The sequence below is a fragment of the Bacillus sp. FSL W8-0519 genome (assembly GCF_038005585.1).
GTDB lineage: Bacteria > Bacillota > Bacilli > Bacillales > Bacillaceae_G > Bacillus_A > Bacillus_A paranthracis.
In genome coordinates this window covers 3,617,181-3,732,523 of record NZ_JBBOTL010000001.1, presented here as the reverse complement: position 1 = coordinate 3,732,523, position 115,343 = coordinate 3,617,181, and the positions used below count along the sequence as shown (strand labels likewise).

Annotated in this window: 109 protein-coding genes and 1 riboswitch (2 of these 110 cut by a window edge); of the genes, 103 read left to right on the top strand and 6 right to left on the bottom strand. The window is 37.2% G+C overall.

All coding sequences use genetic code 11. From position 1 onward, the window contains the following. The 14 genes from ileS2 to pyrE form a co-directional block, all read left to right on the top strand. On the top strand, positions 1 to 66 hold the end of the coding sequence (gene ileS2, locus NST14_RS19400) for an isoleucine--tRNA ligase (protein ID WP_000455935.1). The gene continues 2,700 nt to the left of window position 1, outside the view; the window shows 66 of its 2,766 coding nt (coding positions 2,701-2,766); its start codon lies beyond the left edge, outside the window; it ends in the stop codon at positions 64 to 66. Between the two features lie 156 nt (positions 67 to 222). Further along, a complete protein-coding gene (locus NST14_RS19395) occupies positions 223 to 552 on the top strand; it encodes a molecular chaperone DnaK (protein WP_001004664.1) in 330 nt (109 codons plus the stop codon). A 124-nt stretch (positions 553 to 676) separates the two neighbouring features. Further along, entirely contained in the window at positions 677 to 1,135 is a 459-nt protein-coding gene (gene lspA / locus NST14_RS19390; protein WP_000642177.1) for a lipoprotein signal peptidase LspA, read from the top strand. 4 nt (positions 1,136 to 1,139) lie between these two features. Then, entirely contained in the window at positions 1,140 to 2,048 is a 909-nt protein-coding gene (locus tag NST14_RS19385; RefSeq protein ID WP_000005840.1) for an RluA family pseudouridine synthase, read from the top strand. A gap of 202 nt (positions 2,049 to 2,250) precedes the next feature. Beyond that, complete coding sequence (gene pyrR, locus NST14_RS19380; protein WP_001156487.1) at positions 2,251 to 2,793, top strand: bifunctional pyrimidine operon transcriptional regulator/uracil phosphoribosyltransferase; 543 nt, start codon at positions 2,251 to 2,253, stop codon at positions 2,791 to 2,793. A 146-nt stretch (positions 2,794 to 2,939) separates the two neighbouring features. Further along, entirely contained in the window at positions 2,940 to 4,223 is a 1,284-nt protein-coding gene (uraA, locus tag NST14_RS19375) for a uracil permease (RefSeq protein ID WP_000435929.1), read from the top strand. 148 nt (positions 4,224 to 4,371) lie between these two features. Next, positions 4,372 to 5,286 (top strand): aspartate carbamoyltransferase, encoded by a 915-nt coding sequence (gene pyrB / locus NST14_RS19370; protein ID WP_000018849.1) that lies wholly within the window; start codon positions 4,372 to 4,374, stop codon positions 5,284 to 5,286. Further along, entirely contained in the window at positions 5,270 to 6,556 is a 1,287-nt protein-coding gene (pyrC, locus tag NST14_RS19365) for a dihydroorotase (RefSeq protein ID WP_229142894.1), read from the top strand. The genes pyrB and pyrC overlap by 17 nt, the downstream gene beginning before the upstream one ends. Then, the gene (locus NST14_RS19360; protein WP_000828682.1) at positions 6,553 to 7,650 is read left to right on the top strand and encodes a carbamoyl phosphate synthase small subunit; all 1,098 of its coding nucleotides are present in this window, start codon (positions 6,553 to 6,555) and stop codon (positions 7,648 to 7,650) included. Before pyrC ends, NST14_RS19360 begins: the two co-directional genes overlap by 4 nt. Continuing rightward, positions 7,635 to 10,853, top strand: a complete 3,219-nt coding sequence (gene carB, locus NST14_RS19355; protein ID WP_048557651.1) for a carbamoyl-phosphate synthase large subunit — start codon at positions 7,635 to 7,637, stop codon at positions 10,851 to 10,853. The genes NST14_RS19360 and carB overlap by 16 nt, the downstream gene beginning before the upstream one ends. Continuing rightward, positions 10,850 to 11,629 carry a dihydroorotate oxidase B electron transfer subunit gene (gene pyrK / locus NST14_RS19350; RefSeq protein ID WP_000983352.1) on the top strand — a complete coding sequence of 260 codons (780 nt, stop codon included), beginning with the start codon at positions 10,850 to 10,852 and terminating at the stop codon, positions 11,627 to 11,629. Before carB ends, pyrK begins: the two co-directional genes overlap by 4 nt. Further along, positions 11,626 to 12,555 (top strand): dihydroorotate oxidase B catalytic subunit, encoded by a 930-nt coding sequence (pyrD, locus tag NST14_RS19345; protein WP_001081057.1) that lies wholly within the window; start codon positions 11,626 to 11,628, stop codon positions 12,553 to 12,555. Before pyrK ends, pyrD begins: the two co-directional genes overlap by 4 nt. Beyond that, complete coding sequence (gene pyrF, locus NST14_RS19340; protein ID WP_000083496.1) at positions 12,540 to 13,256, top strand: orotidine-5'-phosphate decarboxylase; 717 nt, start codon at positions 12,540 to 12,542, stop codon at positions 13,254 to 13,256. The genes pyrD and pyrF overlap by 16 nt, the downstream gene beginning before the upstream one ends. After that, positions 13,253 to 13,885 carry an orotate phosphoribosyltransferase gene (gene pyrE, locus NST14_RS19335; RefSeq protein ID WP_000711449.1) on the top strand — a complete coding sequence of 211 codons (633 nt, stop codon included), beginning with the start codon at positions 13,253 to 13,255 and terminating at the stop codon, positions 13,883 to 13,885. The genes pyrF and pyrE overlap by 4 nt, the downstream gene beginning before the upstream one ends. A gap of 115 nt (positions 13,886 to 14,000) precedes the next feature. Here pyrE and NST14_RS19330 read toward each other — a convergent pair whose 3' ends face one another. Together NST14_RS19330 and NST14_RS19325 are read right to left on the bottom strand one after the other, a co-directional pair. Then, entirely contained in the window at positions 14,001 to 14,255 is a 255-nt protein-coding gene (locus NST14_RS19330) for a YbeF family protein (protein WP_001003915.1), read from the bottom strand. Positions 14,256 to 14,422: 167 nt separating this feature from the next. Continuing rightward, positions 14,423 to 15,808 carry a membrane protein gene (locus NST14_RS19325; RefSeq protein WP_000537898.1) on the bottom strand — a complete coding sequence of 462 codons (1,386 nt, stop codon included), beginning with the start codon at positions 15,806 to 15,808 and terminating at the stop codon, positions 14,423 to 14,425. Between the two features lie 165 nt (positions 15,809 to 15,973). On the opposite strand from NST14_RS19325, the gene NST14_RS19320 reads away from it, so the two are divergent. Further along, complete coding sequence (locus NST14_RS19320) at positions 15,974 to 16,339, top strand: YoqO family protein (RefSeq protein ID WP_001226107.1); 366 nt, start codon at positions 15,974 to 15,976, stop codon at positions 16,337 to 16,339. A 15-nt stretch (positions 16,340 to 16,354) separates the two neighbouring features. After that, positions 16,355 to 16,723 (top strand): YoqO family protein, encoded by a 369-nt coding sequence (locus NST14_RS19315; protein ID WP_229142892.1) that lies wholly within the window; start codon positions 16,355 to 16,357, stop codon positions 16,721 to 16,723. Positions 16,724 to 16,752: 29 nt separating this feature from the next. On the opposite strand, the gene NST14_RS19310 is transcribed toward NST14_RS19315, so the two are convergent. Beyond that, positions 16,753 to 17,277, bottom strand: a complete 525-nt coding sequence (locus NST14_RS19310; RefSeq protein WP_109630107.1) for a DinB family protein — start codon at positions 17,275 to 17,277, stop codon at positions 16,753 to 16,755. 83 nt (positions 17,278 to 17,360) lie between these two features. Continuing rightward, positions 17,361 to 18,431, bottom strand: coding sequence for a M24 family metallopeptidase (locus tag NST14_RS19305; RefSeq protein WP_229142891.1), 1,071 nt, complete (start codon positions 18,429 to 18,431; stop codon positions 17,361 to 17,363). A 282-nt stretch (positions 18,432 to 18,713) separates the two neighbouring features. On the opposite strand from NST14_RS19305, the gene NST14_RS19300 reads away from it, so the two are divergent. After that, positions 18,714 to 19,895, top strand: a complete 1,182-nt coding sequence (locus tag NST14_RS19300; protein ID WP_000736514.1) for a lysozyme inhibitor LprI family protein — start codon at positions 18,714 to 18,716, stop codon at positions 19,893 to 19,895. A gap of 49 nt (positions 19,896 to 19,944) precedes the next feature. On the opposite strand, the gene NST14_RS19295 is transcribed toward NST14_RS19300, so the two are convergent. After that, a complete protein-coding gene (locus NST14_RS19295) occupies positions 19,945 to 21,654 on the bottom strand; it encodes an Rqc2 family fibronectin-binding protein (protein WP_000863254.1) in 1,710 nt (569 codons plus the stop codon). Between the two features lie 105 nt (positions 21,655 to 21,759). Here NST14_RS19295 and NST14_RS19290 point away from each other — a divergent pair, with 105 nt between their 5' ends. The 17 genes from NST14_RS19290 (at position 21,760) to spoVM (ending at position 39,753) form a co-directional block, all read left to right on the top strand. Further along, complete coding sequence (locus NST14_RS19290) at positions 21,760 to 24,483, top strand: calcium-translocating P-type ATPase, SERCA-type (RefSeq protein ID WP_001104748.1); 2,724 nt, start codon at positions 21,760 to 21,762, stop codon at positions 24,481 to 24,483. A gap of 100 nt (positions 24,484 to 24,583) precedes the next feature. Further along, positions 24,584 to 25,459: a YicC/YloC family endoribonuclease gene (locus tag NST14_RS19285; protein ID WP_000564125.1), complete on the top strand. Its 876-nt coding sequence runs from the start codon at positions 24,584 to 24,586 to the stop codon at positions 25,457 to 25,459. A 67-nt stretch (positions 25,460 to 25,526) separates the two neighbouring features. Further along, positions 25,527 to 25,790 (top strand): extracellular matrix/biofilm regulator RemA, encoded by a 264-nt coding sequence (gene remA, locus NST14_RS19280; RefSeq protein ID WP_001251458.1) that lies wholly within the window; start codon positions 25,527 to 25,529, stop codon positions 25,788 to 25,790. Between the two features lie 13 nt (positions 25,791 to 25,803). After that, on the top strand, positions 25,804 to 26,421 hold the full coding sequence (gmk, locus tag NST14_RS19275) for a guanylate kinase (protein WP_001257738.1): 618 nt from the start codon (positions 25,804 to 25,806) through the stop codon (positions 26,419 to 26,421). A 2-nt stretch (positions 26,422 to 26,423) separates the two neighbouring features. Then, positions 26,424 to 26,636, top strand: a complete 213-nt coding sequence (gene rpoZ, locus NST14_RS19270) for a DNA-directed RNA polymerase subunit omega (protein ID WP_000933970.1) — start codon at positions 26,424 to 26,426, stop codon at positions 26,634 to 26,636. Positions 26,637 to 26,808: 172 nt separating this feature from the next. Further along, positions 26,809 to 28,014, top strand: a complete 1,206-nt coding sequence (gene coaBC / locus NST14_RS19265) for a bifunctional phosphopantothenoylcysteine decarboxylase/phosphopantothenate--cysteine ligase CoaBC (RefSeq protein WP_000911755.1) — start codon at positions 26,809 to 26,811, stop codon at positions 28,012 to 28,014. Continuing rightward, the gene (gene priA, locus NST14_RS19260; RefSeq protein WP_000666727.1) at positions 28,011 to 30,416 is read left to right on the top strand and encodes a primosomal protein N'; all 2,406 of its coding nucleotides are present in this window, start codon (positions 28,011 to 28,013) and stop codon (positions 30,414 to 30,416) included. The genes coaBC and priA overlap by 4 nt, the downstream gene beginning before the upstream one ends. 11 nt (positions 30,417 to 30,427) lie before the next feature. Beyond that, the gene (gene def / locus NST14_RS19255; protein WP_000279468.1) at positions 30,428 to 30,898 is read left to right on the top strand and encodes a peptide deformylase; all 471 of its coding nucleotides are present in this window, start codon (positions 30,428 to 30,430) and stop codon (positions 30,896 to 30,898) included. Between the two features lie 23 nt (positions 30,899 to 30,921). Beyond that, positions 30,922 to 31,866 carry a methionyl-tRNA formyltransferase gene (fmt, locus tag NST14_RS19250; protein ID WP_000598790.1) on the top strand — a complete coding sequence of 315 codons (945 nt, stop codon included), beginning with the start codon at positions 30,922 to 30,924 and terminating at the stop codon, positions 31,864 to 31,866. Continuing rightward, a complete protein-coding gene (rsmB, locus tag NST14_RS19245) occupies positions 31,863 to 33,197 on the top strand; it encodes a 16S rRNA (cytosine(967)-C(5))-methyltransferase RsmB (RefSeq protein ID WP_001249672.1) in 1,335 nt (444 codons plus the stop codon). Before fmt ends, rsmB begins: the two co-directional genes overlap by 4 nt. Positions 33,198 to 33,201: 4 nt before the next feature. Then, positions 33,202 to 34,290, top strand: coding sequence for a 23S rRNA (adenine(2503)-C(2))-methyltransferase RlmN (rlmN, locus tag NST14_RS19240; protein WP_000450543.1), 1,089 nt, complete (start codon positions 33,202 to 33,204; stop codon positions 34,288 to 34,290). Positions 34,291 to 34,294: 4 nt separating this feature from the next. Further along, positions 34,295 to 35,047, top strand: a complete 753-nt coding sequence (locus NST14_RS19235) for a Stp1/IreP family PP2C-type Ser/Thr phosphatase (protein ID WP_229142889.1) — start codon at positions 34,295 to 34,297, stop codon at positions 35,045 to 35,047. Between the two features lie 8 nt (positions 35,048 to 35,055). Next, complete coding sequence (gene prkC / locus NST14_RS19230) at positions 35,056 to 37,029, top strand: serine/threonine protein kinase PrkC (RefSeq protein WP_000904769.1); 1,974 nt, start codon at positions 35,056 to 35,058, stop codon at positions 37,027 to 37,029. 268 nt (positions 37,030 to 37,297) lie between these two features. Continuing rightward, positions 37,298 to 38,179 (top strand): ribosome small subunit-dependent GTPase A, encoded by an 882-nt coding sequence (gene rsgA / locus NST14_RS19225; RefSeq protein ID WP_001113936.1) that lies wholly within the window; start codon positions 37,298 to 37,300, stop codon positions 38,177 to 38,179. Between the two features lie 2 nt (positions 38,180 to 38,181). Continuing rightward, the gene (gene rpe, locus NST14_RS19220; RefSeq protein WP_000589966.1) at positions 38,182 to 38,826 is read left to right on the top strand and encodes a ribulose-phosphate 3-epimerase; all 645 of its coding nucleotides are present in this window, start codon (positions 38,182 to 38,184) and stop codon (positions 38,824 to 38,826) included. Positions 38,827 to 38,925: 99 nt separating this feature from the next. Then, on the top strand, positions 38,926 to 39,606 hold the full coding sequence (locus NST14_RS19215; protein ID WP_001998094.1) for a thiamine diphosphokinase: 681 nt from the start codon (positions 38,926 to 38,928) through the stop codon (positions 39,604 to 39,606). 66 nt (positions 39,607 to 39,672) lie between these two features. Next, positions 39,673 to 39,753 carry a stage V sporulation protein SpoVM gene (gene spoVM / locus NST14_RS19210; RefSeq protein WP_001213599.1) on the top strand — a complete coding sequence of 27 codons (81 nt, stop codon included), beginning with the start codon at positions 39,673 to 39,675 and terminating at the stop codon, positions 39,751 to 39,753. A gap of 73 nt (positions 39,754 to 39,826) precedes the next feature. Here spoVM and rpmB read toward each other — a convergent pair whose 3' ends face one another. Further along, entirely contained in the window at positions 39,827 to 40,015 is a 189-nt protein-coding gene (rpmB, locus tag NST14_RS19205) for a 50S ribosomal protein L28 (protein ID WP_000124776.1), read from the bottom strand. Positions 40,016 to 40,393: 378 nt separating this feature from the next. Between rpmB and NST14_RS19200 the strand changes: the two genes are divergently transcribed. From NST14_RS19200 to yfmF, 69 genes are all read left to right on the top strand, one after another. Next, positions 40,394 to 40,756 (top strand): Asp23/Gls24 family envelope stress response protein, encoded by a 363-nt coding sequence (locus tag NST14_RS19200; RefSeq protein WP_000021109.1) that lies wholly within the window; start codon positions 40,394 to 40,396, stop codon positions 40,754 to 40,756. 22 nt (positions 40,757 to 40,778) lie between these two features. Next, positions 40,779 to 42,455, top strand: coding sequence for a DAK2 domain-containing protein (locus NST14_RS19195; RefSeq protein WP_000027110.1), 1,677 nt, complete (start codon positions 40,779 to 40,781; stop codon positions 42,453 to 42,455). Between the two features lie 288 nt (positions 42,456 to 42,743). Continuing rightward, a complete protein-coding gene (gene recG / locus NST14_RS19190) occupies positions 42,744 to 44,792 on the top strand; it encodes an ATP-dependent DNA helicase RecG (protein ID WP_001006882.1) in 2,049 nt (682 codons plus the stop codon). Between the two features lie 88 nt (positions 44,793 to 44,880). After that, the gene (fapR, locus tag NST14_RS19185) at positions 44,881 to 45,474 is read left to right on the top strand and encodes a transcription factor FapR (RefSeq protein ID WP_000747352.1); all 594 of its coding nucleotides are present in this window, start codon (positions 44,881 to 44,883) and stop codon (positions 45,472 to 45,474) included. Beyond that, entirely contained in the window at positions 45,471 to 46,463 is a 993-nt protein-coding gene (gene plsX / locus NST14_RS19180; RefSeq protein WP_000684108.1) for a phosphate acyltransferase PlsX, read from the top strand. The genes fapR and plsX overlap by 4 nt, the downstream gene beginning before the upstream one ends. A gap of 14 nt (positions 46,464 to 46,477) precedes the next feature. Beyond that, the gene (gene fabD, locus NST14_RS19175; protein WP_103141515.1) at positions 46,478 to 47,422 is read left to right on the top strand and encodes an ACP S-malonyltransferase; all 945 of its coding nucleotides are present in this window, start codon (positions 46,478 to 46,480) and stop codon (positions 47,420 to 47,422) included. Beyond that, positions 47,422 to 48,162: a 3-oxoacyl-[acyl-carrier-protein] reductase gene (fabG, locus tag NST14_RS19170; protein WP_000911784.1), complete on the top strand. Its 741-nt coding sequence runs from the start codon at positions 47,422 to 47,424 to the stop codon at positions 48,160 to 48,162. Before fabD ends, fabG begins: the two co-directional genes overlap by 1 nt. 69 nt (positions 48,163 to 48,231) lie before the next feature. After that, positions 48,232 to 48,465: an acyl carrier protein gene (gene acpP, locus NST14_RS19165; RefSeq protein WP_000786062.1), complete on the top strand. Its 234-nt coding sequence runs from the start codon at positions 48,232 to 48,234 to the stop codon at positions 48,463 to 48,465. Positions 48,466 to 48,523: 58 nt separating this feature from the next. Further along, a complete protein-coding gene (gene rncS / locus NST14_RS19160; protein WP_001146876.1) occupies positions 48,524 to 49,261 on the top strand; it encodes a ribonuclease III in 738 nt (245 codons plus the stop codon). 147 nt (positions 49,262 to 49,408) lie between these two features. After that, entirely contained in the window at positions 49,409 to 52,978 is a 3,570-nt protein-coding gene (smc, locus tag NST14_RS19155; RefSeq protein WP_000479000.1) for a chromosome segregation protein SMC, read from the top strand. Between the two features lie 15 nt (positions 52,979 to 52,993). Further along, positions 52,994 to 53,983: a signal recognition particle-docking protein FtsY gene (ftsY, locus tag NST14_RS19150; RefSeq protein ID WP_000007646.1), complete on the top strand. Its 990-nt coding sequence runs from the start codon at positions 52,994 to 52,996 to the stop codon at positions 53,981 to 53,983. A 133-nt stretch (positions 53,984 to 54,116) separates the two neighbouring features. Next, positions 54,117 to 54,449 carry a putative DNA-binding protein gene (locus tag NST14_RS19145; RefSeq protein WP_000891062.1) on the top strand — a complete coding sequence of 111 codons (333 nt, stop codon included), beginning with the start codon at positions 54,117 to 54,119 and terminating at the stop codon, positions 54,447 to 54,449. A 12-nt stretch (positions 54,450 to 54,461) separates the two neighbouring features. Beyond that, positions 54,462 to 55,811 carry a signal recognition particle protein gene (gene ffh / locus NST14_RS19140; protein ID WP_000863461.1) on the top strand — a complete coding sequence of 450 codons (1,350 nt, stop codon included), beginning with the start codon at positions 54,462 to 54,464 and terminating at the stop codon, positions 55,809 to 55,811. Positions 55,812 to 55,911: 100 nt separating this feature from the next. After that, positions 55,912 to 56,184, top strand: a complete 273-nt coding sequence (gene rpsP / locus NST14_RS19135) for a 30S ribosomal protein S16 (RefSeq protein ID WP_000268750.1) — start codon at positions 55,912 to 55,914, stop codon at positions 56,182 to 56,184. 14 nt (positions 56,185 to 56,198) lie between these two features. Further along, a complete protein-coding gene (locus NST14_RS19130; RefSeq protein ID WP_000737403.1) occupies positions 56,199 to 56,426 on the top strand; it encodes a KH domain-containing protein in 228 nt (75 codons plus the stop codon). Between the two features lie 120 nt (positions 56,427 to 56,546). Continuing rightward, positions 56,547 to 57,062 carry a ribosome maturation factor RimM gene (gene rimM, locus NST14_RS19125; protein ID WP_000170268.1) on the top strand — a complete coding sequence of 172 codons (516 nt, stop codon included), beginning with the start codon at positions 56,547 to 56,549 and terminating at the stop codon, positions 57,060 to 57,062. Further along, complete coding sequence (gene trmD / locus NST14_RS19120; RefSeq protein ID WP_000686892.1) at positions 57,062 to 57,796, top strand: tRNA (guanosine(37)-N1)-methyltransferase TrmD; 735 nt, start codon at positions 57,062 to 57,064, stop codon at positions 57,794 to 57,796. The genes rimM and trmD overlap by 1 nt, the downstream gene beginning before the upstream one ends. 146 nt (positions 57,797 to 57,942) lie before the next feature. Then, positions 57,943 to 58,287: a 50S ribosomal protein L19 gene (rplS, locus tag NST14_RS19115; RefSeq protein WP_001186516.1), complete on the top strand. Its 345-nt coding sequence runs from the start codon at positions 57,943 to 57,945 to the stop codon at positions 58,285 to 58,287. Between the two features lie 101 nt (positions 58,288 to 58,388). Further along, on the top strand, positions 58,389 to 58,940 hold the full coding sequence (gene lepB, locus NST14_RS19110; RefSeq protein WP_000711857.1) for a signal peptidase I: 552 nt from the start codon (positions 58,389 to 58,391) through the stop codon (positions 58,938 to 58,940). Between the two features lie 20 nt (positions 58,941 to 58,960). Continuing rightward, entirely contained in the window at positions 58,961 to 59,851 is an 891-nt protein-coding gene (ylqF, locus tag NST14_RS19105) for a ribosome biogenesis GTPase YlqF (RefSeq protein WP_000236700.1), read from the top strand. A gap of 51 nt (positions 59,852 to 59,902) precedes the next feature. Continuing rightward, positions 59,903 to 60,676 (top strand): ribonuclease HII, encoded by a 774-nt coding sequence (gene rnhB, locus NST14_RS19100; protein WP_001174725.1) that lies wholly within the window; start codon positions 59,903 to 59,905, stop codon positions 60,674 to 60,676. 193 nt (positions 60,677 to 60,869) lie between these two features. After that, positions 60,870 to 62,030 (top strand): ADP-forming succinate--CoA ligase subunit beta, encoded by a 1,161-nt coding sequence (gene sucC / locus NST14_RS19095; RefSeq protein ID WP_001020785.1) that lies wholly within the window; start codon positions 60,870 to 60,872, stop codon positions 62,028 to 62,030. Positions 62,031 to 62,049: 19 nt separating this feature from the next. Further along, the gene (gene sucD, locus NST14_RS19090; protein WP_000115178.1) at positions 62,050 to 62,952 is read left to right on the top strand and encodes a succinate--CoA ligase subunit alpha; all 903 of its coding nucleotides are present in this window, start codon (positions 62,050 to 62,052) and stop codon (positions 62,950 to 62,952) included. Between the two features lie 87 nt (positions 62,953 to 63,039). After that, entirely contained in the window at positions 63,040 to 63,909 is an 870-nt protein-coding gene (gene dprA / locus NST14_RS19085) for a DNA-processing protein DprA (protein ID WP_000818026.1), read from the top strand. Between the two features lie 144 nt (positions 63,910 to 64,053). Next, complete coding sequence (gene topA / locus NST14_RS19080) at positions 64,054 to 66,132, top strand: type I DNA topoisomerase (protein ID WP_001286973.1); 2,079 nt, start codon at positions 64,054 to 64,056, stop codon at positions 66,130 to 66,132. Positions 66,133 to 66,182: 50 nt separating this feature from the next. Then, positions 66,183 to 67,487, top strand: coding sequence for an FADH(2)-oxidizing methylenetetrahydrofolate--tRNA-(uracil(54)-C(5))-methyltransferase TrmFO (gene trmFO, locus NST14_RS19075; protein WP_001998091.1), 1,305 nt, complete (start codon positions 66,183 to 66,185; stop codon positions 67,485 to 67,487). Between the two features lie 65 nt (positions 67,488 to 67,552). Beyond that, positions 67,553 to 68,452, top strand: coding sequence for a tyrosine recombinase XerC (xerC, locus tag NST14_RS19070; RefSeq protein ID WP_001101228.1), 900 nt, complete (start codon positions 67,553 to 67,555; stop codon positions 68,450 to 68,452). A 42-nt stretch (positions 68,453 to 68,494) separates the two neighbouring features. After that, positions 68,495 to 69,037, top strand: coding sequence for an ATP-dependent protease proteolytic subunit HslV (gene hslV / locus NST14_RS19065; protein WP_000526271.1), 543 nt, complete (start codon positions 68,495 to 68,497; stop codon positions 69,035 to 69,037). A gap of 22 nt (positions 69,038 to 69,059) precedes the next feature. Beyond that, entirely contained in the window at positions 69,060 to 70,451 is a 1,392-nt protein-coding gene (gene hslU / locus NST14_RS19060) for an ATP-dependent protease ATPase subunit HslU (protein WP_000550081.1), read from the top strand. A gap of 77 nt (positions 70,452 to 70,528) precedes the next feature. After that, complete coding sequence (gene codY, locus NST14_RS19055; RefSeq protein WP_000421288.1) at positions 70,529 to 71,308, top strand: GTP-sensing pleiotropic transcriptional regulator CodY; 780 nt, start codon at positions 70,529 to 70,531, stop codon at positions 71,306 to 71,308. Between the two features lie 348 nt (positions 71,309 to 71,656). Then, positions 71,657 to 72,358, top strand: a complete 702-nt coding sequence (gene rpsB, locus NST14_RS19050) for a 30S ribosomal protein S2 (protein ID WP_000111483.1) — start codon at positions 71,657 to 71,659, stop codon at positions 72,356 to 72,358. Positions 72,359 to 72,461: 103 nt separating this feature from the next. Further along, positions 72,462 to 73,349 (top strand): translation elongation factor Ts, encoded by an 888-nt coding sequence (tsf, locus tag NST14_RS19045; RefSeq protein WP_001018580.1) that lies wholly within the window; start codon positions 72,462 to 72,464, stop codon positions 73,347 to 73,349. A 66-nt stretch (positions 73,350 to 73,415) separates the two neighbouring features. Further along, a complete protein-coding gene (gene pyrH / locus NST14_RS19040; RefSeq protein WP_000042663.1) occupies positions 73,416 to 74,138 on the top strand; it encodes a UMP kinase in 723 nt (240 codons plus the stop codon). 2 nt (positions 74,139 to 74,140) lie between these two features. Continuing rightward, positions 74,141 to 74,698, top strand: coding sequence for a ribosome recycling factor (frr, locus tag NST14_RS19035; protein WP_000531500.1), 558 nt, complete (start codon positions 74,141 to 74,143; stop codon positions 74,696 to 74,698). Positions 74,699 to 74,783: 85 nt separating this feature from the next. After that, complete coding sequence (gene uppS, locus NST14_RS19030; RefSeq protein ID WP_000971301.1) at positions 74,784 to 75,560, top strand: isoprenyl transferase; 777 nt, start codon at positions 74,784 to 74,786, stop codon at positions 75,558 to 75,560. A gap of 17 nt (positions 75,561 to 75,577) precedes the next feature. Continuing rightward, a complete protein-coding gene (gene cdsA / locus NST14_RS19025; RefSeq protein ID WP_000813584.1) occupies positions 75,578 to 76,369 on the top strand; it encodes a phosphatidate cytidylyltransferase in 792 nt (263 codons plus the stop codon). 23 nt (positions 76,370 to 76,392) lie between these two features. Then, on the top strand, positions 76,393 to 77,535 hold the full coding sequence (gene dxr, locus NST14_RS19020) for a 1-deoxy-D-xylulose-5-phosphate reductoisomerase (RefSeq protein WP_000790362.1): 1,143 nt from the start codon (positions 76,393 to 76,395) through the stop codon (positions 77,533 to 77,535). Positions 77,536 to 77,551: 16 nt separating this feature from the next. Further along, positions 77,552 to 78,808, top strand: coding sequence for an RIP metalloprotease RseP (rseP, locus tag NST14_RS19015; RefSeq protein ID WP_001090249.1), 1,257 nt, complete (start codon positions 77,552 to 77,554; stop codon positions 78,806 to 78,808). A 109-nt stretch (positions 78,809 to 78,917) separates the two neighbouring features. Further along, the gene (locus tag NST14_RS19010) at positions 78,918 to 80,618 is read left to right on the top strand and encodes a proline--tRNA ligase (protein ID WP_000814314.1); all 1,701 of its coding nucleotides are present in this window, start codon (positions 78,918 to 78,920) and stop codon (positions 80,616 to 80,618) included. Positions 80,619 to 80,742: 124 nt separating this feature from the next. Continuing rightward, positions 80,743 to 85,044, top strand: coding sequence for a PolC-type DNA polymerase III (locus tag NST14_RS19005; RefSeq protein WP_000059980.1), 4,302 nt, complete (start codon positions 80,743 to 80,745; stop codon positions 85,042 to 85,044). 332 nt (positions 85,045 to 85,376) lie between these two features. Further along, on the top strand, positions 85,377 to 85,847 hold the full coding sequence (gene rimP, locus NST14_RS19000) for a ribosome maturation factor RimP (RefSeq protein ID WP_000359097.1): 471 nt from the start codon (positions 85,377 to 85,379) through the stop codon (positions 85,845 to 85,847). A gap of 17 nt (positions 85,848 to 85,864) precedes the next feature. Further along, positions 85,865 to 86,971 carry a transcription termination factor NusA gene (nusA, locus tag NST14_RS18995; protein WP_000102609.1) on the top strand — a complete coding sequence of 369 codons (1,107 nt, stop codon included), beginning with the start codon at positions 85,865 to 85,867 and terminating at the stop codon, positions 86,969 to 86,971. An 11-nt stretch (positions 86,972 to 86,982) separates the two neighbouring features. After that, on the top strand, positions 86,983 to 87,255 hold the full coding sequence (rnpM, locus tag NST14_RS18990) for an RNase P modulator RnpM (RefSeq protein ID WP_000071128.1): 273 nt from the start codon (positions 86,983 to 86,985) through the stop codon (positions 87,253 to 87,255). Next, positions 87,256 to 87,567 carry a YlxQ family RNA-binding protein gene (locus NST14_RS18985; RefSeq protein ID WP_001286523.1) on the top strand — a complete coding sequence of 104 codons (312 nt, stop codon included), beginning with the start codon at positions 87,256 to 87,258 and terminating at the stop codon, positions 87,565 to 87,567. A 4-nt stretch (positions 87,568 to 87,571) separates the two neighbouring features. Then, positions 87,572 to 89,632, top strand: coding sequence for a translation initiation factor IF-2 (gene infB / locus NST14_RS18980; RefSeq protein ID WP_000036342.1), 2,061 nt, complete (start codon positions 87,572 to 87,574; stop codon positions 89,630 to 89,632). Then, positions 89,629 to 89,910 (top strand): DUF503 domain-containing protein, encoded by a 282-nt coding sequence (locus NST14_RS18975; protein ID WP_000582364.1) that lies wholly within the window; start codon positions 89,629 to 89,631, stop codon positions 89,908 to 89,910. The genes infB and NST14_RS18975 overlap by 4 nt, the downstream gene beginning before the upstream one ends. A gap of 15 nt (positions 89,911 to 89,925) precedes the next feature. Further along, positions 89,926 to 90,282, top strand: a complete 357-nt coding sequence (rbfA, locus tag NST14_RS18970; protein ID WP_000776443.1) for a 30S ribosome-binding factor RbfA — start codon at positions 89,926 to 89,928, stop codon at positions 90,280 to 90,282. 86 nt (positions 90,283 to 90,368) lie between these two features. Next, a complete protein-coding gene (truB, locus tag NST14_RS18965) occupies positions 90,369 to 91,292 on the top strand; it encodes a tRNA pseudouridine(55) synthase TruB (protein ID WP_000399338.1) in 924 nt (307 codons plus the stop codon). 43 nt (positions 91,293 to 91,335) lie between these two features. Further along, complete coding sequence (gene ribF, locus NST14_RS18960; RefSeq protein ID WP_000766710.1) at positions 91,336 to 92,307, top strand: bifunctional riboflavin kinase/FAD synthetase; 972 nt, start codon at positions 91,336 to 91,338, stop codon at positions 92,305 to 92,307. Positions 92,308 to 92,407: 100 nt separating this feature from the next. Beyond that, a complete protein-coding gene (rpsO, locus tag NST14_RS18955) occupies positions 92,408 to 92,677 on the top strand; it encodes a 30S ribosomal protein S15 (RefSeq protein WP_001229392.1) in 270 nt (89 codons plus the stop codon). Positions 92,678 to 92,837: 160 nt separating this feature from the next. Continuing rightward, positions 92,838 to 94,976: a polyribonucleotide nucleotidyltransferase gene (gene pnp, locus NST14_RS18950; RefSeq protein WP_000076746.1), complete on the top strand. Its 2,139-nt coding sequence runs from the start codon at positions 92,838 to 92,840 to the stop codon at positions 94,974 to 94,976. Between the two features lie 152 nt (positions 94,977 to 95,128). Next, positions 95,129 to 96,028, top strand: a complete 900-nt coding sequence (locus NST14_RS18945) for a polysaccharide deacetylase family protein (RefSeq protein WP_229142888.1) — start codon at positions 95,129 to 95,131, stop codon at positions 96,026 to 96,028. An 86-nt stretch (positions 96,029 to 96,114) separates the two neighbouring features. Next, positions 96,115 to 97,356, top strand: coding sequence for a M16 family metallopeptidase (locus NST14_RS18940; protein ID WP_000592994.1), 1,242 nt, complete (start codon positions 96,115 to 96,117; stop codon positions 97,354 to 97,356). A 126-nt stretch (positions 97,357 to 97,482) separates the two neighbouring features. Then, positions 97,483 to 97,734 carry a YlmC/YmxH family sporulation protein gene (locus NST14_RS18935; protein ID WP_001239753.1) on the top strand — a complete coding sequence of 84 codons (252 nt, stop codon included), beginning with the start codon at positions 97,483 to 97,485 and terminating at the stop codon, positions 97,732 to 97,734. Between the two features lie 237 nt (positions 97,735 to 97,971). Further along, complete coding sequence (gene dpaA, locus NST14_RS18930; protein WP_000954725.1) at positions 97,972 to 98,874, top strand: dipicolinic acid synthetase subunit A; 903 nt, start codon at positions 97,972 to 97,974, stop codon at positions 98,872 to 98,874. Then, on the top strand, positions 98,871 to 99,470 hold the full coding sequence (gene dpaB / locus NST14_RS18925) for a dipicolinate synthase subunit B (RefSeq protein ID WP_001049480.1): 600 nt from the start codon (positions 98,871 to 98,873) through the stop codon (positions 99,468 to 99,470). Before dpaA ends, dpaB begins: the two co-directional genes overlap by 4 nt. Before the next feature lie 150 nt (positions 99,471 to 99,620). Beyond that, a complete protein-coding gene (gene asd, locus NST14_RS18920; protein WP_000414848.1) occupies positions 99,621 to 100,667 on the top strand; it encodes an aspartate-semialdehyde dehydrogenase in 1,047 nt (348 codons plus the stop codon). Between the two features lie 23 nt (positions 100,668 to 100,690). After that, positions 100,691 to 101,923, top strand: coding sequence for an aspartate kinase (gene dapG / locus NST14_RS18915; RefSeq protein WP_000692473.1), 1,233 nt, complete (start codon positions 100,691 to 100,693; stop codon positions 101,921 to 101,923). An 11-nt stretch (positions 101,924 to 101,934) separates the two neighbouring features. Then, a complete protein-coding gene (dapA, locus tag NST14_RS18910; RefSeq protein WP_000564761.1) occupies positions 101,935 to 102,813 on the top strand; it encodes a 4-hydroxy-tetrahydrodipicolinate synthase in 879 nt (292 codons plus the stop codon). 767 nt (positions 102,814 to 103,580) lie between these two features. Continuing rightward, positions 103,581 to 105,251 (top strand): ribonuclease J, encoded by a 1,671-nt coding sequence (locus NST14_RS18905; RefSeq protein ID WP_000823084.1) that lies wholly within the window; start codon positions 103,581 to 103,583, stop codon positions 105,249 to 105,251. A gap of 102 nt (positions 105,252 to 105,353) precedes the next feature. Next, complete coding sequence (tepA, locus tag NST14_RS18900) at positions 105,354 to 106,103, top strand: translocation-enhancing protein TepA (protein WP_000139815.1); 750 nt, start codon at positions 105,354 to 105,356, stop codon at positions 106,101 to 106,103. Then, positions 106,100 to 106,303 carry a YlzJ-like family protein gene (locus NST14_RS18895; RefSeq protein ID WP_000605027.1) on the top strand — a complete coding sequence of 68 codons (204 nt, stop codon included), beginning with the start codon at positions 106,100 to 106,102 and terminating at the stop codon, positions 106,301 to 106,303. The genes tepA and NST14_RS18895 overlap by 4 nt, the downstream gene beginning before the upstream one ends. A gap of 211 nt (positions 106,304 to 106,514) precedes the next feature. Continuing rightward, on the top strand, positions 106,515 to 108,896 hold the full coding sequence (locus NST14_RS18890; protein ID WP_001118775.1) for a DNA translocase FtsK: 2,382 nt from the start codon (positions 106,515 to 106,517) through the stop codon (positions 108,894 to 108,896). A 203-nt stretch (positions 108,897 to 109,099) separates the two neighbouring features. Continuing rightward, positions 109,100 to 109,201: riboswitch (purine riboswitch) on the top strand. A gap of 233 nt (positions 109,202 to 109,434) precedes the next feature. After that, positions 109,435 to 110,160 carry a GntR family transcriptional regulator gene (locus tag NST14_RS18885; protein ID WP_000114176.1) on the top strand — a complete coding sequence of 242 codons (726 nt, stop codon included), beginning with the start codon at positions 109,435 to 109,437 and terminating at the stop codon, positions 110,158 to 110,160. An 89-nt stretch (positions 110,161 to 110,249) separates the two neighbouring features. Then, positions 110,250 to 111,317: a BMP family lipoprotein gene (locus NST14_RS18880; RefSeq protein ID WP_000730595.1), complete on the top strand. Its 1,068-nt coding sequence runs from the start codon at positions 110,250 to 110,252 to the stop codon at positions 111,315 to 111,317. Between the two features lie 108 nt (positions 111,318 to 111,425). Then, complete coding sequence (locus NST14_RS18875; RefSeq protein ID WP_073535866.1) at positions 111,426 to 112,958, top strand: ABC transporter ATP-binding protein; 1,533 nt, start codon at positions 111,426 to 111,428, stop codon at positions 112,956 to 112,958. Further along, positions 112,951 to 114,009: an ABC transporter permease gene (locus NST14_RS18870; RefSeq protein WP_001074499.1), complete on the top strand. Its 1,059-nt coding sequence runs from the start codon at positions 112,951 to 112,953 to the stop codon at positions 114,007 to 114,009. Before NST14_RS18875 ends, NST14_RS18870 begins: the two co-directional genes overlap by 8 nt. Next, on the top strand, positions 114,010 to 114,969 hold the full coding sequence (locus tag NST14_RS18865; RefSeq protein WP_000008842.1) for an ABC transporter permease: 960 nt from the start codon (positions 114,010 to 114,012) through the stop codon (positions 114,967 to 114,969). It abuts the gene before it with no gap. Positions 114,970 to 115,168: 199 nt separating this feature from the next. Next, positions 115,169 to 115,343 carry the beginning of an EF-P 5-aminopentanol modification-associated protein YfmF gene (gene yfmF / locus NST14_RS18860; protein WP_229142887.1) on the top strand. 1,100 nt of this gene lie beyond the right edge of the window, so 175 of the gene's 1,275 nt are visible here — the first part of the coding sequence; the start codon lies at positions 115,169 to 115,171; its stop codon lies beyond the right edge, outside the window.

Below are 115,343 nucleotides of genomic sequence, written 5' to 3'. Positions count from 1 at the left end.
GATGCTGAACATGAAACATTATGTGAGCGTTGTGCAACGGTTGTTAAAGAAAATTATGTAAAATAATAAGGGGTGACTGCACGTAAAGTGCAGTCATTTTTTTGGTTAACAGTATATTGAAATAACTTTCACTCTCTTTCCTATGAAGGAAAAATGTGTGAGAGGTAAGCATATAAATTTCGGACACACTAATCGTACATTGCAACTGGGAGGAATGTACACGTGAATGAAATGTATATGGAAATCAAAGAAGAATTGCAATTGATGCGAAAAGAGTTACAAGAGAGGCTAGCTAAAGAGGTTATGTACAAATATAATACAGAGTTTAGCGAAGAGCTTGGGTATGAAATTAAGGAAGAGATAAAGAAAAAACTTTTATTACATGATATAAAAGAGGATTTAAAAGATGTAGAACGTGCATTATTTAAAATGGAAATAGATATGTATGGTATTTGTGAAGACACAGGGAGAGTAATGTCGGTAAAACAAATGAAAACGATGCCGACTGCACGTACCATTCATGAATTTTTCTATGAAAAAGTAAATGTATGAATGTGCACAACGATATTATATTACCTTTTTTTAATTTATTTTATTCTTCTATAAAGGTTCATTGTGAAAAGGTTGCAGCTATGCTAAAATTTTGAGGTACACTGTCTTTGTGGGGGAAATGAAAATGATATATTATGTAATAGCGTTATTTGTCATTGCCATCGATCAAATATCGAAATGGCTAATTGTAAAGAACATGGAATTGGGTACGAGTATTCCGATTATCGATAATGTATTATACATAACATCACATCGAAATAGAGGAGCTGCTTGGGGTATTTTAGAAAATAAAATGTGGTTTTTCTACATTATTACAGTCGTTTTTGTAGCATTTATCGTATTTTATATGAAAAAATATGCAAAAACAGACAAGCTTCTAGGAATTTCATTAGGTCTAATTTTAGGCGGAGCAATTGGTAATTTTATTGATCGTGTATTTAGACAAGAAGTAGTGGATTTCATTCACGTGTATATTTTCTCGTACAACTATCCAGTATTCAATATCGCTGATTCAGCATTATGTATTGGTGTTGTATTAATTATTATTCAAACATTATTAGAAGGCAAGAAAACGAAGGAGTAATTGAATGAGTGAAGTAGTACAAGTAACAGTTGCAGAAGAACAAAAAAATGAGCGAATTGATAAATTCGTTGCAGGAATAAATAATGAATGGTCACGTACACAAGTACAACAATGGATTAAAGATGACGTTGTTACAGTTAATGGAAAAGCTGTAAAAGGGAATTATAAAGTTAGAGAAAATGATGAAATTACAGTGACGATTCCTGAGCCAGAAGAGTTAGATATTCAGCCAGAAGATATGAATTTAGAAATTTATTATGAAGATGCAGATGTACTTGTTGTTAATAAGCCGCGTGGAATGGTTGTGCATCCAGCACCAGGTCATACAAGTGGTACACTTGTGAACGGTCTTATGCACCATTGTACAGACTTATCAGGCATTAATGGTGTGATGCGTCCGGGTATCGTACATCGTATTGATAAAGATACGTCTGGTCTATTAATGGTTGCTAAAAATGATATGGCACACGAATCACTTGTAAATCAACTTGTAGCAAAAACAGTAACGAGACGTTACAAAGCGATTGTACACGGTGTTATTCCGCACGATAAGGGAACGATTGATGCTCCGATTGCTCGTGATAAGAAAGAACGCCAAAGTATGACGGTTGATGAAAATGGTAAGCATGCTGTTACGCATTTCCAAGTGTTAGAGCGATTCAAAGATTTCACACTTGTAGAATGTCGCTTAGAAACAGGGCGTACACATCAAATTCGTGTTCATATGAAATATATTGGCTATCCACTTGCAGGAGATCCAAAGTATGGACCAAAGAAAACATTAGATATGAACGGACAAGCACTTCATGCAGGTATTTTAGGCTTTGATCATCCTCGTACTGGTGAATATATTCAGTTTGAGGCACCGATTCCAAAAGTGTTTGAAGACGCATTAAATATTTTGCGAAAATAGTATTGACAAATCATAAGAAAACTGAGATACTGACAACAGTTAAATAATGATCCTTTAACACAGCCCCGTGAGGTTGAGAAGGTAACGGTTTGAAATGCATAGGGTATGCTATACCCTTTTTCAAAAGTCCTCTCGCACACGCTGAGAGGACTTTTTTTATACCATTACTCTCACGCAAGAAAAAAGCTTGGAGGTGTAGAGCATGCAAGAGAAAGCTGTCGTTTTAGATGACCAAATGATTCGCCGCGCTTTAACACGAATTAGTCATGAAATCGTGGAACGAAATAAAGGTGTCGATAATTGTGTTCTTGTCGGAATTAAAACTCGTGGAATTTTTATTGCACAACGTTTGGCAGAACGAATTGGTCAAATTGAAGGAAAAGAAATAGAGGTTGGAGAGCTAGACATTACGTTATATCGTGATGATTTAACGCTACAATCGAAAAATAAAGAACCACTTGTAAAAGGTTCTGATATCCCTGTAGATATTACGAAGAAAAAAGTTATCCTTGTAGATGATGTATTATATACAGGCAGAACAGTTCGAGCAGCAATGGATGCTCTTATGGATTTAGGTAGACCATCACAAATCCAACTGGCGGTTCTTGTTGATAGAGGTCATCGTGAACTACCAATTCGCGCTGATTATGTAGGAAAGAACATTCCAACATCAAGTGAAGAGCGTATCGAAGTTGATTTGCAAGAGACAGATCAACAAGATCGAGTAAGCATATACGATAAGTAAAGCCCTTTTAAATGTAGTCCTGTGAGGCTGCCAAAGGGTCTTGGCTTTCATATGTCAAATTTGGCATACGAAAGTGTAGGACTCTTTGTGCACAGGCACAAAGAGTTTTTTTATTGCAAAGATTTAAACTGAAGGAGGATGTAACAATGGAACAAAAGCCAGTGTTAGACGTTAATGAAGTACCGAAACCGGGAAAATGGTTATTTTTAAGTATACAACATTTGTTCGCGATGTTTGGATCAACAGTGCTTGTTCCGTTTTTAACAGGATTGAATCCGTCAGTAGCATTAATATCAAGTGGATTAGGAACGTTAGCGTTTCTTCTTATAACGAAAGGTCAAGTACCTGCCTATCTAGGATCATCATTCGCCTTTATCGCACCGATTATAACAGCAAAAACGGCAGGGGGACCTGGAGCAGCAATGCTTGGTGGTTTGCTAGCAGGACTTGTATACATCTTAATCTCACTCGGAATTAAGAAATCAGGATCAGAGTGGATTATGAAATTACTACCACCAATCGTAGTTGGTCCAGTAGTAATGGTAATCGGGCTAGCTTTAGCACATACAGCAGTTAACATGGCGATGAATGGTGCGGATGGCAAATATAGCTTTACACACTTTTCAGTAGCATTAGTAACATTAGCAATTACAATTATATGCTCAATATTCGGAAGAGGATTTTTCAGTATCATACCAGTGTTACTTGGCATTATCGGCGGATATATCTTCGCTTACTTCCAAGGGTTAGTAGACTTAAAGCCGGTAGCTGAGGCAAAATGGTTTGTTGTACCAGATTTCACAGTACCATTTGTAACATACACACCAGAGTTTTCATGGAAGATTGTACTCTTGATGGTACCAGTTGCACTAGTAACAATTTCAGAACATATCGGACATCAAATTGTATTAGGAAATGTTATTAAAAGAGATTTAATTAAAAAACCAGGTTTACACCGTTCAATCTTCGGTGATGGAGTAGCCACATTAATCGCATCACTAATCGGTGGACCACCGAATACAACGTATGGTGAAAACATCGGTGTGCTAGCAATTACAAGAGCGTACAGTGTATACTTATTCATCGGTTCAGCGGTATTCGCAATCATGTTCGGATTTATCGGTAAGATTTCTGCACTGATTCATTCGATCCCCACACCAGTTATGGGTGGTGTATCCATCTTACTATTCGGTGTAATCGCATCAAGCGGATTACGCATGATGGTAGACGATAAAACAGATTTAAGTGACAAACGAAACTTAATGATTGCATCAGTAATACTAGTAATCGGTATTGGTGGAGCGGTACTTCACGTAGGAGAATCATTCCAAGTAGAAGGAATGGCACTAGCAGCAATTGTAGGTGTACTGTTAAATCTACTACTACCGGAAACGAAACAAATAAAACAATCTAAGCAGATTGCTTCATAATAATAACCTTTTAATTCAGTCCTGTGAGACCGGAAAGGGTGGCTTCTTTCTTGCACCCTAGTCTCACATGACTAGGGTATTTTTATGCAAAGGTTGTTATAAAAATACAAAAGTGGTAACATAAAAATCAGAAAGATGAGGGATGACGATGAGCCATTTGTTAACGATGAGTGAATTATCGGAAGTAGAAATTTCAGAAATCCTAAAAGACGCAGAAGATTTTGCGAATGGAAAAGAGAGCAAAACGACAGAGCAAACTTTTGTTGCAAACTTGTTCTTTGAGAATAGTACGAGAACGAGATTTAGCTTTGAAGTTGCTGAGAAGAGATTAGGACTTGATGTTTTAAACTTTTCAGCGGATGCATCTAGCGTACAAAAAGGAGAAACTTTATACGATACGATAAGAACACTAGAATCAATCGGAACAAAAGCAGTGGTCATCCGCCATGAGCAAGATCGCTACTTCGATGAACTAAAAGATCAGGTGAATATCCCGATCTTAAACGCTGGAGATGGATGTGGAAACCACCCAACGCAGTGCCTACTCGACCTTCTTACAATTAAACAAGAGTTTGGAAGATTTGAAGGTTTGAAGATTGCGATAGTAGGAGATGTTCGTCATAGCCGAGTAGCACGTTCTAATGCAGAAGCATTAACGAAGCTAGGTGCAACAATTTACTTTGCAAGTCCAGAAGAGTGGAAAGATGAAGACAACACATTTGGAACATACAAACCATTAGATGAACTTGTTCCGGAAGTGGATGTAATGATGCTACTTCGTGTACAACATGAGCGTCATGATCATTATGAAACAGACATTATGAAAGAGTATCATGAGAAACACGGATTAACAGTAGAAAGAGAAAAGCGTATGAAAGAAGGAAGCATTATTATGCATCCAGCTCCTGTAAACCGAGATGTTGAAATTGCAAGTGAACTTGTTGAGTGTGAGCGTTCACGCATATTTAAACAAATGGAAAATGGAGTTTACGTAAGAATGGCTGTACTAAAACGCGCCTTACCAAATGTATTAGGAGGAATGAAACATGAATTATTTGTTTAAAAATGGTCGTTATATGAATGAAGAAGGAAAAATCGTAGCAACAGATCTTCTCGTACAAGACGGTAAAATCGCTAAGGTAGCAGAAAAAATTACGGCAGATAATGCTGAAGTAATCGATGTGAACGGAAAGTTAATCGCACCTGGATTAGTAGATGTACATGTACACCTTCGTGAACCAGGTGGTGAACATAAAGAAACAATTGAAACAGGTACACTAGCAGCGGCAAAAGGTGGATTCACTACAATTTGTGCAATGCCAAATACACGCCCAGTACCAGATTGTAGAGAACATATGGAAGACTTACAAAATCGTATTAAAGAAAAAGCGCATGTTAACGTATTACCATATGGAGCAATTACAGTACGTCAAGCGGGTTCTGAAATGACAGATTTCGAAACGTTAAAAGAACTTGGAGCATTTGCTTTCACTGATGACGGTGTAGGCGTACAAGATGCTAGCATGATGTTAGCTGCTATGAAACGTGCAGCGAAATTAAATATGGCAGTAGTTGCGCACTGTGAAGAGAATACTCTTATTAATAAAGGTTGTGTACATGAAGGGAAGTTTTCTGAGAAACACGGATTAAACGGTATCCCATCAGTATGTGAATCTGTACATATTGCAAGGGATATACTGCTTGCTGAAGCGGCAGATTGTCACTATCACGTATGTCATGTAAGTACGAAAGGATCTGTACGTGTAATACGTGATGCGAAACGCGCTGGAATTAAAGTAACAGCAGAAGTAACACCCCATCACTTAGTGTTATGTGAAGATGATATCCCATCAGCTGATCCTAACTTTAAAATGAACCCACCGCTTCGTGGAAAAGAGGATCATGCAGCATTAATTGAAGGTTTATTAGATGGAACAATCGATATGATTGCAACTGATCATGCACCGCATACAGCGGAAGAGAAAGCGCAAGGAATTGAAAGAGCACCGTTCGGAATTACTGGTTTTGAAACAGCATTCCCACTTCTATACACAAACCTTGTGAAAAAAGGAATTATTACATTAGAACAATTAATTCAATTCTTAACAGAAAAGCCAGCTGATACATTCGGCTTAGAAGCAGGTCGCCTGAAAGAAGGTAGAACAGCTGATATTACAATCATTGATTTAGAACAAGAAGAAGAGATTGATCCAACAACATTCTTATCAAAAGGAAAAAACACACCATTCGCAGGTTGGAAATGCCAAGGATGGCCGGTAATGACAATCGTTGGTGGTAAGATCGCATGGCAAAAGGAGAGTGCATTAGTATGAAAAGACAACTTATCTTAGAAGATGGAACAGTATTAATTGGAACAGGTTTCGGAGGAGAAATCGAAAAGTCAGGTGAGGTTGTATTTACAACAGGAATGACTGGATATCAAGAAACATTATCTGATCCATCATATTGCGGTCAAATTGTAACATTCACGTACCCATTAATCGGAAACTACGGCATCAACCGTGACGATTTTGAATCGATTCACCCATCTGTAAATGGTTTAATCGTAAACGAAATTTGTGATCACCCATCAAACTTCCGTAATGAAATTTCGTTAAATGACTACTTAAAAGAAAGAAACATTCCAGGATTAGCAGGAATTGATACGAGAAAATTAACGAGAAAAATTCGTCAATACGGTACATTACGCGGACGCCTTTGTAACATGGATGCAGATGTAGAATACATCGTAAGCCAATTAAAAGCGACAGTATTTACAGACCATGTAAAACGCGTATCAACGAAAGATCCATACCCAAGCCCAGGCCGCGGACATCGTGTTGTATTAGTAGACTTCGGTATGAAACATGGTATTTTAAGAGAATTAAATAAACGTGATTGTGATGTAATTGTAGTTCCTTACAACACGACAGCTGAAGAAATTTTACGCCTTAGTCCAGATGGAATTATGTTAAGTAACGGACCTGGGGATCCAAAAGATGTACCAGAAGCAATTGAAATGTTAAAAGACATTATCGGTAAAGTTCCTTTATTCGGAATTTGCCTAGGACACCAACTATTTGCTTTAGCATCTGGTGCGAATACAAGTAAGTTAAAATTCGGTCACCGTGGTTTAAACCATCCAGTAAAAAATCTTGCAACTGGAAAAGTAGCAATTACATCTCAAAACCATGGTTACGCAGTAGAAGAAGAATCAGTTGAAAATACAGAACTTGAAATTACACATGTTGCTTTAAATGATGGAACAGTAGAAGGTCTTCGTCATAAGAAGTTCCCAGCATTTACAGTTCAATACCATCCAGAAGCTTCAGCAGGACCAGAAGATGCAAATGATTTATTCGAAGATTTCTTAACAATGATTGAAAACTTCAAGAAAGAAGGGGAAGAGTTATGCCAAAACGCCTAGACATTAACACAATTTTAGTAATCGGATCAGGACCAATTGTAATTGGGCAAGCAGCGGAGTTTGACTACTCTGGAACACAAGCTTGTCAATCTCTTAAAGAGGAAGGTTACAAAGTAATCCTTGTTAACTCTAACCCAGCGACAATTATGACAGATACTGCAACTGCAGATAAAGTATACATTGAGCCTTTAACATTAGAATTCGTAAGCCGAATCATTCGTAAAGAACGTCCAGATGCAATCTTACCAACATTAGGCGGTCAAACAGGTTTAAACATGGCTGTTGAACTTGCAAAATCAGGCGTACTTGAAGAGTGCGGAGTTGAAATTTTAGGAACAAAATTATCAGCAATCGAGCAAGCGGAAGATCGTGATTTATTCCGTACATTAATGCAAGATTTAAATGAACCAACACCACCAAGTGAAATTATTCATAACCTTGATGAAGCATATGGCTTTGTAAACGAAATTGGTTATCCAGTAATCGTTCGTCCAGCATTCACATTAGGCGGAACGGGCGGCGGAATTTGTCATAACGAAGAAGAGTTAATTGAAATCGTAACAAGTGGTTTAAAACATAGCCCAGTAACACAATGTTTATTAGAGAAAAGTATTGCTGGCTGTAAAGAAATTGAATATGAAGTAATGCGTGATTCAAATGATAACGCGATTGTAGTATGTAACATGGAAAACATCGATCCAGTTGGTGTTCATACAGGTGATTCTATCGTTGTAGCACCGAGCCAAACGCTAAGCGACCGTGAATACCAAATGTTACGCAATACTTCATTACGAATTATTCGTGCACTAGGAATTGAAGGTGGATGTAACGTTCAGCTTGCACTAGATCCATATAGCTTCCAATACTATGTAATCGAAGTAAACCCACGTGTAAGTCGTTCATCTGCATTAGCATCTAAAGCAACTGGATATCCAATTGCGAAATTAGCAGCGAAAATTGCAGTCGGCTTAACATTAGATGAAATCGTAAACCCAGTAACACAAAAAACTTACGCTTGCTTCGAGCCAGCATTAGACTATGTTGTTTCAAAAATTCCACGCTGGCCATTTGATAAGTTTGAATCAGCGAACAGAACACTTGGAACGCAAATGAAAGCAACTGGTGAGGTTATGTCAATCGGACGTAACTTAGAAGAATCATTATTAAAAGCGGTTCGTTCTTTAGAGCTTGGCATTTATCACTTAGAATTAGACCACTTAAAAGAACTTGATAAAGAAACAATGAAAAAACGCATTATTAAAGCAGATGATGAGCGACTGTTTATCGTAGCAGAAGCAATTCGTCAAGGTGTAACGAAAGAAGAGATTAACGAATGGTGTGAAATGGACTTCTTCTTCTTACAAAAAGTTGAAAACATCGTAAATATGGAACGCGAAGTAAAAGCGAATGTAGGAAATATGGAAGTACTACAAACCGCAAAAGAAATGGGATTCAGCGATCACTACATCGCAGCAGCTTGGAACAAAACGGAGCGCGAAATTTACGATATGCGTAAAGAAAATAATATGACGCCAGTATTCAAAATGGTAGATACTTGTGCGGCAGAGTTTGAATCTGCAACACCGTATTACTACAGCACATACGCTGAGGAAAACGAATCAATTGTAACAGATCGTAAGAGTGTAGTAGTTCTAGGATCTGGTCCGATCCGCATTGGTCAAGGTGTTGAGTTTGACTATGCAACAGTTCACTCAGTATGGGCAATTAAAGAAGCTGGATATGAAGCGATTATCATTAACAATAACCCAGAAACTGTTTCAACAGACTTCAGTATTTCTGACAAATTATACTTTGAACCATTAACGATTGAAGATGTAATGCACATCATCGATTTAGAAAAACCAGAAGGTGTTATCGTTCAGTTCGGTGGACAAACGGCGATTAACTTAGCGGCAAAATTAGAAGAACATGGTGTGAAGATTTTAGGAACATCACTTGAAGACTTAGACCGTGCAGAAGATCGAGATAAATTCGAAGCTGCTTTAACAAAACTTGGTATCCCACAACCAGTTGGTAAAACAGCAACGACTGTAGAACAAGCGGTAGCAATCGCAGAAGAAATTGGTTACCCAGTATTAGTAAGACCATCTTACGTACTAGGTGGACGTGCGATGGAAATCGTATATCGTCAAGAAGAACTACTGCACTACATGAAAAATGCAGTTAAAGTTCACGCAGATCACCCAGTATTAATCGACCGTTACATGGTCGGTAAAGAAATTGAAGTAGATGCAATTTCAGACGGTGAGAATGTATTCATTCCAGGTATTATGGAACATATTGAACGCGCTGGAGTTCACTCTGGTGACTCAATTGGAGTATATCCACCACAAAGCTTATCTGAAAAATTAAAAGAACAAATTATTGAACATACAATTGCACTTGGAAAAGGATTAAACATTGTTGGATTACTAAATATCCAGTTTGTCGTATTCGAAGATCAAGTGTACGTAATTGAAGTAAATCCACGTGCGAGCCGTACAGTACCATTCTTAAGTAAAATTACAGGTGTACCAATGGCAAACGTTGCAACGAAAGTTATTCTAGGGCAAGACCTAGTAGAGCAAGGATACGGAACGGGCTATCATCCAGAAGAGAAAGAAGTGTATGTAAAAGCTCCGGTATTCTCATTCGCGAAATTACGCTCAGTGGATACAACATTAGGACCTGAAATGAAATCAACAGGGGAAGTAATGGGTAAAGATTTAACGCTTGAAAAAGCATTATACAAAGGTTTAGTTGCTTCTGGAATTAACATCCCAACGCACGGATCAGTAATCATTACTGTAGCGGATAAAGATAAAGAAGAGGCGATGGAAATTGCAAAACGTTTCCATGAAATCGGCTATAACTTATTAGCAACAGCTGGAACAGCAAAATCGTTAACAGAGCAAAATATCCCAGTACAAGTTGTAAACAAAATTGATTCTGAAGACTACAACTTACTAGATATTATCCGCCAAGGAAAAGCACAGTTTGTAATCAATACATTAACAAAAGGCAAACAACCAGCGCGTGATGGTTTCCGCATTCGCCGTGAATCAGTAGAAAATGGTGTAGCTTGCTTAACATCACTTGATACAACGAGAGCAATCTTACGAGTATTAGAATCTATGACATTCTCAGCTCATTCAATGAAAGAAATTACGCAAACAAAGCGTCACGAGGTGGTACATGCATGATGCAAAAGCAAAATATGATCGTCGTTAATCAAAAAGAAATCGCAAAGAACATTTACGAATTAGTGCTTCAAGGAACTTTAGTACAGCAAATGAACGAACCAGGGCAGTTTGTACACATTAAGGTAGCAGAGGGCATTGCGCCCCTTCTGCGCCGCCCAATTAGTATTTGTAATGTAGATCAAGAGAAGAACGAATTTACAATGCTATATCGTGCGGAAGGACAAGGAACAAAAACATTAGCCACTAAAAAACAAGGTGAAATGGTAGACGTACTAGGACCATTAGGGCACGGTTTTCCTGTAGAAGAAGCAGAAGCTGGTCAAACAGCTTTACTAGTAGGTGGGGGGATTGGTGTACCACCACTTTATGAATTATCACAGCGCCTCGTTGCAAAAGGTGTACGCGTAATTCACATCTTAGGTTTTCAAACGAAAGATGTTGTTTTCTATGAAGAAAAATTTGCAGAACTTGGTGATACGTACGTTGCGACAGTAGACGGTACACACGGTACAAAAGGATTTGTCACAGATGTAATTGATCATTACGGAATTGACTTTGATATTCTTTATTCATGTGGTCCGTTAGCGATGCTTCGTGCATTAGAAGGACGTTACAAAGAGAAAAAAGCCTATATTTCATTAGAAGAACGTATGGGCTGTGGTATTGGAGCTTGTTTCGCATGTGTATGCCACTTACAAGAAGATCCAAGTGGACATTCTTACAAGAAGGTGTGTAGCGACGGACCAGTATTTCCAATCGGGGAGGTTGTACTATGAACAGATTGCAAGTTGAATTACCAGGATTATCATTAAAAAATCCAATTATACCGGCATCTGGATGCTTTGGATTTGGTCGTGAATATGCACAGTTTTACGATTTAAGTGTACTAGGATCAATCATGATCAAAGCGACGACAGAACAACCACGCTATGGAAATCCGACGCCTCGTGTTGCTGAAACACCGGGTGGCATGTTAAATGCAATCGGACTTCAAAACCCAGGATTAGAAAAAGTAATGAATTCTGAATTACCATGGTTAGAACAATTTGACCTTCCAATCATTGCAAACGTTGCAGGTTCACAAGCTGAGGATTACGTAGCGGTTGCAAAGGAAATTTCTAAAGCGCCTAATGTCCATGCACTGGAATTAAATATTTCTTGTCCAAACGTAAAAACAGGTGGTATCGCCTTTGGTACAAATCCTGAAATTGCTGCTGATTTAACGAAGCGAGTAAAAGAGGTTTCTGAAGTACCTGTATATGTGAAGTTGTCACCGAACGTGGCAAACATTGTGGAAATTGCAAAAGCGATTGAAAATGCAGGTGCAGATGGTTTAACGATGATTAATACATTGCTTGGTATGCGTCTAGATTTAAAAACAGCTAAACCAATTTTAGCAAACCGTACAGGCGGATTATCAGGTCCTGCGATTAAGCCAGTAGCAATTCGTATGGTACATGAAGTAAGCCAAGCGGTTAACATTCCAATTATCGGAATGGGTGGTATTGAAACAGCGGAAGATGTAATTGAATTCTTCTACGCTGGCGCAAGCGCAGTTGCAGTTGGTACAGCGAACTTTATCGATCCGTTCGTATGTCCGACAATTATTGAAGAGTTACCAGCATTACTAGATGAATTAGGATTTGATCACATTTCGGAATGTCAAGGAAGGAGCTGGAAGCAAACATGTCACAGTCGTTAATCGTTGCACTAGATTTTCCGGGGAAACAAGATGTAGAACAATTCTTGCGCCACTTTGAAGGGGAAGAGTTATTTGTCAAAGTTGGTATGGAGTTATTTTACAAAGAAGGCCCTGCGATTATTACGTACTTAAAAGAAAAAGGGCATAAGATCTTTCTAGATTTAAAACTTCATGATATTCCAAATACGGTAAAAAGCGCTATGCGTAGCCTAGCTAGTCTAGATGTTGATATGGTAAATGTTCATGCTGCTGGGGGAAGCAGCATGATGAAAGCTGCGATTGAGGGATTAGAGGAAGGTAAGCAAGAAGGAAAAGAGAGACCGATTTGTATTGCAGTTACACAACTAACAAGCACTTCGGAAGCTATGATGAAAAAAGAGATCGGCATTGAGAAAACGTTAGAAGAAGCGGTTGCTCATTATGCAAAATTAACGAAAGAAAGTGGACTGGATGGCGTTGTTTGTTCAACGCTTGAAGTTCCAAAATTACGTGAAGTATGCGGAAATGAATTTGTAACAGTAACACCGGGGATTCGTCTTGCAAGCGATGATGTAAATGACCAGGTGCGCGTAGCAACACCGAAACGTGCGAGGGAACTTGGCTCAAGCTATATCGTAGTTGGACGTAGTATTACAAAAGCAGAAAATCCGCTTGAAGCGTATAAAACAGTAAAACAACAGTGGGAAGGTGTAACAGTATGAAAAAAGAAATCGCATCGCATTTATTAGAAATTGGAGCAGTATTTTTACAACCGAATGATCCATTCACATGGTCTTCAGGTATGAAATCACCAATTTATTGTGATAACCGTTTAACTTTATCTTATCCGAAAGTACGTCAAGCGATTGCAGCTGGATTAGAAGAGTTAATTAAAGAGCACTTCCCAACTGTAGAAGTTATTGCAGGAACAGCAACTGCTGGTATTGCGCACGCTGCATGGGTAAGTGATCGTATGGATTTACCAATGTGCTACGTACGTAGTAAAGCAAAAGGTCACGGTAAAGGGAATCAAATCGAAGGAAAAGCTGAAAAAGGTCAAAAAGTTGTAGTAGTAGAAGACTTAATTTCAACTGGCGGCAGTGCAATTACATGTGTAGAAGCACTTCGCGAAGCTGGCTGTGAAGTATTAGGAATCGTATCAATCTTCACATACGAGCTAGAAGCAGGAAAAGAAAAGTTAGAAGCAGCGAACGTAGCATCATATTCTTTAAGTGATTACAGTGCATTAACTGAAGTTGCAGCAGAAAAAGGTATGATCGGACAAGCTGAAACGAAAAAATTACAAGAGTGGCGTAAAAATCCAGCTAACGAAGCTTGGATCACAGCGTAACACGAAAAAAGACGACTGCGGGGGAACGCAGTCGTTTTTTTATATTATTGTTAAAACTTCATGTGAAGTTCCATCAATATCAAAGAAAATCATATTCCTGTCTCCTTGCTAACAACTATTTAGCGTTTTCAGCAACCTCATATCCTTTCACAAACAATAGCGTCATATAAGAAACAATAAATGAGAAGATGCTGTACATGCCAACCCAAAAGAAAAATTTTGGAGTAAAGGCGATAACACCTATTATTAAAAAACTAGCAAACGTTACAATCGGCATTACGTAATACGTTTTCGTTTTGCGTGTTCCAATAACAGATACGATAAAGATAAATAACGGACAAATTAATAAGACGAAAATCAATTCATTCATAGGTATGTCCCCTTTTCTAATTGCAGTAATCTGTTTCTTATAAACGTTTTGAAATAATTACTCTCCTAATATAATTTCGCTAAGTAATAACGAATCCCTTTTGAAAACTGATCATTCATGATGAATTTTACAAGCAAAAAACGTAAGCAAGAGAACACTTGCTTACGCTATAGAATAAACATCGCAACGATCGTGGTGACAATTAAGCCAATCATAACTGGTAAAAAGTTTCGACGTGCAAGTTCAAATGGATCGACTTTACAAATCGCAGCGGCAGGAATAAGTGCCCAAGGAATCAACGTCCCGCCCCCGGTCCATATAGCTGCAATTTGCCCGAGTGCTGTTAATGTAGCTGTTCCATGGCCAAGTGCTGTTCCGAAAAGATTGGCAATGGAACCAGCAAGTGATATACCTGAAAAACCTGATCCATCTAAGCCGGTAATGACACCAACGATAGTTAATGTCCCTGCCGATACATATTGATTTAAAGGAACAGTTTGAGATAAAGCGATGCCTAAGTCGTTAATGATTCCGTGTGAACCTTTCGGTAAATAGTCCCCGATAATTTTCACAAAGCCACTATCTCCTAAATAAAAGAGTGCAGCGATAGGAATAACTGGTCCGAAAATTTTAAAGCCAAATTGGAGCCCTTCTATAAAGTAATCGGTCGTTTTATTCAGTCCATTACCTTTGTAGGCGATGAGAGAAATGATGATAATCATAATAACAGTTGTTCCGCCGATAAGTGCAGTTGCGTCGCTTCCTTGTAGTTTAAATTGAATCATGCAAAGGATATCGATGGCATATACGATCGGAATACAAATAGCGAGCCATTTTTTTGTCCGAGTAGATAATGAAGTGAGCGTTTTAGAAGACGCAGTTGATGAAATAGACTCTTGTATAGATAAGCCTGTATGAAATTCTTTTCGTAAGAAGAAAAAAGCGACGGAAGTTGTCACAATGCCCATAACGATAACGAGTGGAACACTTGCAGAAACAACGCTAGAAACAGGAAGACCAGCAGCGTCTGCGGTTAATTTTGGTGCGCCTTGTATAACGAAGTCGCCGGATAAAGCAATCCCATGACCGAACAAGTTCATAGCAATCGCGACTCCAATTGGAGGAAGACCGACGCGTACAGCAACTGGTAATAAAATAGCTCCCATTAAGGCAACAGCTGGAGAAGGCCAAAAGAAGAAAGAAATTGTCATCATCAAAAGACCGATAATCCAGTAGGCGAGGGTAGGGGTACGAATCATCTTTGTAAATGGTGAAATCATTGTATCATTTATGCCAGTATGAACGAGTAAATTGCTCATGGATACGATAATGGAAATGATTAATATAGTTGGTAATAGCTCAGTAATAGCGTAAATAAAACTTTGAAAAATGCCGCTAACGGCAAGAGGGATAGAACTTGTAGCAGTTAATGCTAATAAAAAGATGAAAACGATACAAATAATCGTCGTATCCTTTCGGAAAATAAAAAAGGTAATAATGGTGAGTAAACAAATAACATAGAGAGCGTGTAATAGCGTTAATTCAACTCCCATAACATTCACATCCTTTAGGCATTCGTGTAGTTTATTGTATGAAAGCAGTGAAAGTATGTGAGTATAGGAAACCGAAAAACCAAAATTTCATGTACCGTAGTGGTAAGGTTGAAAAATGGATGTTAAAATACAATTAATCCTAAAAATGGAATTAAAGGAGGGCTTATGCGCAAAATAATTGGGTTTTGGGGCTTTATTCTCTCTTGTAGTCTATTAATCATTTTAAATTTGTTTACAAGCAATGAATGGATCAGTATTATACCTGTTTTTGGGTTTGTACTTATACTTTTATATAACTGGGATGATATGAAACAATATAGCAAGAAAAGTATTGGAATTATGATAGGTATCATCGTTGTTTGTTCATTATTCGTAGGAGTTATTTTAATAGAGGGTCAGAAACAAATGGAGAAAATGTCTATTTTTCAAGAATGGATGTCGTCTGCAAAAAGTCTTTATATTGTAATTGTAGTAGTTATTTTTCTAAGAATTGTTATAAGCATAGCAAGTTACATATTAAAGGAGAAGTAGAATGGGGGAGTACGAATGAGAGAGAAAATAGGTTATTATGGTGTGCTCGTTTGTTTACTATTATCAGTTATTTTAGGGCAATTTTTTAAAAGTGAATGGGTACCAGTTATATTATGTATAGGAGTATTGATTTTTGCTCCTATGTATCGCTGGGACGAGTGGAAAGTATACAGTCGAAAAAAGAAAATTGTTTTCAGCATCGAGTTTGGTATTATAATTAGCGTGATTCCATTTTTGTTACTGAAGGGAAATGAAATAATAGATGGAAATGTAATGTTTCAAGGATGGTTATTTTTTGCGAAATTGTTATATTTAATATGCATTTTAATAGTGGTAGCGCTAGTCGTTAAAAAAGTAAATGAAAAGCTATTCGCTAACGAATAGAAAAAGCCACCAAATAAGGTGGCTTTTTCTCATTTTATTGAATGAGCTTTTTGCATCTTCTTAATTAAACGAATTTGTCCGCGATGATTGATTTCATCTTCAAATACGTGAAACCACTTAAAATAGTTATTTGCTTGTTTGTCATACCAAAAGTCTGTCGTTTTAAACAGCCATTCATCAGGTAACGATTGGAATGTTTCAATTGTTTTGGAACGTACTTCTTGTAATGTATTGATATAAAATTCTATAGAGTTTCCTTTTATTTTCTCTCGCCCAAGATCTCCTAACTCAATAGCAGGTAACCAACGTTCTAATTCAGCTTCCGTTGGTTCACGGTCTTCAAAAGTATGAATCTGGTAGTAAAATTCAACAGCAGCCATGTGATATAATAGCATGCCGATTGAATTTGCTTCCTCATCATATAAATAATCAAGTTCTTCCATTGTTAAATCTTCCACCGCTTGCATTGTTGTATAGCGAGCGTAATTCATCATGGAAACTAGTTTGGAAAATTCAGGATGTAAACTATCGATTTTATCTATTACAAAGTTCAATTACAATTCCCCCTCTTGAAACGAATACTCCAGAGAAGGAATTCTATGTGCAGAGAAAAAATCCTGTTGGAAATTTCGAAATATTAACAAGGGATTATAATTAGTTCTCTATTTGATTTTGTAATAACTTCATATCCGTCTTTTGTAATGACAATATCATCTTCAATTCTACAACCGCCCCAGTTCGGTATGTAAATACCTGGTTCAACTGTAACGACCATACCCTCTTCTAAAGTAGCCTTACTTTCTTGGGATAGGCGGAGAGGTTCATGAATTTCTAATCCAAGACCATGACCAGTAGAATGTCCAAAATATTGACCGTATCCATGCTTAGTAATGTAGTTTCTCGTTATATCATCGATACGTTTTGCAGTTTCTCCAGGTTTAATCGCTTCAGTCCCGCGTTTTAATGCTTCAAGTACAATATTGTATATCTTTTTGAATTCTTCTGATGGTTCCCCGATTACTACAGTACGTGTTATATCGGAACAATATCCGTCGTAAAGTGCACCGAAATCTAATGTAACGATGTCGCCTCGTTCAATTATTTTATTTGATGCGACTCCATGTGGAAGAGAAGAACGAACACCAGAAGCTACAATAATTTGAAATGATGAAGATGCAGCACCTTTTTTTCGCATGAAAAATTCTAATTCATCTCGTACAGTATTTTCACTTATTCCTGGTTTTAGAAACGTAAGAATGTGGTAAAATGCTTCGTCCGCAATATTAGCTGCAATTTTCATTATTTCTATTTCAGGCGTGTCTTTAATGATACGAATATTTTCGATAATTTCGCAAACTTGAATCATTTCCGCCTGTACGTACTTTTGCAAGTTTTTATATTGTTGCAATGTCATGTTGTTTTCTTCAATTCCGAGTTTTTGAATGTTTAATTTTGACACTTGATTTGCAACTTCTTCCTCTAAATTTCCTTTATGCATAATAATTTCAGCATCTTTTATTTGTGATTTTGCTTGATCTACATAGCGGAAATCTGTTATAAAAACAGCTTGATCGGCAGAGATTAAGACGGCGCCAGCACTACCTGTAAAGCCTGTTGCATATTGGCGGTTTTCTTTTTTTGTAATAAGTAACCCGTCAATTCCGTACTTATGTAGTTGTTTTTGGATATTAGTTATTCTTATATTCATTTTAATGCCTCCTTTTTATATTTAATAAAGCAAAACTTGTGCCAATATACTTATTGACAATAAAAGAGAAGCGGGAGTTTTGTGTCAAAAAAACTAGACAAATATAAAATGAGGATGTCAAAAATTTATACAGTAATGTAAACTTGCATATTATAATCTTTCAATTCTAATATTATATTTTTTGTATAAATAAATGGTGATAATTGGTATAATAAGAGGTCGTTATGTTTTCTTGTAGATAAAGGTGCGTAACGAATAAATAGGAATAAGGAATGTGAGTATATGAAGAAATTAAGTAAAGTCATGTCATTTTGCTTCGCTGCTAGTATGCTAGTTGTAACAGGGTGTGAAAAAAGTGAAATCAAAGTTCAAGCAAATGAAACGATTGAACAGCTTGATGAAGCCCCAGAAGTGACAGAAAAAGAAGCGAAAAAGATTGTAAGAAAGAGTGTAGATGCAATAGCAAATGCATTTAGTGAGATGGAAAAAGAAAATGGATGGAGTCGAAATAATCCAGGAGATTTGGCGACAGCGAAAAAAGGAGTTAAGGGATTGGTTACAGAAAAATTTGTAGAGAACCAGCTTCCTAATTCGCTTGAAACATTTAATAGATCTAGAGAGACAGATATGTTGCCATTCCCTATTAATATTGAACCAGAAATGAGATTAACGTATACACAGAAAGATAAAAATTTAACGATTGAAACGATTATACCTTCAAATGATATGGGAAATGAAGCAGAGATATGGGAATTTATTTTCGTTTATAAAGATGGAAAATGGTTAATGGATAAATGGTCATCGCATACACCGAGAGATTTAAAACTTACGAAGGAAGAAGCTAGTGAGTTTCTGAAAATTCGAGGCTTTAAGAATGTCGATTTTGTTAAAGAGGAGAACAGTGGTGACAAAAAATATATTTTTAAAGAAAATGCTAGATTAATTGCTGTAGATGCAAAAACATCGGTTATTACATATGATTTAGATGAGCAAAAGCAGGAAAAAGAAACGAAAGAAAATAATAGTCAAGAACATGAAAACATTAAGGAAAATAGCATGAGTACGCATGCTATTTCTAAAGAAGAGAAGCAGACTAAAAAAGAAACTTCGTCAGCAGTAGGTAAAACTAAAGTTTTAAATGAGTTAGCGGCTCTAGAAAACCAAGAAAAACATACAAATGTCATGTCAACAAATGACATAGTAAATGAAATAGAAGGAAATTATGAACTGTGGGATAATAAACTAAATGAAATTTACAGTACATTAAAAAATACGATGTCCCCTGATGCATTTCAGTCATTAAAAACGAAACAAATTGCGTGGGTTAAAGAAAAGGAAAGTAAGGTTAAAGCAATTGGTACTGATACAAATAACGGGACGATGAGACGTATAGATGCTTCAGAAGAGAAATACAAGATGACAAAAGAAAGGTGTTATGAATTAGTGAATGGGTATATGAACTAGTTGGAACGAATAAAAAAATGCGCTGCTTATAAGCAACGCATTTTTTTATTTAAGCTTTTAATTTCATTACAGTATCAGCATCGGGTGTTACATAAACAGTTTGCTGATTGTCGTACGTAACAAAACCAAGTTTTGCACCACTCGGTTTTTTCACATGGCGTATTTTGGTGAAATCAACAGGTACAGAACTAGACTCTTTTGCTTTACTGTAATAAGCAGCAATTTTGGCAGCTTCTAGTAAAGTTTCTTCAGCAGGTTCTAAAGAACGAATGACAACGTGAGAACCAGGTATATCTTTCGTATGTAACCAAATTTCATCACGACGGGCAAATTTCGTTGTTAAATAATCATTTTGTTTATTGTTTTTACCGACGAAAATCTCTGTGCCATCACTTGCTACATATTTATCTAATACTGGTTTAGTAGGCTTTTTCTTTCCGTTTTTCGTTTTACGATTGCGCATATAACCTTCTTCAGCTAATTCCTCACGAATTTCTTCAATATCTTTTGAAGAAGCAGCTTCCATTTGTTGAAGTAAGCTATCAAAATAAAGAATTTCTTCCTTTGTTTTTTCGATTTGTTCTTCTACAACAACAACGGAATTTTTCGCTTTTTGGTACTTTTGGAAATAGCGTTGTGCATTTTCAGATGGCGTTTTTAAAGGATCTAATGCGATCTTTACAGTTCCACCATTTTCATCATAATAGTTAACGACTTCAATATCTTTATCGCCTTTTTTCAAAGCGTACATATTGGCTGTAAGTAGTTCTCCAAATAGTTGATATTTATCTGCTTTTCCAGCATCTTGTAATGTTTTTTCTAGTTTAATGAGTTTTTTCTCATTTTTATTTTTTTCGTTTTGCATAAAGCGCTCTAAATCATGAGCTTGTTGTTTTACACGGTCACGCTCTGCTTTTCCAAAAAAGAAACGGTCTAGCAATTCACTAACAGATGAGAATGTCTTGTCTTCTCCAGCTAAGTGCGCAAGAGGGAAAAGATAAAAGAATTCTTTCCCATTTGAAGTAGTCATTGTTGGTGAATATGTATGAGTTAATAATGGTTTTTGTATGGAGAAAAATGCGTCAGCTAATGCTTTTTCATTTACCATACCTGCTTTTTTCACTACTTCTTTTGCGAATAACGGTGATATTCCGGTAAAGGTTCCGACTAGCTGTTTATCCATGTTTCCAGATAGAAAGTCCAGCGGTCTAATAAATTCATCATTTGTTTCGATCTGAAGTGGGTTAATTTTATGTTGTGCTGGTGGTGCAATATATTCAGCTCCAGCGTATACAGTTCGATGTCGGTTTACTGCTAAGGAAACGTGTTTTAAGCTATCTAAAATATTGTTTGTTTTTGTGTCTACTAAAATGATGTTACTATGTCGTCCCATAATTTCAATTACTAATGTTTTTAGCGATTCATCACCAATTTCATTTCTGCTACGAACGGTAATTTGAATAATACGCTCTAAATCAATTTGTTCAATTTTTTCAATGAATCCACCTTCTAAATGCTTACGAAGAAGCATACAGAACATTGGCGGAAGTGCAGGTGAATCATAATTTTGATTTGTTAAGTGTAAACGTGCATATGTCGGATGAGCGGAAAGAATCAGCTTTTGATTTTTTCCGTTTGCTCGAATATGTAATAAAATCTCGTATTTTGAAGGTTGATATATTTTTGAAATTCTTCCCGTGTAAAGAGAATTTGCAATTTCATGTGTAATCGCTCTTGTAAATAATCCATCGAATGCCATAAATGAACACTCCTTTCTAACTAAAAGTTAATTATAGCATTTTTTTGGACGAGGCTGAATAAGCTTTCAATAGAGTATGTCTGGAATCAGGAGGTCGATAGCAGGATGAACTGGTATGGAATGCGTGCACATGAAGTGGAAGAAAGAACGAATACGAATGTGAAGGTTGGACTTACAGAGAAAGAAGCAGAAGGGCGAATTAAAAAATTTGGTACAAATGAACTAGATGAAGCAAAGAGGCCTTCTGCACTAATGGTATTTTTGGCGCAATTTAAAGATTTTATGGTGCTTGTTTTGTTTGGTGCAACAATCGTTTCGGCTTTTTTAGGGGAATACATTGATTCTATTGCGATTGTGGCAATTGTTATTATCAATGGTATTCTCGGATTTTTTCAAGAAAGAAAGGCTGAAAAGTCATTGGAAGCTTTAAAAGAGCTAGCCGCCCCGCAAGTAACTGTACTGCGAAATGGAAAGTGGGTAAAGGCACCGTCTAAAGCACTCGTTTTAGGTGATGTTATTAAATTTTCTAGTGGCGATCGTATTGGAGCTGATGTACGTCTTGTTGAGGCGTCGAGTTTATATATTGAAGAATCAGCTTTAACAGGAGAGTCAGTTCCAGTGCAGAAGAAAGTAGAAGCGTTGCAAGGGCAAGATGTTTCAATTGGTGATCAAAAAAATATGGCTTTTATGGGTACGATGATTACACGAGGGTCTGGAACAGGAGTCGTTGTAGCAACGGGTATGAATACAGCGATGGGCCAAATTGCAAATATGTTGCAAAATGCAGAGCAAATGGAAACACCATTGCAAAGAAGATTAGAGCAACTTGGAAAAATATTAATTATTGTGGCTCTTATTTTGACAGCGCTTGTCGTGTTAGCTGGTGTGTATCAAGGGAATGAAGTATATCATATGTTTTTAGCTGGCGTGTCGCTAGCTGTTGCTGCTATTCCAGAAGGGTTACCAGCAATCGTTACAGTAGCTTTATCGCTTGGTGTACAGCGTATGATAAAAAAGAGAGCAATTGTAAGGAAGTTACCAGCAGTAGAAACGTTAGGCTGTGCTTCTGTCATATGCTCTGATAAAACAGGAACGATGACGCAAAACAAAATGATGGTAACACATATGTGGTCAGGTGGAGAATTGTGGAAAGTGACAGGCCAAGGGTATGAACCTAATGGCTCTTTTATGAAAGGTGAAAAAGAAATTAATCCAGCTAAGACGAAATCACTTTATCAACTACTTACATTTGGTTCGCTATGTAATAACGCAAATATTATTCAAAAGAAAAAGGCGTATGTATTAGATGGAGATCCAACTGAGGGGGCGCTTGTAGCTGCAGCAATGAAAGCGGGGATAACGCGTGAGGCGCTGAAAGGGAAATTTGAAATTATTCGTGAATTTCCGTTTGATTCAACTCGAAAAATGATGAGTGTTATTGTACGAGATCGAGAGGGGAAAAAGTTTGTCGTTACGAAGGGAGCACCAGATGTCCTTCTGCAAATGAGTCAAACGATTTTATGGGGAGATAAGCAGCAACCATTAAGTGAGTTGTATAGAAAAGAAGTACAGGCGGCTATTCATAGTTTAGGTAGTCAAGCGCTGCGAACAATTGCAGTTGCATTTAAGCCATTAAAAGTAACTGATTCTACCGAACATGAAAGAGACGTTGAAAAGGATTTTATGTTAGTTGGGATACAAGGTATGATTGATCCGCCAAGACCAGAAGTAGAGCAGGCAGTAAAAGAGTGCAGAGAAGCTGGTATTCGAACAGTGATGATTACAGGGGATCATAAAGTGACTGCAATGGCGATTGCAGAACAATTAAGCATTTTACCACCAGGTGGACGCGTTGTTGAAGGGGTAGAACTCGCAACTATGGATGTAGAAGAATTAGAAAATGTTGTAGAAGATACGTATGTATTTGCTCGTGTATCACCAGAACATAAATTAAAAATTGTTAAGGCGTTGCAAAATAAAGGACATATAGTGGCGATGACAGGTGATGGAGTAAACGATGCTCCAGCTATAAAAACTGCGGATATTGGGATAGCGATGGGAATTACAGGGACAGATGTTGCAAAAGAAGCTTCATCTCTCGTATTGCTGGACGATAATTTCGCTACGATAAAATCAGCAATTAAAGAAGGTAGAAATATATACGAGAACATACGTAAGTTTATTCGTTATTTATTAGCATCGAACGTTGGAGAAATTTTGGTCATGTTATTTGCCATGTTACTTGCACTACCGCTGCCGATGGTTCCAATTCAAATTTTATGGGTGAATTTAGTTACTGACGGTTTACCGGCGATGGCGTTAGGTTTGGATAAGGCCGAGGGAGACGTGATGAAGAGAACGCCGCGTCATCCGAAAGAAGGGGTATTTGCTAGAGGGCTTGCCTGGAAAATTATAAGTCGTGGCTTTCTAATTGGGGCAGTGACGCTAGTAGCATTTATTATTGCGTATAATCAACATCCAAATGAACTGAAATATGCACAAACTGTAGCGTTTGCAACATTGGTACTTGCTCAGCTGATTCATGTATTTGATTGCCGAAGTGAGCATTCTGTTTTCCACCGCAATCCGTTTGGAAATGTGTATTTAGTAGGAGCGGTTATCATTTCATTACTACTCATGCTAGTCGTTATATATTATCCACCGTTACAACCGATTTTTAGCACGATGCCAATACAAGCGAGAGATTGGTTGTTAATTGGAGGTTTATCGTCAATTCCGACCTTCTTATTAGTAGGCTCTTTATTAACAGGGAAAAAGGGGAAGAAGGAAAAGCCAATATTATATAAGAAGGGATTAAACTTGAAATAGTCAATGATATGAAAATGTGATATAATTTACAGAAGGTAGTAGAGCCTTGTCTCTATTACCTTTTTCATTGAGTTATTTCATGGCTTGGATGTGATAAAAAATGATTTGTAGTATGACAGGATTTGGAAGATCGAAAGTAGAGAGTGATACTTTTCAAATTACAGTAGAAATGAAATCGGTGAACCACCGTTTTCTAGAGATGAGTATTCGACTACCGAAGCAAATGACGGTATTTGAAGACAAAATTCGTAAAATAATTGCACAGCAAGTTCGCCGTGGACGTATTGAAGTGTCTATTAGTATAGCGGGTGAAGGGCTTGTTGAAAGAAAATTAAGTGTGAATTGGTCGCTTCTTGAGCAGTACCAATCGATTATGGAAGATATAAAAGGAAAATTTCAATTACAAGATTCTATTACACTCGAGCAATTAATGGCAATGCCAGAAGTAACAGCGATTGAAGAGGTAGAAAACGTAAATGAACAATTTGAGAACAGTTTATATGAGGCTGTTCGCCAAGCTGCTCATATGTTAAAAACGATGAGAGATGGCGAAGGAGAACGATTACATAAAGATATAGCGTATCGCTTACAAGAGATTCATAATTGTGTAAATGCTATTATTCCGCATGCACCAATTGTTACACAAAAATATCGTGAACGATTAGAAAATCGCTTAAAGGAATTACATAATCAAGATCTAGATGAACAAAGATTGCTAACAGAAGTTGCAATTTTTGCTGAGCGTTGTGATATTCACGAAGAGTTAGTTCGTTTGCAAAGTCATTTAGAACAATTCCGTGAAACACTGCAGATTGAAGAGCCTGTTGGAAGGAAAATGGATTTCATCGTGCAAGAGATGCATAGAGAAATTAATACGATTGGTTCTAAGGCAAATGACTTAACAATTTCAAAATATGTTGTAGAAATGAAAAATAACCTTGAAAAAATTCGTGAACAAGTACAAAATATTGAGTAGCTTTCAAAAAATATATAAAGTTATACGTGGTGGAGAAATCGGATAGACTTACTAGGAGGCGCAAACTATGGCCATGCGGTTTTTAAATATTGGATACGGAAATATTGTATCTGCTCATCGAATTATTGCTATTGTAAGTCCGGAGTCAGCTCCTATTAAACGAACAGTACAGGAAGCACGCGAACATAATGCTTTGCTTGATGCTACGTATGGGAGAAAAACAAGGGCGGTTATTGTTATGGATGATGGGCATGTTGTATTAAGTCCAATTCAGCCAGAGACGATTGCACATCGTTTGAATAATAAAGAAGAGTTAAGTGAGGAAGGGTAGGTTTTACATATTTATGAGAAGTAGAAGAGGATTGCTCATCGTTCTTTCAGGACCTTCTGGGGTTGGTAAAGGAACGGTTCGAAAAGAGCTGTTTAGTCATGAGGATACACGTTTTCAGTACTCCATTTCAGTAACGACACGTAAGCCACGTGAAGGTGAAGTGGATGGTGTGGATTATTTCTTTAAAGAGAGAGAAGAATTTGAGGAAATGATTCGTAATGAAAAATTACTTGAGTGGGCTGAGTTCGTAGGTAATTATTACGGAACACCAATTGACTATGTTGAAAAAACATTACAAGAAGGAAAAGATGTATTCTTAGAAATTGAAGTGCAAGGAGCAATTCAAGTTAAGAAAGCTTTCCCAGAAGGTGTATTTATTTTCTTAGCACCTCCAAGTTTATCTGAACTAAAGAACCGAATTGTCGGTCGTGGTACAGAAACTGAAGATGTTATTGAAAATCGTTTAACGGTAGCGAAAGAAGAAATTGATATGATGGACGCTTACGACTACGTTGTAGAAAACGACCAAGTTGAACTAGCTTGTGAAAGAATTAAAGCAATTGTGGTTGGCGAACATTGCCGCCGCGAAAGAGTAGCAAAATATTATAAAGAAATGACGGAGGGTCTATAATTATGTTAAATCCATCAATTGATTCATTATTAACAAAAATCGATTCTAAATATACACTTGTAACAGTGGCTGCAAAACGTGCGCGCGAAATGCAACTTGCTAATAACTGTGTTGTAGAAAAACCAGTTTCTCATAAATGTGTAGGTAAAGCATTAGAAGAAATCGATATGGAAGCGTTAAGCTACGTACCAAGTGAAGATAAAGTAACTGAATAAGACTTTGTCTTCGACAATTTAAAACATAGACTTTATAATTTTCTATGTAACGGTAACAACCTATTTACAAGTAGGTTGTTATTTTTTTACGGTAGTGAAGAAATATTGATACTGATGAGCTGATAATCTTGTTTCAGTATTATAAGTTTGAAAAAGAAAGAGGACGAGCCATATGCTAAAAGGGAAAAAGATACTTTTATGTGTAACAGGAGGCATTGCGGTCTTTAAAGCGGCTGCGTTAACGAGTAAATTGACACAATCTGGTGCTATTGTAAAAGTAATGATGAGTGAGTCGGCAATGAAGTTTGTTACACCTCTTACATTCCAGGCGCTTTCTCGCCATGATGTATATACGGATACATTCGATGAGAAAGACTCAGCTGTTATTGCTCATATTGATTTAGCAGATTGGGCAGATGTTGTACTTGTTGCACCTGCTACAGCCAATTGTATTGGAAAGTTAGCTAACGGTATTGCAGATGATATGATTACAACTACTTTGTTAGCTACTACAGCCCCAGTGTGGATTGCACCTGCTATGAATGTGCATATGTATGAAAATAAAATTGTTCAAAAAAATATGATGACGTTAAAAACGTTAGGATATATATTTATTGAGCCTGGAGAAGGTTTTTTAGCGTGTGGTTATGTAGCGAAGGGAAGATTAGAAGAACCTGAAGCCATTATTGCACGGTTAGAAGAGGCTTTTTCAGAGCAAAAACCACTGCAAGGAAAAAGAATATTAATAACTGCTGGCCCAACTCGTGAAAAGATTGATCCAGTCCGTTTTATGACTAATTTTTCTTCTGGAAAAATGGGATACGCGATTGCGGAAGTGGCAGCGAACTTAGGCGCTGATGTTATACTCGTTTCGGGACCGACAGCATTACATCCACCATTACATGTAACTACGGTGCAAGTGGAATCTGCACAAGATATGTTAGAGGCGGTTATTCAACATTATGAAGACGTAGATGTTGTCATTAAAACAGCAGCGGTTGCAGATTATCGTCCGAAATATGTTCATGATAATAAAATGAAAAAGAAAAATGGCGATGCTGTAATTGAACTTGAGAGAACAGTAGATATTTTAAAAACGTTAGGTGAGATGAAAGACAAACAGTTACTTATCGGTTTTGCGGCTGAAACGACAAACGTAGAGGAATATGCAACGAAAAAATTACGTGAGAAAAATGCGAATATGATTGTTGCAAACGATGTAAAGGCGCAAGGAGCTGGATTTGGTACAGATACGAACATTGTAACAATGTATAGAAAAGATGGAGAAGTTATAGAGTTGCCACTTTTAACGAAGAAAGAGGTTGCTCGTGAAATATTAAAGCAAATTGAAATAATGTTAGAAGATGATCGTCTATGAAATTTGCAAGTGTAATTGTTGATGTACCTGCACGTCAGACAGATCGACCATTTGATTATATTATTCCTAAAAAATGGGAAGATATTGTCCAGACAGGCATGCGTGTAGTAGTTCCGTTTGGCCCAAGGAAATTGCAAGGTTTTATTATTGGGATTAAAGATTCGGTTGAAGTAGAAAGTAAGAAGTTAAAGACAATTCATGAAATTTTAGATGTAACACCCGTTTTAAATGAAGAGTTGTTAAAGCTAGGGTATTGGCTTACAAGTGAAACGTTATGTTATATGATTTCAGCTTTTCAAGTTATGCTTCCAACGGCGATAAAAGCAACATATAAAAAACGTCTACAACTTCGTAAACAAGAAGAAGTAGCACCTGAACTACTGTTTTTATTTCAGGACAAAGAAGCGATAGATTGGGAAGCGATTGAGACGCAGCCACAGCTATACCGCACGATTCAACAAGAAATTAAACATGGCACGATTGAAGTCGTTTATCAAGTAAAAGATAAGGTACAAAAGAAGAAACAAAGAGTCGTTCAACCGGAGTTGCCAGAAGATAAATTAGAATTAGCAGCATTTGAACTGAAAAGTAAAAAACAACAAGATGTCCTCTATTATTTTGTGGAAAATTATAAAAGTGTACCGTTGAAAGTAATAACAGAAGAGTTACAAATAACAGATGCTCCAATTAAAGCACTTGTTAAAAAGGGACTACTCTCAGAAAAGTATGTGGAAGTGTACCGAAATCCGTATGACGATGACGATTTTGAACAAACGAAACCATTCCCACTTACTGAGGAACAAAAGCAAGTTATTACACCGATTTTATCATCAATTACAAATGAAACTTACAATCCATTTTTACTATATGGTGTTACAGGAAGCGGAAAAACAGAAGTATATTTACAATCTATAGCAGCGGTGCTCGAGAAAGGAAAAGAAGCTATTGTACTTGTTCCTGAAATTGCACTAACGCCTCAGATGGTAGATCGTTTTAAAGGTAGATTTGGCTCACAAGTTGCAGTTCTTCATAGTGCGCTGTCTGTTGGAGAAAAATATGATGAATGGCGTAAGATTTTAAGAAAAGAAGTGAAAGTCGTAGTTGGTGCACGTTCAGCTGTATTTGCTCCTTTTGAAAATTTAGGGATTATTATCATTGATGAGGAACATGAATCGAGCTACAAGCAAGAAGATAATCCGAGGTATCATGCAAGGGATGTAGCTGTGTGGAGAGGACAATATCATAAATGTCCTATCGTTCTTGGTAGTGCAACACCGACGCTTGAATCGTTTGCAAGAGCGAAAAAAGGTGTGTATGAATTACTGACGATGGAAAAACGTATGAACGAACAAGCTTTACCGACAGTAGAGATTGTTGATATGCGTGAAGAACTTCGTGACGGGAATCGCTCCATGTTTTCAAAGGCACTGCATGAAAAAATAGCAGATCGGTTAGAAAAGAAAGAACAAATGGTGCTCTTTTTAAATAGAAGAGGTCATTCTACATTTGTTATGTGCCGTGATTGCGGGTACGTTGTACAATGTCCGCATTGTGATATCTCGCTGACATATCATAAAATGAATCATCGTTTAAAATGTCATTATTGCAGTTACGAAGAAAATATGCCGACTGCGTGTCCTGCTTGTCAAAGTACATACATTCGTTTCTTTGGTACAGGTACGCAAAAGGTAGAAGAAGAAATTACAAAACTATTTCCAGAGGCACGAGTCATTCGAATGGATGTAGATACGACGAGTCGTAAAGGGATGCATGAGAAATTATTAAAGGCGTTCGGGGAAGAAAAAGCAGATATATTACTTGGAACACAAATGATTGCAAAAGGGTTAGATTTTCCGAAAGTAACGCTTGTTGGTGTTTTAACTGCTGATACGATGCTTCATTTACCTGATTTCCGGGCGAGTGAAAAGACTTATCAGTTATTGACGCAAGTAAGTGGACGAGCAGGCCGACATGAATTGCCAGGGGAAGTTATAATTCAAACGTATACGCCAGAACATTATAGTATAGAGTTAGCAAAGAACCAACAATATGATGTGTTTTTTGATCAAGAAATGCAAATGAGGCGAACGAGACAATACCCACCTTATTACTATGTTGTACTTGTGACGGTATCTCATCCGGAATTATTAAAAGCAGTACAAGTGACGGAAAAAATTGTCGGTCATTTACGGACGCACTGTTCGCAGCAAACGATGGTGTTAGGACCGGTTGCTTCAGCAATTCCAAGGATAAAAGATAGATATCGTTATCAATGCATGATAAAATACAAACGGGAACCAAACTTAAAGAACGTGCTCAAAATGGTAAATGAACATTATCAAGCAGAAATGCAAAAAGAGCTACAAATCTCAATTGATTTTAATCCAACAATGTTAATGTAGCGGAGGGAAATATGGCAGTTTTAGAAATAGTAAAGCATCCAAATGAAGTGTTAGAAACACCGTGTGAAAGAGTAATTAACTTTGATAAAAAGTTAGTGAAATTGTTGAAAGATATGCATGAAACAATGTTAATTGCGGACGGAGTCGGTTTAGCTGCGCCTCAAGTAGGGGTAAGCTTGCAAGTGGCGGTAGTTGATATCGGTGATGATACTGGGAAAATTGAGTTAATCAATCCATCGATATTAGAAAAACGTGGTGAACAAGTAGGTCCCGAAGGCTGTTTAAGCTTCCCGGGACTTTATGGTGAAGTGGAACGTGCGGATTATATTAAAGTGCGTGCGCAAAATCGTCGAGGCAAAGTATTTTTACTAGAAGCAGAAGGGTTTTTAGCGCGTGCAATTCAACATGAAATCGATCATTTACACGGTGTGTTATTTACATCGAAAGTGACAAGATATTATGAGGAAAATGAATTAGAATAGGTATTAAAAGGAGCGGTTTTTAAATGATAAAAGTAGTATTTATGGGAACACCGGACTTTTCAGTGCCGGTGCTTCGTCGTCTTATTGAAGATGGCTATGATGTAATAGGTGTTGTTACGCAACCAGATCGTCCGGTAGGCAGAAAAAAAGTATTAACACCTACACCTGTTAAAGTGGAAGCAGAAAAGCATGGTATTCCGGTGTTACAGCCGTTAAGAATTCGTGAAAAAGACGAATATGAAAAAGTATTGGCATTAGAGCCAGATTTAATTGTAACAGCTGCGTTCGGTCAAATTGTACCAAATGAAATTTTAGAAGCACCGAAGTATGGATGTATTAACGTCCACGCTTCTTTACTTCCTGAACTTCGTGGCGGTGCACCAATCCATTATGCAATTATGGAAGGGAAAGAAAAAACAGGTATTACAATTATGTATATGGTAGAAAAATTGGATGCTGGTGATATTTTAACGCAAGTAGAAGTGGAAATTGAAGAGCGTGAAACGACAGGTTCGTTATTTGATAAGTTAAGTGAAGCAGGGGCACATCTTCTATCTAAAACAGTACCTTTACTAATTCAAGGTAAGTTAGAACCAATTAAACAAAACGAGGAAGAAGTAACGTTTGCATATAATATAAAACGTGAGCAAGAGAAAATTGATTGGACAAAAACAGGTGAAGAAGTATACAATCACATTCGCGGATTGAATCCATGGCCAGTTGCTTATACAACTTTAGCAGGACAAGTTGTTAAAGTATGGTGGGGAGAAAAAGTCCCTGTAACGAAATCAGCTGAAGCAGGTACGATTGTTGCGATCGAAGAAGATGGTTTCGTTGTAGCAACTGGTAATGAAACGGGTGTTAAAATTACAGAATTGCAACCTTCTGGTAAAAAGCGTATGAGCTGTTCACAATTTTTACGTGGAACAAAACCTGAAATTGGAACAAAGTTAGGAGAAAATGCATGAGACAAAATGTTCGTGAATTAGCTCTTGATGGTTTAATTCAAGTAGAAAAAAGTGGTGCATACAGTAACTTACTTTTAAATAATCTAATTGAAAAAAGTACAATTGATAGAAAAGATATTGGTTTACTAACTGAGATTGTATATGGAACAATCCAACGTCGTGATACATTAGATTATTATTTACAGCCTTTTTTAAAAAAGAAAGTTGAAGCGTGGGTAAGAGTATTACTTCGCTTATCTTTATATCAAATGATTTATTTAGACCGAGTGCCTGAAAGAGCGGCTATTCATGAAGCCGTTGAGATTGCAAAGCGTCGCGGGCATAAAGGAATTGCTGGTATGGTGAACGGTGTATTACGTTCGATTCAAAGAGAAGGTGTACCTTCTGTAGATGAAATCAAAGATCCAGTAGAACGTTTGGCAATTGCAACAAGTCATCCAATTTGGCTTGTCCAAGAGTGGACTTCAGAATATGGTTTAGAAACTGCTGAGAAAATGTGTGAAGTGAACATGTTACCGCCTGTACCAACAGCGCGTGTAAATGTTGATAAAATAACAGTAGAAGAAGCAATTGCATTATTAGCTAGTGAAGGTATAGAAGCGAAGCGTGGCGATTTATCAGATGATGCAATTCAAATTGAAAAAGGGAATGTAGCGCACACAGATGCGTTTAAAAAAGGTTTTCTTTCTATTCAAGATGAAAGTTCTATGCTGGTAGCACGTGCCTTAGAACCAGATGAGGGAGATGTAGTTCTTGATAGTTGTGCTGCTCCAGGTGGAAAAACAACACATATCGCAGAGCGATTAAAAGGAACTGGTCAAGTCATGTCCCTTGATTTACATGCACACAAAGTACGTTTAATTAAACAACAAGCAGAGCGACTTGGTCTAGGAAATGTCGAAACAAAGGCATTAGATGCTAGAAAAGTGCAAGAACATTTTGCAAATGAAACGTTTGATAAAATATTAGTAGATGCCCCATGTTCTGGATTTGGTGTAATTAGACGTAAGCCTGATATTAAGTTAGGTAAAGATAAAGGCGATAGTGAAAGATTATCGACGATCCAACTTGCAATACTAGAAAAAATCGCACCGTTATTAAAACAAGGTGGTCGCCTTGTTTATAGTACGTGCACAATTGAAAAAATAGAAAATGAACAAGTAATAGAACGATTTTTACAAGAGCATCCTGAGTTTGAGTGGGATACTACGATAAAAGAGCGTATGCCAGAAAAGTTAAGTCCGTATATTGATGAAGGTCAAGTACAAATTTTACCGCATTATTTTGCAACAGATGGCTTTTATATTGCTTGTTTAAGGAAGAAGGTGTAGCATCGTGGAAACGACTGTGAGAAAACAAAAGAAAAATTTAGAAACGAAAAAACCATCAATTTACTCTTTACAACTTCATGAAATGCAAGATTGGTTAAAGGAGCAAGGAGAACCAAAGTTCCGTGCTGGACAAATTTTTGATTGGTTATATAAAAAACGTGTAAAAAATTATGAGGATATGTCAAACCTTTCTAAAGGATTGCGTGAAAAATTGTCGAATTCCTTTGATATTACTACTTTAAATACGTTAGTAAAACAAACGTCTTCGGATGGAACAATTAAATTCTTATTCCAATTATACGATGGATATTCTATTGAAACGGTATTAATGCGACATGAATATGGAAATTCCATTTGTGTAACAACGCAAGTAGGTTGTCGTATTGGATGTACGTTCTGTGCTTCAACGCTTGGCGGTTTAAAGCGAAACTTAGAAGCTGGAGAAATTGTAGCGCAAGTAGTAGAAGTGCAACGTGCACTTGATGAATCAGAAGAACGTGTAAGTTCTCTTGTCGTTATGGGAATTGGAGAACCATTTGATAACTACGATAATTTAATGGGATTCTTACGCATCATTAACCATGAAAAAGGACTTCATATTGGTGCGAGACATATGACAGTTTCGACAAGTGGAATTATCCCGAAAATTTATAAGTTCGCTGAAGAAGACTTACAAATTAATTTTGCGATTTCACTGCATGCTCCAAACTCAGAATTACGTTCAAAATTAATGCCGATTAACCGTGCTTATAAGCTACCAGATTTGATGGAAGCTATTAAATACTATGTAAATAGAACAGGGCGTCGTATTACTTTTGAATATGGACTATTTGGAGGAGAAAATGACCAAGTTGAGCACGCTGAAGAACTTGCTGCGCTCTTAAAAGGTGTAAAATGTCATGTGAACTTAATTCCGGTAAACTACGTACCTGAACGTGATTATGTACGTACGCCACGTGAACAAATTTTCTTGTTTGAAAAAACGTTAAAAGATCGTGGAGTAAATGTAACGATTCGCCGTGAACAAGGTCATGATATTGATGCAGCCTGCGGTCAGTTGCGTGCGAAGGAGCGCAAAGAAGAGACGAGGTGACGAGATGAAAGCCGTGTTTCTATCAGATAAAGGAAAAGTTCGTCAACATAATGAAGATAGTGCAGGAGTTTTTCATAATTTAGATGGAAATATTTTAGCGGTAGTAGCAGATGGAATGGGAGGTCATCGAGCTGGTGATGTAGCTAGCTCGATGACCATTCAATTATTCCATGATTATTGGAAGCAAACGCATAATATGAATGAGCCAAAAAAAGTAGAAGAGTGGTTACATACTAGTGTTGGGATTATTAATGAGCGTATATATGAGTACTCTAAGCAACATGTAGAATGTAATGGCATGGGAACAACACTTATAATAGCAATTTGTATGCCGAGCTTTGTGACAATAGGTCATATAGGGGATAGTCGTTGTTATATGGTATCAGAGGGAGAAATCTCGCTTGTAACGGAAGATCACTCACTTGTAAATGAACTTGTGAGACATGGTGAAATTTCAAAAGAAGACGCAGAATATCACCCGAAAAAGAATGTTTTATTAAGGGCATTAGGAACAGAAGAGAAAGTCGGATTAGATGTTAAAACGTTGGTGCTAGAGGAAGATGATCAGTTACTTCTTTGCTCTGATGGATTATCTAACAAAGTTTCTATTGCTGATATGCAACAAATTTTACAGTTAAATGAACAGCTAGAAACTAAGGGGCAACGTCTCATTCAATTGGCGAATGATCGTGGTGGGGAAGATAATATTACCCTTGTTCTGATTGATTATGCGGGTTCGACAAACGAAAGTAGGTGAAGTGCAACGTGCTGATTGGAAAACGCTTAAATGACCGTTATAAGCTGCTGAAAATGATTGGTGGCGGTGGAATGGCCAATGTATATTTAGCTCATGATGATATACTGGGCCGGGATGTAGCGGTAAAAATATTACGACTCGACTATTCAAATAACGAAGAGTTTATTAAACGTTTCCATCGAGAAGCGCAGTCTGTTACAACGTTGTCGCATCCAAATATTGTGAATATGTATGATGTCGGAGAAGAAGATGGTATATATTATCTTGTAATGGAGTATGTACCAGGACAAACATTGAAGCAATACATAATTGAGCGAGGGATGTTATCGATAGGAGAAGCTCTTGATATTATGGAGCAGTTAACATCCGCCATGGCACACGCCCATCATTTTGAAATTGTGCATCGTGATATTAAACCGCACAATATTTTAATTCGAGCTGATGGAGTAATAAAAGTAACAGATTTTGGAATTGCGACAGCTACAAGTGCAACAACAATTACACATACAAATTCAGTACTCGGTTCGGTGCATTACTTATCACCAGAACAAGCACGTGGCGGGATAGCAAATAAACAATCAGATATTTATTCCCTAGGGATTGTTATGTTTGAGTTGTTAACAGGAAGACAACCGTTTTCTGGTGAATCTGCTGTTGCTATAGCTTTAAAACATTTACAAAGTGAAATTCCGTCTCCAAAAAGATGGAATGAAAATATTCCGCAAAGTGTCGAAAATATTATATTAAAGGCAACTGCGAAAGATCCGTTTCATCGATATCAATCTGCCAATGCGATGAAACGAGATATTGAAACGGCGCTATATCCAGAGAGGATAAATGAGCAGCCATTTTACATACCGGAAGATATGGAAGCGACAAAAGCGATTCCGATTATTCAACAAGAACAATTATTTGAAAACGTTACTGATGAAACAATTGTTTTAAAAGGAAGTAAAGTGGATGAACAGACAAGAAAAGAAGAAACGGATTTAAATAAGAAGAAAAAACGAAGTAATAAATGGCTCAAAATTTTAATTACAATATTTTTACTTTTAGCAATCGGAATAACGTTAGCGCTTACTGTTATTCCAGGATTCTTTATTCCAAAAGATGTAAAAGTCCCTGATGTGTCTGGTATGAAATATACGACAGCAGTAAATACATTAGTTGAAAAAGGTTTTGAGGTTACGGAACCTAATATTGTATATACAGATGATGTTGAAACTGGTGATGTCATAAAAACAGACCCTGTGGCAGGAAGAGTCGTGAAAGAAAACTCTAAAATTACTATCTATCAATCAGGTGGAAAAAAGAAAAGTAAGATGAGTGATCTTACAGGGAAAGATTTTGAGAGCATAAGGTCTGAATTAGAAGAAAAATATAAACAAGTTACAATAAATTATATTGAAAATGATAGACCAAAAGGTGAAATCGTTGAGCAAATTCCGACGCCAGATCAAATGGTAGTAGAGGCGGAACAAGACCTGAAAATTTGGGTAAGTAAAGGTCCTTATCAAATTAGACCAGGTGACTTTTCAGGATGGACTGAAAATAGTGTCAATGGTTATTTGAATGAGAGGAAACTAACTCCAGATATAAAACGAGAGTATTCCGATACTGTTGATAAAGGACTTGTAATTTCGCAATCTCCAAAACCAGGAACGCCGTTAAAAGAAGGAGATAAAGTGACGATTGTTATTTCAGATGGTCCTAAGCCGAAAGTAACGAAAACAGTGAAAGTGGATAATATTTCTATTCCGTATGAGTCTTCTATAATAGGTGAGAAAAAACCGCAAACGATAGAAATTTATAAAGAAGATATGCAACAAAAAATGGATAGACCAATTGAAACTAGAACAATTTCAGAGTCGGCAACTATTTCATTAGAATTTGTAATTCAAGAAGGTACAAAAGGACACTATAAAATTGTACGAGATGGTGTAACGATTATTGACAAAGAAGTACCATATCCAACTCAATAATAATGAATTCCATTTTCTTTCTAGAGGGAATGGAATGTATTACTCCTGCCTGTTATGCTGTCTACATATAGTGGACCGTATAACAGGCAAAAATATATGGTTCAAAAAGCTATAAAAGTGATACTGTTATAAATAATATTTTAAATTTAATGGTAGATTAAACGTATTAACTTGTATATATGACGGGTTTTGAAATCTTTATTTAAAGAATGATAATCCATTCAATAGGAATTACAGCTTCACTTTATACAGAATAAAGGAGAATTATATGCCAGAAGGAAAAATTGTAAAAGCTCTAAGTGGATTTTATTATGTGCAGCATGAAGAAGGGATTACACAATGTCGCGGGCGTGGTGTGTTTAGAAAAAATAAAATTACACCATTGGTAGGAGACCAAGTTGTTTTTCAGGCTGATAATCCAAGTGAAGGATACGTGCTTGAAGTATTTGATCGAAAAAATGAACTTGTTAGGCCTCCTATTGCTAATGTTGATCAAGCGATACTCGTATTTTCTGCAGTAGAACCAGATTTTAATCCGGGACTGTTAGATCGATTTTTAGTGCTGATTGAATATCATAACATTAAGCCGATTATTTGCATTAGTAAGATGGATTTAGTGGATGAAAAAATGAGAGAGACTGTTGAATCTTATGCAAATGACTATCGTGAGATGGGATATGATGTATTATTTACTTCTATAAATACATCGGAAAGTATTGACATTTTAAAACCATTCTTAGAAGGTTGTGTTTCCGTCGTTGCGGGGCAATCTGGTGTTGGAAAATCTTCTATGCTTAACGTCTTACGTCCAGAATTAGAACTGAAAACGAATGATATTTCCTCACATTTAGGACGCGGGAAACATACGACAAGACACGTAGAATTAATTGCGATTGGAAGCGGACTAGTTGCAGATACACCTGGTTTTAGTTCACTCGATTTCATAGATATAGAGGTAGAAGATCTTACATATTGTTTTCCAGAGTTGAAAGAAGCGAGCCAATACTGTAAATTTAGAGGGTGTACACATCTTTCTGAACCGAAATGCGCTGTGAAGGCTGCGGTTGAAGAGGGGAAGATTACAGAATATCGTTATAAGAATTACAAACAATTTGTAGAAGAAATTAGAGAGAGAAAGCCGAGGTATTAGTTATGATTAAAATTGCACCATCGATCTTATCAGCAGATTTTTCAAAATTAGGGGAAGAGATTAAAGATGTAGAAAAAGGCGGGGCGGATTACATTCACGTCGATGTAATGGATGGACATTTCGTACCAAATATTACGATTGGACCATTAATTGTAGAAGCAATTCGTCCGATCACATCGTTACCGTTAGATGTACATTTAATGATTGAAAATCCTGATAACTATATCCCGACTTTCGCAAAAGCGGGAGCGGATATTATTACTGTTCATGTAGAGGCGTGCCCTCATTTGCATCGTACAATTCAGTTAATTAAATCTCATGGCATTAAAGCAGGAGTTGTATTAAATCCGCATACGCCAGTTTCAGTGATTGAGCATGTATTAGAAGATATTGATATGGTATTACTTATGACAGTAAACCCTGGATTTGGTGGGCAGAAATTTATCCATTCTGTATTACCGAAAATTAAACAAGTTGCAGAAATGGTTAAAGAGCGCAATCTAGAAGTAGAAATTGAAGTTGATGGTGGTGTAAACGCTGAAACAGCAAGACTTTGTGTAGAAGCAGGAGCAAATGTACTTGTAGCTGGGTCAGCAGTATACAATCAAAAAGACCGCGGTGAAGCAATTCGTGTCATTCGTGGATAATGAATGAACGGGTCTTTATCCCAGTGAATCTTCTAGTGTAGTAAGTTTTCACTATTTATAAAGGGTAGAGAAAAAATATATAAAAAGGCAATCTACCGAATGGCAGATTGCCTTTTTACAATAGAAGGGGAAGGAAACATGATTATTCATATTTTAGCGGGAGGACCCGCGGAATATTGTGCAGATTTTTCTTCATATGAAAATGAGAAAGTAGTGTGGGCGGCAGTTGATAGAGGAGTATATCGTTTATTAAAAAGAGGTATTACTCCTGCTGTTGCGTTTGGAGATTATGACTCGGTTACGGAAGAAGAATTAGCATGGATGGGGCAACAAACAAATGATTTACATATTGTTCCTCGTGAAAAAGATCAAACTGATTTAGAAATTGCGATTAACTGGGCGTTAGAACAAAAGCCGGCACTCATTCGTATTTTTGGTGCTACTGGCGGAAGACTTGATCACGGTTTAGCGAATATACAAATGCTTTTAAAAGGATTAGAAGTAGGAATAGAGATGTGTATTGTAGACAATCAAAATGAAATAAGTGTAAAAAGAGTAGGTACACATATAATTGAAGAAAATAAAAATTTCCCTTATGTATCTTTTGTGCCTGTTACTGAAATAGTGGAAGGGATTACATTACTTGGTTTTAAATATCCTCTAACGAATAAAAAAATAGAGTGGGGATCCACACTTTGTATTAGTAATGAACTCGTTGAGGAAAAAGGTACTTTTTCATTTACTTCTGGCATATTAATGGTGATAAGAAGCACTGATTAAAGAAACAATTTTGCTCCTTACATCATATAGTGACCAAGTGGAGTAATGGGGATTAGGAGGGAAACCATGAGATTTTATACAATTAAGTTACCTAAATTTCTTGGTGGAATTGTTCGTGCCATGTTAAATACCTTCAAAAAAGATTAAAAAAAGCACCTATTACCGGTGCTTTTTCCATTGGTATAGTAAAAAAAGAGCCTAGCGGCTCTTTTTTTTATTATTAAACACGTTCGATTTTGCCAGATTTTAATGCTCTAGCAGAAACGTAAACACGTTGAACTTTTCCGTCGATGCGTACGCGAACTTTTTGAAGGTTAGCGCCCCACTTACGTTTTGTAGCGTTCATTGCGTGAGAACGAGAGTTACCAGAACGAGCTTTTCTTCCAGTAATAGCACAAACACGAGCCATTTATATTTCCCTCCCTTGATACCTTACCATACGTAATTTTTCAATGTTAGTCTTTTATGCGATGCTAAAAACACTACTATAATTTAACACAACTAAAAAGAGAATGCAACACTGTAGAAAAAAGAAATCAAGAAAAATTACTTGACACTATATGTCAATGAAGAAAAGTTGAAATCAAGAAAAATTGCTTGACATATTATAGTGATACATGTTGTATAATAACAATGGACTATTTTGCTCATCATAAAAAAGTGTAGTTTTCAACATAAAATATGAGAGTGAAAAAGAAAGAACGATGGAATTTTCTTTAAAAAGATTATATGATAGTAACTAAAGTAGTCTAACTCACTTTCACCATTTATGAAGGGGGAAAACGAGATGTCAATTGAAATTAAAACGAAGTACGGTCAAATTGATATTAGTACAGATGTAATTGCAACAATTGCTGGAGGTGCCGCGGTAGATTGCTACGGTATCGTAGGTATGGCATCAAAAAATCAGTTAAAAGATGGATTAACAGACATTTTACGAAAAGAAAATTTCACTAGAGGTGTTATTGTTCGTAAAGATGAAGATGAAGTACATATTGATATGTATATTATTGTGAGCTATGGTACGAAAATTTCAGAAGTAGCACATAACGTGCAGACGAAAGTGAAATATACATTAGATCAAACTGTAGGACTAGCAGTAGATTCTGTAAACATCTACGTACAAGGAGTTAAAGTAATAAACTTGTAATGTGCATTAAGGAGGAAAATCTGTGTCAATTCAAAAAATTGATGGAAAACGTTTATCACAAATGATCATTCAAGGAGCGAATAATTTAACGAATAATGTTCAGCTTGTTGATGCATTAAACGTATTTCCAGTTCCAGATGGCGATACCGGTACAAACATGAACTTATCTATGACTTCAGGCGCACGTGAAGTGAAAGCAAATCCTTCACAACATGCTGGTAAAGTCGGCGTAAGTTTAGCCAAAGGATTATTAATGGGAGCTCGTGGTAACTCTGGAGTTATTTTATCTCAGTTGTTCCGTGGTTTCTCGAAATCCATTGAACAAAAAGAAGAATTAACAACAGTTGATTTTGCTGCAGCTTTAGAAGCTGGAGTAGAGGCGGCTTACAAAGCGGTTATGAAACCGATTGAAGGAACGATTTTAACGGTTGCAAGAGAAACGGGTAAATATGCAGTAACAGTTGCGAAAAAACAGCGCGACTTTGTTTTGTTTATGGAAGACGTTGTGAAAGAAGCAAATGCATCGTTAAATCGTACGCCAGATTTATTACCTGTATTAAAACAAGTTGGCGTTGTAGATAGCGGTGGTAAAGGTCTTGTAGTAGTTTACGAAGGGTTTTTAGCTGACTTAAAAGGAGAAACGATTTCTTCTGATGCACCTGCCCAACCATCTATGAATGAAATGGTGCGCGCAGAACATCACCGTAGTGTACAAAGCCAATTGAGTACAGAAGATATTAAGTATGGATATTGTACGGAGTTCATGGTGAAATTAGAAGCTGATAAAGTGAAAGAACATAATTTCTCTGAACAAAAATTCCGTGAAGATATTAGTGTGTATGGTGATTCACTACTAGTTGTATCTGATGATGAAATTGTAAAAGTTCATATTCATGCAGAACATCCTGGAGACGCTATGAACTACGGACAACGTTACGGTAGTTTAATCAAGATTAAAGTAGAGAATATGCGTGAACAGCATACCGCTTTATTAGATGAGCCTGCTATGATGCCTGAGCCAACTAGCCAGCCTAAAGAGAAACAACCGTACGGTATCGTAACTGTAGCTATGGGATCTGGTATTAAAACTTTATTTGAAAGCATTGGCGCGACGAAAGTTATCGAAGGTGGCCAAACGATGAATCCAAGTACTGAGGATATCGTGAAGGCGATTGAAGAAGCAAACGCTGAAAAAATCATTATTTTACCGAACAACGGGAATATCGTAATGGCAGCAGAACAAGCAGCGTCAGTTGTGGATCAAGAAGTGATTGTAGTTCGTTCAAAAACAGTTCCTCAAGGTATGGCTGCAATGTTAGCATTTAATCCAGTTGGAACGCTAGAGGAAAATGAAGAAAACATGAAAGAAGCTTTATCTCATGTGAAAACAGGTCAAATTACGTATGCTGTACGTGATACGGAAATTGATGGTGTGGCAATTCAAAAAGATGATTTCATGTGTATCGCAGATGGAAAAATCGTATCAACAAATGCTGAAAAAGTAGGGGCTGCGAAGCAATTACTAGAAGCACTAATTGATGAAGATTCTGAAATCGTAACGATTCTACAAGGTGAAGATGCAACTGATGAAGAGGTAGCTGAATTAGTTGAATTTGTAGAAGAGAATTTTGAAGATGCAGAAGTAGAAGTACATGCTGGAAACCAACCGGTGTATTCTTTCATCTTCTCTGTAGAATAAGAAAAAATTCGTTTTGAAAATAAATGGATTACTTACTTGCTAATGGATAATAAGTAGTAATATGAAGTTTATTACTAGTTTTTATTCAAAAGGCTAGCATATTGAAGATAAAAAAGAGCCTTGCTGCTAATAGTGAGGCTCTTTTCTTTCGTGTTGTTTATGAGGGATTTGAGTAGTTTCTCTTAGAATGCCTATGATAGAATATATAGGGTGAAAGAGAGCGATTACAGATGTCAATCATGTTAATGGATAATGAATCAAAAAATAATGTGACGGAGCGTGAGAATCTTGAATGAAGTTGTACAAGTTCCTGTTACGGATGTAAAGGGAATCGGAGGAGAAACATCTGAATTACTACACGAGATGGGAATTTATACAGTTTCTCATCTATTAGAACATTTTCCGTACCGTTATGAAGACTATGCGATGAAAGATCTTGCTGAAGTAAAGCATGATGAACGTGTAACAGTAGAGGGAAAAGTTCATAGTGCTCCTTTACTGCAATATTATGGGAAGAAGAAGTCGCGTCTTACGGTTCGTGTCCTCGTAGGTCGTTATTTAATTACAGCTGTATGTTTTAATAGGCCGTACTATAAGCAGAAGTTAAATTTAGATGAAACGGTAACGATTACTGGTAAATGGGATCAGCATCGTCAAACGATTGCGGTATCAGAACTTCATTTTGGACCGGTTGTACGTCAACAAGAAGTAGAGCCTGTGTACTCAGTGAAAGGGAAACTTACAGTAAAACAGATGCGCCGTTTTATTGCACAAGCGTTAAAAGAGTATGGAGATTCTATAGTTGAAGTGTTACCTGATGGATTGCTAAGTCGATATAAATTATTGCCGCGTTATGAAGCGCTTCGGGCGTTGCATTTTCCAACAGGTCAGGAAGATTTGAAGCAAGCGCGTCGCCGTTTTGTATATGAGGAGTTTTTCTTATTTCAGTTAAAAATGCAAACGTTACGAAAAATGGAGAGGGAAAATTCGAAAGGGACAAAAAAAGAAATTCCTTCAGAAGAATTGCAAGAGTTTATCGATGCACTTCCGTTTCCATTAACTGGTGCGCAACGCCGAGTTGTAGATGAAATTATGAAAGATATGACATCTCCTTATCGAATGAATCGTCTGTTGCAAGGTGATGTAGGTTCTGGTAAAACGGTGGTCGCTGCAATTGGTCTTTATGCAGCGAAATTAGCGCATTATCAAGGTGCTTTAATGGTTCCAACAGAAATTTTAGCAGAACAACATTATCAATCGCTCGCAGAGACGTTCTCGCACTTTGGTATGAAGGTTGAATTGTTAACAAGTTCAGTTAAAGGTGTGAAACGCCGAGAGATTTTGGCAAAATTAGAACAAGGAGAAATAGATATCCTTGTTGGAACGCATGCTTTAATTCAAGATGAAGTTATTTTTCATAGGTTAGGTCTCGTGATTACTGATGAACAACATCGATTTGGTGTAGCGCAGCGACGAGTTTTACGTGAGAAAGGTGAAAGTCCAGATGTATTATTTATGACAGCAACACCAATTCCACGTACGTTAGCAATTACTGCATTTGGAGAGATGGATGTTTCTATAATCGATGAGATGCCGGCTGGTAGAAAGGTAATTGAAACATACTGGGCAAAACATGACATGTTAGATCGTGTTCTCGGTTTTGTAGAGAAAGAGATAAAAAAAGGAAGACAAGCATATGTTATTTGTCCTCTAATTGAAGAATCTGAGAAACTTGATGTACAAAATGCAATCGACTTACATAGTATGCTGACTCATCATTATCAGGGGAAATGTCAAGTCGGATTAATGCATGGAAGATTATCATCTCAAGAAAAAGAAGAGATAATGGGGCAATTTAGTGAAAATAAAGTGCAAATTCTTGTGTCGACAACAGTTGTTGAGGTGGGTGTGAACGTACCGAATGCGACTGTAATGGTTATTTATGATGCAGAGCGTTTCGGTTTATCACAGCTTCATCAGCTAAGAGGCCGTGTTGGGCGTGGTAGTGAACAATCGTATTGTTTATTAATCGCGGATCCAAAATCGGAAACGGGAAAAGAACGAATGCGTATTATGACCGAAACGAATGATGGATTTGTATTGTCAGAAAAAGATTTAGAATTACGAGGTCCTGGAGATTTCTTTGGGAGTAAGCAAAGTGGTTTACCAGAATTCAAGGTTGCTGATATGGTACATGATTATCGGGCGCTAGAAACAGCTAGACAAGATGCGGCGTTACTAGTAGATTCAGAAGCGTTTTGGCATAATGATCAATATGCGTCGTTGCGTACGTATCTTGACGGGACAGGTGTGTTCCAGGGAGAGAAGCTCGATTAAAGGGAGGTAACAAAAGTTTTTGTTGCATTCTACTTTTAATGATTATATACTACTGTTAGTACCTAGTCATAAAAATGGATGGTGCGGTATGAAAAAAAGAAGAAGTAAAAAAGAAAGACAAGAATTATTACAACAAACGATAGAAACGAATCCTTTTATTACGGATGAAGATTTAGCAGAAAAATTTCAAGTGAGTATACAAACTGTACGTCTTGATCGTATGGAATTATCTATTCCTGAATTAAGAGAAAGAATTAAACATGTAGCTACAAAGCAACATGAAGAAGATGTGAAATCTTTACCGTTAGAAGAGGTTGTCGGAGAAATTATTGATATAGAATTAGATAGACATGCGATTTCTATTTTTGAAGTGAAGGTAGAACACGTATTTAAAAGAAATCAAATTGCCCGTGGGCATCATTTGTTTGCACAAGCAAACTCACTAGCTGTTGCGGTTATTGATGAAGAATTAGCTTTAACTGCAAAGTCTACCATTCGATACATTCGTCCTGTAAAATTAGGAGAGCGTGTTGTTGCAAAAGCGCGCGTGGAAGATGTAGAGAATGATAAAGGGCGGACGGTTGTCAAAGTGCGTAGCTTCGTTGGAGAAGAACTTGTTTTTACAGGCACTTTTGAAATGTATCGATCTAGTAATTATAGTGAGGAAGGTAACAACTTATGAAAATCGCAATAGATGCAATGGGCGGCGATCATGCTCCAAAGGCTGTCGTACTAGGAGCAATGAAAGCTATTAAGGAATATTCTGATTTACATATTACGTTAGTGGGGAAAGAAGAGGAAATTCGTCAATACTTAACGAGTGAAGAACGAATTACTATACTTCATACAGACGAAAAAATCGAATCGACAGATGAACCAGTAAGAGCGGTTCGTCGAAAAAAACAAGCTTCAATGGTACTTGCGGCGCAGCAAGTGAAAGACGGTGTAGCGGATGCTTGTATATCAGCTGGTAGTACAGGAGCTTTAATGGCGGCTGGATTGTTTGTTGTAGGTCGTATGGAAGGAATTGAGCGACCAGCTTTATCCCCTACAATGCCAACTGTTGATGGAGAAGGTTTTGTTATGTTAGATGTTGGAGCGAACGTTGATGCAAAACCAATTCATTTATATCAATATGCAGTAATGGGATCTGTATACGCTGAGAAAGTAAGAGGAATTAAAAATCCTCGCGTTGGACTTTTAAACGTTGGAACAGAAGATGGTAAAGGTAACGAGCTTTCAAAACAAGTCTTTGCAATGCTTAAAGATGCGCCAATTAATTTTGTTGGGAACGTTGAATCAAGAGATTTATTGCAAGGTGTAGCAGATGTTGTTGTATGTGACGGTTTTACAGGGAATGTAGCACTGAAATCATTAGAAGGAACAGCACTTGCATTATTCTCTATGTTAAAAGAGCAGTTAATGAGTTCGTTTACGAGCAAATTAGCAGCGGCGGTATTAAAACCAAAACTTATGGTATTAAAAGATAAAATGGATTATTCGGAGTATGGAGGAGCCGCGTTATTTGGATTGAAAGCTCCTGTCATTAAGGCTCACGGTTCTTCCAATGACCAATCAATATTTAGTGCGATTCGTCAAACGAGAGAAATGGTAGCGAAAGAAGTTATTCCTACTATTTCAAGCGTAATGGAGAAAGAGCCACTCCAATAAGAGGAGGATTTGAAATGGGAAAACTAGCATTTCTTTTTCCGGGCCAAGGTTCACAGGCAGTTGGAATGGGTAAACAGTTAGCAGAGAATAATAAAGAGGTTGCAAATGTATTTGTAAAAGCAGATGAGGTGTTGCAAGACTCACTTTCAGAAGTGATTTTTGAAGGGCCGCAGGAAAAGCTTACGTTAACAACAAATGCGCAACCTGCTTTATTAACAACGAGTTTTGCTATTTTGACAGCTTTAAAAGAGTATGATATTACACCAGACTTTGTCGCAGGGCATAGTTTAGGTGAGTATAGCGCTCTTGTAGCAGCAGGTGCATTAACTTTTGAGGATGCAGTATATGCTGTAAGGAAACGTGGGGAATATATGGAAGAAGCTGTTCCTGGCGGAGAAGGTGCAATGGCGGCTATTTTAGGTGCTGATCCACATATGCTGAAACAAGTTACAGAAGAAGTAACAAGTGAAGGGTATGCAGTACAAATTGCTAATATGAATAGTACGAAGCAAATTGTGATTTCTGGAACAAAGCAAGGAGTCGAGATTGCTTCTCAAAGAGCGAAAGAACATGGTGCAAAGAGAGCAATTCCGCTTAAAGTAAGTGGACCGTTCCACTCTGCGCTTATGAAGCCAGCGGCGGAGAAATTCCAAAGTGTCTTAAATGAAATTACAATTCAAGATACGAATATTCCGGTAATCGCAAATGTAACAGCAGACGTTATTACAAGTGGTGCACATATTCAAGAAAAGCTAATCGAGCAGCTCTATTCGCCTGTCTTATGGTATCCATCCATTGAATATATGGTGAGTCAAGGGGTAGATACATTTATTGAGATTGGACCTGGGAAAGTACTTGCTGGACTTATGAAGTCAATTGATTCATCAGTGAAAGCATACGCGATATACGATGAAGAGACATTACAAGATACCATTTCGAATTTGAGAGGAGAAAACTGATGTTAAAAGGGAAAGTAGCATTAGTAACGGGTGCTTCACGTGGAATTGGTCGCGCAATTGCGATTGATTTAGCAAAACAAGGGGCAAATGTTGTAGTAAATTATGCTGGTAACGAGCAAAAGGCAAATGAAGTAGTTGATGAAATAAAGAAATTAGGTTCGGATGCAATTGCAGTAAGAGCAGATGTTGCAAATGCTGAAGACGTTACAAATATGGTGAAACAAACTGTAGATGTATTTGGACAAGTTGATATTCTTGTAAATAATGCAGGTGTAACAAAAGATAATTTATTAATGCGTATGAAAGAAGAAGAATGGGATACAGTTATTAATACAAACCTAAAAGGTGTATTCTTATGTACAAAGGCAGTATCTCGATATATGATGCGTCAACGTCATGGACGTATTGTAAATATCGCTTCTGTTGTCGGAGTAACGGGAAACCCAGGACAAGCAAACTATGTTGCTGCTAAAGCAGGTGTAATCGGATTAACAAAAACATCAGCAAAAGAGTTAGCAAGCCGCAATATTACTGTAAATGCAATTGCTCCTGGATTTATTGCGACAGATATGACAGACGTATTAGATGAAAATATAAAAGCTGAAATGTTAAAATTAATTCCTGCAGCTCAGTTTGGTGAAGCGCAAGATATCGCAAATGCTGTAACGTTTTTTGCTTCTGATCAAAGCAAATATATTACAGGTCAAACGTTAAATGTTGATGGCGGTATGGTAATGTAATAAAAGAATCGATTTCAGCTAGTTTTTTTGGACAATATTTAATATAATATTTGAGGGGAGGTGAATGGAATGGCAGATGTTTTAGAGCGTGTAACAAAAATTATCGTTGATCGTTTAGGAGTAGAAGAAACAGAAGTAGTACCAGCTGCAAGCTTCAAGGAAGATTTAGGAGCAGACTCCCTAGATGTAGTAGAACTTGTAATGCAATTAGAAGACGAATTCGAAATGGAAATTTCTGATGAAGATGCTGAAAAGATTGCTACTGTTGGCGATGCTGTGACTTACATAGAGAGTCATCTATAATGCTTGAATGAAGTCCCGTTTTTTAGCGGGGCTTCTCGGCTTATATCTGGAGGGACCTATGCCGTACCGTAAATATAGAGAAAAAAAATACGAAACAAAATATCGTGAAGCGTTTAAAGTATTTCAAGAAAAAATAGGTATTACGTTTACAGATGAAAAATTATTGATTCAAGCATTTACGCATTCATCGTATGTGAATGAGCATCGAAAAAAACCGCATGAAGACAATGAGCGTCTCGAATTTCTTGGAGATGCAGTATTGGAACTTACTGTATCGCAGTATCTGTTTCAAAAATATCCGACAATGAGCGAAGGAGAGTTAACAAAACTACGTGCAGCTATTGTATGTGAACCATCTCTTGTTCGTTTTGCAAACGAGTTGTCATTTGGTAGCCTAGTTTTATTAGGAAAAGGTGAGGAAATGACAGGCGGACGTGAACGACCAGCTTTATTAGCGGATGTCTTTGAAGCGTTTATTGGTGCCCTTTATCTTGATCAAGGGTTAGAAACAGTATGGGGCTTCTTAAAAGAAATTGTATACCCTAAAATTAATGAAGGTGCTTTTTCTCATGTGATGGATTATAAGAGTCAATTACAAGAGTTGATTCAGCGTGATGGTAGTGGCAATATTGAGTATCAAATTTTGCAAGAAAAAGGACCGGCTCACAATCGGGAATTTGTGTCACGTGTTACGTTAAATAACGTGGCCTTAGGTCTTGGTAGTGGCAAGTCGAAAAAAGAAGCAGAGCAACAAGCTGCTGCAGAAGCGTTGAAAAAGTTAAAAGAACAACTATAAGGAATCCCCCTTTGAATGAGGGGGATTCCTTGTGCATAGAATGAAACTTTCCTTTCGTTTATAAATGTAAGGAAATGAAATCCGTATAATCGTTTGTTTTTGTATAAACAACATTTATAGCAATGGAGAATAGGAGGAAGGCCTTTCGTGTTTTTAAAAAGATTAGAAATAGCAGGATTTAAGTCTTTTGCTGAGCGTGTATCTGTCGATTTTGTCCCAGGTGTAACGTCTGTAGTAGGACCTAATGGAAGCGGGAAAAGTAATATTACTGATGCCATTCGTTGGGTACTTGGTGAACAATCGGCAAAATCATTACGTGGTGCAAAGATGGAAGATATTATTTTTGCAGGTAGTGATACGAGAAGAGCGGTTAATGTTGCTGAAGTAACATTAACTTTAAATAATGAAGATCAACGTTTACCGATTGAATATAATGAGGTGTGTGTAACGCGTCGTGTATCTCGTTCTGGTGATAGTGATTTTTATATTAATAAACAATCATGCAGGTTGAAAGATATTATCGATTTATTTATGGACTCTGGTATGGGAAGAGAAGCTTTTTCGATTATTAGCCAGGGGAAAGTTGAAGAAATTTTAAGTAGTAAATCAGAAGAACGTCGTGGTGTATTTGAAGAAGCGGCGGGAGTGCTGAAATACAAACTTCGTAAAAAGAAAGCTGAAGGTAAATTAGCAGACACACAAGAAAACTTAAATCGTGTACAAGATATAATTCACGAATTAAGTAGTCAAGTAGAACCTTTAGAAAGACAAGCTTCTATTGCAAAGGATTATCTCGAGAAAAAAGAAGAATTAGAGAAAGTAGAAGCGGCGCTTATTGTACATGAAATTGAAGAATTACATGAGAAATGGGAAGCGCTTCGAAATCAGTTTGGGCATAATAAAAACGAAGAAGCGAAAATGTCAACGCATTTACAAAAAGGTGAAGAAGAGCTAGAGGAATTACGAGGCCAATTACAAGCAGTAGATGAGTCTGTAGATTCCCTGCAAGAAGTACTTTTGCTTTCTAGTAAAGAACTAGAAAAGTTAGAAGGACAGCGTGAGCTATTAAAAGAGAGAAAGCAAAATGCAACGACGCATTGTGCACAACTCGAACAGTTAATTGTTGAATTAACAGAGAAAGCTACAAGTTATGATGGTGAAATTGAATCGAGTACAGAAGTATTGATGCAATTTGTAAATCATGTAAAAGAGTTGGAGACGAAATTGCATGATAATGAGCAATTACTTGCAACGTTTGCTGACAATTTAGAAGAGCAAATTGAGAATTTAAAAGGTGACTATATTGAACTTTTAAATCAACAAGCTAGTCATCGTAATGAGTTATCTATGATTGAAGAACAATCTAAACAACAAAACTCAAAAAATGAACGCCTTGATGAAGAAAATGCGAAATATGTAGAAATGCGTATGGAAATTACAGCGAAAAAGACAAAACTTGTGGAAAGTTATGAACAAGTAAAAGAAAAAGTAGCTGGAATCCTTTCGAATATACAAAAGACAGAAGCGGCACTTGGGAAATGCAAGGCGCAGTATAGTGAAAACGAAACAAAACTGTATCAAGCATATCAATTTGTACAACAGGCACGTTCTCGAAAAGAAATGCTAGAAGAGATGCAAGAGGACTACTCTGGTTTCTATCAAGGGGTACGTGAAGTATTGAAAGCTAGAGAAAATAGGTTGCAAGGTATTGAGGGTGCTGTTGCAGAACTGCTAACGGTACCGAAAGAATATGAAATTGCAATGGAAATTGCTCTAGGTGCAGCGATGCAGCATATAGTTGTACAAAAAGAAGAACATGCTCGTAATGCAATTGCGTTTTTAAAACAAAATAAACATGGACGAGCAACGTTTTTACCGCAAGCTGTTATTAAAGGTAGATCGTTATCATTTGAGCAATTACGTATTGTAAATCAGCACCCATCGTTTGTAGGTGTGGCAGCAGAACTCGTGCAATATAACAATAAATATGAAAATGTAGTTTCAAATTTATTAGGTACTGTTATTGTTGCAAAAGATTTACGCGGAGCGAATGAGTTGGCGAAACAATTGCAATACCGTTATCGCATTGTAACAATCGAAGGTGATGTAGTAAACCCTGGCGGTTCTATGACGGGTGGAGCGGTAAAACAGGCGAAATCATCTTTATTAGGACGTCAACGTGAACTAGAAGAGTGGACGAGTAAGTTAACTGATATGGAAGAAAAAACAACGAAGTTAGAAAACTTTGTTAAAGCAGTAAAACAAGAGATTCAAGAAAAAGAAGTGCAAATACGCGAACTAAGGCAAAGTGTAGAAGCAGAGCGTGTAGATGAACAGAAATTAAGAGAAGAAATTAGTCGCTTAGAATTAGAAGAACATCGTATTAATGATCGGTTATCTATTTACGATTTAGAGATTGAAGGGTTCTTGCAAGACCAAGTGAAAATGCAAGGCCGTAAAGAAGAGTTAGAAAAGATTTTAGCGACTCTTCAGGCAGAGATTACGGAATTAGACAGCAAAATCACAGCTTTAACAAAACAAAAAAGTGAGCAACATTCTTCGAAAGAAAAAGTTCAAAAAGAAATGACTGAGTTAAAAGTGTTAGCAGCTGAAAAGCAACAACGCTTATCTAATCAAAAAGAAAAAGTAGAACGATTGACGAAGGAAAAAGAAGAAACCGATGCAACGCTTGTCAAAACGAAAGAGGATTTAGCATTCTTAAAACAAGAAATGACATCGAATTCAAGTGGTGAAGAACAAATTACGAATATGATTGAGAAGAAAGCATATGATCGTAATCAAACTTCAGAGTTAATTCGCTCTCGTCGTGAACAACGTGTATCGTTACAAGAGAGAGTAGAACAGTTAGAGCGTAACCTGAAAGAAACAACAGGTAAACATAAATACATTCTTGAGATGTTGAAAGATCAAGAGGTAAAAATAAACCGACTTGATGTAGAGTTAGAAAATAGATTACAACATTTACGTGAAACATATACGATTTCATTTGAAGCGGCAAAACTGAAGTATACAATGGTGATGCCTGCTGAGGATGCACGTAAAAAGGTGAAACTAATTAAACTCTCCATCGAAGAGCTAGGTACAGTAAACTTAGGAGCAATTGATGAGTATGAGCGTGTGGCAGAGCGTCATACATTCTTACTAGAGCAAAAAGATGATCTAGAAGAAGCAAAAACGACATTGCACCAACTTATTACTGAAATGGATGAAGAAATGAAAAAACGCTTTTCTACTACGTTTGAAGGAATTCGAATGGAGTTTCAATCGGTGTTCTCTGAATTATTTGGAGGCGGTAGAGCGGATTTAGTTATGACGAATCCAGAGGACTTATTAAATACGGGTATTGATATCGTAGCGCAACCGCCAGGGAAGAAACTGCAAAACTTAGGTTTACTTTCAGGTGGAGAGCGTGCTTTAACGGCAATTGCGCTGCTATTTGGTATTTTAAAAGTACGCCCAGTCCCATTCTGTGTATTAGATGAGGTAGAGGCTGCTCTTGATGAGGCAAACGTTGCCCGTTTTGCTCAGTATTTAAAGAAATTTAGTGATGAGACACAGTTTATTGTAATTACACATAGAAAAGGTACAATGGAAGAGTCTGACGTATTGTACGGTGTAACAATGCAAGAGTCAGGGGTATCTAAACTTGTTTCGGTTCGTTTAGATGATGGAGAAGAACTAGTTGCAAGCAAATAGAAAGGATGGGACAGTATGAGCTTTTTTAAAAAACTAAAAGAAAAAATTTCAAAACAAACAGATACGGTAACAGAGAAGTTTAAACAAGGATTAGAAAAAACGAGAAATTCGTTTGCAGATAAAGTAAATGATTTAGTCTTTCGTTACCGTAAAGTAGATGAAGATTTCTTCGAAGAATTAGAAGAAATTTTAATCGGTGCAGATGTAGGCGTTTCGACAGTGATGGAATTAATCGACCAGCTGAAAGAAGAAGTGCAACGTCGTAATATTCAAGATCCAAAAGAAGTACAAGCTGTTATTTCGGAAAAATTAATAGAGATTTATAAAGGTGACAGTGATTTTACTAATGAAATTAATGAGCAAAAGGATGGCTTGACAGTTGTTTTATTTGTTGGTGTGAATGGTGTAGGTAAAACGACAACAATTGGTAAGATGGCTCATAAGTTTAAATCAGAAGGTAAGTCTGTTTTATTAGCAGCAGGAGATACATTCCGTGCTGGAGCGATTGAACAATTAGAAGTATGGGGCGATCGCGTTGGGGTAGAAGTGATTAAACAAGGATCAGGGTCTGATCCAGCAGCGGTTATGTATGACGCTGTACAAGCTGCAAAAGCACGTAAAGTAGATGTATTACTATGTGATACAGCAGGACGTTTACAAAATAAAGTAAACTTAATGAAAGAGTTAGAGAAGGTAAAGCGTGTAATTGAGCGTGAAGTACCAGGAGCTCCTCATGAAGTATTACTTGTTATTGATGCAACAACAGGACAAAACGGTTTAAGTCAAGCGAAAACATTCCGTGAAGCAACGAATGTGACTGGTATTGTTTTAACGAAGTTAGATGGAACTGCTAAAGGTGGTATTGTATTAGCAATTCGTAACGAAATGGATGTACCGGTGAAATTCGTTGGATTAGGAGAGCAAATGGATGATCTGCAACAGTTCGATCCAGAACAATATGTATATGGTTTATTTGCGAACTTAGTAGAAACAGAAGAAGTATAAGTGAAAGAAGCGGTATTTTCCGCTTCTTTTTCTATAAAAATATGAGATGTTAAGAAAAAAACTTGACACTCTTTTGTACTCCATGTAAACTAATTCATGTAAAGGGAAATCACTTAACAAAGGATGATCCAACATGCTCGAAAAAACAACGAGAATGAACTATTTATTTGATTTTTATCAATCGTTGTTAACGCAAAAACAAAGAAGTTATATGTCGCTTTATTATCTAGATGATTTATCTCTTGGTGAAATTGCGGAAGAATTTGATGTAAGTCGCCAAGCCGTGTATGATAACATTAAACGGACTGAAGCGATGCTTGAAGAATATGAAGAAAAATTAGTATTACTTCAAAAGTTTCAAGAGCGACAGCGACTTGTTGCAAAGCTAAAACAGCTAATCAGCGAAGAAGAGCATGTGAATGAAGAAATGAAACAAGTTGTTGAAGCTATCGAAAAATTAGATTAGGAGGGCGGCAATATGGCATTTGAAGGATTAGCCGACCGACTTCAACAGACGATGCAAAAAATCCGCGGCAAAGGAAAAGTTTCTGAAGCCGATGTGAAAGAAATGATGAGAGAAGTTCGTCTAGCTCTTTTAGAAGCGGACGTTAACTTTAAAGTAGTAAAAGATTTTGTAAAGCGTGTATCTGAACGTGCTGTCGGACAAGATGTAATGAAAAGTTTGACACCTGGACAACAAGTAATTAAGGTTGTACAGGAAGAACTTACAGAACTTATGGGCGGAGAGCAAAGCAAAATTGCTGTTGCTAATAAGCCACCGACTGTTATTATGATGGTTGGTCTGCAAGGTGCAGGTAAAACAACGACGACAGGTAAGCTTGCGAATTTGCTTCGTAAAAAGCATAATCGTAAACCAATGCTTGTTGCGGCGGATATTTACCGTCCTGCAGCGATTAAACAGCTTGAAACATTAGGGAAGCAATTGGACATGCCTGTATTCTCTTTAGGAGATCAAGTAAGTCCTGTTGAAATTGCGAAACAAGCGATTGCAAAAGCGAAAGAAGATCATCATGATTATGTTTTAATTGATACAGCAGGTCGCCTGCATATTGATGAAGAACTAATGGATGAATTAGCGAAAGTGAAAGAAGTTGCGAAACCGGATGAAATTTTCCTTGTTGTCGATGCGATGACAGGACAAGACGCGGTTAATGTTGCACAAAGTTTCCATGAACAGCTAGGTTTAACAGGGGTTGTATTAACGAAGCTGGATGGTGATACGCGCGGTGGTGCGGCATTGTCTATTAAAGCTGTTACAAATACGCCAATTAAATTTGCTGGTATGGGTGAAAAACTAGATGCACTTGAAGCGTTCCATCCAGAACGTATGGCATCCCGTATTTTAGGGATGGGAGACGTCTTAACATTAATTGAAAAAGCGCAAGCTACAGTTGATGAAGAGAAAGCAAAAGAACTTGAGCAAAAAATGCGTACGCTTTCGTTTACACTTGACGATTTCCTAGAACAACTTGGACAAGTGCGTCAACTTGGACCGCTTGATGAATTGTTAGGAATGCTTCCTGGTGCAAATAAAATTAAAGGGCTGAAAAATGCACAAGTTGATGAAAAACAAATTGGGCATATTGAGGCAATTATTCGTTCTATGACTAAATTAGAGCGAGAACAACCGGAAATAATCAATGCTAGTCGCAAAAAACGCATTGCCAAAGGTAGCGGTACAACGGTACAAGAAATCAATCGTTTAATCAAGCAATTTGATGATATGAAAAAAATGATGAAAACGATGACTGGAATGCAAAAAGGTAAGAAAAAAGGACTAGGTGGATTGAAGTTTCCATTCATGTAAGGAAAAAAGATGGCTCTGTTAAGAAAAAATACTTTACAAAGCAATAGTCTTTTTGCTAATATAATTATCTGTGTGAAATAAATTCGGAGGTGCTTTATAAATGGCAGTTAAAATTCGTTTAAAACGTATGGGAGCTAAAAAAACTCCTTTCTATCGTGTAGTTGTTGCAGATTCTCGTTCTCCTCGTGACGGACGTTTCATTGAGGAAATCGGTACTTACAATCCGGTTGCTCAACCAGCTGAAGTTAAGATCAACGAAGAAGCAGCATTAAAATGGTTAGGAAATGGTGCTAAACCATCTGATACAGTTCGTAACTTATTCTCTAACCAAGGTATCATGGAGAAATTCCACTTATCTAAACAAGGTAAGTAATTGAGGCAATGACTATGAAGAAGTTAGTCGAGACGATTGTCAAGCCTCTTGTCGATTATCCTGAAGATGTAAAAGTTACACAGGAACTTTACAACGGAGAGATAAAGTATCGATTAACTGTACATCCTGAGGATGTTGGAAAAGTCATTGGAAAACAAGGGAAAGTTGCGAAAGCAATTCGAATGCTCTTGTATTCAGTGGGACATCACAATAGTGAAAAAGTAACACTGGAAATTCAATAAACGTAAAAAGGGCGAGGAGTTATTCCTCTCCCTTTTTTAACATTTAAAGAGAAGTTGCATGTTCCATATGTGAAATGGGGATGCTTAATTTATATAGAAACCAGGGGTGACATACTGTTTATGACAAAATGGTTTAACGTAGGAAAAATTGTAAATACTCATGGCGTAAAAGGAGAAATTCGTGTGGTTTCTCGTACGGATTTTCCAGAAGAGCGATATAAAGTAGGGAATACGTTATACATATCGAATGAAAAAGGTGGAGAGCCTTTCCCAGTAAAGATTACTTCTCATCGTCAACATAAAACATTTGATTTATTGACATTTGAAGGATATGGGAATGTAAATGAAGTAGAACAGTTTAAAGGTTCTCTTTTAAAAGTGCCTGAAGATCAATTAGGCGAACTAGCTGAAGGTGAATACTACTATCATGAAATTATTGGTTGCAACGTTGTAACGGAAGAAGGAGAAGCGCTAGGGACAATAAAAGAAGTTCTATCTCCTGGTGCAAATGATGTTTGGGTAATTAAACGTCCAAAAGGTCAAGATTTGTTAATTCCTTATATTGATGATGTTGTGCTTCAAGTTAACATTGAGAATAAATTAGTAACCATTCATGTAATGGAAGGGCTACTATAATGAAAATTGACATTTTAACTTTGTTTCCAGATATGTTTACAGGTGTGTTTGGATCTTCAATTTTAAAGAAAGCACAAGAAAAAGAAGCGGTAGAGCTTCGTGTTGTCAATTTCCGCGATTATACAACGAGTAAGCATAATAGTGTGGATGATTATCCGTATGGTGGCGGCGCTGGGATGGTGTTAACTCCTCAGCCTATTTTTGATGCTGTAGAAGATTTAACGAAAGAGACAGAGCGGAAGCCGCGAGTTGTCTTAATGTGTCCGCAAGGTGAAAGGTTTACTCAGAAGAAAGCGGAAGAGCTTGCAGAGGAAGAACATTTAATCTTTGTATGTGGGCATTATGAAGGATATGACGAACGAATTCGTGAACATCTCGTAACAGATGAGATTTCTATCGGTGACTATGTATTAACGGGTGGAGAGTTAGCCTCTATGGTTATAACTGATAGTGTCGTACGTCTCCTTCCAGGAGTACTAGGAAATCATGCTTCACAAGTCGAGGATTCGTTTAGTACAGGTTTATTAGAGCATCCTCATTATACACGTCCAGCTGATTTTCGTGGTATGAAAGTGCCAGATGTATTAATGTCGGGAAATCATAAAAATATTGATGAATGGCGACATAAAGAATCGTTGCGTCGTACGTACACGCGTAGACCGGATTTACTAGAAGAACGAGAATTGTCTAAGCAAGAAAAGAAGTGGCTAGAACAGATTAAAGAAGGCAAATAAGTGCTTGATATATTTTCTATTGCAACAGCCTTAGCAATATGCTATTATAACACTTGTGCTGCTGAAATCAGTAGCCGTATTAACGATGTTCCGCTGTAATTTATTTAGACTTTATAAGAGCATCTGTTTAAAGGAGAGAATTTAATATGCAACAATTAATCGCAGAAATTACAAAAGGCCAATTAAAAACTGACCTTCCTTCATTCCGTCCTGGAGACACTTTACGTGTACACGTAAAAGTAGTTGAGGGAACTCGTGAAAGAATTCAGCTTTTCGAAGGTGTTGTAATTAAACGTCGTGGTGGCGGAATCAGTGAAACATTCACAGTTCGTAAGATTTCTTACGGTGTAGGTGTAGAGCGTACATTCCCAGTTCACACGCCAAGAATCGCGAAAATCGAAGTACTTCGCCGTGGTAAAGTACGTCGTGCTAAGTTATACTACTTACGTAACCTTCGCGGTAAAAAAGCACGTATTAAAGAAATTCGATAAGACATGTATGGGAGCTTGTAAATGCACAAGCTCCCTTTTTCCAATCTATATAAAATTTTGATATAATACGATCAGCTTACATAATCGTGGAGGGGAAAAGCATGAAGAAAGAAAAGAGTTCACTTTGGGAATGGATCAAGGCAATTTTGATAGCTGTTGTATTAGCAGGTGTTATTAGACAGTTTTTCTTTGCGCCAATTCTCGTAGATGGAGTATCGATGGCGTCTACATTACATGATCGCGATCGAATGATTGTTAATAAAATTGGTTATCACATAGGAGATCCGAAACGATTTGATATTATTGTATTCCGAGCAACGGAAGATAAAGATTATATTAAGCGTATTATCGGCCTGCCAGGCGATGAAATAGAGTATCGTAATGATAAACTATATGTTAACGGAAAGGCTTATGAGGAGCCGTATTTAGACAAGCAGAAAAAACAAATTGCTGACGGACCGCTTACATATGATTTCACTCTTGAAGAAATGACAGGAAAGAAAACTGTTCCAGAAGGTCAATTATTTGTTTTAGGCGATAATCGTCGTTTTAGTAAAGATAGCCGTTCGATTGGTACAATTTCAATGGACCAAGTGATTGGAAAGGCAAATATACTATATTGGCCGTTAAAAGATGCTCGTATTGTGAAATAAAAGAAAAAGAAGGTGGCAACATGGTAATTCAATGGTTCCCGGGACATATGGCAAAGGCTAGACGCCAAGTAACAGAAAAATTAAAGTTAATTGATGTTGTAATTGAGCTTGTAGATGCTCGATTACCCTTATCTTCTCGAAATCCGATGATCGATGAGATTATTACACATAAACCGAGGCTTGTTGTTTTAAATAAAGCGGATATGGCAGATGATCGTTTAACAAAGCAATGGATCGCATATTTTAAAGAAAAAGGCCATATGGCAATTTCAATTAACGCACAGGCTGGACAAGGTATGAAGGAAATTGCAGCGGCTTGTAAAGTGTTAGTGAAAGAGAAATTTGATAAAATGGTTGCAAAAGGTATTAGACCGAGAGCGATTCGTGCATTAATTGTGGGGATACCGAATGTTGGTAAATCTACGTTGATTAATAAGTTAGCGAAGAAAAATATTGCTAAAACAGGAGATCGTCCTGGTGTGACAACAGCTCAGCAATGGATTAAAGTTGGGAAGGAAATGGAATTACTTGATACACCAGGTATACTATGGCCTAAATTTGAGGACCAATTAGTTGGATTACGTCTAGCTACGACTGGTGCAATTAAAGATTCTATTTTAAATCTACAAGACGTAGCTGTTTATGCGCTACGTTTTATGGAGAAACATTACCCAGAGCGATTAAAAGAGCGCTATAATTTAAATGACATTCCAGAAGATATCGTGGAGTTATTTGATGCGATTGGAAAAAATAGAGGCTGTTTAATGGGCGGCGGAATGATTGATTATGATAAAACATCTGAACTTGTACTTCGTGAGCTTCGTGGTGGCAAACTTGGAAAAATGACGTTTGAAACACCAGAAGAGTTTGCAGAGCAGACAGAAGATGCAGAAAAAGTAGAAGAAGTATAAGACGTGCGTTTGTACGTCTTTTCTTTTTTGTATATAAAGGGAGTGGCATGAATGCAAAAAGTGACGATTCAAGAGGCGGAACATTTACTACAAGAAATTATGAGTGAAGAGGACGACCGCTTTCAGATATTAATGAAAGATGAGCGGAAAGGGGTACAAAAGCTCATTTCGAAGTGGTATAAACAAAAAGAGTTAGCACAAAAGGAAAAAGAAAAATTTCTAGAAATGTCTAAATATGAAAATGCATTACGTGAAAAAGGTCTCACATATATCGCAGGTATAGATGAAGTAGGTCGTGGACCGTTAGCTGGGCCTGTTGTGACGGCAGCTGTCGTTCTTCCTAAGGATTTTTATATTCCAGGGTTAAATGACTCGAAAAAGTTGAGTGAAGCGAAACGTGAGCGTTTTTATGATGAAATTAAAGCGCAAGCAATTGCAATTGGAGTTGGAATTGTATCACCGCAAGTTATTGATGAAATAAATATTTATCAAGCGACGAAACAAGCGATGTTAGATGCTGTTGCGAATTTATCTTGTACACCACAATATTTATTAATTGATGCGATGAAACTCCCTACACCAATTCCGCAAACATCTATTATTAAAGGTGATGCAAAAAGTATTTCTATTTCAGCTGCATCCATTATTGCGAAAGTAACGAGAGATCGTATGATGAAAGAGCTTGGAGAAAAGTATCCTGCATATGGATTTGAACAACATATGGGATATGGCACAAAACAACATTTAGAAGCGATTGAAGCGCATGGCATATTAGAAGAACATCGAAAATCGTTTGCGCCAATTAAAGATATGATTCAAAAATAAGCTGCGAAAACGCAGCTTATTTTGTATTTTGACATATAAACATTACTATTTTCCAAAAAGAATAAAGCGATTTCAGTTTTCTGACACTTTATTGTAGACAGCGTGCCAATCATCTTATACAATGGCAATGTAATGTTTTTTAAACATTAAAAAACTTTTCGAGTAAAACAGGAAAACAGGGGAGGATGGGACCATGAATATCCATGAGTACCAAGGTAAGGCAGTCCTTAGAAGCTATGGGGTTAGCGTTCCGAACGGGAAGGTTGCATTTACAGTAGAAGAAGCTGTAGAAGCGGCGAAAGAATTAGGAACGGATGTATGTGTAGTGAAAGCACAAATTCACGCTGGTGGACGCGGCAAAGCTGGCGGAGTAAAAGTTGCAAAAAATTTAGATGAAGTTCGTACATATGCAGAGAGCATTTTAGGAACTACACTTGTGACACATCAAACAGGTCCTGAAGGTAAGGAAGTAAAACGCTTACTTATCGAAGAAGGTTGCGATATTAAAAAAGAATATTATGTAGGTCTTGTTTTAGACCGTGCAACTTCTCAAGTTGTTTTAATGGCTTCTGAAGAAGGCGGAACAGAAATTGAAGAAGTAGCAGAAAAAACACCTGAAAAAATCTTTAAAGAATATATTGATCCAGCAGTAGGCTTACAAGGCTTCCAAGCACGCCGAATTGCATTTAACATCAATATTCCAAAAGAGCTTGTAGGACAAGCTGTGAAGTTTATGATGGGCTTATACCGTGCTTTTATCGAAAAAGATTGCTCTATCGCAGAGATTAACCCACTTGTTACAACAGGTGATGGTAAAGTTATGGCATTAGATGCGAAATTAAACTTTGATTCTAATGCTTTATATCGCCATAAGGATATTTTAGAACTTCGTGACCTTGATGAAGAAGATGCAAAAGAAATCGAAGCTTCTAAATATGACTTAAACTACATTCCTTTAGATGGAAATATCGGTTGTATGGTTAATGGTGCAGGTTTAGCGATGGCTACGATGGATATCATTAAACATTACCATGGCGATCCAGCTAACTTTTTAGATGTTGGTGGCGGTGCGACAGCTGAAAAGGTTACAGAAGCATTCAAAATTATCCTTTCTGACAAAAATGTAAAAGGTATCTTCGTTAACATTTTTGGTGGCATTATGAAGTGTGATGTTATTGCAGAAGGTGTTATTGAAGCAACGAAACAAGTAGGTCTTGAATTGCCTTTAGTTGTACGTCTTGAAGGTACAAACGTAGAGTTAGGTAAGAAAATTTTAAATGAGTCTGGCTTAAATATTGTTGCAGCAGAATCTATGGCAGACGGTGCACAAAAAATTGTTTCACTAGTGGGCTAATAGAAAGCGGGGGAGAAAAATGAGCGTATTAGTTAATAAAGATACAAAAGTTATTGTTCAAGGTATTACAGGTTCTCAAGGGTTATTCCACACAAAGCAAATGATAGAATACGGTACGAAAATTGTCGGTGGTGTAACGCCAGGTAAAGGTGGCACTGATATTGAAGGTGTACCAGTATTTGATACTGTAGAAGATGCAGTGAAAGCAACAGGCGCAAACGCTTCAGTTGTATACGTTCCACCCGCTTTTGCGGCTGATGCAATTATGGAAGCAGTTGATGCAGAAATTGATTTAGTAGTATGTATTACTGAAGGAATTCCTGTATTAGATATGGTAAATGTAAAGAGATATATGGCTGGTAAACATACACGTTTACTTGGACCGAACTGCCCAGGTGTTATCACACCTGATGAATGTAAAATTGGTATTATGCCAGGGTACATTCATAAAAAAGGTCATGTAGGTATCGTATCTCGCTCTGGTACATTAACGTATGAGGCTGTACATCAGTTAACACAAGAAGGTATTGGTCAATCTACGGCTGTAGGTATCGGCGGAGACCCTGTTAACGGTACAGACTTTATTGATGCGTTAAAAGCATTTAATGAAGATGAAGAAACACATGCTGTAATTATGATTGGTGAAATCGGTGGTACAGCGGAAGAAGAGGCAGCTGAATGGGTGAAAGCTAATATGACAAAACCGGTTGTAGGCTTCATTGGCGGCCAAACAGCGCCTGCTGGCAAACGTATGGGTCATGCTGGTGCAATCATTTCTGGCGGTAAAGGAACTGCTGCAGAAAAGATTAAAACGATGGAAGCTTGTGGTATTAAAGTAGCGGAAACTCCAGCAGTTATGGGTGAAACGCTAATCTCTGTCTTAAAAGAAAAAGGTCTATTTGAGACTTGTAAAAACTACTAATCTGTTGAAAGACACCTTCTTGCTTGAAGGTGTCTTTTTACAAACTTCTTGTTAACATAATAAAAATTATGGGTAAGGAGAATTGGGATGAAAAGAGAACGATTATTACATCTTCATTACTTGTTAGCAGACCATTGGAAGGCGATAGAGAGGCTATTACATGTCGATCCAGAATTGAAGGAAATATACAATTTTAATGCAAAACAAATTGAATGTTACACTGGAATATCCTCGAAAAAATCTTCAGAATTAGTAAATTTTCTTCAAAGTTCAAATCTCCCACAATATATATCTTATTTAGAGAAAAATCGATTCTTTTATATGACAATATGGGATGAAGATTATCCAAAATTATTACGTGAAATACAAGATCCTCCCTTTGTATTATATGGAAAAGGAGAAAAAGATTTTCTCGATAAAGTGAATAAATTAGCGGTTGTTGGAACGAGAGAGCCGACTTTATATGGATATGAAAGTTTGAAATTTATTTTACATCCATTATTAGAAAAAGAATGGCTTATTGTCAGTGGATTTGCAAGAGGGATAGATGCGATGTCTCATGAAATTACAGTAAGACGGCATTGCCCAACAATTGCGATACTAGGACATGGATTATCGTATATATATCCAAGAGAGAATCGATATTTATATGAAGTGTGGAATGAATATATATTGTTATTAACAGAGTATCCTCCGCACTATGCACCGAAAAAATGGTATTTTCCAAAAAGGAATCGAATTATTAGTGGCATAAGTAAAGGTGTTTTAGTTGTAGAAGCGAAATCAAGAAGTGGAACACTTATTACCGCAGACCTTGCTCTAGAGCAAAATAGAGAGGTATTTGCACTGCCTGGACCTATATTTATAGATAGTGCATCAGGAACAAATCATCTCATTCAACAAGGAGCGAAACTAGTAAGAAATGCAGAAGATATACTGGAAGAGATTTTAAATTAACCTTATATTTTTATGTTTTTATTAAACAATTATTGACAAATGGTAGATAGGCACTGTATGGTATATTCATTCTTGATTGACAAAAACAAGAGAAATCAATAAGATTAATGAAGACTTGAATCCACCTCTTAAGGAGGCACTAGCATGTCAGATTACCTCGTAATCGTGGAGTCGCCTTCTAAGGCGAAGACCATTGAGAAATATTTAGGGAAAAAATACAAAGTTGTCGCGTCTATGGGACACGTTCGCGATTTACCTAAAAGCCAAATGGGGATAGAAGTAAAGAACAACTTCACCCCGAAGTATATTACCATTCGTGGTAAAGGTCCCGTCTTAAAAGACTTAAAATCAGCAGCAAAAAAAGCAAAGAAAGTCTATCTCGCGGCCGATCCAGACCGCGAAGGGGAAGCTATTGCTTGGCATTTAGCCAATACGTTAAATGTGGACGTTGAATCAGATTGCCGAGTTGTGTTTAATGAGATTACAAAAGATGCAATAAAAGAATCATTCAAACATCCTCGCGCGATTAACATGAATTTAGTAGATGCACAACAAGCAAGACGTATACTAGATCGTCTTGTTGGTTACAATATTAGTCCTTTATTATGGAAGAAAGTAAAAAAAGGATTAAGTGCAGGACGCGTACAATCTGTAGCAGTTCGTTTAATTATCGAACGTGAAAGAGAAATACAAAGTTTCGAGCCTGAAGAATTCTGGACAATTAAGACAGAATTTGTGAAAGGGAAAGACACATTTGAAGCAAGCTTTTACGGTGTAGATGGTGAAAAAGTTCAATTAACGAATGAAACACAAGTGAATGAAATAATTGAACGGCTGAAAGATAATGCGTTCTCAGTTGAAAATGTAACGAGAAAAGAGCGAAAACGTAATCCAGCATTACCATTTACAACATCTTCCTTGCAACAAGAGGCGGCGCGTAAGTTAAACATGCGAGCAAAGAAAACGATGATGCTTGCGCAGCAATTGTATGAAGGAATTGATCTTGGAAAACAAGGAACTGTAGGTCTTATTACGTATATGAGAACTGATTCAACACGTATCTCAGAAACAGCTCAAACAGAGGCACGTACGTACATTACTGAGGCGTTTGGTACGGAATACATAGGAACAGAAAAGAAGAAAGAAACGAAGAAGTCGAACGCACAAGATGCGCATGAGGCAATTCGTCCTACTTCGGTAATGAGAAAGCCAGAGGAACTAAAGAGTTTCTTAAGTCGTGACCAACTTCGATTGTATAAATTGATTTGGGAGCGATTTGTTGCAAGTCAAATGGCGTCTGCTATAATGGATACTGTGACAGCGAGACTCATTAATAATAATGTTCAGTTCCGTTCAAGTGGATCGGTTGTAAAGTTCCCAGGATTTATGAAAGTGTATGTAGAGTCGAAAGATGATGGGGCTGAAGAAAAGGATAAGATGTTGCCACCTTTAGAAGTAGGGGAAACCGTATTTTCGAAGGATTTAGAACCGAAGCAACACTTTACACAACCTCCGCCGCGCTATACAGAGGCTCGTTTAGTAAGAACACTTGAAGAGCTTGGAATTGGAAGACCGTCGACTTACGTACCGACACTTGAAACGATTCAAAAACGTGGATATGTAGGTTTGGATAATAAACGCTTCGTTCCAACTGAACTAGGTGAAATAGTAATTGAACTTATTTTAGAGTTTTTCCCGGAAATTATTAACATTGAATTTACTGCTAACATGGAGCAAAGCCTCGATGAAGTAGAAGAAGGAAATGCGAATTGGGTAAAAATTGTTGATGATTTCTACGTAGGATTTGAACCGCGTTTAGAAAAAGCGGAAAAAGAAATGCGTGAAGTGGAAATTAAAGATGAACCAGCTGGGGAAGATTGTGAATTATGTAATCACCCAATGGTCTTTAAAATGGGTAAATATGGGAAATTTATGGCTTGCTCGAATTTCCCAGATTGTCGTAATACAAAACCGATTGTGAAAGAAATCGGTGTTACTTGTCCGAAATGTGATAAAGGTCAAATTATTGAACGTCGTAGTAATAAAAAGAAACGTCTTTTCTATGGGTGCGGTACGTATCCAGAGTGTGACTTTGTATCTTGGGATAAGCCGATTGGCCGTAAATGTCCGAAGTGTGAAGGTATGCTAGTAGAGAAGAAGTTGAAAAAAGGCGTACAAGTACAATGTATTTCGTGTGATTATGAAGAAGAACAACAAATGTGAGCGTAACTGCTCACATTTTTTTCGGGAAGAAAAGGAAAGGTGATAAATATATGACAACACAAGTAGTAAACGTCATTGGCGCAGGTCTTGCAGGAAGTGAAGCAGCTTACCAAATTGCAAAACGTGGTGTCCAAGTAAGATTATACGAAATGAGACCGGTAAGGCAAACGCCAGCTCATCACACAGATAAATTTGCAGAATTAGTATGTAGTAACTCGCTTCGCGCAAACACATTAACAAATGCTGTTGGTGTTATTAAAGAAGAAATGCGTTTAATGGATTCTGTTATTATTCGTGCAGCTGATGAGTGTTCTGTACCAGCAGGAGGGGCTTTAGCGGTAGATCGTCATGAATTTGCAGCAAAAGTAACGGAATATGTGAAAAATCATCCGAACGTAACTGTGGTGAATGAAGAAATCACTGAAATTCCAGAAGGTCCTACTGTTATTGCGACAGGTCCACTTACGTCGCCTGATCTTTCTGCGCAATTAAAAGAATTAACGGGTGAAGACTACTTTTATTTCTATGATGCAGCAGCACCGATTGTTGAGAAAGACAGCATTGATATGAATAAAGTGTATTTAAAATCTCGTTACGATAAAGGTGAAGCGGCATATTTAAACTGTCCAATGACGGAAGAGGAATTTGACCGTTTTTACGAGGCTTTAATCGCTGCTGAAACAGTACCTTTAAAAGAATTTGAAAAAGAAATTTTCTTTGAAGGTTGTATGCCGGTAGAAGTTATGGCAAGTAGAGGAAGACAAACACTAGTATTTGGACCGATGAAACCTGTTGGATTAGAAGATCCAAAAACAGGGAAAACGCCATATGCTGTTGTTCAGTTACGTCAAGATGATGCAGCGGGGACGTTATACAATATCGTAGGTTTCCAAACGCATTTAAAATGGGGACCGCAAAAAGAAGTGTTACAGTTGATTCCGGGACTGGAAAACGCAGAGATTGTACGTTATGGTGTAATGCATCGTAATACGTTTATTAATTCACCTAACTTACTTCGTCCAACATACCAATATAAACAACGTGATGATTTATTCTTCGCTGGTCAAATGACTGGAGTAGAGGGGTATGTTGAATCGGCGGCTTCAGGATTGCTAGCAGGTATCAACGCTGCTCGACTTGTAAAAGGTGAAGAGCCGGTTGTATTGCCACCTGTAACTGCAATGGGAAGTATGGCGAATTATATTACTGCGACAAACGCGAAAAACTTCCAGCCAATGAATGCAAACTTCGGTCTGTTTGCACCGTTAGAGAAGAAAATTAAGAAAAAAGCAGAACGTAATGAAGCCTATGCAGCACGCGCTTTAGAAACGATTCGAAATTTTGTAAATATTTAGTCAAATTTCTTGCAAAGGCTACTAAGTTGTGATACGATTTAGTAGCCTTTATTGAGGTGAATTGTGTGAATGTGAAGAAATTGTTACAATTATTCGTTGGATATTTACAAATTGAAAGAAATTATTCAAAATATACAATTGCAAGTTATCAAAATGATTTAGAACATTTTGTGCAATTTATGGAGCGAGAAGGCATATCCTCTTTTTTAGATATTACATACGCGGATGTTCGTTTGTACTTAACGACGTTGCACGATGAAAAGTTAGCCCGTAAATCTGTCGCAAGAAAAGTATCAAGCTTACGAAGTTTATATCGTTTTTTGATGCGTGAAGGTTATCGGAAGGATAATCCGTTTGCACTTGCGTCACTCCCCAAAAAAGAATTGTCAATCCCAAAGTTTTTATATGCTGAAGAATTAGAGGAATTATTTGAAGTTTCTGATACGGAAACCCCGTTAGGTCAAAGGAATCAAGCTTTATTAGAGTTGATGTATGCGACCGGGATCCGTGTGAGTGAATGTGTCAATTTACAACTTACCGATATTGACTTTGCGGTGGGAACAATTTTAGTAATGGGAAAAGGAAAAAAACAAAGGTATATTCCGTTCGGGAGCTATGCACAAGATGCTTTAATTACTTATATAGAGAACGGGAGAAAACAGTTAGCCAAGAAAACTGAAGAACAATCTCATATGGTATTTTTAAATGCGAAAGGCACGCCGCTGACAAGTCGAGGAGTACGCTATGTATTAAATGAACTCATTAAGAAAGCTTCACTGACAATGCGTATAAGTCCTCATATGTTAAGGCATACATTTGCTACACATATGTTAGATGAAGGGGCAGATTTACGTACTGTACAGGAGCTACTCGGTCATGAAAATTTGTCTACGACACAAATTTATACGCATGTCTCTAAAGAAAGATTGCGTTCTGTCTACATGAAGCATCACCCACGGGCATAAATTGCTTTTAAAGCTATAAAAACATATAAAGGAGTTTTTTCTATGGGAAATTTCCACGCTACAACGATATTTGCAGTTCATCATAATGGAGAATGTGCAATGGCTGGAGATGGCCAGGTGACAATGGGAAATGCTGTTGTAATGAAACATACAGCTCGTAAGGTTCGTAAACTTTTTCAAGGGAAAGTTTTAGCTGGTTTTGCAGGTTCAGTTGCTGATGCATTTACTCTTTTTGAAATGTTTGAAGGGAAATTAGAAGAGTATAATGGAAACTTGCAGCGTGCTGCTGTTGAGATGGCGAAGCAATGGCGCGGTGACAAAATGTTACGTCAGCTAGAAGCGATGCTCATTGTCATGGATAAAACAACGATGCTCCTTGTTTCAGGTACGGGAGAAGTGATTGAACCGGATGATGGTATTTTAGCAATTGGATCTGGCGGAAATTATGCGCTTTCAGCAGGTCGTGCTTTAAAACAATATGCAAGTGAACATTTAACAGCGAAGCAAATTGCGAAAGCGAGTTTAGACATTGCAGGCGATATTTGTGTGTATACAAACCACAATATAATTGTGGAAGAATTGTAGAATCGTAAGGGAGGCATTTTATATGCATTTACATTTTACTCCGCGTCAAATTGTGGAAAAATTAGATCAATACATTATCGGTCAAAAGGATGCGAAGAAAGCGGTTGCTGTAGCTTTAAGAAATCGATACCGCCGAAGTAAATTAGCTGAAAATCTACGTGATGAAATTGCACCTAAAAATATTTTAATGATTGGACCGACAGGTGTTGGTAAAACAGAGGTAGCACGACGAATGGCGAAACTCGTTGGAGCACCTTTTATTAAGGTTGAAGCTACGAAATTTACAGAAGTTGGATATGTAGGTAGAGATGTAGAATCGATGGTACGTGACCTTGTGGAAACGTCAGTTCGCATTGTGAAAGAAGAAATGGTAGTAAAAGTACAAGACAAAGCAGAAGAACAAGCGAACCAACGTCTTGTTGAAATTTTAGTGCCGAGTCCGGAGAAGCAATCTGGATTTAAAAACCCATTAGAAATGCTATTTGGTGGCGCTCAAAATTCGAACCAAACAACAGATTCACAGGAAGATGTTGAAATCGAAAAGAAACGTCAAGATGTGGAAAGAAAGCTTGCTGCAGGACTTCTTGAAGATGAAATTGTATCGATTGAAGTGACTGAACAACAGTCTTCCATGTTCGATATGCTGCAAGGAACTGGCATGGAACAAATGGGGATGAATTTTCAAGATGCATTAGGAAGTTTTATGCCGAAAAAAACAAAAAAACGTAAACTTTCTGTAAAAGAAGCAAGAAAAGTCTTGACAAATGAGGAAGCACAGCGCTTAATTGATATGGATGAAGTTACACAAGAGGCTGTTTATCGTGCTGAACAGCTCGGGATTATTTTTATCGATGAAATTGACAAAATTGCTGGTAAGCAGTCGAATAGTGTAGATGTATCACGTGAAGGTGTGCAACGTGACATTTTACCAATTGTAGAAGGATCAAATGTTGCGACAAAATACGGATCAGTAAAAACGGATTATATTTTATTCGTTGCAGCTGGAGCGTTTCATATGTCTAAACCGTCAGATTTGATTCCGGAATTACAAGGGAGATTTCCGATTCGAGTAGAATTAACAAAATTATCGACGGATGATTTTGTTAAAATATTAATCGAGCCTGATAATGCGTTAATTAAACAATATATTGCTTTATTAGCGACTGAAGGTATAGAAATTGAATTTTCAGACGAAGCTATTCGTAAGATTGCTGAGATTGCTTATCAAGTTAATCAGGATACAGATAATATTGGAGCAAGAAGACTTCATACGATTATGGAGAAGCTCCTTGAAGATTTATCGTTTGAAGCATCTGAAATTACGTTAGAGAAAATAACGATAACGCCTCAATACGTTGAGGAAAAATTAGCAACGATTGCTAAAAATAAAGATGTGAGCCAGTTTATTTTGTAATAGTGTCATCAGGTGACTCGCCCTAGTTTCCAAGTGATGAAAAAATATGTGAGTAACATGTAGGAGGAACTTTTGAAATGGAATTATTAGCAAAAACAAGAAAATTAAATGCGTTATTACAGAGCGCAGCAGGAAAGCCTGTAAACTTTAGAGAAATGTCTGACACAATGTGTGAAGTAATCGAAGCGAACGTATTCGTAGTAAGCCGTCGTGGTAAATTACTAGGTTATGCAATTCACCAACAAATCGAGAATGAGCGTATGAAACAAATGCTTGCAGAGCGTCAATTCCCAGAAGAGTATACACAAAGCTTATTCAACATTACAGAAACATCTTCAAACTTAGATGTAAACAGTGCTTACACAGCATTCCCAGTAGAAAATAAAGAATTATTTGGTCAAGGCTTAACTACAATCGTACCGATCGTTGGTGGCGGTGAGCGTCTAGGTACATTAGTTTTAGCTCGTCTTGGTCAAGAGTTCTTAGATGATGATTTAATTCTTGCTGAGTACAGCTCAACTGTTGTAGGTATGGAAATTTTACGTGAAAAAGCAGAAGAAATTGAAGAAGAAGCACGTAGCAAAGCTGTTGTTCAAATGGCGATCAGCTCATTATCTTACAGTGAGTTAGAAGCAATCGAGCATATCTTCGAAGAATTAAACGGAACAGAAGGTTTACTTGTTGCAAGTAAAATTGCTGACCGCGTAGGAATCACTCGTTCGGTAATCGTAAATGCACTTCGTAAATTAGAAAGTGCTGGTGTAATTGAGTCGCGTTCTTTAGGTATGAAAGGAACATACATTAAAGTACTAAACGACAAATTCTTACATGAACTTGCTAAATTAAAAACAAACTAATTTATAAAACTCTTCTCATTTTTTGAGGAGAGTTTTTTGTATAACAGATTGATGTTGTTCGTACATAGCGTCATAATCGCATTTTTTTGAAAGGCCATGAATTGCATTTCACTTTTTTGCTTAAAAGAAATGTAGGTTGGTAATACTAGAATTCGAGTATGAACAAAGAAAGTTTTACATTGTTCGCATTTTCGACTTGATTGTAATATTTCAGTATGATATAGTAAGCAGTGGTGTCAGTACAAAGTACACACGTTTACTGATTTAAGTGTTGGTGCTACGTTTGTAGTTTCGCTTAGAGATGAAGTAAACGGAGGATATCAAAAACCATTTAGGAGGAACTATATTATGTCAGTAATTTCTATGAAGCAATTGCTTGAAGCTGGTGTTCATTTCGGACATCAAACTCGTCGTTGGAACCCAAAAATGAAGCGTTACATTTTCACAGAGCGTAACGGTATCTACATCATCGACTTACAAAAAACTGTGAAAAAAGTTGAGGAAGCTTTCAAAGTTATGCGTGACATCGCTGCTGAAGGCGGAGACATCTTATTCGTAGGTACTAAAAAACAAGCACAAGAAGCTATTAAAGAAGAAGCAACTCGTGCTGGTATGTACTTCGTTAACCAACGTTGGTTAGGTGGAACTTTAACTAACTTCCAAACAATCCAAAAGCGTATCAAGCGTCTTAAAGACATCGAAAGAATGCAAGAAGATGGTACTTTCGAAGTACTACCTAAGAAAGAAGTTGTTCAACTTAAAAAAGAGTTAGAGCGTCTTGAGAAATTCTTAGGCGGTATTAAAGATATGAAAGGTCTTCCAAGTGCATTATTCGTAGTAGACCCTCGTAAAGAGCGTATTGCAGTTGCTGAAGCACGCAAATTACACATTCCAATCATCGGTATCGTTGATACAAACTGTGATCCAGACGAAATCGATCACGTTATCCCAGCGAACGATGATGCAATTCGTGCTGTAAAACTTCTTACATCTAAAATGGCAGACGCGATCCTTGAAGCAAAACAAGGTGAAGAAACTGTTACTGCGTAACAAAGTTGGAAAGGTGATAAGGGGTTCGGCCTTTTATCACCTTTTTTAAGGTATAAACACCTTTATAAAAGGTATAAATACATATTTTAGGAGGATGAAAAGTATGGCAATCACTGCACAAATGGTAAAAGAATTACGTGAAAAAACTGGCGCAGGTATGATGGACTGCAAAAAAGCTTTAACAGAAACTAACGGCGACATGGAGAAGGCAATTGACTTCTTACGTGAAAAAGGTATCGCGAAAGCTGCTAAAAAAGCAGACCGCATCGCTGCTGAAGGTTTAACTTTCATCGAAACAAACGGTAACGACGGTTTAATCTTAGAATTAAACTCTGAAACTGATTTCGTTGCGAAAAACGAAGGTTTCCAAACATTAATTAAAGAATTAGCTGCTCACTTATTAGCTAAGAAGCCTGCTAACGTTGAAGAAGCTATGGCTCAAACAATGGAAAACGGTAAAAAAGTTGAAGAGCACATCAACGAAGCAATCGCTAAAATTGGTGAAAAGCTTACACTTCGTCGTTTCGAAATCGTATCAAAAACTGATGCAGATGCATTCGGTGCTTACCTACACATGGGTGGACGCATTGGTGTTCTAACAGTTCTTGAAGGTTCTACTGATGAAGCGGCTGCTAAAGACGTAGCAATGCACATCGCTGCAGTTAACCCAAAATACATCGATCGTGATGCTGTAACAGCTGAAGAAGTTGAGCATGAGCGTCAAGTATTAACACAACAAGCATTAAACGAAGGCAAGCCTGAAAAAATCGTTGCAAAAATGGTTGAAGGCCGTCTAGGCAAATTCTTCGAAGAGATTTGCTTACTTGACCAAGCATTCGTTAAAAACCCTGATATGAAAGTTCGTCAATTCGTTGAGTCTAAAGGCGCAACATTAAAAGGATTCGTTCGCTACGCTGTTGGTGAAGGTATCGAAAAACGCGAAGACAACTTTGCTGAAGAAGTAATGAACCAAGTAAAAGGTAGTAACTAATACAGATTAGGGAACACATTGTGTTCCCTTTTTTAAAATAAAGATGTAAGCAATTGGAGGTTCATTATGAGTAAACCGAAATATAATCGTGTCGTTTTAAAGCTGAGTGGAGAAGCTTTAGCTGGCGAGCAAGGATTTGGAATCAACCCAGCTGTTATTAAGTCAGTTGCGGAACAAGTGAAAGAAATTGCAGAACTAGATGTAGAGGTTGCTGTTGTTGTTGGCGGCGGTAACATTTGGCGTGGAAAAATTGGAAGTGAGATGGGCATGGATCGTGCAGGAGCGGATTACATGGGCATGTTAGCGACAGTTATGAATTCATTAGCTCTTCAAGATAGCTTGGAGAACATCGGAATTCAAACTCGCGTACAAACTTCAATTGAAATGCGTCAAGTGGCAGAGCCTTACATTCGTCGTAAAGCAGTTCGTCACTTAGAGAAAAAACGTGTTGTTATCTTTGCAGCAGGTACTGGTAACCCATACTTCTCTACAGATACAACGGCAGCATTACGTGCAGCGGAAATTGAAGCTGACGTAATTTTAATGGCGAAAAACAATGTGGATGGCGTATATAATGCAGATCCATCTATTGACCCAACAGCTACGAAATACGAAACACTTACTTACTTAGATGTATTAAAAGAAGGTTTAGGTGTAATGGATTCTACAGCTTCTTCTCTATGTATGGATAATGATATTCCATTAATTGTATTCTCAGTTATGGAAAAAGGGAATATTAAACGTGCCGTGTTAGGCGAAAATATCGGAACAGTTGTAAGGGGGAAATAAATATGGGACAACAAGTATTGAAGTCTGCAAATGAAAAAATGGAAAAAGCGGTTGCTGCTTATTCACGCGAATTAGCAACAGTTCGCGCTGGTCGTGCAAACGCGTCTGTATTAGATAAAGTACAAGTTGATTACTATGGTGCACCAACACCAGTTGTGCAATTAGCGAACATTACAGTTCCAGAAGCACGTTTACTTGTAATTCAACCGTATGATAAAACTTCTATCGGTGATATCGAAAAAGCAATTTTAAAAGCAGATTTAGGCTTAAACCCTTCTAATGATGGAACTGTAATTCGTATTGCATTCCCTGCATTAACAGAAGAGCGTCGTCGTGATCTTGTAAAAGTTGTGAAAAAATATGCTGAAGAAGCAAAAGTTGCTGTTCGTAACGTACGTCGTGACGGTAACGATGATCTTAAGAAGCTTGAAAAAGCTGGCGAGATTACAGAAGACGATTTAAGAGGATATACTGAAGATATCCAAAAAGAAACAGATAAATATATTGCAAAAGTTGACGAAATCGCAAAAAACAAAGAAAAAGAAATCATGGAAGTGTAATAGCGATACTTTCGCAAATATGACCCTCTTCTTAAGGGGGTCTTTTTACACTTTTAGGCATACGTCTGCTTGTTGGAGGGTATGAATGATGTTTAAAAACTTTCCTTTTTTTAAAGGTAAAAAGGACACATCGTTTGATCATCTCGTTGAAGAAGTGAAAAAAGGATACATCCCAGAACATATTGCCATTATTATGGATGGTAATGGAAGGTGGGCAAAGAGGAGAGCGATGCCTCGTATTGCGGGACATCATGAAGGCATGCAAGTTGTAAAGAAAATCACAAAATTTGCAAGCAAACTTAATGTGAAAGTATTAACTCTTTATGCTTTTTCAACTGAGAACTGGAAAAGACCAAAAAAGGAAGTTGATTATTTAATGAAGCTTCCAGAAGAATTTTTAGGTACATTTTTACCAGAATTGATTGAAGAGAACGTACAAGTCCGTGTAATAGGGCAACAAGATCGTCTTCCTACGCATACACGCAGAGCGATGGAGAAGGCCATGGAAGAGACGAAAGAGAATACGGGATTAATTCTGAATTTCGCGTTAAACTATGGAAGTCGAGATGAAATCGTTTCTGCTGTGCAACATATGATGAAAGATAGTGAGGAAGGAAAAGTTCGTGTTGAAGATGTAAGCGAAGAAATGCTTTCTTCCTACCTAATGACGAGTTCTTTACCTGATCCAGAATTGTTAATCCGTACGAGCGGAGAGCTACGTATTAGTAATTTCATGTTATGGCAAATTGCATATTCGGAATTTTGGTTTACAGATGTGTATTGGCCAGATTTTACCGAGGAACATTTGCTAAATGCGATTACAGACTTTCAGCATAGAGGGCGCAGATTCGGAGGCGTGTAGAAAGAGAGGGTTTGGTAGTGAAACAGAGAATTATTACTGGAGTGGTTGCTGCCGCGCTATTCATTCCCATCGTAATTTACGGTGGCGTGCCTTTTACGGTTTTAGTGTATGCACTTGCTTCTATAGGTTTATATGAATTAATTCGTATGAATAAGCTTACGCTTATTTCAGTACCAACAGTTTTAGCTGCAGTATTATTATGGATTATTTTAATTCCAAGTAGTGCATCAGAACTGTTTACTTGGATTGGATTAGGTAAATTAGAAATCACATTTGTGATTGTTCTATTACTTTTATCATATACAGTCCTTTCTAAGAATACATTTACTTTTGATAATGCTTCATTTTTACTAATGGCGACAACATATGTTGCAATGGGATTCTTATATTTGAATGAAACGAGAATTTTAGGAATTAAATATGTGTTTTGCGCATTATTTGTTATATGGGCTACTGATTCAGGTGCATATTTCGTAGGAAAAGCATTAGGAAAAAGAAAATTATGGCCAGAAATTAGTCCAAATAAAACGATTGAAGGTTCATTAGGCGGCATCGTTTGTGGAATTATTGTGGCGCTTGTTTACAACATGTTCTTCCCAGTGGAATCGAATGTAGTAATTTTAATTGTGCTGACAATTATCATTTCTATTTTTGGACAAATTGGTGATTTAGTACAATCTGCATTTAAACGTCATTATGGCGTAAAAGATTCAGGTACAATTTTACCTGGACATGGTGGTATATTAGATCGAACAGATAGTTGGTTATTCGTTTTACCAATTCTCTACTTCTTATTACAATACAATTAATAAATGAACGAGGGGTTGGAGTCATGAAAAACATTAGTTTATTAGGTGCAAGCGGATCAATTGGTACACAAACTTTAGATGTATTACGCTCGCACCCAGACCAATTCCGTCTCGTTGCTTTTTCTGTAGGGAAAAATATTGACTATGCAGTAAAAGTCATTCAAGAATTTTCTCCGCAAATTGTCTCTGTGCAAAGAGAGGAAGATGTTTTAAAATTACAAGCTGTCTCTGGTAATACAAAAATTGTATATGGTAGTGAAGGACTTTTAGAAGTAGCATTACATCCAGATGCGGAGATTGTAGTAAATGCTGTTGTAGGTAGCGTAGGGTTGTTACCGACACTTCGTGCAATTGAGGCGAAAAAAACAATTGGAATTGCAAACAAAGAAACGTTAGTAACTGCAGGGCATCTTGTAATGGAAGCAGCGCGAAAACATAATGTTTCGTTACTTCCAGTAGACAGTGAACATTCAGCTATTTTTCAATGCTTGAATGGTGAAAATGAAAAAAGAATTTCTCGACTAATTATAACGGCTTCTGGTGGAAGTTTCCGTGATAAAACGAGAGATGAATTGCATCATGTGACCGTAGAAGATGCGCTTCGACATCCAAACTGGTCAATGGGTTCGAAAATTACAATTGATTCTGCTACAATGATGAATAAGGGGCTAGAAGTAATTGAAGCACATTGGCTTTTCGGTATCCCTTATGAGCAAATCGATGTTGTTTTACATAAAGAAAGTATTATTCATTCTATGGTTGAATTTGAAGATCGTAGTGTGATGGCACAGCTTGGCTCACCTGATATGCGAGTGCCAATTCAATACGCACTTACATATCCTGATCGATTGCCTCTTTCAGACACAAAGCAGTTAAATTTATGGGAAATGGGTACATTGCATTTTGAGAAAATGAATCAAGAACGTTTCCGTTGCTTGCGCTTTGCGTATGAAGCTGGAAAAACAGGTGGAAGTATGCCAGCTGTAATGAATGCAGCGAATGAAGTAGCTGTTGAAGCTTTTTTACAAAAGAGAATTGGTTTCTTAACAGTGGAAGACCTCATTGAAAAAGCAATGAACCATCACAATGTCATTGCACGTCCAAGCTTAGAGGAAATTCTGGAAATTGATGCAGCCACAAGACGGTTTGTGATGGAACAAATTTAGCAAAGGTGGTATGGAATTGAATACAGCGATTGCCTTTATATTAATTTTCGGTGCACTTGTATTTTTCCATGAGCTAGGGCATCTATATTTCGCAAAACGAGCAGGTATTTTATGCCGTGAGTTTGCGATTGGTTTTGGTCCGAAAATATTCTCATTTGAAAAGAATGAAACGGTGTATACGATTCGATTACTGCCCCTTGGCGGCTATGTAAGAATGGCTGGCGAGGATGCAGATACAGTTGAGTTAAAGCCAGGGAAAAAGGTTGGCCTTGTATTAAACGAAAAAGACGAAGTTGTAAAATTAGTTTTTGATGGATATGAAAAGTATCCAAATGTTCGCGTTATTGAAGTCGAACAATCTGATTTAGAGCATAATTTAACAATTTCGGGTTATGAAGAGTACGAGGAAGAGCTTCAAACATTCCGAGTGAATGAGAAGGCTCGTATTATTACTGCCGGTGAAGAAATTCAAATTGCTCCGTATAATAGACAGTTTGGCTCTAAGAAATTAGGTCAACGTGCTTTAACGATCTTTGCGGGTCCTGCAATGAACTTCATTTTAGCATTTGTTATTTTTGTGATTCTTGGATTTGTACAAGGTGTTCCTGTTGACAAACCAATGGTCGGAAAAGTGATGGAGAATAGTGCAGCAGAGCAAGCTGGATTAAAAGAAAATGATACAATTCAAGCTATTGATGGGAAAAACACAAGTACATGGAAAGATGTTGTTACCATTGTACGTGAAAACCCGAATAAAGAACTTACGTTACAAGTAAAGCGTGATAGTGAACAGTTTAATGTGAAAGTAACGCCAACGCTTGATAAAGAAGGTAAAGAAGAAATTGGTAGAATTGGTGTTTACACTCCAGTAGAGAAAACAGTAATGGGTTCGATTAAATCAGGTTTTGAACAAACATATTATTGGACGAAACTAATTTTTGAATCTCTTGTGAAATTAGTAACGGGTCAATTCTCTATTAATGAGTTGTCAGGTCCAGTAGGAATTTATAATCTTACAGATCAAGTGGTAGATTATGGATTTACGCGTGTATTAAATTTAGCAGCCGTTTTAAGTATTAACCTTGGTTTATTTAATTTACTACCAGTTCCTGCTTTAGACGGTGGACGTTTGTTCTTCTTCTTAATTGAGGCATTGCGTGGGAAACCAATTGATCGCCAAAAAGAAGGAATGGTTCACTTTATTGGTTTTGCATTATTAATGTTACTTATGTTAGTTGTAACTTGGAATGACATTCGTAAGTTTTTCTTGTAAAATAAAGTGAAACTTATAATGAAATAGAGCTCGTAGAATAAAATCCCTCACCTAACTCGAGGTGAGGGGTTTTCCTGCGTGTAAGAGTAAAATGAAGAGGTGCGAATAAATGAAACAAAGTATGGTATTCAGTCCTACATTACGTGAAGTTCCAGCTGATGCGGAGATTAAGAGTCATCAGTTATTACTTCGTGCAGGTTTTATGCGTCAAAATGCTTCTGGTATTTATAGTTTTCTACCATTTGGATTAAAAGTACTACACAAAGTAGAACGTATCGTTCGAGAAGAAATGGAGCGCGCAGGTGCTGTAGAATTATTAATGCCAGCGATGCAAGCTGCAGAATTATGGCAAGAGTCAGGTCGTTGGTATTCTTACGGATCTGAATTAATGCGTATGAAAGATCGTAACGCTCGTGAATTTGCATTAGGAGCGACACATGAAGAAGTAATTACGGATCTTGTACGTGATGAAGTGAAATCGTATAAAAAATTACCGTTAACATTATATCAAATTCAAACAAAATTCCGTGATGAACAAAGACCTCGTTTCGGTTTATTACGTGGAAGAGAGTTTCTAATGAAAGATGCATACTCTTTCCATGCTACGCAAGAGAGCTTAGATGAAGTGTACGATCGCTTATACAAAGCATACTCTAACATCTTTGCTCGTTGTGGCTTGAATTTCCGTGCGGTTATTGCTGATTCTGGAGCAATGGGTGGAAAAGATACACATGAATTTATGGTATTATCTGATGTTGGTGAAGATACAATTGCATACTCTGATACATCTGATTATGCAGCGAACATCGAAATGGCTCCTGTTGTAGCTACGTATACGAAGAGTGACGAAGCAGAAAAAGAGCTTGAAAAAGTAGCAACACCAGACCAAAAAGCAATTGAAGAAGTATCTGCATTCTTAAACATCGAAGCTGAAAAGTGCATTAAGTCTATGGTATTTAAAGTAGATGAGAAATTAGTAGTGGTACTTGTTCGTGGTGATCATGAAGTAAACGATGTAAAAGTGAAAAATGTATACGGTGCTTCCGTTGTTGAGCTTGCCTCTCATGAAGAAGTAAAAGAATTATTAAATTGTGAAGTTGGTTCATTAGGTCCAATTGGTGTAACAGGTGATATCGAAATTATTGCTGATCACGCTGTAGCATCAATTGTCAACGGATGTTCAGGAGCGAACGAAGAAGGATTCCATTATGTAAATGTAAATCCAGAACGTGACTTTAAAGTAAGTCAATATACGGATTTACGATTCATTCAAGAAGGAGACCAATCTCCAGACGGAAACGGAACAATTCTTTTCGCACGCGGAATTGAAGTTGGTCATGTATTTAAATTAGGAACTCGTTATAGTGAAGCAATGAACGCAACATTCCTAGATGAAAACGGAAAAACACAACCACTTATTATGGGTTGTTACGGCATTGGTGTGTCTCGTACAGTGGCAGCAATTGCAGAGCAGTTTAATGATGAGAACGGTTTAGTTTGGCCAAAAGCTGTTGCACCGTTCCATGTGCATGTAATTCCAGTGAATATGAAGTCTGATGCACAACGTGAAATGGGTGAAAACATCTACAACTCATTACAAGAGCAAGGATATGAAGTATTACTAGATGATCGTGCAGAACGTGCAGGTGTTAAATTTGCTGATGCTGATTTATTCGGCCTTCCAGTTCGCGTGACAGTTGGTAAAAAAGCAGACGAAGGTATTGTAGAAGTGAAAGTACGTGCTACAGGTGAGTCTGAAGAAGTAAAAGTAGAAGAACTTCAAACATATATTGCTAATATTTTAAAATAGGAAGAGGTACCTCGTAATGAGGTACCTTCTCTTTCTTTGTAAACGTATTTTGTAAAAGAAGAAGGGAGAAATCTTTCTTTGTAGTACGTTTCAATTTATAATAGCAAATGGAAGGAGAGTGCTTATGTCTTTAACAAATGAACAAAAAGAGCGATTTCAAATTTTGCTCCAGCAGTTGCAAATACCAGACGACCTTATAAATCAATATTTACAAGGCGGTGGTATTGAAAGGCTCGTTATCGATAAAGCGAATAAAAGTTGGCATTTTAATTTACAAGTGCCACGTATTTTGCCTACAGAATTATATGAATTGCTAGAAACAAAGCTTAAGCAATCATTTTCTCATATTGCAAGAACAACATTTGCATTAGAAACAGAGAACAAACAATTTACTGAAGAAGAAGTGAGGGCGTATTGGCCACTTTGTACGGAACGAATTACATTTTCACCTATGTTTGCTTATTTAAAGAAGCAGCTTCCGCAGGTCAATGGAGTGAAGTTACTTATAAATGTGAATAATGAGCTGGAATCTACTGCTTTAAAGAAAAACGTTGCGAAACCAGTAGGGGATCAATACGAGGCTTTTGGATTCCCGCGTTTCCAGTTAGACACACATATACAGCAAAATACAGAAGAAATGCAAAAGTTTCGTGAGCAAACGCAGCAAGAAGACCGCGAGCGTGTTATACAAGCTATGGAAGAAATGGCGAAGAAGCAAGCTGAAGAAAGCAGCGTTGTGCATGAAGGGCCGATCACACTCGGGTATCTTATTAAGCCAGATGAAGAGATTACACCAATGCGAGAAATTCAAGATGAAGAAAGAAGAAAAACAGTTCAAGGATATGTCTTCCATGTGGAAACGAAAGAGCTTCGTAGTGGACGTACGTTATTAACTTTAAAAATAACGGATTATACAGATTCGATTATGATCAAAATGTTCTCACGTGATAAAGAAGATATTCCAATGCTACAATCCTTGAAAAAAGGAATGTGGGTGAAGGCTCGTGGTTCTGTTCAAAATGATACATTTGTTCGAGATTTAGTAATGATTGCAAATGATATTAATGAAATAACAGGACCGTCTCGTAAAGATAAAGCACCAGAAGGCGAAAAACGAGTAGAGCTCCATCTTCACACGCCAATGAGTCAAATGGATGCTGTTACTCCAGTTTCTAAGCTTGTTGCTCAAGCTGGTAAATGGGGGCATGAGGCTATTGCCATTACAGACCATGCTGTTGCACAGTCATTCCCAGAAGCATATTCAGCTGGGAAAAAAGCCGGAATTAAAGTTATATATGGTGTGGAAGCAAACTTAGTGAATGACGGTGTACCAATAGCGTATAACGAAGCGCATCGTTTACTTGCAGAGGAAACGTATGTTGTTTTCGACGTTGAGACGACAGGTTTATCAGCTGTATATGATACAGTTATTGAGTTAGCTGCTGTAAAAGTAAAAGGCGGCGAAATTATTGACCGCTTTGAATCTTTTGCAAATCCGCACCAACCATTATCGGCAACGATCATTGAATTAACAGGTATTACAGATGATATGTTAACCGACGCACCAGAAGTGGACGAAGTGTTTAAAAAGTTTGAAGAATGGATGGGCGACCATACACTTGTTGCTCATAACGCAAGCTTCGATATGGGCTTTATTAACGTAGGATTTAAAAAAGCTGGTTTAGAAAAAACAAAAAATCCAGTAATAGATACGTTAGAGCTTGCACGATTCTTATTCCCAGAAATGAAAAATCACCGTTTAAATACGTTGTGTAAAAAGATGGACATTGAATTAACTCAGCATCACCGTGCGATTTATGATACAGAAGCAACGGGATACTTACTAGTGAAAATGTTAAAAGATGTAATTGAAAAAGGTTTTGAATATCACGATCAATTAAACGATAGTATGGGACAAGGGGATGCATATAAGCGCGGGCGTCCAAGTCATATGACATTACTTGCTACATCGGATGTTGGATTGAAAAATTTATATAAACTTGTTTCATATTCTCATTTAAATTACTTTTACCGTGTACCACGAGTACCAAGATCACTATTAAAAAAGTATCGTGAAGGTATTTTAGTAGGAACGGCTTGTGATAAAGGTGAAGTGTTTGAGGCGATGATGCAAAAAGCTCCTGAAGAGGTAGAAGAAATTGCGCAGTTCTACGATTACATTGAAGTAATGCCACCAGAAGTGTTACGTCATTTAGTAGAGCGTGAACTCGTTCGAGATGAGGGACAATTAAAAACAATTATTTCTAACTTAGTAAAACTAGGTGAGACGTTAGATAAACCAGTTGTGGCTACAGGAAACGTGCATTACTTAAATCCAGAAGATGCAATGTATCGTAAAATTTTAGTAAGTTCACAGGGTGGAGCGAATCCGTTAAACCGACATTCATTACCACCTGTACATTTCCGTACAACGGATGAAATGTTAGAGTGTTTCTCATTTTTAGGTGAAGACGTAGCGAAAGAAATAGTCGTAACGAATACACAAAAGATTGCATCATTAATTGGTGATGTTCATCCAGTAAAAGATGATCTATATACACCGAAAATTGAAGGTGCAGATGATGAAACGCGTGATATGAGTTATAAAATGGCGCGTAGCATTTATGGTGAAGAGTTACCTGAAATTGTAGAAGCGCGTTTAGAAAAAGAATTAAAAAGTATCATCGGGCATGGATTCGCCGTAATTTATTTAATTTCACATAAGCTTGTGAAAAAATCGTTAGTAGACGGATATCTAGTAGGTTCGCGTGGATCGGTAGGTTCATCATTCGTTGCAACGATGATGGAAATTACAGAAGTAAATCCATTACCACCACACTATGTATGTCCGAAATGTAAGCAATCAGAATTCTTTAATGATGGTTCTGTAGGTTCTGGTTTTGACTTACCGGATAAAGAATGTCCAACTTGTAATATTCCATATGTAAAAGATGGACATGACATTCCGTTCGAAACGTTCCTTGGATTTAAAGGAGATAAGGTACCCGATATCGATTTGAATTTCTCCGGGGAATACCAACCACGTGCCCATAACTATACGAAAGTACTATTCGGTGAAGATTATGTATATCGTGCAGGAACGATTGGTACAGTTGCGGAAAAAACTGCTTATGGATATGTAAAAGGTTATGCAAATGATCATAACTTAACAATTCGAAATGCAGAAATTGACCGCTTAGTAGCAGGATGTACCGGTGTAAAACGTACAACAGGGCAGCATCCAGGTGGTATTATCGTTGTGCCAGATTATATGGACATTTTTGATTTCTCACCAATACAGTATCCAGCAGATTCAATAGGTGCTGAGTGGAGAACAACACACTTTGACTTCCACTCTATTCATGATAATTTACTGAAGCTTGATATACTAGGACACGATGATCCGACAGTTATTCGTATGTTACAAGATTTAAGTGGTATTGATCCAAAAACAATCCCAACGGACGATCCAGAAGTAATGAAAATTTTCTCAGGGCCAGAATCGTTAGGCGTAACGGAGGAACAAATTAACTGTAAAACAGGTACACTTGGTATACCAGAGTTTGGTACGAAATTCGTAAGACAGATGTTAGAAGAGACGAAACCGACGACGTTCTCAGAGTTAGTCCAAATTTCTGGGTTATCACATGGTACGGACGTATGGCTTGGTAATGCAAACGAGTTAATTTATAACGGTACATGTACGCTGAGTGAAGTTATCGGTTGTCGTGATGACATCATGGTATATTTAATCTATCAAGGTTTAGACCCATCATTAGCCTTCAAAATCATGGAGTCAGTACGTAAAGGTAAAGGTGTACCAGAAGAATGGGAAGAGGACATGAAAAGTAATAATGTACCAGGTTGGTATATTGATTCATGTAAGAAGATTAAGTACATGTTCCCGAAAGCCCATGCGGCTGCTTACGTACTTATGGCTGTGCGTATCGCATACTTTAAAGTACATTTCGCGCTTTTATTCTATGCGGCATACTTTACGGTTCGTGCAGATGACTTTGACGTAGAAGCGATGGCAAAAGGTTCAGCATCTATACGTGCAAGAATTGATGAAATTGCGCAAAAAGGTTTAGATGCAGCACCGAAAGAGAAGAGTTTATTGACTGTACTAGAAATGACACTTGAAATGTGTGAGCGTGGATACTCATTCCAAAAGGTGGATTTATATCGCTCACATGCAACAGACTTTATTATTGATGGAGACTCATTAATCCCTCCATTTAATGCGGTGCCTGGTCTTGGTACAAACGCAGCTTTAAGTATTGTGGAAGCACGCAAAAATGGAGAATTCTTATCAAAAGAAGACTTGCAGCAGCGTAGTAAGGTTTCGAAAACAATTATTGAGTATTTAGATAGTCAAGGTTGTTTAGGTGATTTGCCGGATCAAAACCAGTTATCGCTGTTCTGATAGGTAGGAAAAGTCTTTGCAAATCAACATTTGGTATGGTATACTATTAACCGAGATAACCATGTCATGTATATTGTGTGAAAAGAAGAGTGGGGAAACCCACTCTTTCGTGTTACTATCTACATTTTATTGATGTGGAGAGGTAAGAAATTTCTGTCGTATATACATATTTTGTTACAAGTTTTACTTCTTAAATTTGGTAATACTAAGACAGATATTCCCTGCTTAACGGCAGGGGCTTTTGTTAGCTAACGAGAAAGAATAAGATAGACCGTTCTATGGACGGGGTCTTTTCTTGTGAATGGTACATGGCGGCAGGAAGGAGGCTGTTTATGGATAAGAAAGTCACAGAAGTTGTAGAAGCATTTGCGCAGCCAATTGTTGAAGAGTTAAATCTTGAACTTGTAGATGTAGAGTATGTGAAAGAAGGACAAGACTGGTTCTTACGCGTATTCATCGATTCTGAAAAGGGAGTCGACATTGAAGAATGCGGTGCGGTGAGTGAACGTTTAAGCGAAGCTTTAGATAAAGAGGATCCAATTCCTCATCTTTACTTTTTGGATGTGTCATCTCCTGGAGCAGAACGTCCATTAAAGAAAGAGAAAGACTTCCAGCAAGCGGTAGGAAAACAAGTGGCAATTAAAACATATGAGCCGATTGATGGTGAAAAGATGTTTGAAGGAAAAATGCTTTCCTACGATGGTACTACAATTACACTATTATTAACAATTAAAACACGTAAAAAAGAAATCCAAATTCCAATGGACAAAGTTGCAAATGCGCGACTTGCTGTTACGTTTTAGTTAGAAGGGGGATCTTCATGAGCACTGAGTTGTTAGATGCCTTGCTCGTATTAGAGTCAGAAAAAGGAATTAGCAAAGATATTATTATTGATGCGATTGAAGCAGCGTTAATCTCTGCTTATAAACGCAATTTTAACCAAGCACAAAACGTTCGTGTGAGCTTTAACCCACAAGTGGGAACAATCCAAGTTTTAGCACGTAAAGACGTTGTTGATAATGTGTTTGATCCACGTCTTGAAATTTCTGTTGAAGAAGCAAGACAAATTAATCCAAACTATCAAGATGGTGACGTACTAGAAATTGAAGTAACACCAAAAGATTTCGGTCGTATTGCAGCACAAACTGCAAAACAAGTTGTAACACAACGAGTGCGTGAAGCTGAGCGTGGTGTTATTTACTCTGAGTTTAGTGACCGTGAAGAAGATATCATGGTTGGTATCGTACAACGTCAAGATGCTCGTTTCATCTATGTAAGCTTAGGAAAAGTAGAAGCTTTATTACCTGTAAGTGAGCAAATGCCAAACGAACAATACAAACCACATGATCGTATTCGCGTATTCATTACGAAAGTAGAAAAAACAACAAAAGGACCACAAATTTACGTATCACGTACACATCCTGGTCTTTTAAAACGTTTATTCGAAATGGAAGTTCCTGAAATCTATGATGGAACGGTTGAAATTCGTTCTGTAGCACGTGAGGCAGGAGATCGTTCTAAAATCTCTGTACATGCAGAGAACATTGATGTGGATCCAGTAGGTTCTTGTGTAGGACCGAAAGGACAACGTGTACAACGCATTGTAGACGAACTAAAAGGTGAAAAGATTGACATCGTTCGCTGGTCAAATGATCCAGTAGAATATGTTGCCAATGCTTTAAGCCCATCACAAGTTGTGAAAGTACTTGTAGATGAAGAAGAAAAAGCAACAACAGTTGTTGTTCCAGACCACCAACTGTCATTAGCTATCGGTAAACGTGGACAAAATGCACGTCTTGCAGCTAAATTAACAGGTTGGAAAATTGATATTAAGAGTGAGTCTGATGCGAAACAACTTGGTATTGTAACAGAAGAAGATAGCGTAGTCGCATTCGGATTCGATTCTGTTGAAGACGAAATCGAATAGAGGTGATGAGTATGAGCAATCGAAAAGTTCCGTTACGAAAATGTGTTGCAACGCAAGAAATGAAATCAAAACGAGAGCTCGTTCGCATTGTTCGTTCCAAAGAGGGAGAAGTGTCTATTGATTTAACTGGAAAGAAATCAGGACGAGGTGCTTATTTATCAAAAGATAAAGAAAGCATTCTTCAAGCTCAAAAGAAAAATGTTTTGGAACATCATCTAAAAGCGAAAATCGACAGTTCTCTTTATGAAGAACTTCTTGAGCTTGTTGAGAAGGAGTCGAAATAAGTGTCCGATTGGAAATCGTTTTTAGGACTAGCAAACCGGGCTCGAAAAATTATTTCGGGTGAAGAACTCGTTTTAAAGGAAGTACGAAGTGGCAAGGCAAAACTTGTGTTGCTATCTGAGGATGCGTCAGTAAATACTACAAAGCGTATCACGGATAAAACGACGTACTACAACGTACCAATGAGAAAGGTCGAAAATCGACAACAATTAGGGCATGCGATTGGGAGAGATGAGCGAGTCGTTGTAGCTGTGTTAGATGAAGGCTTTGCGAAAAAGCTGCGTAGCATGCTCGATACAAATTACCGGGGGTGAAGGTATGAGTAAAATTCGAGTGCATGAATATGCGAAAAAACATAATATCTCAAGTAAAGATCTTATGACAAAACTAAAAGAAATGAATATCGAGGTTTCGAATCATATGACAATGTTAGACGATGAAGTAGTAAACAAATTAGATAATGAGTATCAAGCTGAAAAACCTTCTGTTGCAGATGAGTTTGAAGTAGAAGAAAAAGTTGTTCGTAGTAAAAAGAACAGCAATAAGAAAAAGAAAAAAGGCAAAGGAAATGAAGATAAGCGTCAAGAGAACTTTGCTGGAAGACAACAAACACAAACTGTAGAAACACCAGATAAAATTACTTTCTCTGGAAGTCTTACAGTAGGTGATCTTGCTAAGAAATTAAGCAAAGAGCCATCTGAAATTATTAAAAAGCTCTTCATGCTTGGAATTATGGCAACAATTAACCAAGATTTAGATAAAGATACAATTGAGTTAATTGCTAACGACTACGGTATTGAAGTAGAAGAAGAAGTAATTGTAAGCGAAACTGAGTTTGAAACATTCATCGATGAGCAAGATGATGAAGAGAACTTAAAAGAGCGTCCAGCTGTAGTTACAATCATGGGACACGTTGACCATGGTAAAACAACATTGCTTGACTCTATCCGTAACTCTAAAGTAACTGCTGGTGAAGCGGGTGGAATTACTCAGCATATTGGTGCATACCAAGTTGAAGTAAATGACAAGAAAATTACATTCTTAGATACACCTGGTCACGCGGCGTTTACAACGATGCGTGCTCGTGGTGCACAAGTAACGGATATTACAATCCTTGTTGTTGCAGCTGATGACGGTGTTATGCCACAAACAGTTGAAGCAATTAACCATGCGAAAGCAGCAGGAGTACCAATTATTGTTGCTGTGAATAAAATGGATAAACCAGCTGCGAACCCTGATCGCGTAATGCAAGAACTAACAGAATATGAATTAGTTCCAGAAGCATGGGGCGGAGACACAATTTTCGTACCAATTTCTGCGATTCAAGGCGAAGGAATTGACAACTTACTAGAAATGATTCTTCTTGTAAGTGAAGTAGAAGAGTATAAAGCAAATCCAAACCGCTATGCAACTGGTACTGTAATCGAAGCCCAGCTTGATAAAGGTAAAGGAACTATTGCGACATTACTTGTTCAAAACGGTACGCTTCGAGTAGGAGATCCAATCGTTGTTGGAACTACATTCGGTCGTGTTCGTGCAATGGTAAGTGATATTGGTCGTCGTGTAAAAGTTGCTGGTCCATCAACTCCTGTTGAAATTACAGGTTTAAATGAAGTACCACAAGCAGGAGATCGTTTCATGGCATTCGCTGATGAGAAGAAAGCTCGTCAAATCGGTGAATCACGTGCACAAGAAGCGTTACTTGCTCAACGTGGTGAGAAATCTAAATTAAGCCTTGAAGATTTATTCCAACAAATCCAAGAGGGCGATGTAAAAGAAATTAACTTAATTGTGAAAGCGGACGTACAAGGTTCTGTAGAAGCAATGGCAGCATCACTTCGTAAAATTGATGTTGAAGGTGTTAAAGTTAAAATTATCCATACAGGCGTAGGTGCGATTACAGAATCTGATATCATTTTAGCTTCTGCATCTAATGCAATTGTAATTGGATTTAACGTACGCCCAGATGTAAATGCAAAGCGTACAGCTGAATTAGAGAACGTTGATATTCGTTTACACCGCATTATTTATAAAGTAATCGAAGAGATCGAAGCAGCGATGCAAGGTATGCTAGATCCAGAATTTGAAGAAAAAGTAATCGGTCAAGCTGAAGTACGTCAAACGTTTAAAGTAACAAAAGTTGGAACAATCGCAGGTTGTTACGTAACAGATGGTAAAATTACACGTGATAGCGGCGTGCGTATTATCCGTGATGGTGTGGTAATCTATGAAGGTCAACTTGATACGTTAAAACGTTTCAAAGACGACGTAAAAGAAGTTGCTCAAAACTATGAGTGTGGTATTACAATTGAGAAATACAACGATCTTAAAGAAGGGGACATCATTGAAGCGTACATTATGGAAGAAGTGAAGCGATGATTATCGCTTCTCTCTCATTTGAGTGTATGATTTACGATGTGCATTCTTTAAAAGAGAAACGAGCAATTTTGCAACGGGTGTTAACTCGTGTGAAACAGCGTTATAACGTAGCTGTTTCAGAAGTAGGGCATCAAGATGTATGGCAACGTACAGAAATTGCGATTGTTTCCGTATCCTCAAATCGTGTTATTTGTGAAAAAGAAATGAATCGTGTACTTGAGTATATTGATTCATTTCCTGAAATTGAACGTACGATAACACAATTGGAATGGTATTGAATGAGGTGAAGAGTTATGAAATTACGTGCAAACCGTGTAGGCGAGCAAATGAAAAAAGAATTAGGCGACATCATCAGTCGTAAAATTAAAGATCCACGTGTCGGATTTGTTACTGTAACAGATGTACAAGTGAGTGGAGATTTACAAATTGCTACAGTGTATATTTCTGTTTTAGGTGATGAAGAGCAGAAAGAAAGTACACTAAAAGGTTTAGCGAAGGCAAAAGGTTTCATTCGTTCAGAAATTGGCCAACGTATTCGTCTTCGTAAAACGCCTGAAATTTCCTTTGAATTTGATGAATCTATCGGATATGGTCATCGAATTGATACACTTTTACATGAAATTAATAAAGAAGGTAAACGTGAAGAATAATGGATAGACATTTGTCTATCCATTTTTTCAATGTAAAATAAGTTTTGAATAAGTATTATGAAAGAATTACGATGAGGTGAGCATATATGGAAGGTGTAGTATTATTACATAAGCCAAAAGGCATGACATCACATGATTGTGTATTTAAATTAAGAAAGATATTGCGTGAAAAACGAATTGGTCATACAGGAACATTAGATCCAGATGTAACAGGAGTATTGCCGATTTGTGTTGGGCGAGCAACAAAGATTGCACAATTTTTAACGAGTGAGACGAAAACATATGAAGGTGAAGTGACATTAGGGTTTTCAACAACAACTGAAGATGCTTCTGGTGAAGTTGTGGAAACGAAACATGTAGACCGTGTTATTACTCGTAAAGAAGTGGAAGAGGCTCTTGCGACATTAACAGGTACGATTGAGCAAATGCCTCCGATGTTTTCGGCTGTAAAAGTTAACGGAAAAAAATTATATGAATATGCAAGAGCAGGACAAGAGGTTGAACGTCCAGTTCGTACAATTACAATTCATGAATTTGTATTACTAGATGATCGTGAAGTGTTTGAAGGAGAAAATATTTCATTCCGTTTCCGTGTAACGTGTAGTAAAGGGACATATGTAAGAACGTTAGCGGTAATGATTGGTGAAAAACTTGGTTTTCCATCACATATGTCTCACCTTGTAAGAACGGCTTCAGGTGAATTTGTATTAGAAGATTGCATATCATTTGAAGAAATTGAAGAAAACGTGCAAAATGGAACAGTAGAGTCTATCTTCATTTCAATTGATGAAGCATTAAGTAAGTTCCCGAAAATGGTTGTAGATGAAAAGCAAGCAGAAAAAATAAAAAATGGTATGTTCTTAAAAAATGAATTGCAAATAACGGCGCCGTTTATAACAGTGTTTGATAAAAACGATCGTTGCCTTGCAATTTATGAGCACCATCCAAAACACCCTGGTATGCTAAAGCCGATGAAAGTACTTGTGAATAATCAAGAACTAAAGCTATAATGAATTATTGGAAGGATTATTACAGAAAAAGGTGAATTCAAGCGTGAAACTTATTCATTTAACTCATCCACATGAACAAAATAAATTAGAATTACCACCTACTGTAATGGCATTAGGATTTTTTGATGGCATTCATTTAGGACATCAATGTGTGATTCGAACTGCGAAACAAATAGCGGATGAAAAGGGATATAAAAGTGCAGTGATGACATTTTATCCGCATCCATCTGTTGTTTTAGGTAAAAAGGAAGCGCATGCGGAGTATATTACACCAATGTGTGATAAAGAAAAAATAGTCGAGAGTTTAGGAATCGATATATTATATGTTGTTAAATTCGATGAATCATTTGCAGGCTTATTGCCACAACAATTTGTAGATGATTATATTATTGGTTTAAATGTAAAGCATGTAGTAGCAGGGTTTGATTATTCATATGGACGTTTAGGAAAAGGAAAGATGGAGACTTTACCATTTCATGCAAGAGGGGAGTTTACACAGACTGTGATTGAAAAAGTTGAATTTCAAGAAGAGAAAGTAAGTTCTACGGCATTACGAAAGTTAATTCGAAATGGCGAAATGGAGCAAATTCCATCTATTTTAGGTAGAGCATATACAGTAGGAGGAACGGTTGTACACGGTGATAAACGTGGACGTCAAATTGGTTTCCCAACAGCTAATGTAGGTTTAAGTGATGAGTATCTATTACCACCTGTAGGTGTTTATGCAGTGAGATTAAAAGTTCACGATGAATGGTACGATGGTGTATGTAATATTGGATATAAACCAACCTTTAAAGAAGATGAGCGCCAACTATCTATTGAAGTGCACTTATTTGAATTTAACAAAGACATATATGATCAAAATGTTACAGTAGAGTGGCATATGCGTATAAGAGAAGAGAAGAAATTCAATGGCATCGATGAGTTAGTTGAACAAATCGCAAAAGATAAGAAAACAGCACAAGAATATTTTGCGAACGAAAATAATATACTTGCTTTTTCAAATGAAAAGTAGTATTCTATGTTATGTACTTTATGACAACCATTGCTTGGCATTGCGACTCACCGACGCTTGCTAGGTAATCGGGGGTTTAATTAATAGGAGGTGAAATAGGATGGCTTTAACACAAGAGCGTAAAAATGAAATCATTGCACAATTTAGAACTCATGAGACTGATACTGGTTCTCCAGAGGTTCAAATTGCTGTCCTAACGGAGCAAATTAACACTCTAAACGAGCACTTACGTACTCACAAGAAAGATCATCATTCACGTCGTGGTCTATTAAAGATGGTTGGTAAACGTCGTAACTTACTAACTTACCTTCGTAATAGCGATATCACACGTTACCGTGAATTAATCACAAAGCTTGGCTTACGTCGATAGTCAAAGAAGCGGGAATATTCCCGCTTTTTTGTTAGGTAAAAATATATCTTCTACTCTTTATAGCTTACTTCATTTTCGGTAATACTAGAGGTAGAATATTGTGATATACTATCCATTTACATAGAAGAATTGAATACTTTAAATTGAGAGGGGTACTTAAATGAGTCAAGAAAAGCAAGTCTTCTCGATAGATTTAGCTGGTCGCCAGCTAACAGTTGAAACAGGTCAGCTTGCAAAGCAAGCGAACGGAGCAGTATTAGTAAGATATGGCGATACAGCGGTTCTATCTACAGCAACTGCATCAAAAGAAGCAAAAAATGTAGATTTCTTCCCACTTACAGTAAACTATGAAGAGCGTTTATATGCAGTCGGAAAAATTCCTGGCGGTTTCATTAAACGTGAAGGTCGTCCAAGTGAAAAAGCAATTTTGGCAAGTCGTTTAATCGACCGTCCAATTCGTCCACTTTTCGCAGATGGATTCCGTAACGAAGTACAAGTTGTCAGCATCGTAATGAGTGTTGATCAAGATTGTTCTTCTGAAATGGCAGCTATGCTTGGTTCTTCATTAGCGTTATCGATTTCAGACATTCCATTTGAAGGTCCGATCGCGGGTGCAACAGTTGGTCGTATTAACGGCGAATTCGTTATCAACCCAACAGTAGAACAGCAAGAACAAAGTGATATTCACCTTGTTGTAGCTGGTACGAAAGATGCAATTAACATGGTTGAAGCAGGAGCAGATCAAGTGCCTGAGGAAACAATGTTAGAAGCAATTATGTTTGGTCATGACGAAATTAAACGTCTAATTGCATTCCAAGAAGAGATTGTACAAGCTGTAGGTAAAGAGAAATCAGAAGTGAAACTTTATGAAGTTGACGCTGATCTTAACCAAGCTGTACGTGAAATGGCTGAGAAGGATATGCATTCTGCAATTCAAGTACATGAGAAACATGCACGTGAAGATGCAATTAACGAAGTGAAAAAGCGTGTAATTGAGCATTACGAAGCGCAAGAAGCTGATGCTGATACATTAGGACAAGTAAATGAGATTTTATATAAAATTGTAAAAGAAGAAGTACGTCGTCTTATTACAGTTGAGAAAATCCGCCCAGATGGCCGTAAAGGTGACGAAATCCGTCCATTAGCATCAGAGGTTGGCATTTTATCTCGTACACACGGTTCTGGTTTATTCACACGTGGACAAACACAAGCATTAAGTATTTGTACATTAGGCGCATTAGGCGATGTGCAAATTTTAGATGGCCTTGGTGTAGAAGAATCAAAACGCTTTATGCACCATTACAATTTCCCATCATTTAGTGTTGGTGAAACAAGACCAATGCGTGGACCAGGTCGTCGTGAAATTGGTCACGGTGCACTAGGAGAACGTGCTCTTGAGCCTGTAATTCCGTCTGAAAAAGATTTCCCATACACAGTACGTCTTGTATCTGAAGTATTAGAATCAAATGGTTCTACTTCACAAGCGAGTATTTGTGGTAGTACTTTAGCAATGATGGATGCTGGTGTTCCACTTAAAGCTCCAGTTGCAGGTATTGCAATGGGTCTAGTTAAATCAGGTGAGCATTACACAATTTTAACTGATATTCAAGGTATGGAAGATCATTTAGGTGATATGGACTTTAAAGTAGCAGGTACAGCACACGGTGTAACTGCACTACAAATGGACATTAAAATCGATGGTCTATCTCGTGAAATTTTAGAAGAGGCATTACAACAAGCGAAAGTTGGTCGTATGCACATTCTAGATCATATGTTATCTGTAATTGCAGAGCCACGCACTGAATTATCAGCGTACGCTCCAAAGATTATTACAATGACAATTAACCCGGATAAAATCCGTGACGTTATCGGACCAAGCGGTAAACAAATCAATAAAATTATTGAAGAAACTGGCGTTAAAATTGACATCGAGCAAGATGGTACAGTATTCATTTCTTCAATAAATCAAGAAATGAACGATAAAGCTAAGAAAATTATCGAGGATATCGTTCGCGAAGTACAAGTAGGTGAAATCTACGAAGGAAAAGTGAAACGTGTTGAGAAATTCGGTGCTTTCGTTGAATTATTCAGCGGTAAAGATGGATTAGTTCACATTTCTGAACTTGCACTTGAGCGTGTAGGTAAAGTAGAAGACGTTGTGAAAATCGGTGATGTAATTACAGTTAAAGTTATCGAGATTGACAAGCAAGGTCGCGTGAATTTATCTAGAAAAGTATTGCTAAAAGAAGAGCAAGAAAAAGAAGCTGCTAAAGAAGAAAACAAACAAGAGCAGCAATAAGCAAAAGCCAGTTTAACTGGCTTTTTTTGTTATGTAAAAATATGATTTGCATATATTTTTATGTCAGTATAGGTATAGTTTTCATTATAACGCTCAAATTAACAAAGATAAGAAGAAAAATGGTTTTTTATATAGTTAATGGGAGGGTTTATATGAAAACTCGTATATTGGCATACATATGTATATTCTTTTTATATGTCAGTGCAGGTTCTTATTCTGTTTTTGCACAGGATTACTTATATGAAGAAATTCAAAAGCATGCAAAACAATATGAGATTGCACCGCAAAATGCGATGATTGATAAGATATGGAAAGCAACACCAGGATATAATGGAAGACAAGTTGATATGGAAGCATCCTATAACAATATGAAGAAATTAAAGCAGTTTGATCAAAAACATCTTGAATTCAAGGAAGTATCACCGAGTGTCCACTTAGAAGATTTATCACCAGCACCAATTTATAGAGGTCATCCGGATAAAAAGATGGTCGGGTTAACAATAAATGTGGCATGGGGAAATGAATATTTGCCTCGTATATTAGAAATATTGAAAAAGCATGATGTGAAGGCGACTTTCTTTTTAGAAGGACGTTGGGTGAAAGAAAATTTACGATTTGCAAAAATGATTGTCGATGCAAATCAAGAAGTTGGAAATCATTCTTACACACACCCTAATATGAAAACGTTATCGTCTGATGAAATAAGAGATCAGTTACAAAAAACAAATCGAATGATCGAAGCAGCTACGAATCAAAAGGTAAGATGGTTTGCACCGCCGAGTGGAAGTTTTCGGGATGAAGTCGTGAAAATTGCAGATGATTTTCAAATGGGAACGATTATGTGGACTGTTGATACAATTGATTGGAAGCGACCTGAGCCAGGTGTACTATTGCAGAGAGTAATGAGAAAAATACATCCAGGTGCTATCGTATTAATGCATCCTACTTCGTCCACAACAGAAGCATTAGATACAATGATTACAAAATTGAAGGAACAAGGATATAAAGTAGGGAATATAACAGAATTACTGGATGAAAAACGTGTAGATTAAATACATTTGCATGACATTCATCCTTAAACTTGTTATCATTAAATAATAGCACTTATTTAGAGAAACTGGCAGTAGGAGGAAAGTTTTTGATTAAAAAATATACTTGTAAAAATGGTGTAAGAATAGTTATGGAGAATATACCAACTGTAAGATCGGTTGCGATTGGTATTTGGATCCATGCAGGATCAAGAAATGAAAATGAAAAAAATAACGGGATTTCTCACTTTTTAGAGCATATGTTCTTTAAAGGAACAGAAACACGTAGTGCACGTGAAATTGCAGAATCATTTGATAGCATTGGTGGGCAAGTGAATGCTTTTACTTCAAAAGAATACACTTGTTACTATGCAAAAGTGCTAGATGAGCATGCTAAATATGCTTTAGATGTATTAGCAGATATGTTCTTTAATTCAACATTTGATGAAGAAGAACTGAAAAAAGAGAAGAATGTCGTATGTGAAGAAATTAAAATGTACGAAGATGCTCCAGATGATATTGTGCATGATATGTTAACGAAAGCAACATATGAAACGCATCCGCTTGGATATCCTATTTTAGGAACAGAAGAAACGCTTAATACGTTTACAGGTGATACGCTACGTCAATATATTAAGGATCACTACACACCTGAAAATGTAGTTGTATCAATTGCAGGAAATATTGATGAAGCCTTTTTACAAACAGTAGAGCAATATTTCGGTAGTTATGAAGGAACGACAAACCGTGAACAAGTACATAGCCCAATTTTCCATTTTAATAAGGTAGCACGTAAAAAGGAAACAGAACAAGCTCATTTATGTTTAGGATATAAAGGCTTACAAATGGGACACGAAGATATTTATAACTTAATTGTATTAAATAACGTTTTAGGCGGTAGTATGAGTAGCCGTTTATTCCAAGAAGTACGTGAGCAACGCGGGTTAGCTTACTCAGTATTCTCTTACCATTCTTCTTATGAAGATACAGGTATGTTAACGCTGTATGGTGGAACAGGTAGCCAACAATTGGATACACTGTATGAAACAATGCAAGAAACATTAGAAACATTGAAAAATACAGGTATTACAGAAAAAGAGCTTATGAATAGTAAAGAGCAATTAAAAGGAAACTTAATGTTAAGTTTAGAAAGTACGAATAGTCGTATGAGCCGTAATGGTAAAAATGAATTGTTACTTCGTAAGCACCGTTCACTTGATGAGATTATTGAAAGTGTAAACACGGTAACAAAAGAAAATGTAGATGAGTTAATTCGTAACATGTTTACAGATGAATTTTCTGCAGCATTAATTAGTCCAGATGGAAAACTTCCAAAAGGAATAAAACTGTAATTACTATATATGATTTAAAAATAACCGTATCTCTTTTAAATGAGATACGGTTATTTTTTGTGGGTATATAGAATAGGTACTAATTATGGATAACTTAAATGAATAATTTGGGTAGGGGGAGAGAGTATGCGATTAAGTGAACTAAGTGGGAAAGAAATTGTTAATTTAGAAAGAGCAGAAAAAATGGGGGTTTTAGGTTATGTGGATTTAGAGGTTGATGAGAAGGATGGACAAATACAGGCTCTTATTATACCTGCTGGGAAATGGGGAGGTTTCAAAAAGGAACCACAAGAAATAAGAGTAGCATGGAGGCAAATTAAAAAAGTGGGGCATGATATGATTCTTTGTGATATTACAGATCGTTCAAATTCGAAGTGAAAGATGGCCATTTTGGTCATCTTTTTTTGTTCATTTTACTCAGAGCAAAATCCAACAGAATATCTTTCCTATGCCGAATTTTGAGGTAGGGCCTTCCTACATACAAATAGCGGGATACATGATAGGTGCTTTTTGTTTTTCAATCACCTAAAACTCGTACATTACATATGATGTGGAGGAAAAAGAAAAAGTAGGCACTTTTCTTATAAATGACAGAAAAAGAAGGTGAATTAGGGAATGTTGACTGAGATGCATATTGCTGTCATAGGAGGAGATGCAAGACAGCTAGAAGTAATTCGCAAGCTCGTTGAATTGGATGCGAAACTTTCATTGATAGGGTTTGATCAGTTAGACCATGGCTTCACAGGGGCAGCAAAAGAAAGTATACAAAATTTAGATTTCACTTCTTTAGATGCAATTATTTTGCCAGTTGCAGGTACAAATGCCAAGGGAGAAGTAGATACTATTTTTTCAAATGAAAAAGTTTCTATAACGAAAGAACAAATTGAAAATACACCAGAACATTTTACTATATATTCAGGTATTGGTACGCCTTACTTGGAAAATCTCGTATCTACTACAAACCGTAAACTAATTAAATTATTTGATCGTGATGATGTGGCAATCTACAATTCTATACCAACTGTAGAAGGTACATTAATGATGGTAATTCAACATACCGACTATACAATTCATGGTTCTAATGTAATGGTTTTAGGATTTGGTAGAACAGGGATGAGCGTTGCCAGAGCATTTCAATCATTAGGAGCCCATGTCAAAGTTGGAGCAAGACGATCGGAACATATTGCACGTATTACAGAAATGATGTTTTCTCCTTTTCATATGCAGAACATTGAGAAAGAAGTAGGGGATATCGATATTGTCATTAATACAATTCCACATCTCGTTGTGACAGCAAATGTCATTTCAAAAATGCCGGCTCATACGTTAGTAATTGATTTAGCTTCTAAACCAGGCGGTACCGACTTTAGATATGCAGAAAAAAGAGGAGTCAAAGCGTTGTTAGCACCTGGATTACCAGGTATTGTTGCTCCAAAAACAGCAGGACAAATTTTAGCGAACGTTCTTTCTCAGTTATTAGCAGAAGATGTAATCGCAAGAAAGGAGAATGGGGAATGAATTTAAAAGGGAAAAGAATAGGGTTTGGTTTTACGGGTTCACATTGTACGTACGAAGAAGTAATGCCTCATTTAGAAAAGTTAATTGCTGAGGGAGCTGAAGTGCGTCCAGTTGTTTCTTACACTGTTCAATCAACAAATACGAGATTTGGCGAAGGGGCAGAATGGATTAAAAAGATTGAAGAAGTAACAGGTTTTAAAGCGATTAATTCAATCGTTGGCGCAGAACCACTTGGACCTAAAATCCCATTAGATTGTATGGTAATTGCTCCTTTAACGGGAAATTCTATGAGTAAATTTGCGAATGCAATGACAGACTCTCCGGTATTAATGGCAGCGAAAGCGACGCTAAGAAATGGCAAGCCTGTCGTATTAGCCGTTTCGACGAATGATGCTTTAGGGCTTAATGGAGTAAATCTCATGCGCCTAATGGCCACAAAAAACATCTACTTCGTCCCATTCGGTCAAGACGCACCAGAGAAAAAACCGAACTCAATGGTAGCACGCATGGAGCTGCTTGAAGATACAGTATTAGAAGCACTGCAAGGGAAGCAATTGCAACCGGTTGTCGTAGAAAAATTCAGATATATGAATTAAAAAACGAAAAAAAACGGACAATTTTTGATGAAACCATCATTCTTACTGTAGAATATGATAAAATTAACGTTATTAAGATTAGAAGGGGTATTCTATACTCCTTCTCATTCTAAGTTATAGAAGGATTGGTATCTAGAAAGGGGCATAGTGATGGAAAAGCAAAAAACTTTTCATGTCGCTGTAGTTGGAGCAACCGGCGCAGTTGGTGAACAAATGTTAAATACTTTAGAGAAACGAGAATTTCCAATCGGGAAGTTAACGTTACTTTCATCTAAACGATCTGCAGGTAAGAAACTTGTATTTAAAGGCGAAGAATTTACAGTTCAAGAGGCAACTCCTGAAAGTTTTGAAGGAGTAGATATCGCACTATTTAGTGCTGGTGGATCTGTATCAAAACAATTAGCGCCAGAAGCAGCAAAGCGCGGTGCGATTGTTGTTGATAATACAAGTGCATTCCGTATGACAGAAAACGTGCCACTTGTTGTACCTGAAGTAAATGAAAACGACTTAAAAGAACATAACGGTATTATTGCAAATCCAAACTGTTCTACAATTCAAATGGTAGTAGCTCTTGAGCCAGTTCGTCAGCAATATGGTTTAAAACGAGTAATCGTTTCCACATATCAAGCTGTATCAGGTGCTGGTGCGGCAGCGATTGAAGAACTTCATGAACAATCACAAGCAATCTTAAATGGTGAAGAAGTGAAGGCGAATGTTTTACCTGTATCAGGTGATAAGAAACATTTCCCGATTGCTTTCAACGCGATTCCACAGATTGATAAGTTCCAAGATAATGGATTTACATTTGAAGAAATGAAAATGATTAATGAAACGAAAAAAATTATGCATATGCCAGAGCTAGAAGTAGCGGCAACATGTGTACGTTTACCAGTTGTATCAGGTCACTCTGAGTCTGTTTACATTGAAGTAGAAAAAGAGGGCGTAACAGTAGAGGAATTAAAGAACTTACTTGCAAATGCGGAAGGTATCGTTCTGCAAGATAACCCAGAAGAGCAATTATATCCAATGCCAGCTACTGCAGTAGGTAAAAACGAAGTATTCGTTGGAAGAATCCGTAAAGATTTAAATAACGATAAAGGATTCCATCTTTGGGTCGTATCTGATAACTTATTAAAAGGCGCTGCATGGAATTCTGTTCAAATTGCAGAGCGCTTAGTAAAATTACAATTAGTGTAAACGGCTAAGAGAAGGTGCAAAATATGAAAATTATTGTTCAAAAATTTGGTGGGACATCTGTACGTGATGAAAATGGACGTAAGCATGCGCTTCATCATATAAAAAAATCGCTAGATGCGGGTTATAAAGTAGTGACTGTCGTATCTGCTATGGGTCGTAAAGGTGAACCATATGCAACTGATACGTTGTTAAGTCTTGTAAATCAAGAGGAATCTCATATTTCTAATCGTGAGCAAGATTTATTATTATCATGCGGAGAATTAATCTCAGCAATCGTTTTCTCTAACATGTTAAATGAGAACGGTATAAAAGCGGCGGCATTAAATGGTGCACAAGCTGGTTTTGTAACAAATGATGATTTTACAAATGCTAAGATTATTGAAATGAATTGTGATCGTATACACGAAGAGCTAGAAAATGTAGATGTAATCGTTGTGACAGGATTCCAAGGACAAACGAAAAAAGGTGATACGACAACACTTGGACGCGGAGGTAGTGATACTTCAGCTTCAGCTTTAGGTGTTGCGCTTCATGCTGAATATATCGATATCTTCACAGATGTAGAAGGTGTGATGACTGCGGATCCTCGCATTGTAAAAGATGCACGTCATCTTCAAACTGTAACGTATAACGAAATTTGTAACATGGCATACCAAGGTGCAAAAGTCGTTCATCCACGTGCAGTTGAAATTGCGATGCATGCAAAAGTACCGCTTCGTGTACGTTCTACGTACTCTGATAGTGAAGGTACGCTTATTTCAGCATCTGACGGCGCTACAAAAGGCCGTGATGTAGAAGAACGTCCTGTTACAGGTATTGCACATGTATCAAATGTGACGCAAATTAAAGTACTTGCAAAAGAAACAGCATATGATTTGCAGCAGCATGTGTTTAAAGAAATGGCGAATGAAGGAATCAGTGTCGATTTAATTAACATTTCACCTACTGGGGTAGCTTATACGGTGAGTGATAATGTATCAAATCGTGCAGTTGAACTATTACAAAACCTTGGATATGAGCCAATTGTGACAGAGCATTGTGCGAAAGTATCTATTGTAGGAGCTGGAATGGCAGGATACCCAGGGGTTACTGCGAAAATCGTTACAGCTTTAGCTGAAAAAGGTATTCAAATTCTGCAATCAGCAGATAGTCATACAACTATTTGGGTTCTTGTAAAAGAAACTGATTTAGTGGAGGCTGTAAATGCATTACATAGTGCGTTTGAGCTTTCAAAAGAAAAGCAACTGGAACAATAAGGAGTGAGACCATGATAGATTTTGGGACAATTGCAACCGCGATGGTAACACCGTTTGATATAAACGGCAATATCGATTTTGCAAAGACAACGAAATTGGTAAATTATTTAATTGATAACGGTACAACAGCAATCGTGGTAGGAGGAACGACAGGAGAATCTCCTACATTAACTTCAGAAGAAAAAGTAGCGTTATATCGCCATGTCGTATCTGTTGTCGATAAAAGGGTGCCCGTAATCGCTGGAACAGGTAGTAATAATACGCATGCTTCTATTGACTTAACAAAAAAGGCAACAGAGGTTGGTGTTGATGCAGTAATGCTAGTAGCACCGTATTATAACAAACCGAGTCAAGAAGGAATGTATCAGCACTTTAAAGCAATTGCTGAAAGCACGCCGCTTCCGGTTATGCTATATAACGTTCCAGGACGATCTATTGTACAAATCTCCGTTGATACAGTTGTTCGTTTATCAGAAATAGAAAACATTGTTGCGATTAAAGATGCAGGCGGCGATGTGTTAACAATGACAGAAATCATTGAAAAAACAGCGGACGACTTTGCAGTATACAGCGGTGATGACGGTTTAACGCTACCAGCTATGGCAGTTGGAGCGAAAGGTATCGTTTCTGTAGCATCTCATGTTATCGGAAATGAAATGCAAGAAATGATTGCAGCGTTCCAAGCAGGTGAATTTAAGAAGGCGCAAAAATTACATCAATTACTTGTAAGAGTAACGGATTCATTATTTATGGCGCCAAGTCCAACACCAGTAAAAACAGCGTTACAAATGGTTGGATTAGATGTAGGTTCTGTACGTTTACCACTTCTTCCATTAACAGAAGAAGAAAGAGTAACGTTACAATCTGTTATGCAATCTATCCCTCGTTAATAAAAAATGACCTAGTATAGAACTAGGTCATTTTTTATTTGTATGAAAGTCTTTCCCTCTCTTTTCTTATCTTGCCTATATATGTTTTTATAAGATCATTAACTGGTTTTTCATTATATATTGCAACATGTAAAAGAAAATAATCTTAACCCTTTAAAGGAATTAAAAAGTCATAGTTATTTATAGAATGAACGCTTATATAAACGTAATAAAGTACCAATTCTATTTTTGAGAGTAATTACTTCAAATATGACGTAATTCATAAAAAAACTCCATTTTATAAGTATTTTTGTTCAATTCTAGAAAAATAAGTCTTTAAAATCTATATTATGAAATAAATTTAGAGTATTTATAGCTATTTCTTTAAAACGATATGGGGTACGAAATCGGAGTAAATATAAAGGACATCAGTTCGATAAGTTTGTTGGGAATGCGTTCTTTTCCTTTTTCTTTCGCACGATTTAACTTGTGTTCTATTTCTTGTATCAGGTATAATATGGCTAAGTAGCTTAGTACGGGTATGCTTAGCAAAATTGGTAAAAATTATAATTTGATTACATTTTCATATCATATCGAATAAGATATTTGATTTATATAATGAAAGAGAGGTGAAACCTGGTTTAAAAAATAAACAAGGACATGATATCGCATAACGGTAAGGACATTCGTCTTGGACGGTGAATATATGGTGGTTGTAGAGTTTCCCCTGGTGTCTCTGCAATTTTAGTGAAATCAGTGTTTGAAAGATTTTTAAACCAGGCAACAACATGAAGAGAAAAGAGAATGAGTCTGTTAAAGTATTTGCTCTTGGTGGAGTAGGTGAAATCGGGAAAAACATGTACTGTGTTGAAATTGATTCTGAAATCTTTATTGTAGATGCAGGGTTAATGTTCCCGGGAGATGAAATGTTTGGAATTGATATCGTTATTCCTGATATTACATATTTAGTAGAAAACCAAGAGCGAGTAAAAGGTTTATTTATTACTCACGGTCATGAAGATCATATTGGTGGCATTGTTTACGTACTTCGTAAATTATCAATTCCAGTGTATGCAACGAAATTAACGGTAGGACTTATACAAGAAAAACTTGGCGAAGCGGGTATGTTAGGCCGTGTAGATTTAAAAACAATCGATTCAAATTCAACAGTAGAGTTCAATACTACAACGGTGTCATTCTTTGGAACGACACATAGTATTCCAGATTCTGTTGGTGTTTGTTTCCATACATCAAAAGGTGCGATCGTATATACGGGAGACTTTAAATTCGATCAAACTCCAATTGGAAATAGTGGAGCAGACCTTGGGAAAATGGCTCAAATCGGAAATGAAGGCGTTCTATGCTTATTATCTGATAGTACAAATGCTGAGCGTCCAGGCTATACAGGTTCTGAAAAAGAAGTTGGTGTAGAAATTTCTAAAGTGTTCTACGGCGCAGAAGGACGTATTATCGTTGCTTCATTTGCATCGAATGTACATCGTATTCAACAAGTATTTGATGCAGCTGCTGAAACAGGACGAAAAGTAGCGGTTGTAGGACGTAGTATGGTGAAAGTGGTAGATATCGCAAGACGTCTTGGTTATTTAGATGTTCCAGAAGGTATGGTTATTTCACTACAAGAAGTAGACAATTTCCCAGAGAAAAAGGTAGCTATTTTAACGACAGGTAGCCAAGGTGAACCGATGGCAGCCCTTTCTAGAATGGCAAAGCAAGCTCATAAACAAATTTCAATTCGTAAAGGTGATACGGTTATTATCGCGGCATCTCCAATTCCAGGTAATGAAATATCTGTATCAAAAATTATTGACTTGTTATTTAGAGCGGGAGCTGAAGTTGTTTATTACGGTGAAAGAAAAGTTCACGTTTCAGGTCACGGTAGCCAAGAAGAATTAAAATTAATGTTAAATTTAATGAAACCGAAATATTTTGTACCCGTACATGGTGAGTTCCGTATGCAAAAAGCACATGCATACTTAGCTGAAGATGTAGGTATTGCAAGAGAAAATATCTTTATTGTAGAAAAAGGCGATGTAATTGCTTTTGGTGACGATGAAGCAAACTTAGTTGGCAAAGTGCAAGCTGGTAATGTGTTAATTGATGGATTAGGTGTAGGTGACGTTGGTAATATCGTTCTTCGAGATAGAAAAATGTTATCTCAAGATGGAATATTAGTAGTTGTTGTAACACTGGGTAAAGATGAAAAGAAAATTATCTCTGGTCCAGAAATCATCTCACGTGGATTTGTATATGTACGTGAATCAGAAGCGTTAATTGACCGCTCTACAGAGATTGTACGTATGATTGTTGAGCAATCAATTAAAGAATATTCAATTGAATGGTCTATGTTAAAACAAAATATTCGTGAATTATTAGGGCAGTTCTTGTACGAAGAGACGAAGAGAAAACCTATGATTTTACCGATTATTATGGAAGTATAAAAAAAATCACCTTTACGGGTGATTTTTTTCTTTTTTCACTCTATCGAATGAAATTTATAACTTAAGAAATACTAATTATATACGAGTGAAAGGGGATGCGATATGACAGAACGTGATCGTTATACAAATGAAGAGAAAGAGGCTGAGCCGAAAGAAACCGGAAAAGAAGCTTCAATAGTGGAAAAAATTCAGCAGCTTGGACAAACGAATGTACCGCAAATGAATGAATCACGTATTCATTGTTTAACAATTGTTGGACAGGTGGAAGGTCATGTTCAGTTGCCACCGCAAAATAAAACAACAAAATATGAGCATATTATTCCGCAAATTGTTGCGATTGAACAAAATCCGAAAATTGAAGGCTTGCTTTTAGTGTTAAATACAGTTGGAGGTGACGTTGAAGCTGGGCTAGCAATTTCTGAGATGGTCGCTTCACTTTCAAAACCGACAGTATCTTTAGTTTTAGGCGGAGGGCATTCTATCGGTGTACCGATTGCAGTTTCTACAGACTATTCATTTATTGCAGAAACTGCGACGATGACAATTCATCCGATTCGTCTAACAGGTCTTGTTATAGGTGTGCCGCAAACATTTGAGTATTTAGATAAAATGCAAGAAAGAGTCATTCGCTTTGTGACGAAGCATTCGAAAGTAACGGAAGATCGTTTTAAAGAGCTTATGTTTGCGAAAGGGAATTTGACACGAGATATTGGTACGAATGTAATTGGTGGAGATGCAGTGAAGTATGGTCTTATAGATGATGTCGGTGGTATCGGAAATGCGATTCGAAAATTAAACGAATTAATAGATAATCGCGCGGATGATCATGCAGAAGGGACAATGTTACAATGATTTTATATACAATTATGCCAGAGCAACTCGTGTATCCAGCCGATTATTCGCAATGTGAAAGTCAAAAAGTCGTAAATATAAATGGTGTTGAATTAATGGTTTCAGAGGAAGAACATGGGTATTATTCTATTGTACGCGTGTTAAGTACGGATCCGCTTCACTACTTAGAGTTTGAGCCGGGACAGAAAATAACCTTTTAGCAAAAAGAAGGATTTTGTTTAGAAGCTATGGTATAATATAAAAAACAAGACGGTTGAGCAGCCATGAGAGGGCTGCTTTCTTCTGTTTATTTAACATTTTACAAGAAGTGTAAAAATAGAAGATATAAAGACCTGAAAAAATAGAGAAAACAAACATATAAGCAGAGTTTTTTAGGAATTTTTACTTATATGTAGATCACGAGGTGAAGAAATGGCAAAACAAAAGCAAAGAGGGACGAAGGCAAAGGCAAGACGTACGATAAAGCCAACTTTGTATTATGAAATCGTCGGTTTAACTCTTTTTGCACTTTCAATCATTACGATTTTACAGCTAGGCGTTGTAGGAAAATCGTTTGTGTTATTTTTTCGCTTCTTCTTTGGTGAGTGGTACATAATTGGTGTGTTAGGTGTAATAGCTTTATCCGTTTCATTCGTTATAAAACGTGGATGGCCGAACCTTTTAAATAAACGGTTAATCGGTTTTTATTTAATAGTATTGGCGATATTAATGTTTAGTCATATTACATTATTTAACCTTCTTACGAAAGATGGAGCAGTGCAAAATACTTCTGTTATTGTAAGTACGAAAGATAATTTCTTTCTTGAAATGAAAAAAGGGCCAGATAGCGTTCATTTAGGTGGTGGCATGTTTGGTGCACTTATGTTCGCCACTTGTTACTTCTTATTTGACGAAGTAGGAGCTTATATTATTGGTATTATTTTAGTTATTCTCGGTATACTTTGTATAACAAATAAGCATATTGGAGAAGTGTTAGCTCCAGTTGGTAGAATTCTTAGAAGTCAATTTCAAGTGATGCAAGGGGACTATAAAGATTGGAGAGCCAAAAGAACAGCTGAACAAACAGAAAAGAAAAAAACAACAAGAAGCACAAGGAGCAAACGTGCTGCAGAACATGAAGAAATTATTGAGCCGATGGAAGAAATCTCAATTGATCCTCCGATTATTTCGAATTTCACTGAGAATTATCCTGTAAATGAAGAAGAGGATAAACGAATTGAAGTAGAGGAAGAAGAGTTAATCACTTCACCGTTTATTGAAGAGGCTCCACCAGTTGAAGAGCCGAAGAAAAAGCGTGGAGAAAAAATCGTTGAATCGCTAGAGGGGGAAACACAAGCACCTCCTATGCAATTTTCAAATGTAGAAAATAAAGATTACAAGCTTCCTGCGCTTGATATATTGAAATTTCCAAAGAATAAGCAAGTTACAAATGAAAATGCGGAAATTTATGAGAATGCTCGTAAATTAGAACGTACTTTCCAAAGTTTTGGAGTGAAAGCGAAAGTAACAAAAGTACATAGAGGTCCTGCAGTTACAAAATATGAAGTGTATCCTGATATGGGAGTAAAGGTAAGCAAAATCGTCGGTTTAAGTGATGATTTAGCACTTGCGTTAGCGGCGAAAGACATTCGTATTGAAGCGCCTATTCCCGGGAAATCAGCTGTAGGAATTGAAGTTCCGAACTCAGAAGTCTCCATGGTAACGCTTAGAGAAGTTCTTGATTCTAAAGCTAACAATCATCCGGAAGAGAAGCTGTTAATAGGCCTTGGACGAGATATTACAGGTGAAGCTGTATTAGCCCGCTTAAATAAAATGCCCCATTTACTAGTGGCAGGTGCTACAGGTAGCGGGAAGAGTGTATGTATTAACGGTATTATTGTTAGTATTTTAATGCGTGCAAAACCACATGAAGTAAAATTAATGATGATTGATCCGAAAATGGTAGAGTTAAATGTATATAACGGTGTGCCTCATTTGTTAACACCAGTTGTAACGGATCCGAAAAAGGCATCGCAAGCATTGAAAAAAGTTGTAAGTGAAATGGAGCGCCGTTATGAGTTATTTGCTCATAGTGGCACGCGAAATATTGAAGGATATAATGATTATATAAAAGAGCATAATAATCAGTCAGAAGCGAAACAACCGGAATTACCTTATATTGTCGTAATTGTGGACGAGTTAGCAGATTTAATGATGGTTGCTTCGTCGGATGTAGAGGATGCGATTATGCGTCTAGCGCAAATGGCTCGTGCTGCCGGTATTCATTTAATTATTGCAACGCAACGTCCATCAGTTGATGTAATTACGGGAGTTATTAAAGCGAATATTCCGTCACGTATTGCATTCGCTGTATCTTCTCAAACAGATTCTCGTACAATTCTTGACGGCGGTGGTGCAGAGAAACTGCTAGGTCGTGGGGATATGCTATTTATACCAATTGGTGCATCGAAGCCTGTACGTGTACAAGGTGCGTTTTTATCAGATGATGAAGTTGAGAGAGTTGTAGAATATGTTATTGGTCAGCAAAAAGCGCAATATCAAGAAGATATGATTCCGCAAGATGTTCCTGATACGAAGCAGGAAGTAGAAGATGAATTATATGATGAAGCAGTTCAGCTCGTAGTGGAAATGCAAACAGCCTCTGTTTCTATGTTGCAACGTAGGTTTAGAGTTGGTTATACCCGTGCTGCCCGATTAATTGATGCAATGGAAATGAATGGTGTAGTAGGTCCGTATGAAGGTAGTAAACCACGTGAAGTGCTCATTAATGATGTACAAGAAAAAAGTTCATAAAAAAAGCCTAATTGTTTTTACAATTAGGCTTTTTTATATGCTGGTTTTGTTATATACTATATTCAGCGTTAAAGAAAGGGCTTACATTTAAGGTGGTTCTTTAGAATACGAATACTTTTGTATGGTTTTTTGTGAACGTTCGATATTTAATGTAGAAAAATGTTAAATTTTGTTGACACGTATGGGAGCAAGTGGTAAGATTACTTCGAAAAGAATCACTGCCTCATATAATCTTGGAGATAAGGTCCATAAGTTTCTACCTGGCAACCATGAATTGCTAGACTATGAGGGGAAAAGTGTGTAACAAAGGATGTAAGAGATCTTTGTGCCGAACTTTTTCTCGCTATGAGGAATGTTTATGGTGCAAAGTTTTTTTTATGCAGTAAAGAGTGAAAATTTTATTTTAAAAAATTATTAATATTTATTCGACAATTATGCTTATTTTTAGTATTTAGCAATTTTTATTATGTTGTAAGTTGAAAAAAGAGAAAAGAAGTCTTACATCAGAGGTCGAATAATTGAAATGCGGGGGAGTCTTATGTCAGTAAAATCCGATAGTCGTCACCTATATTTACGGGTGATTGATCACATCAAAGAAAAGATTAAAGATGGGGCTTACAAAGAAAGACAAAAGTTGCCATCAGAGTTTGATTTAGCGAAAGAACTTGGCGTAAGTAGAGCGACTTTAAGGGAAGCGCTGCGTATTCTAGAAGAAGAAAATGTTGTCATTCGTAGACATGGTGTAGGAACATTTGTAAATGCAAAACCGTTATTTTCTTCTGGGATTGAACAACTTTCTAGTATTACAGATATGATTTCTAGTGTGGGGAAAACACCAGGAACTATCTTTTTATCATCATCTACAACAAGTTTAACAGAAGAAGAAAAAGAGAAGTTTAATAGTGAAGATGGTTTTAATGCAGTGATGATTGAGCGTGTGCGTACAGCAGATGGGGAACCTGTTGTATATTGTATCGATAAACTTGCAAAAGAAATCTTGCCAGATTTATCGGGATACAACGAAGAATCATTGCTTACAGTGATACATAACAATACGCACAAACGTATCACATACGCAGTTGCTCATATTGAGCCAATTGGCTATCATCCGAAAATCTCACCGATTTTGGAATGTGAACCGGAAACGGCACTGCTAGTATTAAAACAAATGCACTATGATCAAAATGATGAGCCAATCTTATATTCTATCAATTACTTTAGAGCTGATAAGTTTAGCTTCCACGTATTAAGAAAACGTATGTAGGTAGGTTCCTTTTTAGGGAGGTGACAGCAAGAAGTTAGGGACAGCAGCGTATAAAAAAATAGACAAATCATTTCAGGAGGGGTTCTAGTATGAAGAAAAAAACAGGTCTTTTATTATCATTAACATTAGCAGCAAGTGCGGTGTTAGGTGCATGTGGTAACTCGGATAAAGCGAGTAGCGACAAAAAAGAGTTTAAAGTTGGTATGGTTACGGATGTTGGGGGCGTTGATGACAAATCATTTAACCAATCAGCTTGGGAAGGTTTAACGAAATTCGGTAAAGACAATAATTTAAAGAAAAATGAAGGATATCGTTATCTTCAATCAAGTAAAGATGCTGATTATATCCCGAACTTAACGAAGTTTGCGAAAGATCATTATAACACAACATTTGGTATTGGTTACTTAATGGAAAAATCAATCGAAAAAGTGGCTGAGCAGTATCCAAAAGAGCAATTTGCGATTGTAGATACAGTTGTAGAAAAGCCAAACGTAACAAGTATTACATTTAAAGACCATGAAGGTTCATTCCTAGTTGGTGCTGTAGCAGCAATGACGACAAAATCAAATAAAGTTGGTTTTGTTGGTGGCGTGAAGAGTCCATTAATTACAAAATTTGAATCAGGTTTCAAAGCTGGTGCAAAAGCAGTAAACCCAAATATTGAAATCGTATCACAATATGCTGATGCATTTGATAAGCCGGAAAAAGGATCAGTATTAGCTTCAGCAATGTACGGTGGAGGCGTTGACGTAATTTATCATGCATCTGGTGCAACTGGTAACGGTGTATTCACAGAAGCGAAAAACCGTAAGAAAAAAGGTGAAAATGTTTGGGTAATCGGTGTTGACCGTGACCAAAATCAAGAAGGTATGCCTGAAAACGTAACTTTAACTTCTATGGTAAAACGTGTTGATGTTGCAGTAGCAAAAGTAGCACAAGAAGCGAAAGATGGTAAATTAAAAGGCGGTAAAGTAGAAGAATTCGGTTTAAAAGATGACGGTGTTGGTATCGCGAAAACTACTGACAATGTGAAAAAAGTAAATCCAGAAATTTTAACAAAAGTAGAAGAGTTCGAAAAGAAAATTACTGACGGTGAAATTAAAGTACCTGCAACTGACGAAGAATATAAAGCATATGAAGCTTCTCTAAAGAAATAATAATAGAGAAATAGCAAAGGTTAGTTCATAGAACTAACCTTTGCATATATAAAAATATCTTTAATAGAGTGTAATTGGGGAGTGTTCCCTGCTAAAAGGAGGAACAAAATGGAATACGTAATTGAGATGAACAATATTACAAAAGTATTCCCAGGCATTGTAGCGAATGACGATATTACGCTGCAAGTAAAACAGGGAGAGATACATGCTTTACTTGGAGAAAATGGTGCAGGGAAATCAACACTGATGAATGTGTTGTTCGGTTTGTATCAACCAGAACAGGGAGAGATTAAAATTAAAGGAAATCCTGTTAAAATTACAAATCCGAATATAGCAAATGACCTTGGTATTGGGATGGTCCATCAGCATTTTATGCTTGTTCATAATTTTACAGTTACAGAGAATATTATTCTTGGAAATGAACCGAAGAAAAACGGGAAAATTGCTGTTGAAGAGGCTGCAAAAGAAATTAAGCAATTATCTGAACAGTATGGTTTAGCTGTTGATCCACATGCGAAAATTGAAGATATTTCTGTTGGGATGCAGCAAAGGGTTGAAATATTAAAGACTCTTTATCGTGGTGCTGAGATTTTAATATTTGATGAGCCAACCGCGGTGTTAACTCCTCAAGAAATTCATGAGTTGATTCAAATTATGAAAAAGCTTGTGCAAGAGGGGAAATCTATTATCCTTATTACACATAAGTTGAAAGAAATTATGGAAGTTTGCGATCGTTGTACAATTATTCGTAAAGGTAAGGGGATTGGTACTGTTGATGTAGCGGAAACGGATGAGCATAAACTTGCAGAGTTAATGGTCGGACGTCAAGTGAATTTTAAAACAGAAAAAATAGAAGCTAAACCAATGGAAGAAGTACTATCTATTGCAAACCTAATTGTTCATGATACGCGCAAGTTACCTGCTGTAAAAGGCCTTGACTTAACTGTTCGTGCAGGAGAAATCGTTGGGATTGCAGGGATTGATGGAAATGGTCAAAGTGAATTAATAGAGGCGATTACTGGTTTACGAAAAGTTGAGTCAGGTTCTATTGCAATTAAAGGAAAAGAAATAACGAATTGGCCTGTTCGAAGAATAACAGAAGAGGGGATTGGTCATATTCCTGAAGACCGTCATAAACACGGGCTTGTTCTCGATTTTTCTGTTCGGGACAATATTGTTTTACAAACATACTATAAAAATCCATTTTCAAAGAAAGGGATTTTAAATTTTAGTAAAATTACAGAAAAAGCGAAAGCACTTATTGAACAGTTTGATGTACGTACACCTAGTGAACAAACGTTAGCTCGCGCTCTATCTGGTGGAAACCAACAAAAGGCAATTATTGCACGTGAGGTAGATCGTAATCCAGATTTACTAATTGCAGCACAGCCGACACGTGGTTTAGATGTAGGTGCGATTGAATTTATTCATAAAAAATTAATTGAGCAGAGAGATAATGGTAAGGGAGTATTGCTTTTATCTTTAGAACTGGATGAAATTTTAAATGTAAGCGATCGAGTGGCTGTTATATATGAAGGGAAAATTGTAGCAATTGTGGATGCGAAAGAAACAAATGAACAACAGCTTGGATTATTAATGGCCGGCGGGACAGGGAAAGAGAAGGTGAACACAAATGGCTAAAAAATTTTTAACAGAACGAACAATTAATATTTTAGTACCTGTGTTATCCGTAGTTTTCGGTTTACTTGTTGGTGCCATTGTAATGTTAGTTAGTGGATATGATCCAATTGTTGGATATGCCGCGCTTTGGGAAGGGATGGTTGGCAATCCACAAGCTATCGGTGAGACGTTGCGTACGATGATTCCGCTTGTATTAGCTGGTCTTTCAGTAGCATTTGCATTTCGTACAGGTCTTTTCAATATTGGGGTGGAAGGACAGTTATTAGTTGGGTGGCTCGCTGCTGTTTGGTTTGGATATGCAGTGTCGTTACCAGCAATTTTGCATATTCCGTTATCTATTTTAGTGGCGGCAATTGTCGGCGGTTTATGGGGCTTTATACCTGGATATTTAAAAGGGAAACTTAAAGTAAATGAAGTAATTGTTACAATTATGATGAACTACATTGCACTTTATGTTACGTATGATCTTATTAAACGTTTTATCCACGAAGGTAATGAAAAATCTTATGACGTACAAGCAAGTGCTTCGTTAGCTTCTGATTGGTTATCTTCATTGACAGATGGATCTCGTTTACACTGGGGAATTGTTGTGGCTATTATCATTGCGATTGTAATGTGGTTCTTATTAGATAGAACAACGTTAGGGTATGAATTAAAATCGGTTGGTTTTAACCAAAATGCCTCTCAATACGCAGGAATGAAAGTATCGCGTAATGTTGTATTATCAATGACAATTGCTGGTGCTTTTGCAGGAATTGGTGGAGCTATGGAAGGATTAGGGACATTCCAAAGTATGACAGCAATGTCTTCGTTTACTGGTATTGGATTTGATGGGATTGCGGTAGCACTTTTAGGCGGAAATAATCCATTTGGTATACTATTAGCAGCTTTACTGTTTGGTGGTTTGAAAAGTGCAGCACCACAAATGAATTTCGAAGCAGATGTACCTTCGGAGTTAATTAACGTTATTATTGCATGTATTATTTTCTTTGTAGCGTGCAGTTATGTTTTACGCTGGGCACTTACACGCATGAGCAAGGAGGGGAAATAAATGAGCTTTTTAGATATTTTAGCCATTCTTGTGACGGGTACGTTATATACGGCAGCGCCACTTATTTTTACGGCGTTAGGTGGAGTGTTCAGTGAACGTTCTGGAGTTGTAAATATAGCGTTAGAAGGTTTAATGTTATTTGGTGCATTTATTGGTATTGTTACAACGTTATTAATGGGTGATACGTGGGGATCGATGACTCCTTGGATTGCATTATTATTTGCAGCAATTGGTAGTGGATTGTTTGCACTTCTTCACGCAGTAGCATCCATTACATTCCGTGCAGATCAAGTAGTGAGCGGAGTAGCAATTAACTTCTTAGCACTTGGTTTAACAGTATTTGCGATTAAGAAAATCTTTGGCAAAGGACAAACTGATTTCATTCAATACCGCATTGAAAAAATCGATGTTCCGGGTCTTTCGGATATTCCGGTAATCGGAAAAATCTTTTTCTCTAATGTACCGTTAACATCATATATTGCTATTATTTTAGCGTTTGTCGTTTGGTATATCATTTATAAAACGCCGTTCGGTCTTCGTCTTCGTGCGGTTGGTGAGCATCCAATGGCAGCGGATACGATGGGGATTAACGTATATAAAATGCGTTATATTGCAGTTGCTATATCTGGAATGTTTGCAGGAGTTGGTGGAGCGGTCTTCGCTATGTCGATTTCTGGTAACTTCTCAGGTGCTACAATTACTGGACAAGGTTTCTTGGCGTTAGCAGCAATGATTTTCGGTAAATGGAATCCACTCGGTGCTCTTGGAGCGGCTCTGTTCTTCGGATTTGCTCAATCATTAGGAATAACAGGCGGTACAATTCCAGTACTAAAAGAAATTCCAAGTGTATTCTTAACGATATTGCCGTATGTATTCACAATATTAGCGCTTGTTGGTTTTGTAGGTCGTTCTGAAGCTCCAAAAGCATTAGGAACTCCTTATGAAAAAGGAAAACGATAAGTATAAAAAAAGCTCGCACATTAGTGCGGGCTTTTTTACATAGACTATATTTAATACGGAATTTTACTATGTTCCTTACATATTACAGTTTTTAGAAAGGGCCTAATGTAAGTATAGTGAGGAAGAAAAGTTGATTTTTCATTTCTAAAAACTGTATATTGAAGAGGAATATTCCTATATACGTAAAGGAGGGCTATAAATGAAACTGATGGAACAACAGTTACATGAGTTAGGTGGTTTACGAGTACATATTATTCCAACTGATAAATATAAAACAAATACATTTGTATTTCGTTTGAAAGCACCTTTAAATGAGGAGACGGTGACAGAGCGTGCCCTATTGCCATACGTATTGCAAAGTGCGACAGAAAAGC

Coding starts and splice junctions, on each gene's coding strand:
- lspA (WP_000642177.1), top strand. CDS start 677: ATGATATATTATGTAATAGCGTTATTTGTCATTGCCATCGATCAAATA.
- NST14_RS19385 (WP_000005840.1), top strand. CDS start 1,140: ATGAGTGAAGTAGTACAAGTAACAGTTGCAGAAGAACAAAAAAATGAG.
- pyrR (WP_001156487.1), top strand. CDS start 2,251: ATGCAAGAGAAAGCTGTCGTTTTAGATGACCAAATGATTCGCCGCGCT.
- uraA (WP_000435929.1), top strand. CDS start 2,940: ATGGAACAAAAGCCAGTGTTAGACGTTAATGAAGTACCGAAACCGGGA.
- pyrB (WP_000018849.1), top strand. CDS start 4,372: ATGAGCCATTTGTTAACGATGAGTGAATTATCGGAAGTAGAAATTTCA.
- pyrC (WP_229142894.1), top strand. CDS start 5,270: ATGAATTATTTGTTTAAAAATGGTCGTTATATGAATGAAGAAGGAAAA.
- NST14_RS19360 (WP_000828682.1), top strand. CDS start 6,553: ATGAAAAGACAACTTATCTTAGAAGATGGAACAGTATTAATTGGAACA.
- carB (WP_048557651.1), top strand. CDS start 7,635: ATGCCAAAACGCCTAGACATTAACACAATTTTAGTAATCGGATCAGGA.
- pyrK (WP_000983352.1), top strand. CDS start 10,850: ATGATGCAAAAGCAAAATATGATCGTCGTTAATCAAAAAGAAATCGCA.
- pyrD (WP_001081057.1), top strand. CDS start 11,626: ATGAACAGATTGCAAGTTGAATTACCAGGATTATCATTAAAAAATCCA.
- pyrF (WP_000083496.1), top strand. CDS start 12,540: ATGTCACAGTCGTTAATCGTTGCACTAGATTTTCCGGGGAAACAAGAT.
- pyrE (WP_000711449.1), top strand. CDS start 13,253: ATGAAAAAAGAAATCGCATCGCATTTATTAGAAATTGGAGCAGTATTT.
- NST14_RS19330 (WP_001003915.1), bottom strand. CDS start 14,255: ATGAATGAATTGATTTTCGTCTTATTAATTTGTCCGTTATTTATCTTT.
- NST14_RS19325 (WP_000537898.1), bottom strand. CDS start 15,808: ATGGGAGTTGAATTAACGCTATTACACGCTCTCTATGTTATTTGTTTA.
- NST14_RS19320 (WP_001226107.1), top strand. CDS start 15,974: ATGCGCAAAATAATTGGGTTTTGGGGCTTTATTCTCTCTTGTAGTCTA.
- NST14_RS19315 (WP_229142892.1), top strand. CDS start 16,355: ATGAGAGAGAAAATAGGTTATTATGGTGTGCTCGTTTGTTTACTATTA.
- NST14_RS19305 (WP_229142891.1), bottom strand. CDS start 18,431: ATGAATATAAGAATAACTAATATCCAAAAACAACTACATAAGTACGGA.
- NST14_RS19300 (WP_000736514.1), top strand. CDS start 18,714: ATGAAGAAATTAAGTAAAGTCATGTCATTTTGCTTCGCTGCTAGTATG.
- NST14_RS19295 (WP_000863254.1), bottom strand. CDS start 21,654: ATGGCATTCGATGGATTATTTACAAGAGCGATTACACATGAAATTGCA.
- NST14_RS19290 (WP_001104748.1), top strand. CDS start 21,760: ATGAACTGGTATGGAATGCGTGCACATGAAGTGGAAGAAAGAACGAAT.
- NST14_RS19285 (WP_000564125.1), top strand. CDS start 24,584: ATGATTTGTAGTATGACAGGATTTGGAAGATCGAAAGTAGAGAGTGAT.
- remA (WP_001251458.1), top strand. CDS start 25,527: ATGGCCATGCGGTTTTTAAATATTGGATACGGAAATATTGTATCTGCT.
- gmk (WP_001257738.1), top strand. CDS start 25,804: ATGAGAAGTAGAAGAGGATTGCTCATCGTTCTTTCAGGACCTTCTGGG.
- rpoZ (WP_000933970.1), top strand. CDS start 26,424: ATGTTAAATCCATCAATTGATTCATTATTAACAAAAATCGATTCTAAA.
- coaBC (WP_000911755.1), top strand. CDS start 26,809: ATGCTAAAAGGGAAAAAGATACTTTTATGTGTAACAGGAGGCATTGCG.
- priA (WP_000666727.1), top strand. CDS start 28,011: ATGAAATTTGCAAGTGTAATTGTTGATGTACCTGCACGTCAGACAGAT.
- def (WP_000279468.1), top strand. CDS start 30,428: ATGGCAGTTTTAGAAATAGTAAAGCATCCAAATGAAGTGTTAGAAACA.
- fmt (WP_000598790.1), top strand. CDS start 30,922: ATGATAAAAGTAGTATTTATGGGAACACCGGACTTTTCAGTGCCGGTG.
- rsmB (WP_001249672.1), top strand. CDS start 31,863: ATGAGACAAAATGTTCGTGAATTAGCTCTTGATGGTTTAATTCAAGTA.
- NST14_RS19235 (WP_229142889.1), top strand. CDS start 34,295: ATGAAAGCCGTGTTTCTATCAGATAAAGGAAAAGTTCGTCAACATAAT.
- rsgA (WP_001113936.1), top strand. CDS start 37,298: ATGCCAGAAGGAAAAATTGTAAAAGCTCTAAGTGGATTTTATTATGTG.
- rpe (WP_000589966.1), top strand. CDS start 38,182: ATGATTAAAATTGCACCATCGATCTTATCAGCAGATTTTTCAAAATTA.
- NST14_RS19215 (WP_001998094.1), top strand. CDS start 38,926: ATGGCAGATTGCCTTTTTACAATAGAAGGGGAAGGAAACATGATTATT.
- spoVM (WP_001213599.1), top strand. CDS start 39,673: ATGAGATTTTATACAATTAAGTTACCTAAATTTCTTGGTGGAATTGTT.
- rpmB (WP_000124776.1), bottom strand. CDS start 40,015: ATGGCTCGTGTTTGTGCTATTACTGGAAGAAAAGCTCGTTCTGGTAAC.
- NST14_RS19200 (WP_000021109.1), top strand. CDS start 40,394: ATGTCAATTGAAATTAAAACGAAGTACGGTCAAATTGATATTAGTACA.
- fapR (WP_000747352.1), top strand. CDS start 44,881: ATGAAAAAAAGAAGAAGTAAAAAAGAAAGACAAGAATTATTACAACAA.
- plsX (WP_000684108.1), top strand. CDS start 45,471: ATGAAAATCGCAATAGATGCAATGGGCGGCGATCATGCTCCAAAGGCT.
- fabD (WP_103141515.1), top strand. CDS start 46,478: ATGGGAAAACTAGCATTTCTTTTTCCGGGCCAAGGTTCACAGGCAGTT.
- fabG (WP_000911784.1), top strand. CDS start 47,422: ATGTTAAAAGGGAAAGTAGCATTAGTAACGGGTGCTTCACGTGGAATT.
- acpP (WP_000786062.1), top strand. CDS start 48,232: ATGGCAGATGTTTTAGAGCGTGTAACAAAAATTATCGTTGATCGTTTA.
- rncS (WP_001146876.1), top strand. CDS start 48,524: ATGCCGTACCGTAAATATAGAGAAAAAAAATACGAAACAAAATATCGT.
- ftsY (WP_000007646.1), top strand. CDS start 52,994: ATGAGCTTTTTTAAAAAACTAAAAGAAAAAATTTCAAAACAAACAGAT.
- NST14_RS19145 (WP_000891062.1), top strand. CDS start 54,117: ATGCTCGAAAAAACAACGAGAATGAACTATTTATTTGATTTTTATCAA.
- ffh (WP_000863461.1), top strand. CDS start 54,462: ATGGCATTTGAAGGATTAGCCGACCGACTTCAACAGACGATGCAAAAA.
- rpsP (WP_000268750.1), top strand. CDS start 55,912: ATGGCAGTTAAAATTCGTTTAAAACGTATGGGAGCTAAAAAAACTCCT.
- NST14_RS19130 (WP_000737403.1), top strand. CDS start 56,199: ATGAAGAAGTTAGTCGAGACGATTGTCAAGCCTCTTGTCGATTATCCT.
- rimM (WP_000170268.1), top strand. CDS start 56,547: ATGACAAAATGGTTTAACGTAGGAAAAATTGTAAATACTCATGGCGTA.
- trmD (WP_000686892.1), top strand. CDS start 57,062: ATGAAAATTGACATTTTAACTTTGTTTCCAGATATGTTTACAGGTGTG.
- rplS (WP_001186516.1), top strand. CDS start 57,943: ATGCAACAATTAATCGCAGAAATTACAAAAGGCCAATTAAAAACTGAC.
- lepB (WP_000711857.1), top strand. CDS start 58,389: ATGAAGAAAGAAAAGAGTTCACTTTGGGAATGGATCAAGGCAATTTTG.
- ylqF (WP_000236700.1), top strand. CDS start 58,961: ATGGTAATTCAATGGTTCCCGGGACATATGGCAAAGGCTAGACGCCAA.
- rnhB (WP_001174725.1), top strand. CDS start 59,903: ATGCAAAAAGTGACGATTCAAGAGGCGGAACATTTACTACAAGAAATT.
- sucC (WP_001020785.1), top strand. CDS start 60,870: ATGAATATCCATGAGTACCAAGGTAAGGCAGTCCTTAGAAGCTATGGG.
- sucD (WP_000115178.1), top strand. CDS start 62,050: ATGAGCGTATTAGTTAATAAAGATACAAAAGTTATTGTTCAAGGTATT.
- dprA (WP_000818026.1), top strand. CDS start 63,040: ATGAAAAGAGAACGATTATTACATCTTCATTACTTGTTAGCAGACCAT.
- topA (WP_001286973.1), top strand. CDS start 64,054: ATGTCAGATTACCTCGTAATCGTGGAGTCGCCTTCTAAGGCGAAGACC.
- trmFO (WP_001998091.1), top strand. CDS start 66,183: ATGACAACACAAGTAGTAAACGTCATTGGCGCAGGTCTTGCAGGAAGT.
- hslV (WP_000526271.1), top strand. CDS start 68,495: ATGGGAAATTTCCACGCTACAACGATATTTGCAGTTCATCATAATGGA.
- hslU (WP_000550081.1), top strand. CDS start 69,060: ATGCATTTACATTTTACTCCGCGTCAAATTGTGGAAAAATTAGATCAA.
- codY (WP_000421288.1), top strand. CDS start 70,529: ATGGAATTATTAGCAAAAACAAGAAAATTAAATGCGTTATTACAGAGC.
- rpsB (WP_000111483.1), top strand. CDS start 71,657: ATGTCAGTAATTTCTATGAAGCAATTGCTTGAAGCTGGTGTTCATTTC.
- tsf (WP_001018580.1), top strand. CDS start 72,462: ATGGCAATCACTGCACAAATGGTAAAAGAATTACGTGAAAAAACTGGC.
- pyrH (WP_000042663.1), top strand. CDS start 73,416: ATGAGTAAACCGAAATATAATCGTGTCGTTTTAAAGCTGAGTGGAGAA.
- frr (WP_000531500.1), top strand. CDS start 74,141: ATGGGACAACAAGTATTGAAGTCTGCAAATGAAAAAATGGAAAAAGCG.
- uppS (WP_000971301.1), top strand. CDS start 74,784: ATGATGTTTAAAAACTTTCCTTTTTTTAAAGGTAAAAAGGACACATCG.
- dxr (WP_000790362.1), top strand. CDS start 76,393: ATGAAAAACATTAGTTTATTAGGTGCAAGCGGATCAATTGGTACACAA.
- NST14_RS19010 (WP_000814314.1), top strand. CDS start 78,918: ATGAAACAAAGTATGGTATTCAGTCCTACATTACGTGAAGTTCCAGCT.
- NST14_RS19005 (WP_000059980.1), top strand. CDS start 80,743: ATGTCTTTAACAAATGAACAAAAAGAGCGATTTCAAATTTTGCTCCAG.
- rimP (WP_000359097.1), top strand. CDS start 85,377: ATGGATAAGAAAGTCACAGAAGTTGTAGAAGCATTTGCGCAGCCAATT.
- nusA (WP_000102609.1), top strand. CDS start 85,865: ATGAGCACTGAGTTGTTAGATGCCTTGCTCGTATTAGAGTCAGAAAAA.
- rnpM (WP_000071128.1), top strand. CDS start 86,983: ATGAGCAATCGAAAAGTTCCGTTACGAAAATGTGTTGCAACGCAAGAA.
- infB (WP_000036342.1), top strand. CDS start 87,572: ATGAGTAAAATTCGAGTGCATGAATATGCGAAAAAACATAATATCTCA.
- NST14_RS18975 (WP_000582364.1), top strand. CDS start 89,629: ATGATTATCGCTTCTCTCTCATTTGAGTGTATGATTTACGATGTGCAT.
- rbfA (WP_000776443.1), top strand. CDS start 89,926: ATGAAATTACGTGCAAACCGTGTAGGCGAGCAAATGAAAAAAGAATTA.
- truB (WP_000399338.1), top strand. CDS start 90,369: ATGGAAGGTGTAGTATTATTACATAAGCCAAAAGGCATGACATCACAT.
- rpsO (WP_001229392.1), top strand. CDS start 92,408: ATGGCTTTAACACAAGAGCGTAAAAATGAAATCATTGCACAATTTAGA.
- pnp (WP_000076746.1), top strand. CDS start 92,838: ATGAGTCAAGAAAAGCAAGTCTTCTCGATAGATTTAGCTGGTCGCCAG.
- NST14_RS18945 (WP_229142888.1), top strand. CDS start 95,129: ATGAAAACTCGTATATTGGCATACATATGTATATTCTTTTTATATGTC.
- NST14_RS18935 (WP_001239753.1), top strand. CDS start 97,483: ATGCGATTAAGTGAACTAAGTGGGAAAGAAATTGTTAATTTAGAAAGA.
- dpaA (WP_000954725.1), top strand. CDS start 97,972: ATGTTGACTGAGATGCATATTGCTGTCATAGGAGGAGATGCAAGACAG.
- dpaB (WP_001049480.1), top strand. CDS start 98,871: ATGAATTTAAAAGGGAAAAGAATAGGGTTTGGTTTTACGGGTTCACAT.
- asd (WP_000414848.1), top strand. CDS start 99,621: ATGGAAAAGCAAAAAACTTTTCATGTCGCTGTAGTTGGAGCAACCGGC.
- dapG (WP_000692473.1), top strand. CDS start 100,691: ATGAAAATTATTGTTCAAAAATTTGGTGGGACATCTGTACGTGATGAA.
- dapA (WP_000564761.1), top strand. CDS start 101,935: ATGATAGATTTTGGGACAATTGCAACCGCGATGGTAACACCGTTTGAT.
- NST14_RS18905 (WP_000823084.1), top strand. CDS start 103,581: ATGAAGAGAAAAGAGAATGAGTCTGTTAAAGTATTTGCTCTTGGTGGA.
- tepA (WP_000139815.1), top strand. CDS start 105,354: ATGACAGAACGTGATCGTTATACAAATGAAGAGAAAGAGGCTGAGCCG.
- NST14_RS18895 (WP_000605027.1), top strand. CDS start 106,100: ATGATTTTATATACAATTATGCCAGAGCAACTCGTGTATCCAGCCGAT.
- NST14_RS18890 (WP_001118775.1), top strand. CDS start 106,515: ATGGCAAAACAAAAGCAAAGAGGGACGAAGGCAAAGGCAAGACGTACG.
- NST14_RS18885 (WP_000114176.1), top strand. CDS start 109,435: ATGTCAGTAAAATCCGATAGTCGTCACCTATATTTACGGGTGATTGAT.
- NST14_RS18880 (WP_000730595.1), top strand. CDS start 110,250: ATGAAGAAAAAAACAGGTCTTTTATTATCATTAACATTAGCAGCAAGT.
- NST14_RS18875 (WP_073535866.1), top strand. CDS start 111,426: ATGGAATACGTAATTGAGATGAACAATATTACAAAAGTATTCCCAGGC.
- NST14_RS18870 (WP_001074499.1), top strand. CDS start 112,951: ATGGCTAAAAAATTTTTAACAGAACGAACAATTAATATTTTAGTACCT.
- NST14_RS18865 (WP_000008842.1), top strand. CDS start 114,010: ATGAGCTTTTTAGATATTTTAGCCATTCTTGTGACGGGTACGTTATAT.